Source organism: Altericroceibacterium endophyticum, from assembly GCF_009827595.1.
GTDB classification, from domain to species: Bacteria; Pseudomonadota; Alphaproteobacteria; order Sphingomonadales; family Sphingomonadaceae; genus Altericroceibacterium; species Altericroceibacterium endophyticum.
Genome location: NZ_WTYT01000007.1, coordinates 1 through 115343 on the forward strand (window position 1 = coordinate 1; position 115343 = coordinate 115343).

92 protein-coding genes and 1 pseudogene (1 of these 93 running past the window's edge) are annotated in these 115343 nt (G+C 57.9%); 54 read left to right on the plus strand and 39 right to left on the minus strand.

Features of this window, described 5'->3' with window-relative positions; translation table 11 throughout:
* Positions 1 to 187: pseudogene (locus tag GRI91_RS16190) on the plus strand (hypothetical protein); the annotation flags it as partial.
* Positions 174 to 965 carry an alpha/beta fold hydrolase gene (locus tag GRI91_RS14800; RefSeq protein WP_160737488.1) on the plus strand — a complete coding sequence of 264 codons (792 nt, stop codon included), beginning with the start codon at positions 174 to 176 and terminating at the stop codon, positions 963 to 965. The pseudogene GRI91_RS16190 and the gene GRI91_RS14800, both read left to right, overlap by 14 nt.
* A gap of 38 nt (positions 966 to 1003) precedes the next feature.
* Here the strand turns inward: GRI91_RS14800 and GRI91_RS14805 are convergent, their stop codons facing one another.
* Positions 1004 to 1912 carry a LysR family transcriptional regulator gene (locus GRI91_RS14805; protein ID WP_160737489.1) on the minus strand — a complete coding sequence of 303 codons (909 nt, stop codon included), beginning with the start codon at positions 1910 to 1912 and terminating at the stop codon, positions 1004 to 1006.
* Between the two features lie 122 nt (positions 1913 to 2034).
* Here GRI91_RS14805 and GRI91_RS14810 point away from each other — a divergent pair, with 122 nt between their 5' ends.
* The 6 genes from GRI91_RS14810 (at position 2035) to GRI91_RS14835 (ending at position 6899) form a co-directional block, all read left to right on the plus strand.
* Positions 2035 to 2961, plus strand: a complete 927-nt coding sequence (locus tag GRI91_RS14810) for a dihydrodipicolinate synthase family protein (protein ID WP_160737490.1) — start codon at positions 2035 to 2037, stop codon at positions 2959 to 2961.
* 55 nt (positions 2962 to 3016) lie between these two features.
* Positions 3017 to 4192, plus strand: a complete 1176-nt coding sequence (locus tag GRI91_RS14815) for an NAD(P)/FAD-dependent oxidoreductase (RefSeq protein ID WP_237437957.1) — start codon at positions 3017 to 3019, stop codon at positions 4190 to 4192.
* Positions 4189 to 4500 carry a (2Fe-2S)-binding protein gene (locus GRI91_RS14820; RefSeq protein WP_160737491.1) on the plus strand — a complete coding sequence of 104 codons (312 nt, stop codon included), beginning with the start codon at positions 4189 to 4191 and terminating at the stop codon, positions 4498 to 4500. The genes GRI91_RS14815 and GRI91_RS14820 overlap by 4 nt, the downstream gene beginning before the upstream one ends.
* Positions 4493 to 5902, plus strand: coding sequence for an FAD/NAD(P)-dependent oxidoreductase (locus tag GRI91_RS14825; RefSeq protein ID WP_160737492.1), 1410 nt, complete (start codon positions 4493 to 4495; stop codon positions 5900 to 5902). The genes GRI91_RS14820 and GRI91_RS14825 overlap by 8 nt, the downstream gene beginning before the upstream one ends.
* Positions 5903 to 5985: 83 nt before the next feature.
* Complete coding sequence (locus tag GRI91_RS14830; RefSeq protein WP_160737493.1) at positions 5986 to 6471, plus strand: VOC family protein; 486 nt, start codon at positions 5986 to 5988, stop codon at positions 6469 to 6471.
* Between the two features lie 23 nt (positions 6472 to 6494).
* Positions 6495 to 6899, plus strand: a complete 405-nt coding sequence (locus tag GRI91_RS14835) for a RidA family protein (RefSeq protein ID WP_160737494.1) — start codon at positions 6495 to 6497, stop codon at positions 6897 to 6899.
* A gap of 52 nt (positions 6900 to 6951) precedes the next feature.
* Here GRI91_RS14835 and GRI91_RS14840 read toward each other — a convergent pair whose 3' ends face one another.
* Together GRI91_RS14840 and GRI91_RS14845 are read right to left on the minus strand one after the other, a co-directional pair.
* Positions 6952 to 7581 (minus strand): flavin reductase family protein, encoded by a 630-nt coding sequence (locus tag GRI91_RS14840; protein WP_160737495.1) that lies wholly within the window; start codon positions 7579 to 7581, stop codon positions 6952 to 6954.
* Between the two features lie 4 nt (positions 7582 to 7585).
* Entirely contained in the window at positions 7586 to 8524 is a 939-nt protein-coding gene (locus GRI91_RS14845; protein ID WP_160737496.1) for a carbon-nitrogen hydrolase family protein, read from the minus strand.
* Positions 8525 to 8640: 116 nt separating this feature from the next.
* On the opposite strand from GRI91_RS14845, the gene GRI91_RS14850 reads away from it, so the two are divergent.
* Positions 8641 to 9768, plus strand: a complete 1128-nt coding sequence (locus GRI91_RS14850; protein WP_160737497.1) for a cupin domain-containing protein — start codon at positions 8641 to 8643, stop codon at positions 9766 to 9768.
* Positions 9769 to 9790: 22 nt separating this feature from the next.
* On the plus strand, positions 9791 to 10705 hold the full coding sequence (locus tag GRI91_RS14855) for a fumarylacetoacetate hydrolase family protein (RefSeq protein ID WP_160737498.1): 915 nt from the start codon (positions 9791 to 9793) through the stop codon (positions 10703 to 10705).
* 90 nt (positions 10706 to 10795) lie between these two features.
* On the opposite strand, the gene GRI91_RS14860 is transcribed toward GRI91_RS14855, so the two are convergent.
* The 4 genes from GRI91_RS14860 to GRI91_RS14875 form a co-directional block, all read right to left on the minus strand.
* A complete protein-coding gene (locus GRI91_RS14860) occupies positions 10796 to 11206 on the minus strand; it encodes an acyl-CoA thioesterase (RefSeq protein ID WP_160737499.1) in 411 nt (136 codons plus the stop codon).
* Between the two features lie 2 nt (positions 11207 to 11208).
* Positions 11209 to 11685 (minus strand): MarR family winged helix-turn-helix transcriptional regulator, encoded by a 477-nt coding sequence (locus tag GRI91_RS14865; protein ID WP_160737500.1) that lies wholly within the window; start codon positions 11683 to 11685, stop codon positions 11209 to 11211.
* Between the two features lie 121 nt (positions 11686 to 11806).
* A complete protein-coding gene (locus GRI91_RS14870; protein ID WP_160737501.1) occupies positions 11807 to 14131 on the minus strand; it encodes a bifunctional salicylyl-CoA 5-hydroxylase/oxidoreductase in 2325 nt (774 codons plus the stop codon).
* Positions 14132 to 14198: 67 nt separating this feature from the next.
* Complete coding sequence (locus GRI91_RS14875) at positions 14199 to 14663, minus strand: MarR family winged helix-turn-helix transcriptional regulator (RefSeq protein ID WP_160737502.1); 465 nt, start codon at positions 14661 to 14663, stop codon at positions 14199 to 14201.
* 88 nt (positions 14664 to 14751) lie between these two features.
* Here GRI91_RS14875 and GRI91_RS14880 point away from each other — a divergent pair, with 88 nt between their 5' ends.
* From GRI91_RS14880 to GRI91_RS14890, 3 genes are all read left to right on the plus strand, one after another.
* A complete protein-coding gene (locus GRI91_RS14880) occupies positions 14752 to 15534 on the plus strand; it encodes a cyclase family protein (RefSeq protein ID WP_160737503.1) in 783 nt (260 codons plus the stop codon).
* Positions 15535 to 15539: 5 nt separating this feature from the next.
* Positions 15540 to 17672, plus strand: coding sequence for an indolepyruvate ferredoxin oxidoreductase subunit alpha (locus GRI91_RS14885; protein WP_160737504.1), 2133 nt, complete (start codon positions 15540 to 15542; stop codon positions 17670 to 17672).
* 109 nt (positions 17673 to 17781) lie between these two features.
* A complete protein-coding gene (locus tag GRI91_RS14890) occupies positions 17782 to 19227 on the plus strand; it encodes an indolepyruvate oxidoreductase subunit beta family protein (protein ID WP_160737505.1) in 1446 nt (481 codons plus the stop codon).
* A 143-nt stretch (positions 19228 to 19370) separates the two neighbouring features.
* Here the strand turns inward: GRI91_RS14890 and GRI91_RS14895 are convergent, their stop codons facing one another.
* Entirely contained in the window at positions 19371 to 21500 is a 2130-nt protein-coding gene (locus tag GRI91_RS14895; RefSeq protein WP_202385621.1) for a TonB-dependent receptor domain-containing protein, read from the minus strand.
* A gap of 260 nt (positions 21501 to 21760) precedes the next feature.
* Positions 21761 to 22735 (minus strand): LysR family transcriptional regulator, encoded by a 975-nt coding sequence (locus tag GRI91_RS14900; protein ID WP_160737506.1) that lies wholly within the window; start codon positions 22733 to 22735, stop codon positions 21761 to 21763.
* Positions 22736 to 23184: 449 nt separating this feature from the next.
* On the opposite strand from GRI91_RS14900, the gene GRI91_RS14905 reads away from it, so the two are divergent.
* Entirely contained in the window at positions 23185 to 24480 is a 1296-nt protein-coding gene (locus tag GRI91_RS14905) for an ATP-binding protein (protein WP_160737507.1), read from the plus strand.
* A 109-nt stretch (positions 24481 to 24589) separates the two neighbouring features.
* Here the strand turns inward: GRI91_RS14905 and GRI91_RS14910 are convergent, their stop codons facing one another.
* The 11 genes from GRI91_RS14910 to GRI91_RS14960 form a co-directional block, all read right to left on the minus strand.
* Positions 24590 to 26434, minus strand: a complete 1845-nt coding sequence (locus tag GRI91_RS14910) for a M14 family metallopeptidase (RefSeq protein ID WP_160737508.1) — start codon at positions 26432 to 26434, stop codon at positions 24590 to 24592.
* Positions 26435 to 26451: 17 nt separating this feature from the next.
* Positions 26452 to 28275, minus strand: coding sequence for a DUF885 domain-containing protein (locus GRI91_RS14915; RefSeq protein ID WP_160737509.1), 1824 nt, complete (start codon positions 28273 to 28275; stop codon positions 26452 to 26454).
* Between the two features lie 17 nt (positions 28276 to 28292).
* Positions 28293 to 30536 carry a TonB-dependent receptor gene (locus GRI91_RS14920; RefSeq protein WP_160737510.1) on the minus strand — a complete coding sequence of 748 codons (2244 nt, stop codon included), beginning with the start codon at positions 30534 to 30536 and terminating at the stop codon, positions 28293 to 28295.
* A gap of 86 nt (positions 30537 to 30622) precedes the next feature.
* Positions 30623 to 31168: a hypothetical protein gene (locus GRI91_RS14925; RefSeq protein WP_160737511.1), complete on the minus strand. Its 546-nt coding sequence runs from the start codon at positions 31166 to 31168 to the stop codon at positions 30623 to 30625.
* A gap of 446 nt (positions 31169 to 31614) precedes the next feature.
* Positions 31615 to 32364, minus strand: a complete 750-nt coding sequence (locus GRI91_RS14930; protein WP_160737512.1) for an SDR family oxidoreductase — start codon at positions 32362 to 32364, stop codon at positions 31615 to 31617.
* A gap of 44 nt (positions 32365 to 32408) precedes the next feature.
* Complete coding sequence (locus tag GRI91_RS14935; RefSeq protein ID WP_160737513.1) at positions 32409 to 32819, minus strand: nuclear transport factor 2 family protein; 411 nt, start codon at positions 32817 to 32819, stop codon at positions 32409 to 32411.
* A gap of 9 nt (positions 32820 to 32828) precedes the next feature.
* Positions 32829 to 33218, minus strand: coding sequence for a nuclear transport factor 2 family protein (locus tag GRI91_RS14940; protein ID WP_160737514.1), 390 nt, complete (start codon positions 33216 to 33218; stop codon positions 32829 to 32831).
* Positions 33219 to 33223: 5 nt separating this feature from the next.
* Positions 33224 to 34459: an MFS transporter gene (locus GRI91_RS14945; protein WP_160737515.1), complete on the minus strand. Its 1236-nt coding sequence runs from the start codon at positions 34457 to 34459 to the stop codon at positions 33224 to 33226.
* A gap of 70 nt (positions 34460 to 34529) precedes the next feature.
* Positions 34530 to 36869 (minus strand): TonB-dependent receptor, encoded by a 2340-nt coding sequence (locus GRI91_RS14950; RefSeq protein ID WP_160737516.1) that lies wholly within the window; start codon positions 36867 to 36869, stop codon positions 34530 to 34532.
* A 27-nt stretch (positions 36870 to 36896) separates the two neighbouring features.
* Complete coding sequence (locus tag GRI91_RS14955) at positions 36897 to 37607, minus strand: nuclear transport factor 2 family protein (RefSeq protein ID WP_160737517.1); 711 nt, start codon at positions 37605 to 37607, stop codon at positions 36897 to 36899.
* Complete coding sequence (locus GRI91_RS14960) at positions 37604 to 38437, minus strand: SDR family NAD(P)-dependent oxidoreductase (protein ID WP_160737518.1); 834 nt, start codon at positions 38435 to 38437, stop codon at positions 37604 to 37606. The genes GRI91_RS14955 and GRI91_RS14960 overlap by 4 nt, the downstream gene beginning before the upstream one ends.
* 240 nt (positions 38438 to 38677) lie before the next feature.
* On the opposite strand from GRI91_RS14960, the gene GRI91_RS14965 reads away from it, so the two are divergent.
* A complete protein-coding gene (locus GRI91_RS14965; RefSeq protein ID WP_160737519.1) occupies positions 38678 to 39259 on the plus strand; it encodes a TetR family transcriptional regulator in 582 nt (193 codons plus the stop codon).
* A 151-nt stretch (positions 39260 to 39410) separates the two neighbouring features.
* Here GRI91_RS14965 and GRI91_RS14970 read toward each other — a convergent pair whose 3' ends face one another.
* Entirely contained in the window at positions 39411 to 39638 is a 228-nt protein-coding gene (locus tag GRI91_RS14970) for a hypothetical protein (RefSeq protein WP_160737520.1), read from the minus strand.
* 244 nt (positions 39639 to 39882) lie between these two features.
* Here GRI91_RS14970 and GRI91_RS14975 point away from each other — a divergent pair, with 244 nt between their 5' ends.
* The 6 genes from GRI91_RS14975 to GRI91_RS15000 are packed head-to-tail and all read left to right on the plus strand — an operon-like array spanning position 39883 to position 45890.
* Positions 39883 to 41148, plus strand: a complete 1266-nt coding sequence (locus tag GRI91_RS14975; protein ID WP_337190387.1) for a WcaI family glycosyltransferase — start codon at positions 39883 to 39885, stop codon at positions 41146 to 41148.
* 56 nt (positions 41149 to 41204) lie between these two features.
* Complete coding sequence (locus GRI91_RS14980) at positions 41205 to 41855, plus strand: FkbM family methyltransferase (protein ID WP_160737521.1); 651 nt, start codon at positions 41205 to 41207, stop codon at positions 41853 to 41855.
* Positions 41855 to 42676 carry a motility associated factor glycosyltransferase family protein gene (locus tag GRI91_RS14985; RefSeq protein ID WP_160737522.1) on the plus strand — a complete coding sequence of 274 codons (822 nt, stop codon included), beginning with the start codon at positions 41855 to 41857 and terminating at the stop codon, positions 42674 to 42676. The genes GRI91_RS14980 and GRI91_RS14985 overlap by 1 nt, the downstream gene beginning before the upstream one ends.
* A complete protein-coding gene (locus GRI91_RS14990) occupies positions 42669 to 43460 on the plus strand; it encodes a methyltransferase domain-containing protein (RefSeq protein ID WP_160737523.1) in 792 nt (263 codons plus the stop codon). Before GRI91_RS14985 ends, GRI91_RS14990 begins: the two co-directional genes overlap by 8 nt.
* 43 nt (positions 43461 to 43503) lie before the next feature.
* A complete protein-coding gene (locus tag GRI91_RS14995) occupies positions 43504 to 44484 on the plus strand; it encodes a sulfotransferase domain-containing protein (RefSeq protein ID WP_160737524.1) in 981 nt (326 codons plus the stop codon).
* Entirely contained in the window at positions 44481 to 45890 is a 1410-nt protein-coding gene (locus GRI91_RS15000; protein ID WP_160737525.1) for a hypothetical protein, read from the plus strand. Before GRI91_RS14995 ends, GRI91_RS15000 begins: the two co-directional genes overlap by 4 nt.
* On the opposite strand, the gene GRI91_RS15005 is transcribed toward GRI91_RS15000, so the two are convergent.
* Positions 45855 to 46745, minus strand: a complete 891-nt coding sequence (locus tag GRI91_RS15005; protein WP_160737526.1) for a putative capsular polysaccharide synthesis family protein — start codon at positions 46743 to 46745, stop codon at positions 45855 to 45857. The two genes, GRI91_RS15000 and GRI91_RS15005, sit on opposite strands and share 36 nt — an antisense overlap.
* A 27-nt stretch (positions 46746 to 46772) precedes the next feature.
* Positions 46773 to 48068 (minus strand): O-antigen ligase family protein, encoded by a 1296-nt coding sequence (locus GRI91_RS15010; RefSeq protein WP_160737527.1) that lies wholly within the window; start codon positions 48066 to 48068, stop codon positions 46773 to 46775.
* 251 nt (positions 48069 to 48319) lie between these two features.
* Between GRI91_RS15010 and GRI91_RS15015 the strand changes: the two genes are divergently transcribed.
* Entirely contained in the window at positions 48320 to 49411 is a 1092-nt protein-coding gene (locus GRI91_RS15015; protein WP_160737528.1) for an acyltransferase family protein, read from the plus strand.
* 24 nt (positions 49412 to 49435) lie between these two features.
* Here GRI91_RS15015 and GRI91_RS15020 read toward each other — a convergent pair whose 3' ends face one another.
* Positions 49436 to 50323: an SMP-30/gluconolactonase/LRE family protein gene (locus GRI91_RS15020; RefSeq protein WP_160737529.1), complete on the minus strand. Its 888-nt coding sequence runs from the start codon at positions 50321 to 50323 to the stop codon at positions 49436 to 49438.
* A gap of 123 nt (positions 50324 to 50446) precedes the next feature.
* Here GRI91_RS15020 and GRI91_RS15025 point away from each other — a divergent pair, with 123 nt between their 5' ends.
* The 4 genes from GRI91_RS15025 to GRI91_RS15040 are packed head-to-tail and all read left to right on the plus strand — an operon-like array spanning position 50447 to position 53751.
* Positions 50447 to 51355 (plus strand): glycosyltransferase family 2 protein, encoded by a 909-nt coding sequence (locus GRI91_RS15025; protein ID WP_202385622.1) that lies wholly within the window; start codon positions 50447 to 50449, stop codon positions 51353 to 51355.
* A gap of 12 nt (positions 51356 to 51367) precedes the next feature.
* Positions 51368 to 52060, plus strand: coding sequence for an acylneuraminate cytidylyltransferase family protein (locus GRI91_RS15030; RefSeq protein ID WP_160737530.1), 693 nt, complete (start codon positions 51368 to 51370; stop codon positions 52058 to 52060).
* A 6-nt stretch (positions 52061 to 52066) separates the two neighbouring features.
* Positions 52067 to 53008 (plus strand): phosphoglycerate dehydrogenase, encoded by a 942-nt coding sequence (locus GRI91_RS15035; RefSeq protein ID WP_202385623.1) that lies wholly within the window; start codon positions 52067 to 52069, stop codon positions 53006 to 53008.
* Positions 53005 to 53751 carry an SDR family NAD(P)-dependent oxidoreductase gene (locus tag GRI91_RS15040; protein WP_160737531.1) on the plus strand — a complete coding sequence of 249 codons (747 nt, stop codon included), beginning with the start codon at positions 53005 to 53007 and terminating at the stop codon, positions 53749 to 53751. Before GRI91_RS15035 ends, GRI91_RS15040 begins: the two co-directional genes overlap by 4 nt.
* 331 nt (positions 53752 to 54082) lie before the next feature.
* On the opposite strand, the gene fcl is transcribed toward GRI91_RS15040, so the two are convergent.
* The 4 genes from fcl to GRI91_RS15060 form a co-directional block, all read right to left on the minus strand.
* Entirely contained in the window at positions 54083 to 55045 is a 963-nt protein-coding gene (gene fcl, locus GRI91_RS15045; protein ID WP_160737532.1) for a GDP-L-fucose synthase, read from the minus strand.
* 17 nt (positions 55046 to 55062) lie between these two features.
* On the minus strand, positions 55063 to 56193 hold the full coding sequence (gene gmd / locus GRI91_RS15050) for a GDP-mannose 4,6-dehydratase (RefSeq protein ID WP_160737533.1): 1131 nt from the start codon (positions 56191 to 56193) through the stop codon (positions 55063 to 55065).
* A gap of 251 nt (positions 56194 to 56444) precedes the next feature.
* Positions 56445 to 57014 (minus strand): NUDIX hydrolase, encoded by a 570-nt coding sequence (locus tag GRI91_RS15055; protein WP_337190388.1) that lies wholly within the window; start codon positions 57012 to 57014, stop codon positions 56445 to 56447.
* A gap of 5 nt (positions 57015 to 57019) precedes the next feature.
* Positions 57020 to 57343: a hypothetical protein gene (locus GRI91_RS15060; protein ID WP_160737534.1), complete on the minus strand. Its 324-nt coding sequence runs from the start codon at positions 57341 to 57343 to the stop codon at positions 57020 to 57022.
* Between the two features lie 149 nt (positions 57344 to 57492).
* Here GRI91_RS15060 and GRI91_RS15065 point away from each other — a divergent pair, with 149 nt between their 5' ends.
* The 3 genes from GRI91_RS15065 to GRI91_RS15075 all read left to right on the plus strand — a co-directional run bounded on the left by GRI91_RS15065 (position 57493) and on the right by GRI91_RS15075 (position 61432).
* Positions 57493 to 58701, plus strand: coding sequence for an AAA family ATPase (locus GRI91_RS15065; protein ID WP_160737535.1), 1209 nt, complete (start codon positions 57493 to 57495; stop codon positions 58699 to 58701).
* A gap of 102 nt (positions 58702 to 58803) precedes the next feature.
* Complete coding sequence (locus GRI91_RS15070; RefSeq protein WP_160737536.1) at positions 58804 to 59970, plus strand: ParB/RepB/Spo0J family partition protein; 1167 nt, start codon at positions 58804 to 58806, stop codon at positions 59968 to 59970.
* A gap of 175 nt (positions 59971 to 60145) precedes the next feature.
* Positions 60146 to 61432 (plus strand): replication initiator protein A, encoded by a 1287-nt coding sequence (locus GRI91_RS15075; protein ID WP_160737537.1) that lies wholly within the window; start codon positions 60146 to 60148, stop codon positions 61430 to 61432.
* A 100-nt stretch (positions 61433 to 61532) separates the two neighbouring features.
* Here the strand turns inward: GRI91_RS15075 and GRI91_RS15080 are convergent, their stop codons facing one another.
* Both GRI91_RS15080 and GRI91_RS15085 read right to left on the minus strand, forming a co-directional pair.
* Positions 61533 to 62183, minus strand: coding sequence for an SDR family oxidoreductase (locus tag GRI91_RS15080; protein ID WP_202385624.1), 651 nt, complete (start codon positions 62181 to 62183; stop codon positions 61533 to 61535).
* 1193 nt (positions 62184 to 63376) lie between these two features.
* Positions 63377 to 65515, minus strand: a complete 2139-nt coding sequence (locus GRI91_RS15085) for a nuclear transport factor 2 family protein (RefSeq protein WP_337190389.1) — start codon at positions 65513 to 65515, stop codon at positions 63377 to 63379.
* Positions 65516 to 65809: 294 nt separating this feature from the next.
* Here GRI91_RS15085 and GRI91_RS15090 point away from each other — a divergent pair, with 294 nt between their 5' ends.
* The 9 genes from GRI91_RS15090 to GRI91_RS15130 all read left to right on the plus strand — a co-directional run bounded on the left by GRI91_RS15090 (position 65810) and on the right by GRI91_RS15130 (position 77330).
* Positions 65810 to 66766 (plus strand): AraC-like ligand-binding domain-containing protein, encoded by a 957-nt coding sequence (locus GRI91_RS15090; RefSeq protein ID WP_160737539.1) that lies wholly within the window; start codon positions 65810 to 65812, stop codon positions 66764 to 66766.
* Positions 66767 to 66900: 134 nt separating this feature from the next.
* The gene (locus GRI91_RS15095; RefSeq protein ID WP_160737540.1) at positions 66901 to 69492 is read left to right on the plus strand and encodes a TonB-dependent receptor; all 2592 of its coding nucleotides are present in this window, start codon (positions 66901 to 66903) and stop codon (positions 69490 to 69492) included.
* Positions 69493 to 69574: 82 nt separating this feature from the next.
* On the plus strand, positions 69575 to 70528 hold the full coding sequence (locus tag GRI91_RS15100; protein WP_337190390.1) for an amidohydrolase family protein: 954 nt from the start codon (positions 69575 to 69577) through the stop codon (positions 70526 to 70528).
* Positions 70529 to 70711: 183 nt separating this feature from the next.
* Positions 70712 to 71971: a sialidase family protein gene (locus GRI91_RS15105; protein WP_160737541.1), complete on the plus strand. Its 1260-nt coding sequence runs from the start codon at positions 70712 to 70714 to the stop codon at positions 71969 to 71971.
* Between the two features lie 13 nt (positions 71972 to 71984).
* On the plus strand, positions 71985 to 73166 hold the full coding sequence (locus tag GRI91_RS15110; protein ID WP_160737542.1) for a sialidase family protein: 1182 nt from the start codon (positions 71985 to 71987) through the stop codon (positions 73164 to 73166).
* Between the two features lies 1 nt (position 73167).
* Entirely contained in the window at positions 73168 to 74439 is a 1272-nt protein-coding gene (locus GRI91_RS15115) for a sialidase family protein (protein WP_160737543.1), read from the plus strand.
* A 14-nt stretch (positions 74440 to 74453) separates the two neighbouring features.
* Positions 74454 to 75335 carry a dienelactone hydrolase family protein gene (locus GRI91_RS15120; protein WP_160737544.1) on the plus strand — a complete coding sequence of 294 codons (882 nt, stop codon included), beginning with the start codon at positions 74454 to 74456 and terminating at the stop codon, positions 75333 to 75335.
* Between the two features lie 123 nt (positions 75336 to 75458).
* The gene (locus tag GRI91_RS15125; protein ID WP_160737545.1) at positions 75459 to 76436 is read left to right on the plus strand and encodes an amidohydrolase family protein; all 978 of its coding nucleotides are present in this window, start codon (positions 75459 to 75461) and stop codon (positions 76434 to 76436) included.
* 111 nt (positions 76437 to 76547) lie between these two features.
* Positions 76548 to 77330 carry an SDR family oxidoreductase gene (locus tag GRI91_RS15130; RefSeq protein ID WP_160737546.1) on the plus strand — a complete coding sequence of 261 codons (783 nt, stop codon included), beginning with the start codon at positions 76548 to 76550 and terminating at the stop codon, positions 77328 to 77330.
* Positions 77331 to 77359: 29 nt separating this feature from the next.
* Here the strand turns inward: GRI91_RS15130 and GRI91_RS15135 are convergent, their stop codons facing one another.
* The 3 genes from GRI91_RS15135 to GRI91_RS15145 all read right to left on the minus strand — a co-directional run bounded on the left by GRI91_RS15135 (position 77360) and on the right by GRI91_RS15145 (position 79792).
* On the minus strand, positions 77360 to 78256 hold the full coding sequence (locus tag GRI91_RS15135; RefSeq protein ID WP_160737547.1) for a cupin domain-containing protein: 897 nt from the start codon (positions 78254 to 78256) through the stop codon (positions 77360 to 77362).
* Between the two features lie 183 nt (positions 78257 to 78439).
* On the minus strand, positions 78440 to 79204 hold the full coding sequence (locus tag GRI91_RS15140) for an HpcH/HpaI aldolase family protein (protein ID WP_160737548.1): 765 nt from the start codon (positions 79202 to 79204) through the stop codon (positions 78440 to 78442).
* A gap of 18 nt (positions 79205 to 79222) precedes the next feature.
* Positions 79223 to 79792: a gamma carbonic anhydrase family protein gene (locus GRI91_RS15145; RefSeq protein ID WP_160737549.1), complete on the minus strand. Its 570-nt coding sequence runs from the start codon at positions 79790 to 79792 to the stop codon at positions 79223 to 79225.
* 200 nt (positions 79793 to 79992) lie between these two features.
* On the opposite strand from GRI91_RS15145, the gene GRI91_RS15150 reads away from it, so the two are divergent.
* The 10 genes from GRI91_RS15150 (at position 79993) to GRI91_RS15195 (ending at position 95127) form a co-directional block, all read left to right on the plus strand.
* Positions 79993 to 81147 (plus strand): iron-containing alcohol dehydrogenase, encoded by a 1155-nt coding sequence (locus GRI91_RS15150; RefSeq protein ID WP_160737550.1) that lies wholly within the window; start codon positions 79993 to 79995, stop codon positions 81145 to 81147.
* 123 nt (positions 81148 to 81270) lie between these two features.
* Positions 81271 to 81729 (plus strand): nuclear transport factor 2 family protein, encoded by a 459-nt coding sequence (locus GRI91_RS15155; protein WP_160737551.1) that lies wholly within the window; start codon positions 81271 to 81273, stop codon positions 81727 to 81729.
* Positions 81726 to 83183: an NAD-dependent succinate-semialdehyde dehydrogenase gene (locus GRI91_RS15160; protein ID WP_160737552.1), complete on the plus strand. Its 1458-nt coding sequence runs from the start codon at positions 81726 to 81728 to the stop codon at positions 83181 to 83183. The genes GRI91_RS15155 and GRI91_RS15160 overlap by 4 nt, the downstream gene beginning before the upstream one ends.
* A gap of 10 nt (positions 83184 to 83193) precedes the next feature.
* Positions 83194 to 84129, plus strand: a complete 936-nt coding sequence (gene kce, locus GRI91_RS15165) for a 3,5-dioxohexanoate:acetyl-CoA acetone transferase (RefSeq protein WP_160737553.1) — start codon at positions 83194 to 83196, stop codon at positions 84127 to 84129.
* Positions 84130 to 84305: 176 nt separating this feature from the next.
* On the plus strand, positions 84306 to 85307 hold the full coding sequence (locus GRI91_RS15170; protein WP_237437939.1) for an ABC transporter substrate-binding protein: 1002 nt from the start codon (positions 84306 to 84308) through the stop codon (positions 85305 to 85307).
* Entirely contained in the window at positions 85304 to 87202 is a 1899-nt protein-coding gene (locus tag GRI91_RS15175) for a nuclear transport factor 2 family protein (RefSeq protein ID WP_160737554.1), read from the plus strand. Before GRI91_RS15170 ends, GRI91_RS15175 begins: the two co-directional genes overlap by 4 nt.
* A gap of 20 nt (positions 87203 to 87222) precedes the next feature.
* The gene (locus tag GRI91_RS15180) at positions 87223 to 88086 is read left to right on the plus strand and encodes an amidohydrolase family protein (protein ID WP_160737555.1); all 864 of its coding nucleotides are present in this window, start codon (positions 87223 to 87225) and stop codon (positions 88084 to 88086) included.
* A 177-nt stretch (positions 88087 to 88263) separates the two neighbouring features.
* Positions 88264 to 91284: a TonB-dependent receptor plug domain-containing protein gene (locus GRI91_RS15185; protein WP_237437941.1), complete on the plus strand. Its 3021-nt coding sequence runs from the start codon at positions 88264 to 88266 to the stop codon at positions 91282 to 91284.
* A 261-nt stretch (positions 91285 to 91545) separates the two neighbouring features.
* The gene (locus tag GRI91_RS15190; protein ID WP_160737556.1) at positions 91546 to 94041 is read left to right on the plus strand and encodes a TonB-dependent receptor domain-containing protein; all 2496 of its coding nucleotides are present in this window, start codon (positions 91546 to 91548) and stop codon (positions 94039 to 94041) included.
* Positions 94042 to 94053: 12 nt separating this feature from the next.
* Complete coding sequence (locus GRI91_RS15195; RefSeq protein WP_237437942.1) at positions 94054 to 95127, plus strand: DUF6282 family protein; 1074 nt, start codon at positions 94054 to 94056, stop codon at positions 95125 to 95127.
* 18 nt (positions 95128 to 95145) lie between these two features.
* Here GRI91_RS15195 and GRI91_RS15200 read toward each other — a convergent pair whose 3' ends face one another.
* The 4 genes from GRI91_RS15200 to GRI91_RS15215 form a co-directional block, all read right to left on the minus strand.
* Positions 95146 to 96099 carry an AraC-like ligand-binding domain-containing protein gene (locus GRI91_RS15200; protein WP_160737558.1) on the minus strand — a complete coding sequence of 318 codons (954 nt, stop codon included), beginning with the start codon at positions 96097 to 96099 and terminating at the stop codon, positions 95146 to 95148.
* Positions 96100 to 96194: 95 nt separating this feature from the next.
* Complete coding sequence (locus GRI91_RS15205) at positions 96195 to 96932, minus strand: SDR family NAD(P)-dependent oxidoreductase (RefSeq protein ID WP_160737559.1); 738 nt, start codon at positions 96930 to 96932, stop codon at positions 96195 to 96197.
* Positions 96925 to 98229 carry an MFS transporter gene (locus tag GRI91_RS15210; protein ID WP_237437943.1) on the minus strand — a complete coding sequence of 435 codons (1305 nt, stop codon included), beginning with the start codon at positions 98227 to 98229 and terminating at the stop codon, positions 96925 to 96927. The genes GRI91_RS15205 and GRI91_RS15210 overlap by 8 nt, the downstream gene beginning before the upstream one ends.
* Positions 98230 to 98487: 258 nt before the next feature.
* Positions 98488 to 99798, minus strand: coding sequence for a spinster family MFS transporter (locus tag GRI91_RS15215; protein WP_202385625.1), 1311 nt, complete (start codon positions 99796 to 99798; stop codon positions 98488 to 98490).
* 369 nt (positions 99799 to 100167) lie between these two features.
* Here GRI91_RS15215 and GRI91_RS15220 point away from each other — a divergent pair, with 369 nt between their 5' ends.
* The 3 genes from GRI91_RS15220 to GRI91_RS15230 all read left to right on the plus strand — a co-directional run bounded on the left by GRI91_RS15220 (position 100168) and on the right by GRI91_RS15230 (position 105050).
* Positions 100168 to 101211: a LacI family DNA-binding transcriptional regulator gene (locus GRI91_RS15220; protein ID WP_160737560.1), complete on the plus strand. Its 1044-nt coding sequence runs from the start codon at positions 100168 to 100170 to the stop codon at positions 101209 to 101211.
* A gap of 375 nt (positions 101212 to 101586) precedes the next feature.
* Positions 101587 to 103632, plus strand: a complete 2046-nt coding sequence (locus GRI91_RS15225) for a glycoside hydrolase family 3 protein (protein WP_237437946.1) — start codon at positions 101587 to 101589, stop codon at positions 103630 to 103632.
* A 119-nt stretch (positions 103633 to 103751) separates the two neighbouring features.
* The gene (locus tag GRI91_RS15230) at positions 103752 to 105050 is read left to right on the plus strand and encodes a sugar MFS transporter (RefSeq protein WP_160737561.1); all 1299 of its coding nucleotides are present in this window, start codon (positions 103752 to 103754) and stop codon (positions 105048 to 105050) included.
* Between the two features lie 72 nt (positions 105051 to 105122).
* Here GRI91_RS15230 and GRI91_RS15235 read toward each other — a convergent pair whose 3' ends face one another.
* A complete protein-coding gene (locus GRI91_RS15235) occupies positions 105123 to 107111 on the minus strand; it encodes a putative bifunctional diguanylate cyclase/phosphodiesterase (RefSeq protein WP_160737562.1) in 1989 nt (662 codons plus the stop codon).
* Between the two features lie 526 nt (positions 107112 to 107637).
* Between GRI91_RS15235 and GRI91_RS15240 the strand changes: the two genes are divergently transcribed.
* Positions 107638 to 109203, plus strand: coding sequence for an alkaline phosphatase D family protein (locus GRI91_RS15240; RefSeq protein ID WP_202385626.1), 1566 nt, complete (start codon positions 107638 to 107640; stop codon positions 109201 to 109203).
* A gap of 4 nt (positions 109204 to 109207) precedes the next feature.
* Positions 109208 to 111040, plus strand: coding sequence for an adenylyl cyclase (locus tag GRI91_RS15245; RefSeq protein WP_160737563.1), 1833 nt, complete (start codon positions 109208 to 109210; stop codon positions 111038 to 111040).
* Here GRI91_RS15245 and GRI91_RS15250 read toward each other — a convergent pair.
* Positions 111031 to 112275 (minus strand): MFS transporter, encoded by a 1245-nt coding sequence (locus tag GRI91_RS15250; protein WP_160737564.1) that lies wholly within the window; start codon positions 112273 to 112275, stop codon positions 111031 to 111033. The two genes, GRI91_RS15245 and GRI91_RS15250, sit on opposite strands and share 10 nt — an antisense overlap.
* Before the next feature lie 192 nt (positions 112276 to 112467).
* On the opposite strand from GRI91_RS15250, the gene GRI91_RS15255 reads away from it, so the two are divergent.
* On the plus strand, positions 112468 to 115343 hold the 5' portion of the coding sequence (locus GRI91_RS15255) for a TonB-dependent receptor (RefSeq protein ID WP_160737565.1). The gene runs 73 nt beyond the window's last position; 2876 of the gene's 2949 nt are visible here — the first part of the coding sequence; it begins with the start codon at positions 112468 to 112470; the stop codon falls past the right edge of the window.

A 115343-nucleotide genomic window follows, 5' to 3' on the forward strand; every position in this document is an offset into this window, starting at 1 on the left:
TCTGCGCGTCAATGGCAGCCCCGGATTTGTCAGCGTGGAGACGGGCGATGTCTTGCAGACCACCGCGCTCGCTATTAGCAAGCGGCGGATCGCAGCGATCTGGATCGTCCGAAACCCGGACAAGCTGAACCATGTAACGCGTTCGAACCACTGCCGACATCCAGGAGCCTTCAATGCATCGGCATAGTTTTAAAGCTGACGGGCTGACTTTTTCCTACCATGATGAAGGAGGTCCCGGCTTGCCGGTGGTCGCGCTGCATGGTCACTGGATGAACGCACGGGACTTTGAAGATCTTGCGGCGGCGCTGGCGCCCGAATGGCGCCTGATCGCTCTGGATCAGCGCAGCTTCGGTGAGACCGATCCGACGCAAGATCACCGCATTGATGCGTATCTTTCCGACGTTTCGGCGCTGCTGGATCATGTCGGGACAGACGATGCTGTGCCCATGATCGGTCATTCCTTCGGCGGTGTGGTCGCCTATCACATGGCCGCGCAGATGCCTGAATGGGTTTCACGCATGGTGATCGTCGATATCGGGACATCGCTAGATGAAGACAGCACCTTTACGCGGGGCTGGGCTGGTGTCTTCCCGCTGCGTGAAGATCTGGAAGAGCGCATCGGCCCGCGCCTCTCACCCTATCTGCAAAATTCGATACGGCGCGTTGAGGGTGGCTGGCGACTGGATTTCGAGATCGAGGAATGCCTGCTCTCCGTCGCCGCACTCAACGGTGATCACGCACACATCTGGACGGGTAGCGACTGCCCCGCCCTTGTCATCAGGGGCGCGAACAGTCCGCTCTCCACCGCCGAAGAGCTGAAAACCATGGCGTTACGCCGCCCCAACACGGAATTCATCGAAATCGCAGGCGGACATTCGGTGCATATCGATGCCCCAGAACCCTTCGCCAAGGCCGTTCATGCATTTCTCAGGCAGGGCACCGCTCTATCCGGTGGGAAAATCTAAGCGCCAGATAGCTGTCGGCGCTCAGCATGCGCCGCATTTCACGCGACGGAACTGGTCCAGCTGCGCAATTGTTTTTCCAGCACGGCCATCAGACGTCCCGGCGGACCGTGGAGCTGGCGGCCAACGCGGTGGATCAGGCCGATCATGGTCTGCTCCAGCTCACCATCGGTAATCGGCCGGGCGACCAGAATACCGTCCTCAATCTCCGCCCGCACGCTGATGGCGGGCAGCACGGTGACGCAGCGGCCCTTCTTGGCCATTTCGCGCATGATATGAATCGAACCGGTGGTCAGCATCGGGTTCAGCCACGTATTCTGCCGCGCCTCCGCCGTGGCGAGCGCGCGGCGGATGGAGAACCCCTTGGGCGGTAGACACAGCGGTTGTTCGGCCAGCTCCGCCATGCTCACTCCGTCCATCGCGGCCAGCGGATGACCCGGCGCACAGATCACGGACAAGGGCTGGTGGGCCGAGGCTCGCAGCCGAATTTTCGGGTCTTCTTCCGCCTGAAAAACCAGGCCGATATGCGCCTCATCATCCAGTATCATCCGCATCACATCGGATGTTGAACCACTCGTAATCGACAATTCGATGCCCGGATTGGCGGTCTGGTATTCCTCGATGATCTTGGTGAAGGAGCGGTTGAGAAACCCCTCGCCCACGGCCAGCGCAATCGAGCCCGTCCGGGCATTGCGCAAATCGGCCAGGCGGTTCTGAAACGCGTCCTTATCCGCCTGCCGCGCCTGATAATATTCCAGCGCCAGCTCGCCTGCCGCAGTCAGTTTGATCGTCCGCCGCCCGCGTTCGAACAGGGGCATTCCATATTCGCGTTCCAACTGCCCGATCTGGCGGCTGATGGAGGACACCGCCACACCGATCTTGTCACTGGCGAGCCGCATCGTGCCCAGCATCGCGGTTTCGTAAAAATACATCAGTGCAACTTCGGACATGAGGCCTCCTGCCGCACTTGTTGCAGTAAAAGCAACGAGGTTCAACATTTGTTGTTATTGCAGCGCAAGACGAGCAGGTTCTAGGGCTAAAGCTGATACTAAAGACCTTAGAGGGGGCATACTTGAATAAACGTTCGATCGTTGAGTGGCAGGGCTACATCCCGGCTATTACCACGCCATTCGACGCCGAAGGCGCCCTTGATTTCGACGCATTGGGTAATTTGCTGGACTGGCTGCATGGCGAAGGCATGCACGGGCTGGTCATCGCCGGAACCACCGGCGAATGGACATCCATGTCGGATGAAGAACGCGCCGCGCTGTTTTCTGCCGCCGGCAATCATGTGGGCAAAAAGCTGCCGCTGCTCGCCGGTTGCAGCGCCTTTACCGCTGAGCGCACGGTGGCGCTGGCCGAAGTCGCGGGCAAAGTCGGCTTTTCCGGGATATTGGTAACGCCCCCGCCTTACCTGCGCCCCAATGCCGCCGAAATCGAGAATTTCTATCGCACAGTGGCCGCCGGTTCGCCGCTGCCCGTGTGCATTTATAACTGGCCCCCGGGCACCGGAATCGATCTGGATCTGGATTTGCTGGAACGGCTGACTGACATCGACAATATCGTTGCGGTTAAACAATCCACCGGGCAGCTTGATCGCTTCATTGCAACCTTCTTCGCCTTGCGCGACAAAGTGCGCATCTTTGGCCATGCAATGGATGAACACGGTTTGGCACTTCTTCAGGCACGCGGCGGTGATGGTACGATGGGTGCCGGCGGCGTGCTGGGCCATCATCAGCCTGATTTCTACAACCATCTTTGGGCTGGTGAAATCGATGCCGCGCGCCAATGCGGTTGCATGGACCGGGTGCTGATGAAGGAATGGTACACGCCTGATCTGGTCGGCAAATTCGGCTCCGGCCCCGCCATTTTGAAGGCGGCACTGGATGCGCGCGGCCTGCCCGGCGGTCATGTCCGTGCACCTTTGCTCGACATTGGTGAGGAAGGACGCGCCGATATCCGCGCGACATTGACAAAACTCGGGTGCATTTCTGCCTGACATAGACACTCTGGTCATAGGCGGCGGCCTGGTCGGCGCAGCCTCTGCCTGGCATCTGGCGCGGGCGGGAAACCATGTGTGGCTGGCCGAACAGGCCAGCCCCGGCCACGGCGCATCCGGGCAAAATGCCGGGTCCCTCCATTTTCAGATTGAGCGCCGTTTTCTCGAGCGCGAAGGCGGTCTGGGCTATGAAGGCGAACAGACCGCCCGGCTCAGCCGCATCGCGGTGGAGGACTGGAGCAGTCTGGAAACCACCATGGATATTGATCTCAATATCCATATGAATGGCGGGCTGATGGTGGCGCATAGCGCAGCCGAAGTGGAATTGCTGGAGGCGAAAGCCGCGCGTGAACAGGCCATGGGCCTCAGCGTGGAAACGATTGACGCTGCCGAAGTGCAGCGCCGCGCACCCTATCTCTCCCCTGACATCCTGGCCGCCAATTTCATGGCTGCAGAAGGCCATGCCGATGCCCGCATCATCGCCCCCACCTTTACGCAGGCTGCGCGCAGCGCCGGGGCGCGGATTTTCACCGGCACACGGATCACCGCCTTGCGGAAACACGGCGGTCATTTCAGCGCGACGATGGAAAGCCGAGGCCCTGCACAGGCTGGCGGATCATCCCGCCCCGCCAAGACAGAGACCCGCAGGATTACCGCCGCCAAGGTGCTGATCTGTTCCGGCATCTGGTCGCGCCAGCTGGCGGCGATGGCCGGGTTGCATCTGCCGCTCTTCCCCGCGCCGCTGACCATGAATGTAACGCAGCGGCGCGACCCGTTCCTTCCCTATCTGATCCAGCATGTCGGGCGGCGTCTGTCGATGAAACAGGCCAGCGCAGGCAATGTGCTCATCGGCGGGGGCTGGCCTTCGCGCATGTGGCGCAATGAACATGAATTCGATTTCACGCGGCCTCCCGCCCTGGTGGCGGAATCGCTTGCCGGCAATCTCAAAGCAGCGGTCGAAACCATGCCCGGCATTGTGGATTTTGACCTGCTGCGCAGCTGGACCGGGATCACTGCCGTGACGCAGGACCAATTGCCGGTCGCCGGTGAATTTCCCGCCATGCCGGGGCTGTTTTGCGCCGCCGGTGGTTCCGCCTTCACGCTAGGGCCAACCTTTGCCCGGCTCGTCAGCCGCCAGATATTGGAGCAGGACCGCGCCGAAGCCGATGCCTTGCTGTCGGTCGCCTCGCCCGCGCGGTTTGAAAGTCTGAATGGGTTTATGGGCCAATGACAAGACGCAGCGACATCATGCACCGCCCGGCCCCGGTCAAGATCGAGCTGGATGGCGAGCCAGTGGAAGCCTATCCCGGCGAAAGCCTGACCGCTGTGCTGGCGGCGGTCCGCCATTCCCAAAGCCGGATCGATGATGCCGGCAAGCCGCGCGGTTTCTGGTGCAATATGGGCACCTGTTCGGAATGTTTCGTCTGGCTGATGGATGATGAGGCGGGTGGCGGCCGGGCCCGGAGCGTGCGGGCGTGCCTGCTCGATGTGGTGGCCGGGATGCGCGTCCATACCGGGAGGGCACAGCCCGATGCATAATGGATCCACCACAGATTATGACGCGCTGATCATTGGCGGCGGCCCGGCGGGACAGGCAGCCGCCATCGAACTCGCCAATCTGCGCCTACGCTGCGCCGTGATTGATGAACAGGCGCGCCCCGGCGGGCAGATCCTGCGCCAGCCCCCCGCGTCGTTTGAAGCCAGCCATTGGGCGGAGGAAGCCAGTTACCGCCCATTGAAACAGCAATTGCACCAGTTTGAAACGCAAAGCGGGATTGACTGGCTGGGGCGCCGTTCGGTCATTGGCCTGCAATCGGATGGCACATCGCATAGCGTGCTGATCTCCGGCGCCAACGGGCTGCAGCAATTCACCGCCCCGCATGTTCTGATCGCGGCGGGCTGTTACGATCTGCCCGTGGCGATACCGGGTTGGACTCTGCCCGGCGCGATGGGGGCCGGCGCGATGCAGACATTGCTGAAGGCGCAGGGCATTCTGACGGGTGAGCGAATTGCACTGGCAGGCACGCATCCGCTGATGCTGTTGATCGCGGCGCAGATCCATGCCGCAGGTGGCACCGTGGCCGAGGTCGCCTTTGATCAGCCCTTCACCCGTTTCGCCAAGGCGATGGGCCGCAATCTGGGCACGGGCCTGCGCCATGCCGGATTGCTGGCCGAAGCGGGCAAGGCCATGCTCACCCTGCGCCGCGCGGGTGTCCCGGTGCGTTTTGGGCGCAAATTGCAGGGAATAATTGGCCGGGAGCAGGTGGCAGGCGCGATCTTTGCTGCTGGTGCGACAGAAGAACAGATCGCCTGCGATTCCATCGGCCTGTGTTACGGATTTCTGCCACAATCGGATCTGCTCCGTCAGGCCGGGCTGGCGGTGGAATGGGCCGCGCCCGCCGGGGGCTGGGCCGCGCGGCATGATGACTGGATGCAGAGCAGCACGCCGGGGCTGTGGGTCGCAGGCGAAACCACCGGTGTGGCGGGCGCGCCCATCGCCCGGGAGGAAGGCCGCATTGCTGGCCTCGGCATAGCGCGTGCACTGGAGCGGATCACACCGGAGGACGCCGCAGAGCAAGCCAAATCATCGCGCACGGTGCTACGCAAGATGGCCGGTTTCGCCGATTTGCTCGCCGGACTGGCCGATCCGCGCGAAGCTTTGACCCGTATTCAGCCGCCCGAAACGCTGATCTGCCGCTGCGAGAATGTGTCCGCCGCCGCCATCGGTGATGTGCTGCGCGAAACACAGGATGCCAACGCCATCAAACGCATCACCCGCTGCGGCATGGGGGCCTGTCAGGGCCGCAGCTGCGAACATGCTTTGTTGCGGATGATTGCGCGCGAAACCGGGCAAAGCGTGGGGCAGCAGCCCGGCTTTACCGCCAGATTTCCGGCCCGCCCGGTTAGTATCGGGGACTTGCTCGAGCACGATTTGCAGTGAACGCAACGAGAATTACGGACGGTATGCATTGCAGGCCCCGCGCCGCGCCGTAGCATCCCGTCCAGCACAAGCGGAGAATAGCCATGACTGAAGCCGACAAGCCGCAATTTCTTGCCGCCGATCACGTATCCTTCACGGTGGAGGAGCTGGAGCCAGCGATCGCTTTCTATTGCGATGTGATGGGGGCGAGCGAATTGTTTCGCATGGGCCCACTCGACGCAGCGGAAATGCCGAAAGATGATGCCGGGCGCGATTGGACCGATACGCATATCGGTGTCGCCGGGGCCTGCATCACACTGGTGATGCTCAAGCTGACCGACAATCTCAATCTGCAGCTGATCACATATGACAAGCCGCATGACAAAAGCACCGTCCGCCCGCGCCATTGCGACGCCGGTGGCCACCATCTGGGGCTGAAGGTGGACGATGTCGAAAAGGCCGCGCGCTATTTGTCCGCCCATGGCTGCGAAGTGCAGGAGATCATCGCGATCGATGCCGGGCCGCTGGCCGGCAAGAAGAACCTCTATATTCGCGATCCCTTCGGCAATCCGATTGAAATCGTCGATTAATTTCCCTGTTCAGGAGAACGCCCATGTCCAATACGCCTATCAATCCCGGCCAGCTGTATGACGCGCTGGGCTTCGGATTTTCGCATGCTGTTGAAAGCACCGGCTCGCGCACGCTGCATCTTGCCGGACAGGTCGCCTGGGACCCGGAATGCAATGTGGTCGGAGAAGGCGATCTGGCCGTGCAAACGCGTCAGGCCCTCTCCAACCTGAAAGCCGTGCTGGCTGAAGCTGGCGCTGGCCCCGAACATGTGGTGCGTTTGCGCACCTATGTGGTCGATCACAAGCCGGAAAAGCTGGGCGTCGTATTGCCCGAAATCGGCGCATTTTATGATGGTGCCGGCCCGGCTGCCAACACCTTTATCGGCGTGGCGGCACTGGCCATGCCCGAATTTCTGATCGAGATCGAGGCGACTGCCGTCCTCGATTAACCGGTCGCCGGTCCCTCGTCTCGCGCATGGGCGAAGGACCGGCCTCGGGGCCTCAGCCCTGATCCTTCACATAATCTGCATAACGCGGCCGCTCCATCTGGAACCGGTCGGTTGAACGGGTGTACCACCCCGCCCCATGCATGCGGGCGACCAGCTGCATGGCCACCGCATCCACATGCAGTTTCTCCGCATCGATAAATTCGTCGGCAATATGCAGGCTGAGCACTTCGCCCAGAACGATGGTGCTTTTGCCCGCTTCGACCTTTTCATAGAGGCGGCATTCCATCGATACCGGCGCGGAGGCGATGCGCGGCGGCGTGATCTTGTCCGACGGCACGGTTTCGAGGCCCGCATGCGCGATCTCGTCAAAGTCTGCCGGTGCGTCGATGCAGGTGAAATTCATCGCCTCCGCATCGCCTTCGCTCACCAGATTGACCACGAATTCCTTGGTATCGAGAATGTTCTGCGCGCTGTCTTTATAGCTGCCGTCCGGGCGGCGCATCAATCCGATCACCACCAGCGGCGGGTCCGCACTCATCATGTTGAAAAAGCTATAAGGCGCGGCATTGCGCACGCCATCTTTCGACAGCGATGATATCCAGGCAATCGGGCGCGGCGTGATGGATGCCGCCATCAGCTTGTAGCGATCAGCCGCTTCGAAGCGGGAAAAGTCGAAGTCCATGAGGTCAGTATTCTCCTTCGCGTGTCACAGCCCTGTGTTCGCTGACATCGACCGATAATTGGAAAATATCGGGACGCGCATAATGCCCTGCAACGTCGAAATCGTATTTTCCGCGCACGACTTCAGCCGGGTCCAGCGTGGCATAGAGAATATTCTCTCCGCTATAATCGGGTCCGGCGAGCACTTCGCCCAGCGGGGCGACAATCATCGATCCCCCGCGCATCAAAACCAACTCCGGGTCATCGCCCATGGCGCAGTCATAATCCTGCGGATAGGCCCCGCGCGTGATGTGCTGGCAGGCGGAGAGCACGAAACAGCGGCCTTCCAGCGCAATATGCTGCATCGTCGCGGCCCAGCCATCACGGTCATCCGCGGTCGGGGCGCAATAGATGGTGATGCCCTGATCATACATAGCCATGCGCAGCATCGGCATGTAATTTTCCCAGCAGATCACCGCACCGATCCGGCCAAATGGCGTGTCGATCACCGGCATGGTCGACCCATCGCCAAAGCCCCAGATGAGCCGTTCCGCCCCGGTCGGCATCAGCTTGCGGTGCTTCGCAATCAGGCCTTTCTCCCCATCGAAGAACAGCGCGGTGCAATAGACCGTGGCGCCATCCCGCTCGATCACGCCGATCACCACGAAGGCCCCCGTTTCGGCGGTGGCTTCGTTCAAAATCTGGACTTCTTCCCCGTCCAGATCGATCGCCCCGGCATGGTAACGGCGGAAATCCTCACGTCCCTCCGGCCGTCTTTGGCCAACCGGCGTGCCGAAGGATGCACCCTTGGGATAGCCGCCGATAAAGGCTTCAGGGAACACGATCAGAGAGGCGCCCTCCCCGCTGGCCTTGCGGATCAGCTCTGCCGCCTTCTCCGCAGATCCACCAGCATCAGTGGGCAAAGAGGCAGCTTGCACGACGGCGGCTTTGATAGGTTGGGACATATCGCTCCTTTCGCGTGATTCGCGCGTCATCCCGCGCAGAATTCCTTACCTTAATACTTGCATTTGACAGTATCTTCAATTTATTTTAAGCCTGTAACACCTGCATAGGAGAGTTCATGTCTTCGTCCCGCCACGACCAATACCGAGAGGAAGTTCTCGGCCGCGCAAATGTTGCCGACACCCCGGAACTGGTCGCCTATTACGAACGGCTTGAATCGCTCGGAACTGCAGCCCTTTGGACTGTCGCAAATAAAATAGAGCCATGGGAACCGGTCCCCTCTTCGGTTCCCATGCTCTGGCGTTACGACGATCTGCGTGAGGATGTCCTCAAGGCGCTCGATCTCGTAACGCCAGAGCAGGCCGGACGGCGGGTGATCTATTTCGACAATCCCGGCCGTAGCGATGTCAGTGCAGCCGTGGGCTGGCTCTATTCCGGTCTGCAGGTAATGGGCCCGGGCGAAGTGGCCTCCAGCCATCGCCACAGTGCCTCCGCCTTGCGGTTCATCATGGAAGGCCAGGGCGCCTTCACCAATGTGGATGGCCACAAGATGACGCTGGGCGCGAATGATTTCGTTCTGACGCCCAATGGCACATGGCACGAACATGGCGTGGCGGAAGACGGCACGACCTGCATCTGGCAGGATGGTCTCGATATTCCGCTGATGAATGCGCTTGAGGCAAATTTTTACGAAGTGCACCCCGATCTGAGCCAGGCCATTTCCTATCCGGTGGATGATTCCACCGCAAAATGGGCCAGTGCCGGGCTGAAACCGGCCGGTGAAAACTGGTCCAAACCCTATTCCCCGCTGCTGAAATATGAATGGGCGCCGACGTATGAAGCGCTTAGCAAGCTGGCCAAAGTGTCGGACGGTTCCGCCTTTGACGGCATTCTGATGGATTACATCAATCCGCAGACGGGCGGCCCGGTGATGCAGACAATCGGTGCGTCCATGCAAATGCTGCGCCCGGGTGAAAAGACCAAGGCCCACCGCCAGACGGGCAATTTCGTGTATCAATGCGCCAAGGGCTCTGGCCATTCGATCATCAATGGACAGCGTTTCGACTGGAAGGAACGCGATGTCTTCGTCGTTCCGGCATGGCTGTATCACGAACATGCCAATGCCTCAGACAGCGAAGATGCCTGCCTGTTCGCCTTTCACGATCTCCCCGTCATGCGCGCGCTGGGCCTCTACCGCGAGGAAGCGTTCGCCGAAAATGGCGGGCACCAACCGATCCTCTCCTGAATTTCAAACCGAAAGAGAATCTATGCGTCTTGTAACTTATCGCGACTCTGTCGAGGCTGAAGCGCGTCTTGGTGCGATTGCCGGAGACCTCGTGCTCGATCTCGCCGACTTTGGTGTGGTCGAAGGTATTCCCTTTCCTTCGACCATGCTGGAATTCATCGATCTGGGTCCGCAGGCCGTGGCCGCGGCGACCAAGCTGATCAAGGACGCAGACGGCATTTTCCCCGTGGGCACCACCCGCCCGCTGGCCAATGTCACGCTGCTCGCACCGATCCCGCGCCCGCGCAAGAACGTGTTCGGCATTGGTCTGAACTACACCGAACATGTGGCGGAATCGGCCAAATCGCTCGACACTTCAGTGGAATTGCCGCGCCAACCGGTGATCTTCTCGAAGCCGCCGACCTGCGTCGTCGGCCCGAATGATCCGATCCTGCACAACAAGACCATCACGCAGCAGCTTGACTGGGAAGTCGAACTGGCCGCCGTCATCGGCACCCGCGCCAAGGGCGTGACCCGGGCCGACGCGCTGAAGCATGTGTTCGGCTATACGGTTATGCTGGATATGAGCGCGCGCGATTGCCGCCGCGCCGGCCAGTGGATCTATTCCAAGGGTCAGGACAGCTACGCCCCGATGGGTCCCTGCATCGTGACCGCGGATGAAATCCCCGATCCGCAGACGCTGGACCTCTATCTGACGGTGAACGGCGTTGAGAAACAGCGCAGCAACACTGCCTATATGCTCTTCAAAGTGGACGAGCTGGTCGAAGATATCAGCAAGGGCATGACGCTGGAGCCCGGCGACGTGATTGCCACCGGCACCCCCGCCGGGGTTGGCGCAGGCCGTGATCCGCAGGAATGGCTGTGGCCCGGTGATACGATCGTGGCAACGGTCGATGGTATCGGCTCGCTGCGCAACCCCGTGGTGGATGCCAGCTAAGCAAACCGCTTCTATGAATGAGAAAAGGGGGGCTTCTTGCCCCCTTTTTGCTGCCCGCAGGAGACGGGTCACTAGGCCCGCCTTCGCGCTTTATGCTGGCACGGTTTCGCCTTCGATAAGAGGCCGCAATTCGTCCGGCCAGGCAATCGAGTGGCGCTTTTCCAGATCCATGCAGACCAGCACGACATCGGCATGCAGGCGCTCTACATTCTCGCAGGAAAAGGTCACGCGCAATGCACAGCTGCTGCGGCCGAGTTTGCGCACATCCAGCGTGATGTCCAGCACCTCACCCAATTCGCTGGGAACGATGAATTGCGCCTCCAGCTTAACCGTGGGCACGCCGATCTTGCGGCGGCGATGCATCAGGTCGAAATCCCAGCCCATCGCCGCGAACCAGTCTTCCACCGCTGCATTGAGCATTTCGAAATAGCGCGGATAAAACACGATTCCGGCCGGATCGACATCCGCAAAACGGACTTTGGCAGTGGTGGAGAAATTCATTTTCAATTCCGCGTTAGAGACAATTTGAGTGTATCGAGCAGGGTCAGCAATTGCGCCTGATCCATTTCGGGCAGATCCTTCAGTGCATCACGTACCCAATTGTGATGGGCCTGTGCCAATTCCTGAAAGCGCGTCTGGCCGAGCGGGGTGAGAACCACAATGGCCGAACGGCCATCACGCGGATCAGGCTGATAGGCCACATGGCCATCCTCTTCCATCTGCCGCACGATGGAGGTGACATTGCCGTTGGAAACCAGCAGCGCCTTGGACAAAGCGCCCATGCGCAATCCATCGGCCGCCCTGTCCAATGCGGCCATGACGTCAAAACGGGGCAGCGTGGTGTCGAATTGCTCCTGAAAATTCCGGCGCAATTGCTTTTCGATCATCTTGGCGCAGCCGAGCAGGCGGATCCACACGCGCAGATCCAGTGCCTTGTCAGGCATCACACCCTCTTCAACATTGCTCCCATCGCTGCGCATGATGCCCCCTTAATGCGCGCGCCGCGATGTGCAACCGGTCTTGCAATCAGGGGCGGGGGCGGAAGCTGCACCAGACATCGCCGGATGGGAGCGGCGAGCTGGCGCCGCCTCCCCCGGTCCGTCAGGCACGCCCCTGCTCGGTCTGGCGGCCACTTTGGTGCCGAGCCTGGCTTGCCTCCAGACGCAGCGCCTGTTCCTGACCAAAGCGATAGGGCGCCGGTATGAAATGCTCCGTCTCCCCGGCCCGCGCGGCGGCATGAGTCGTCCAGGCGGGATCGGCCAGATGCGGCCGCCCCAGCGCCACCAGATCAGCCCGTCCGGCCATCAAAATGCTGTTGAGCTGGTCGGCATCGGTAATATTGCCCACCGCAATCACCGGCACATGGGCTTCATTGCGGATCTGATCGGCAAAGGGTGTCTGGAACATCCGGCCATAGACAGGCTTGGCCGATGGGTCGGTTTCACCGGCAGACACATCGATAATATCCGCGCCGGCAGCTTTCATGGCGCGCGCAATTTCGACGGCGTCCTGAGGTGTAATCCCGGCATCGCCCACCCAATCCTGCGCCGAGATGCGGACCGCCAGCGGGCGATCTTCAGGCCATGCCGCGCGCACGGCGGCGATCACTTCCAGCGGGAAACGCAGCCGATTGTCGAGTGAACCGCCATAGTCATCGTCACGCTGATTGAGCACTGGCGTGATGAAAGAAGACAGCAGATAGCCATGCCCTGCATGCAGCTCTATCATATCGAAACCGGCCGCGGCAGCGCGCAGGGCGGTGGCGACAAAATCATCGCGGATGCGCTCCATCTGGGCACGGTCCAGCGCCGCGGGCACCAGCCCCCCTTCCCGCCACGGACGGGCCGAGGCCGACAGAATAGGCCATGGATCATCCAGCGGAATGTCCCAGCCTTCAGCCGGATTTCTGCAGGATGCGCGCGCGCCGGCATGGCCGATCTGCGCGCAGAGCATGGCGGGTGTATGTTGATGGGCAAAACGAGTGATCCCGGCCCATGCGGCAATCTGATCATCCTGATAGAGCCCCGGACAGGCCTCGGTCGCGCGGCCTTCGGGTGACACGGCCAGCATCTCGGTCATGATCAGACCTGCCCCGCCCAGGGCGAGCGCGCCGTAATGGACCTGATGAAAATCGCTCGCCATGCCATCATTCGCCGCGGTGCCGGTGAGCATGGAAGGCACAACCACCCGATTGGCGAGCGTCATGCTGCGCAGACGATAGGGCGTGAACATCGGCTGTGTGGGGCGATTGCGGCCACTGCTCCCTTGCGAAAACCAGCGCTCCATATCTTCCAGCCACGCCCCGTCGCGCAGGCGCAGATTTTCATGGCTGACGCGCTGGCTTCGGGTCATCAGTGAATAGGTGAATTGCGGGAGATCGAAATCGAGATAGCGGTCGAGCGTTTCGAACCATTCGGTAGAATTGCGCGCGCTGTTCTGGATCTTCAGCACTTCGACATGCCGTTCATCCTGATAATCCTTGAGCGCCTTCGCCAGCGCATCGCGGTGTGACAGGCCCGGCCGGTCCAGCACTTCGGCCAGCTTGATCGCATCTTCCAGCGCCAGCTTGGTGCCCGATCCGATGGAGAAATGCGCCGTATGCGCGGCATCGCCCAGCAGCACGACATTGTCGAAGGACCATTGGCGGCAGAGTACCCGCTTGAAATTGATCCACGCCGCCGAGCCGCGCAAATGGGTCGCATTGGTGATCAGCGGATGCCCATCCAGATAGCGCGCGAAAATTTTCTCGCACACAGCGATGGATTCGTCCTGTTCCATCTGGTCCAGCCCCAGCCCGGTCCAGGTTTCGGGTGAACATTCGACGATGAAGGTCGAATGCGTTTCATCGAAACGATAGGCATGCGCCCAGATCCAGCCATGTTCGGTCTTTTCGAACAGAAAGGCGAAAGCATCGAACATCTTGGTCGTGCCGAGCCAGCAGAACCGGTTTTTGCGGGTCTGAATATCGGTGTCGAAACGTGCCTCATGCTGGCTGCGCACGCGGCTGTTCACCCCATCCGCACCGACGATCAGGTCGAAATCGGCAAAGTTTTCGAGGTTACCATCAAACTGATATTCAAAATGCGACACCACGCCCAGCTCGGCGGCGCGCGCCTGCAGGATCTGCAGCAGATGTTTGCGCCCGATGCCGATGAAACCGTGCCCGCCCGAAGTGATGGATTCGCCCGAAACGGCGACCTCAATATCATCCCAATGGGCAAAACTGTCGCGGATAGTGGCGGCGCTGACTGGATCGTTGACGGTCAGATTTTCCAGCGTCTGGTCGGAAAACACCACGCCCCAGCCAAAAGTGTCGCCACTTTTATTGCGTTCAAATACGTGGATTTCATGATCCGGATTTCGCAGCTTCATCGAAATCGCGAAATAGAAACCAGCGGGACCGCCACCAAGACATGCAACACGCATAAGCGCCTCCTTTTGTTTTAAGCCTAAAGGATATTGGTTGCATGTACAACTAGTTTATCGGGCGGTCTTATTCCAAATTTTCGTGGAGCTTATCCAGCAATTTCAGCATTTTGCGGAAATCAGCCGCGGATATTCCGCGGATCAGCTTGCGATAGATGGGTGCCGTGGCCTTCCGCGCCTCAGACAATTTTTCCCGCCCCAGATCAGTCAGCAGCAGCTCGGTAACCCGGCGGTCCGCCGCGCTGACGCGCGTTTCGACCAGTCCGGCCTTCTGCATCCGTTCGACAATGCGCATCATGGTGGACAGGTTGATGACGGCGGATTTCGCCACCTGGCCAATCGGCAGTGGTTCCTCTTCCCCCAGAATCATCAGCACACGCCAGGCGGGAATATCAATGCCGATTGGCCTTAACAGCCCTTCGATAACAATATTATACCGGCTTGATGCACGATTGAGCAGATAGAAAGGGTAGGCATCGACCCGGAAATCATCCGATCCCGGATCCCCAAACGGGCGCAAATCCTCGCTCATGGTGCGTTCTCAAGCCTTTCTCTCAAATTTACTTGCATGTGCAAGCTATGAAGCTAGTCTGTAATTGTCATGGTCCGCAGGAGGTACAATGTCCAGCACCCCTATACTCGCCGATTTCGCCGCTGCTCTCGCACAGGGAAACATCCGCGTCGTTGATCTAACGCAGATGCTGTCAGAAGATACGCCGCTGCTCGTCCTGCCCGAAGAATTCGGCCAGACCGCCCCATTTTCGCGCGAGGAAATCTCCCGCTATGATGAACGCGGCGTCGCATGGCACTGGCACAATTTCACCGTGGGTGAACATACCGGCACGCATTTCGACGCCCCCATTCACTGGGTGTCTGGCAAGGATCTGCCCGACAACACCATCGACAAAGTCCCGGCGAAGGATCTGGTGGCGCCGGCTGTCGTGCTCGACTTTTCGGCCGAAAGTGCCAAGGATGCGGACTTCCTGCTGACCGCCGATCATATCCGCGCGTGGGAAGAGGAGCATGGCACAATCCCGAAAGGGTGCTTTGTCCTGTTCCGCACCGATTGGTCGAAGCGTGACACGGAGGCCTATTGCAACCGGCGCGAAGATGGCGCGCATACGCCCGGCCCGGCCACCGATGCGATGAAGCTGCTGATCGACGAGCGCGACATTCTGGCCTTCGGGGTGGAAACGATCGGCACCGATGCCGGACAGGCCCATTTGCTGGAACCGCAATATCCGGCGCACTTCCTGCTTCATGGGGCGGGCAAATACGGCCTGCAATGTATGGAAAATCTCGATCAGCTGCCGCCGACCGGCGCCATTGTGGTGGCCGCACCGCTGAAGATCCTGAACGGATCGGGCAGCCCGATGCGCGTTCTCGCCTTCGTCCCGGCATAAGCGCAATGGCAGAACGTTCTTTCAAGCATGAAGTAAAGAAACTGACCGCCGGTGAGGGGGAAACCTTCACCGGTGAGGGGATTCTGGCTGTCACCAAGGCGCTGTTGCAATCGGGCGTCGCTTATATTGGCGGCTATCAGGGGTCGCCCATCAGCCATTTGATGGACGTCTTTGCCGACGCCAATGATTTGCTGGAAGAACTGGATGTTCATTTTGAAGCCAGCGCGTCCGAAGCGACTGCAGCGGCCATGCTGGCAGCATCCGTCAATTATCCGCTGCGCGGCGCGGTGGCGTGGAAATCTGTAGTCGGCACCAATGTCGCCTCCGACGCGCTGTCCAATGTCGCATCGGGCGGCGTCACCGGCGGCGCGATGATCATCGTCGGGGAGGATTATGGCGAAGGCTCCTCCATCATGCAGGAGCGAACCCATGCCTTTGCCATGAAGTCGCAAATGTGGCTGCTCGACCCGCGCCCCAACCTCACCAGCATCGTCAATGCGGTGGAACAGGGTTTCCAGCTTTCGGAAGCATCCAACACCCCGGTGATGCTCGAAATGCGCGTCCGGTCCTGCCACATGACAGGCAGCTTTATTGCCAAGGACAATATCCGCCCCGCCTTCACCGTTTCCGACGCGGCGGAGAATCCGACCCGCGATCTCGACCGGATCGTCCTGCCGCCCGCCAATTTCCTGCATGAAGTCGAAAAGATCGAGAAACGCTGGCCCGCCGGCCTTGCCTATGTCCGCGATAACAAGCTGAATGAGTGGTTCGGCCCCGATACGCATCCCAGCGAGATCGGCATTATCGTGCAGGGCGGTTTGTATAATAATTGCAATCGCGCGATGGAATTGCTCGGCCTCGCCGATGCTTTTGGCACGTCTGACATTCCGCTTTACTGCCTGAACGTCACCTATCCGCTGATCCCCGAAGAAGTAAAAGAGTTCTGCGCCGACAAGAAGGCCGTGCTGGTGCTGGAAGAGGGCCAGCCAGAATTTATCGAGCATGAGCTCAACACGCTGATCCGCCGCGCGGAGCTGGATTGCAAGATCATCGGCAAGGACATGATGCCCCGTGCCGGCGAATATAGCGCGCAGGTCATCCGCGCCGGTCTCGGCAAGTTTCTGCGCCGTTTCGCCCCCGACATCGCCCCGGCGCAAGAGAGCAGCGATCCCCTGCCCGCACCCGTGGCGCAGGAAATTCCGCAGCGGCCCGCCGGCTTTTGCACCGGCTGCCCCGAACGCCCGATTTTCACCGCGATGAAATTGCTGGAGCGTGAAATCGGCCCGACCCATATTTCGGCCGATATTGGCTGCCACCTCTTTTCCATCCTGCCGCCCTTCAATCTGGGCAACACCACGATGGGTTATGGTCTGGGCAGCGCCGGTGCCTCCGCCTTCAAACCCACGGGTAAGCGCGCCATTGCTATCATGGGCGATGGGGGCTTCTGGCATAACGGGCTAACATCCGGGATCAGCAATGCCGTTTTCAACAAGGATGACACGGTCAATCTGGTGATTGATAATGGCTATTCCGCCGCAACCGGGGGGCAGGATATCCCCTCTTCGCGCGCGAAGAATGCCAATCGCGTCACCAATAATCCGATTGAGAAGGCCGTGCGCGGCGTGGGCGGGCAATGGGTGCGCACCCTCACCCGCACCTATGACATCAAGGCCATGCGCGACACGCTGCGCGAAGCCATGCTGACCAAGACGAAGGGCCCGAAGGTCATCGTCGCCCAGTCGGAATGCATGCTCAACAAGCAGCGCCGTGAAAAGCCGCTGATGCGCAAAGCGCTGAAGGACGGCCAGCGCGTGGAGCGGGAGCGTTTCGGCGTCGATAGCGAAACCTGCACCGGCGATCACAGCTGTATCCGCCTGTCGGGCTGCCCGTCCTTGTCGATCAAACCCAATCCCGACCCGCTGCGTCAGCATCCGGTCGCGCATGTCGATAACAGCTGTGTCGGCTGCGGCCTGTGCGGTGAAGTCAGCCATGCGGCGGTGCTGTGCCCGAGCTTCTACAAAGCGAAACTGGTCAGCAATCCGGGCCGTTGGGAAAAACTGCGCGCGAGGATTTCCGGCGCGGTGATCCGGTTCATCCAGCAACGTGACGATCGCAAACGGCTCGCGCGCGCTTTTTGAACGAACCCGATGTTCTCTGGGGCTTCCGACCGCGCCTGCCGCAATTTTGCGCTCCGCCCAGCTTACTAAAGTCTGCCCGCTAAAGTCTGCCTGCTAAAGAAAGAGTATCATGCCCAGTTCTTCCACAGACCGTCTGAGCATCGCCATTCTGGCCCTGGGCGGCCAGGGCGGCGGCGTTTTGGCCGACTGGATCCAGAATGTTGCCCGCGGCCATGGCTGGGTGGCGCAGGGCACATCGGTGCCCGGCGTGGCGCAGCGGACCGGCTCCACCGTCTATTATGTCGAACTGGCGCGGGCCGATGCGGCAGGGCGCGCGCCCATCATGGCGCAAATGCCCATGCCCGGCGATGTCGATATTGTTGTGGCGTCGGAATTGATGGAAACCGGGCGCGCCGTGCTGCGCGGATTTTCCAGCGCGGGGCGCACCACGCTGATCGGATCGACCCACCGGATCTATGCCATTTCCGAAAAATCGGCGATGGCCGACGGGCGCGGCAACAGTGAAAAGATCATCGCGGCGGCGCAGGAACGATCGAAGCGCTTCATCGGCTTCGATATGGAAGCCGCCACCGACCGCACCAGCAGCGTGATCAGCGCGATCATGTTCGGCGCGCTGGCCGGCAGTGAAGCCCTGCCCTTCCCCCGTGAGAGCTTTGAACAGGCCATTCGTGACAGCGGCATCGCGGTACAGAGCAATCTCACCGGCTTTGAAGAAGGCTTCACCCGGGCGCAGGGGATCATCGCCTTGCCCGAGGAAGCCGAGCATCCCGCGCCCGAACCGACCACCGAAATCGGCCGCCAATTGTACAGCACCGCGGCGGCGTTGCTGCCGCAGGAGGCTTTGCACAATGTGGCCCACGGCCTGGCGCGGCTCGTCGATTATCAGGATGCCAACTATGCCCGGCTTTATCTCGACCGGCTGCGCGCCATCGCAGAGCATGATGAACCGCCCTATAATCTGACCAGCGAAGCCGCCCGCCATCTGGCGCTGTGGATGAGTTATGAAGACACGATCCGGGTGGCTGACCTCAAAACCCGCGCCTCCCGGATGGAACGGGTGCGCGAGGAAGTGAAGGCGCAGGACGGCCAATTGGTGAGCGTGACCGAATTCATGCACCCCCGGCTGCAGGAACTGGGCGAAACGCTGCCCGCCCCGATTGGCCGCCGTCTGCTCTCGGGTGGATTGCTGGCGCGGTTGATGGCGCCGTTTTTCAAGCAAGGCCGCCATGTCCGCACCACCGGGCTACGCTGGTTCCTGGTTCTGCGCGCCACCAGCGCCCTGCGCGGATTACGCCGCCGTTCAGTGCGTTATGTCGAGGAGCAGGAAAGGATCGACGCCTGGCTGAGCGTAGCCGCCGATCTGGCATCCCGCGACGTGGAAGCGGCGCTTGAGTGGATCAAGCTGCAGCAATTGATCAAGGGCTACGGCGATACGTTCGAGCGGGGCCTGCGCAATTATCTGGCCATCCGCTCAGAATTTCTGGCGCTGCCCGAACAGGACCAGACCGCCGCGTGGCTGCATCAGGCGCGTGAGCAGGCTTTCGCGCAAAGCTGATTGCGGAGGCAGGTCGCACGCCGCCGAGATCCCTTAACTAATAATGGCCCCGCACGTGTGAGGGCCGATGAAGCATGCAACTCAGGCCGCAAGCTCTGCTTTCAGCGGAGCTTGCGGCCTGAATGGTTACCGCCATGCGATCATCAGAATTTGGACGTCGCGCCGATGAAGAAGCGGCGCGCAGGCGAGTAATAGCCGAAATCACTTTCGCCCGAAATCTGCTTGTCGAACAGGTTGAGCGCACCCGCACGCAGTGTCACGGAGTCCGACACCTCGAACGATGTGCTCAGATCGAAAGTGGTGTATCCTTCCTGGATCGTATTGCCGCCACCAAGCTGCTCACCTGTATAGCGCGCAGACAGCACCACGCCAACGTTCTCGGTTGGCAGCCAGTCCAGCGCGGCATAGGCTGAAAATTCCGGCGTCGTGATCAGATCCGCCCCCGTATCGAGATTTTTCGCCTCGATCATATAGGTTGCATTGGCGCGCAGAGAGAGTGCGGGCGTGAATTTGGCAGATGCCGTCATTTCGACACCCTTGGTACGGGCGCGTTCGACATTTTCATTCATCGTCCACCAGCGCCCTTCGTAAAAGCCCAGGGCGGCATATTGGATCTTGTTCTTGAAATTGGTGTGGAAATAGGTCGCGCCCAGTTTCAGGCCACGCGTGTCATAGCTCGCGCCGATTTCATAGCTGGTGCTCTTTTCCGGTTCGAGATCGGGATTGCCCGCCATATAGCAGCCACCACTGGTATAGCCGAGATCGCTCAGGCTGCCGCAGCCGCCGCCACGTGAAAATGTGGCTGCACCCGCGCTGTTTTCCTTCAAAGACGGCGCACGAAACCCGCGGGAAACACCGCCGCGAATGGTCACGTCGTAAATCGGGTGCCACACGACATAGGCCCGCGGACTGAAATTCTCGCCATAGCGGAAATGGCTGTCGAGCCGCCCGCCAAGGGTGAAGATCAACCCATCGGTCAACGTCATCTGATCTTCCCCGAACAGCGCCCATGTATCGCCGGAAAGGGTCGAACCATCGACGACATTACCATCATAATCGATGGGAATGGTGCCGATGGTCTGTGTGTTGGTCAGTTTTTCTTCGCGATATTGGCCGCCCAGTGCCAGCTTATGCGGCACGCCCAGCACGGCATCACCATTGATCAGGACGTCGACAATAGTTTCCTTGAATTCCGATTTGCCGCCGTTTTCGGCCTGATCTTCATTGATATAGGAGTTGCGGTACACATCGATGCGCGACGTGGCGAAGCCCCAGTCGCCTTCATGGCCGATGCGCAGATTGGTGCGTTCCGTGTCGGAACCAAAAGCGCTCTGGGCATCGCCATCCTCGGTCGTGGTAGAAGGTGCCAGCGGCTCTTCCACGCCATAGCTCGCCTCCAAAGAAATCGTCTGACCCTCCGAGGGTTCAAGCGTCAGTACACCGTTGACGTTTTTGTTGGCGACGCCCGCCACCCCGGCGACAGGACCAGCCCGGCCGCCGCCCAGAACCATTTCATCGGGATTGGTGCGGGCATAGGTGCCGCCGATCCTGAGGCCCACCCCCTTGGTAATGGGCCCCATCGCGCTGCCGCCCAACTGGTAGGAATCACCCCGGTCTGCACCCTCCGGCAGAGTGTAATTGGTGTTCACCGATCCCCGCCAGTAAGGCGCAATCTTGCGCGTGATGATGTTGATCACTCCGCCCATCGCATCCGACCCGTAGATGGAAGACATCGGCCCGCGCACGACTTCGATCCGTTCAATCATATCGGGCGAAATCCAGTTAAGATCCTGGCGCCCCAGATCCGGGCGATAAGAAATATCGCGCGCATTGCCGATCCGGCGGCCATCGACCAGCATCAGCGTGTAATTATCCGGCAGGCCGCGAATATTGATTTTCGACATTTCACCCGACGGGCTGATGCCGCCTGTCACACCCGGCAGGCGGCCCAGCAATTCGCCAATGCTCTGCACCGGTTGGCGCTCGATTTGTTCCCGCGTGATAACCCCGATGGAAGCTGGTGCGTCGCGCAGATCGATACCGGAGGCAGAAGCCGTCACCACGATATCGCGCTGGTCCAGCTCCAGTTTGCGTTCTTCATCCCGGCGGGCCTCACGCTCTTTCTTCGACAGCTTTTTCCCATCGCTGTCATGCCCCCGCTCGGCCCGGTGATTTGAGGCATGCTGAGCATAAGCGGGCACCGTCGCCATGGCCCCCAGTGTCAGCGCGCCGCCCAGCATCAATGCGTGCCGAAAAACCGGTGAAATCATCATGTGTTTTGCTCCTCTTCAGGGAAGCAGGACGCTTCCCCCCGTTTTGAATGACCACGGTTCGATCAATGCCGGTATCGAATGACCCGTCTCACGCCGGGAATGATGGCGGAAACAAGCCAGATCGGACGGGATATAATGAAAGGGGAAATACGCTTCCCGTTACGGAGCCGCTCCGCCTATTCATCAATGCTAATGCGAACCATATGCAACGCCCATGATCACTTTGGCGGGATAAAGCCAATATCGAGAACGTATATCCGCTATGCGTCAGGCGAATGAGCGGATGCGCTTGTCGAAAGCAGATCGACCAGCCACTGCGTTGCGTAGTCCCGCCGATTGCGCTCATTCCACAGCATCCAATAATCGAAGGCAGGGATGAGGGAGGGCGGCCGGCGGGTGACAATGCCCCCGGTCTCCGCCGGCTGAACCATGCTCGCGGGCAGAGTCAGGATCGCGTTACTATTCGCCAGGAAATGCGTCGCGCCCCTGAAATAGGGTGTTACCGCAATGATTTGGCGCTGCGAGGCATAATCGCCGATAAACCGATTGATGGGATCGACGCTGTTTTCTTCAATCACAATACTCACATGCGGCCAGCGGAGAAACTCCTCCAGAGGCACCTGTTCGGGATTTTCGGCCAACAGAGGATGGTCGTGACGCATGGCGCAGACACATTGGTCTGTGAAAAGATGTCGGCCATAAGTCGCGGAAAATTCCGGGGGCGACCCCGTGATGATCAGATCCAGATCACCGGTCTTGAGCCGCTCTGTCATATTTTCGCTGAATGCAACCATTTCCATACGAGCGTGGGGCGCGGCTGCGTGAAAGGCAGCCATTGCCGGTGCAAGCACGCTCACGGCGCCAAAATCGGTTGCTGCGATACGAAATGTGCGGTGAATGGCAGCTGGGTTGAATTCCGGTCGGGCCAGCAGGGCACAGGTCAATTCCTGCCATTCCTGAAGCGGATGCAGCAGATCTTCGGCGCGGCGGGTCAATTCCATTCCGCGATTGGTCCGAAACAGCAATTGGTCCTGAAACAAATTGCGCAATTGCGCGAGTGATCGGCTGACCGCAGGCTGGCTGACCCCCAACTTGCGTGCCGCGCCGGTAACACTTTTGGTATGAAGCAAAACGACGAGCGCTTTGAGCAGGTTAAGGTCCAGCGATCGCGATTGGACCACTGCCGACACATCCTGATTTGACGCACTCGTTTTTATGCCTCTCGGCACCATCATTTTTACCCCCCGTCATCGCCGGATTAGATGCTAATAATATTCATTTGCGCCTTATGCTAAATTGTTGCGCGGTTGAAGGAAATTCGACATGTCAGGCGGAGTTGGGCTGGCCTACAATACCCGCACGAGAGGCGCTTCGTTCTGGCGGGCATCACGACATGAATCGGCTTAGGGATCTCGCGTCCAGAAGATATGACGGAGTTAGGAGCGCCAGCTGTCGGCGCATAAAACCACGATATATCTGCGGATGGACACACACTGCCCAAATGGTGATTACAACCGTGCCTGCAGGTCAGCTGGCGGAAAGCGATGTGAAGAGCTGCTGGAACGGCAATCTCGACCCCCTCTTGTAAAAACGCTAAGGACGCCTCTCCCGAAACGCAGGGCATCGCCCGGGCAACCGTTCTGCAACAGACAATGCCAGCAGGCCGCGAGAGGAAAACAACCTTGTGAACCGCCCGCAATCTCCTCGCTTTGCGCTTAATATCGCTGTGGTTTTTCTGGTGCTGGGCCTAGTGCAGCTGGCCGGCAGCCTGATCTTCTATCAAATCATAGACCGCCAGACATTGCGCGACGACCATGCCCGGCGCGTGGCCGAATTGCTGATCGTGGGTGAGCGTATGCATGCGCTGGCCCCTGCAAATACGGCGAAGAACATGACCACACGGCATTTGCTGGTCGAAATATCCGGCGCACCCTCCATCACAAAGCCCAAAAGCAACCCGATGCTGGCCGATATTGCCGACCGGATCGTGGCATGGGAGCCCTCGCTCGCAGGCAAACCGCTTATCCTCTCAACCACCGCGCAGCGCGGACAAACGCGGAATCTCGCCGGTTCGCTCCAGCTTGACGATGGGATGTGGCTCAATTTCCAGTCGCGTGACATATCGACCATGTGGCCGGTGGCCTGGCGCGCAATGGTCCTGACGTTGCTGCTGACGGCGGCCTTCCTGTGTATCGGTCTCGTCGCGCTTTACCTGATGGGAAAGCCTTTGCGGCGGCTGACCGATGCGGCGGAAACGATCGGTCAGGGACGGCAGGTCACGATTTCCGAAAGCGGCCCCAAGGATCTGCGCGATCTCGCCCATTCGATGAATGTGATGCAGGAGCGGATTGACCGGCTGCTGCGCGATCAGGCCTCCGCCTTCGAGGCCATCGGCCATGATTTACGCACCCCCCTCGCCCGCCAGAAAATGGCCGCCGAAATGGTGCGCGACGAAGAGCTGCGCGGAATGCTCGAACACAGCGCGGATGAAATGATCGAATTGCTCGATTCTCTGGCCATCTATCTGCGCTCGCAACATCTGACCGCCGCGCCCGAAACCGTGGATCTTGCCTGCTTTATCACGGACGAATGCGCCGCTTACGGCGATGCGGTGTCTGTCACCGCCCCCAATGCGGTGAGCGTGAAAACCTTCCGCGAACCGCTTGCTCTGGCTTTGGGCGCTCTGGTCGAAAATGCAGTTCAATATGCCGGATCGGCCGCCATTGCGCTGCGGCAGGAAGCAGGCGATTGGGTCATCGAAATTGCCGATAGCGGCCCCGGCATGGCGGAGGAATATTTCCAACCCGTGCTGGAGCCGTTTTTCCGCCTCGACGAAGCGCGCCAGCGCAACACCAAGGGCTTTGGCCTCGGCATTCCGACAGCGCACCGCCTGATGATGCGTTTCAACGGCGCGCTCAGCTTCTCCTCACCTGAAGGACGCGGCCTGACGGTGCGGATCACCGTTCCGCAGGCGCGCTGAGACGGACTTTTCGCAGGTGAGCTGAGCGACGCAGGCGCAATGGAAACAAAAAAGCCGCCCCGGTCAGGAGCGGCTTTTTCCGTTTCAGACAATCGTTAAAGGCCTGTATTTATTCGGAGATTTCGCGGCCCACCGGATAAAGCAGATATTCGGAATCGTAATAGGGGCTGCGTTCATAGAACCAGTTGAGCCGCGCATCCGGGTCGGCGGCAAATTCCGCATCCTCGGCCAGCTTCGCCTCGAACTCGGCCTTCAGAGCAGGATCCCGCTCCATCATTTCGCGGGCCATGGGTTCCACCACATAACCTTCAATATAGGAGGTCCGGGTGAGGATGCTCATGAAGAAGCCCCATTGGAACAGCGAGTCATCCGCCTGCAGCTCCAACATCATCGCCGCCAGTTGGCCCAGCGGCTGATCGGTCGGCACGCGGACCGATCCGGGCATGAAGGTGCGGCTCAGCGTTTCATGATGATAACCTCCCGCACTCACCCGGATACGGTTGCCCAGCGGCATATCCGACACTTCCGGATCGGAAATGCGGATCATATCGAGATCGACGGTGCGCGGTTCCTCGAGCACTTCCATCTCCACGCCTTGCTCGCGCAGCCGCTTGATCACTTCAGGATAGGCGACCGAGACCCAATAGGCCTCCGGCAGATCAATCGTCACACCGGGATTCGACCCGAAGAGCGGATAGGGTGTTTCCGGCGCGACCTTGCCCAGATAGCGGATTTCTTCCGTGCCTGAGATGTCGGAATCATAATGCACCGCCTCCATCTGACGGAAAGGAACCATGCGGACCGGCTCGGCCTTGTCCTCCCAGGTCAGCACCATCTCGTCTTTCGGCTTGCGGTCTTCTTCGATGGCCGGTTTCAGCGTGTCCCAATGCTCCGCGATGCTGCGCAGCGATTGCTGCAGCAAAACATAGTCGCCCAGCACCCGCTGGCGATAGGGTTTCAGCGCATGATCTTCCACCAGAACGGCGGGGATATGCCGCAGATCGCCATAGGAATGGGAGAAACGCGGCGGGAAACCGGGCAGATAAAGCCCTTCTTCGGGATGCCGATCGTCCACGGCCAGAACCAGCGGCCCCGGGATATGCCCCTGCGATGTCAGCGCATCGTCCATTTCCTTGCGGAAAGTGCCATGCAGCCAGGCATTCAGCTGCGGAGAATAGCTGTAATCCTGCTCCTGAAAACCGAAGGTGATATCATAGGCAAAATCGACACCATCCGACACGTGAAGGTCAAGATAGAGCGCCGGGTCCAGCGTATCGATCAGGCGCAGCATGGCCTGCATCGCTGGGGCATCGGCCTTGATATAATCGCGGTTGAGATTGATGTTCTGCGCCGTGGTGCGCCACCCCTGCTCGACCGGGCCGCGCTGGTTCGGCCGGCTGAAACGCGATGCGCGTTCATGCCCATCGACATTGAAAATCGGCACGAAGACGAAGTTCACGTCATCCAGCAGATCGGCCTTACCGCGCAGGGCGATATCGCGCAGCAGCATCATGCCGGCATCGGTGCCGTCGCTTTCACCCGGATGGATACCGGCCTGCGCCAGCACGGTGGGCACCGTGTCATCCAGATCGGCCGGTCCGGTCACGCCGGTCTGCCGCGTGGCGATCACGGCCACCAGATCACGCCCGAGCGCGGTCTTGCCAATCGTCACCAGATTGATGAGCGGCGATGCATCCGCCAGACGGGTGAGATAGGCCTTCATCTCGTCATAGGTGGCCGTGGCCACCATGCCCGATTGTTCCGCCGGCGTGATCCAGGGATCACCCGGCTTGGCGATCAGTGCCTCACTGGCGCCCGACCATGCGACAGCGGGTGGCAGCGGGGCCGCCAGCTGGCTGTCTTCGGCATTGCCTGCCTCCTGCGCCATGGCAGGGCCCGCCACCCCGGCGAGCAGAAAGGCCGGAATCAGCGAACCCAGAACCCGTGAACGCATTGTCTTCTCCTGAATAATTAATCTGCCCTGGCGCTGGCGATCCAATTGTCGATCGCCGTATCCAGCGCCGGAAGCGGCAGGAATCCATAATTGAGCGCGACTTCATGATAATCGCGAATATCGTAAGCGGAACCCAGAGCCTCCTCGGCCCGGGCACGCTGTTTCTGGAACGCCTTCATCCCGATGGTAAAGGCCGTGGCCTGTCCCGGTACTGCCACATAGCGGTCCACCGCAATCTTGTTCGCGGCATGGGTGCTGGCCGTGTTGTCATCCAGATATTGCGTGGCCTGTTCGCGGCTCCAGCGTTTGTAATGCAGCCCGCTATCCACCACCAAGCGACACGCGCGCCACAATTCACCGCCAAGCCGGCCGAAATCGGCATAGGGGTCCTGATAGAAGCCCATTTCCTTGGCCAGATATTCGGCATAGAGCGCCCAACCCTCCACAAAGGAGGTGTTCTGCCACCATTGATTGGTCTTACGCAGCTCTGGCACCGCATCATTCACCAGAATGGTCGAAATCTGCATGTGATGCCCCGGTACGCCCTCATGGTAGAGCAGCGCATCCAGATCGAACGTCGCCTGATTGGCCATGTCCGACAGGTTCAGATAAATATAGCCCGGGCGCGACCCGTCGGGCGATCCGGCGTCGAAATAGGCCGCCGGCAGGGTAGGTTCACGGTAAATTTCCGCGCGGCGAATCACCAGCGGCAGTGGTGCCTTGGCATGGAAGGCCCGCGGCAAAGCGTCATTCATAGCACCGATAATGCCGCGCGCCCGTTCCAGATAGGCTTGCCGCCCTTCATCCGTATTCGGGTAATAGAATTGCGGGTCTTTCTTCAGCTGATCCATGAATTGCTGCAGCGAGCCGGTGAAGCCCACCTGATCCATGATCGCCTGCATTTCACCGTGGATCCGCTTCACTTCGGACAGGCCGAGCTCGTGGATTTCCGCAGGTGTCATCTGCGTGGTCGTAAACTGGCGGATGAGAAATTCGTAATATTCATCGCCATCGGGCAGCGACCATACGCCCGCATCGCTCGGCGCAGCGGCGGCTTGCACTTCCAGCTCGGCAATCAGTCTTTCATAACCACCTTTGAAAGGTCCGGTCAGCGCATCCCGCGCGCGCTCCAACAGCGTTTCGCGCTGGAAAGGATCAACATCCAATTCGCTGATCTTGCGGGAGAAATCGCTCCATACCGGGCTGTCGTCGCCCTCTTCGAAAGGGGCACCGGTAATAATCTGGCGCGATCCGGAAATCAGCAGCGGATAGATGGATGACGCCATGTAGAAACCATGCGCGGCATGGTCCTGCAAACGCGCGACCATCTGGTCAAAGGCCAGCGGCGCCAGATTGAGGCGGCTGATATAATCCTCCGCATCCTGCAGATTGCGGATCGGATGCTGATTGATCAGCACATTGGGCACATCGATATGCAGGCCGACAATCTGGTTCAGCGGGTAATCATGCCGCCGCCAGCGATAGCGTTCGGCAATGATGTTCTGATCACTTTCAAAGGCGCGGTACTGCACCTGTGCATCCGGGCTCAGCGCATCGAAATCGATCGCCTGCAAACGGCGCAGATTGAGCGCGGCGGCGCGATGCAGCGCATCTTCGCCATCGGCCGAAAAATCATCCCACCGGCCGGTGCCGATGGTGGACCCCACGGTCGCGCCCAGCATGGGGCTGAGCTCGAGCGTGCGGAGATAGGCATCCTGCAGCAAGGATGTCAGCTGCAGGTCAGCTTGGGGGGAAGACGCGGCGGCCAGAGCCGACCCCGGTGAGAACACCGGAATGGCGGCGGCACTCGCCATCAGGGCGATTGCTTTGCGGCGGTTCATGCCTTCCCCCCAACCCATTAGAACGTCACCGTGAAGCGGCCGCCGAAGTTGCGGACCGAAGGCTGCACATAGAGGCCGCCAGCAAAGGCTTTCTCATAGGCATTGGTGAAGTATTTTTCATTCAGCAGGTTCTCAGCATACGCCTGGACCGAGAAATTGTCCCACGAAAAACCAGCCCGCAGATTGACGACGTCGAAACTCGGCACCCGGTAAGGCCAGACATCATAAACCAGCGCTTCCTTGCTGGAATAGATCGAATCGCGATAGGTCCATTCCGCGCGGATATAGGCATCGACATCCTGTGTCGGGGCGAATTCATATTCACCAAAGGCACTCAGCGTCCATTTCGGTGAATTGGGCATCCGGTAATCCGACAGATCGACGATGTTACCATTCACATAGGCATTGGTGTAATCTTCGAACTTGGCATCCAGATAGCCGACCGAACCGCCCAGCTTGAGACCCGGCGTGAAACGGTACGTCGCATCCAGTTCAAACCCTTTGCTGGTTGCCGATGCAGCGTTTTCAATGCCGGAGAAGAAGGTGATGTCATCGCCATCGACTTCTGCCTGAGCGAATGCCGTCTGCAGATCGGACCATTCCATGTAGAACACGGCCGCATTGAGCAGCAGGCGGCGGTCAAACGCTTCGGTCTTGAAACCGACTTCGTAGTTCCACAGCGTTTCGGGTTCGTAGGAAGTGTCATCCAGATTGGGGTTGATCTGCACACCGCCAGCCTTGAAGCCGCGTGATGCGGTGGCATAGACATTGGTGCGGTTGGCCAGTTCATAGGCCAGGGTGATGCGCGGCGAGAAGTTGTCGAAAGACGCGCTTTCATTCACTTGACCGTTAATTTCACCATTCGACGTGTTGAACTGCGCAACCGTGACCTTTTCATGTGTGAAGCGGCCACCCAGCGTCAGCGACAGGGCGTCGGTGAATTCATAGGCGCCCTGCGCAAACACGGCCCAGCTTTCGGACTTGCCGTTGCTCAGCGTGCTGGTGATGGCCAGATCAGGTTCCAGACCGAAAGGATTGTCGGCACCGGTGTAGGTGAACTGGTTCAGATCGCCCTTATCTTCGGCATACATACCGCCGAAGGTCCAGGACAGCGGATCGCCATTGTCAGGCGATTGTACGCGGATTTCCTGACTGAAGGACTGACGCGTGATCGGCTTTTCTTCGTAGTAATAATCCTTGCTCGAGCCATCGATATCGCCCTGCAGGAACTGGTCGGAATGAATATAGCCGGTGATGCTGGTCAGCGTGAAAGCTTCGCTTTCCCACACGGCGCGGCCGGTGACGAAATAGAATTCCGTACCAATCTTCTGAGGCCGGTTGAAGTTCACCTTATTGGTGTTCTCAGGGAAGAAGCCCACGCCATCGGGGTCAGCCTGGGGATCGTCAATGCCCGGGAAAACCACGGCCAATGCCGTATCGCCCAGCACGCCGGAAGGCACGCCTTCGCGCATGCCGACATTTTCCTTGGTATAGGTGCCGGACAGATCGACCGTCAGATTATAGGTCGGCTGAATGCGCAAGGATGCCTTGCCGTAGTAATAATCAGAATCATTACCGCCGCCGATTTCGTTGATATTCTTGATGTTGCCATCGCTGTGCGAATAGCGGCCAGCCATGCGCAGGCCGATGACATCATCCACCAGCGGCGCGTTGAAAACGGCATGCGTGTCAATCGTGTTGAAGCTGGAATAACCGATCGAAGCTTCGCCTTCATACTGTGACGGGTCAGCCTGATTGGTGGTGATGTTGATCGCACCGCCAATGGCATTGCGGCCGAAATAGGTACCCTGCGGCCCGCGCAGCACTTCGATACGCTCGATATCGACGATCTCGGGGTTCACCGTGCCGGTGGAGACGTTGAAATCATCAATGTAGAAACCAAAGGTGCTGGTGCGCGGATTGGCTTCCGTGCTCAGCTGGTTGGTCACGCCGCGAATGCTGATTTCCTTACGGTCACGCGCACCGGTGGAAATGAAGCTGACATTGGGTGATTTGGCGAAATAATCGTCCAGACCCTTCACATTCTGCTTGGAAATATCATCCGCGCTGAAGGTGGTGAGGCTGATCGGCACGTCGGTCGCGATCTGGGCGCGGCGCTGTGCGGTTACGATGATTTCGTCAAAGGCAGGCGTGGCGTCGCTTGCACCCTGAGCGCGATCCTGCGCAAGAGCGGGCGTGGCGAAACTGATGCACGAGATCCCGGACAGGATCGCACAACGAAGAAGATTGACGCGGTTCATGAATTTTCCCTTTGAATTTGCGTTTCGCGCCGGCTTCTTTTGAGCCCGGTCACGCACAACGCCCCCTGCGATGGATTATAAGTGAATTACTCGGCGGTTTCGTAAGCTTCGTGAGTTCCATCGACGCTCAAGAAGTCGATCACGGAAATCTTGCCATCACGGATTTCGGCATAGCCCATCACCAATTCATTCGAATCTTCGCCATTCGCGGCGGCATCAATGGAATGATAGGTGAAGATCTTGCTGCCATCGGGTGAGGAAAAGGAGCGGATGAAAGGCAGGTTGATCACAACCTTATCCGTATCCGCCTGGATCTTGCGGAAATGCGTGGCCAGATCGTCCAGCCCGCTCACGCGCTTCTTGCCATTGATACGCATGACCGCATCATCGGTGAAATAGGTGCCGAAAGCTTCTGGCGTGAAACCTTCCGGATTTTTATAGGCCGTGTTCCACCACTGGAACATCTTCGTCAGAACGTCGTTATCGACGGGCGTGTTAAAGGTCAGCGCTTCGCTTTCGGCTTCGGCACCTGCCGCAACATTGTCGCCCGTAGCGGTTTCATCCGCCGCGCCGGAACAGCCGGCAAGAGCGATCGAGGCGGCGAGAATTGATGTGGTGAGAAATTTTCTCATAACGGCTTCCCCATTTGGCGCCACGCCTCCCTGATGAGCGTGACTGTCAAAATTGCTTCATCAAAGACTGTCTGAGCAAAGCTGTTCGTTCAATGAAGCATATCGACGTAAGTCGTTGCGCGCAGCGCAACGGTGGGCAAGGATGATGCTGATTTGCAGGAAGTGAGAAAGATTTGCTGCGCGCCGTGCTGTTTCAGCTTTTCGCGCCCCGGCCCGGCGCTCTAATGCGCAGGGCAATTCCGGCCCTGATGGCGCTCTCAACCGGCTACGGCGAGGCCACTCCGCATAGAGACAGTGCGGAATCGGGCAGCACCGGGCATGTTCTATGCCGCGCGTCTTATCAAACGATCAAAGCCCGCTTGGGCCGGCTGATCTCTTTCATTACTCATGATCGCGTCCAAAGGCGCTGACGCACAGCGCCTTTGGAGCCGTATTCCACGGCAATTCTAACGCAGTTCCATCGCCCCGCCATCAACGCAGAGATTGGCTGCGGTGATGAAGCTGGCTTCATCCGAGGCAAGAAACAGCACGGCGCGGGCCACTTCCTCGGCCTGACCCATCCGGTGCATGGGAACGCTTTCGATCATCTTTTCGCGCAAGGCATCCACCTGCGCCCCGGTCACGCCCGGATTGCGGTAGAGCAGCGGCGTATCGATCGGCCCCGGACTGACCATGTTCACGCGAATGCCTTCGGAAACCAGTTCCCCCGCGATCACTTTCATGGCCGCGTGCAGGCCATTCTTGGCTGCGGCATACATCGCATTCCCGGCCATGGCGATATGCGCCCCGATTGACCCCGTGACAACGATAGAGGACCCTTTGCCGAGCAGCGGCAACGCCTTTTGAATGGCAAACACGCAGCTCTTCAGATTGATCGAATGGATCGAATCCCACTGCTCCTCGGTAATCTCACGCAGGGGGGCGAACCCGCCGACACCGGCATTGATGAACAGAACATCGAGCGTCTTGCCACTGGCCTGCATATCAGCGAGGAGCGCGTCCATAGCGGCGCCATCGGTAATATCGACCTGGTGGCCCTGCGTCCCCGGCACGGCCTGCATCGCCTCGTCAATCGTTTGCTGATTGCGCCCGGTGAATTGAACATCGGCGCCTTCCGCAGCGAAGCCTTTGACACTGGCGAGGCCAATGCCGCTATTACCGCCCAGCACGAGCACATTCTTACTTTCGAAACGCATGGATACTCTCTCCCTTGAAATAGTGGCCGATACAAAGCCTGCTCTCAAAATGGCGATAGGGGGTTGATGCTGCCTGGCTGAATATCCTGCACCACATCCCAATGTTCGGCGATCAGGCCGTTTTCGATGCGATAGATATCAACCGCAGCCCAGCCCTTGTCGCCGGGCCAGCGGCGCGCGTGGTAATGAACCATGACCATATCGCCATCGACCATCATCCGTTTGACGTCATGCACCGATTGCGGATGGTCCCGCTTGATCCGCCGCAGCAGCTCCTTGAGCGGCCCGGTTCCCTGCCGCGCCGAAGGACTATGCTGGATATAATCTGGCCAGATATAGAAATCGACCGCCTCATCATCGATTGCATTCAGGACATTCTCGAACAAGCCCTCGACCAGCGCGAGATTGACCTCTTCCTCTGTCGTATAGTTCCTGGGGCGATGAATCCGGGCCATGGGGCGGGCTTAATACATGCCGTTTTCGTGGGGCAGGCTGGCGGGGATTTCCTGCAAGACTTCCCAATGTTCGCGCACTTTGCCGTCTTCCATGCGGAAAATGTCGGCAATTGCCATGCCGGGGTCCCCCTCATGCCGGATCGTGTGAATCTGAAAGATCGTATAATCACCATCGGCGAAGGCGCCCTTGATGGTCATTTTCACATCGGGAAAGCGCCCGGCACGATCGGCAAAGAAAGCGCGCAGCCCCTCGCGTCCACCGCTCGCCGCCGTGCTGTGCTGGATATAGTCGGGATGAATGAATTCATCGACGCGGCTCGCGTCGAAAGTGAACAGCATTTCGTGATACATGCGGGTGCAGAAGTCGAGATTGTGCTGTTCCTGCGGACTATAAGGCATAAGATTTACATCTCCGGTTGCGCCGCATCCTGTGCGGCCGTGTTCGTTTCTTTGAGGAATAATGCGACCATTCCTGCGCTGAGCGACATGACCAGCGCGATCAGCAGCGGGGATTGCAGCCCATAGGCATCGGCGAGCCGGCCCGCCCCCAGCGGCGCCACAACACCGCCGGTCAATTCGGCAATCGCCACCACCAGCCCCATGGCCGCCGCCGTCCCGCGTCCTGAAAGGCTTTCCGCCGGGATGACCCCCATGAAGAGGGGAAATGTGCCCAGTCCGATCCAGCCCAGAAACATCAGGCCGGTCAGCATCACGGGCGGCCCGTGGAAATAAAGCGCGGCAAGCGGCGTCAGTGCCATCAATGCGCCGAATATAACCATGGGCAGACGGCGGCCAATCCTGTCGGAAAGAAATGGCACGAGCAGCCCCCCGATCGGGGGACACAGGCCAAGTATCGCCATGATCGTGGCCATATGGCCGGGCGCAAAACCGCGGATCTGCGTGAGATAAAGCGGGAGAAAAATGGACCCCAGAACGACACTGCCTACCAGCAGGCAACCGATCACGGCGCATAGGGCAATGTTCCGGTGTCGCAGCATCTCCAGCATACCCGGCCCGGTGGCAGTTTGCTGCGCAGTGTGTGCTTCCGGGGAGGATTCAACCGGTTCGGCGACATAGCGCCAGATCAGCAGCGCCAGAATAAAACCGGGCAGCGCGGCCGTGTAAAAGGAATAGCGCCACCCCCACATTTCCGCGATCGCGACCGAGATGATCGGGGCGATAGCCGTGCCGAGGATCGCACCGAAAACATTCTGCACGATCCCGATATTGAGGCCGCGGCGCCGGGCCGGTGTCACCACCGCGATAATCGCCAGGCAGATCGGGAGGAAAGGTCCCTCCACCAGCCCCATCAGCAGGCGCGATGCGAACAGGGTCCAGAAATCCGTGGCCAGACCGGACAAGACCGAACAGGCCGAGAAAATCACCAGCGAGGCGAGCAGAAAGGGTTTTCTGACGCCGAGATTGTCCGACCAGCGACCGAGCACATAGGCCCCGATGGCCCAGCTGAGCGACAGGGCCGCGCCCAGCGCCCCCACCTGCGTATTGTTGAGCTGGAATTCCGGTACGATGAAGGGCGTCAGAAACGTCATCATCATCCGGTCGTAATAGGCAAAGCCATAAGCCAGCCCGAGCAATATCAGCGTTCGCGTCTCGTAACTGCGCGAGGCGGGTCGGGACATGGTCTATCCTTTGCAATGCGCCGCAGGAAAGCGCGCGGCTTCCCTGCGGCCATGGGCCAAATTCAACGGATCAATTGAAGCGACGCTTCACGCTGAAACGGATTTCACGCGGACGGCCCACTGTGCCGTAGACGTTACCGCTTTGGGTAAACCGATCGAACTTGTTCGCGTAATAGAACTTGTCGGTCAGATTGGTGGCCGCCAGTGCCATTTCCCAATCATCGTCCGGTGACAGATAGGTGATACGGGCATTGAGAACGCCGTAGGAATCGACCGTTCCGAAGGTGAAGCCCGGCACCCCGTTGGGGATCGTGCTTTCCATGTCGCTCTGCCAGGCATAATCGAGGCGGGGCCGCAAAGTGCCCCGATTGCCGAGCCCGATCTCATATTGCGCACCCAGCGCATATTTCCATTTCGGCACGAAGATCGGGCGCGTTTCGCCAGCGATGATGCCGCTCCCAGCCTTCGGATTGGTGAACTGGAAATCGGTATAGCTGACCGAACCATCGAAGCTCAGACCTTCGCCCGGGCGGAAATCGAATTCCGCCTCGAAACCGTCAATATCCGCATCCGCGACATTGAGCGTCGCCGAACAGAAGGGGAAGCCCGGCGGACTGATATCGGGGCAGGAGCTGACCTGTCCCTGATAGTCGTTGTAATCGGTGTGATAGGCCGCAAGGTTGAGGCGCAAATGACGGTCGAACAGGAAGCTCTTCAATCCGACTTCGTAGGACGTGGAGGTTTCCTGACCATAGGGCACGAGTTGGGACGCCGTGAAAGGACGCGGATTCACACCGCCTCCCTTGAAGCCGGTCGCGATCTGCGCATAGAGCCGGATATCGGGATAGAATTCGTAATCCGCCGCGATCCGGTAGTCCCAATGACTGCCATGGAATTCGCCGACCAGACCATCGAGCGGCGCGACCAGCGGATTGACCGGATCACCCGGTATCGCGCTTGACCTGCTGAATGTGTAGGTCTTGTCTTCCTTGGTATAACGCAGCCCGCCGGTAAAATTGAGCGTATCGGTGGGGGAGATGACGAGGTGGATGAAACCCGATTTGGATTCCTGATCAAAGGGGTCGTTGGGCACGAAATCCAGACCCGCAGCCCCATTGCTGACGCGGCCGGTAAAGACGCTGTCGGCATTATAGTAATAGCCGCCGATGGTCGCGTCGATCATGTCGCCCAGATCGGCTGACAGGCGTAATTCCTGCGTGAATTGTTCATGCCGGAAGATGTTGAGATCATTGACCTGATGTTCGGGCGAATTGTCGCCGTCCCAGCTGCTCCGCCCCTTCGTCTTGCGGAAGGCCGTGATCGATTTGAGAGCGAGATTGTCGCCCATCTGCCAGTCCAGCGTATTGGCAATGCCCCATTGCGTAACATAGCTGATCGCCGGATTGGTGAACTGCTCCGGCGTGCCGGGATAGCCGGTATAATTGGCGTAATTGGTATATTCCTCCGGCCCGGTGATATATTGGGCAGAAGGGTAAATAATTGACTTGCTCGGCGATGCTTCGGAATGATCCTTGGTGTAATCGGCAGTCAGAGTGTTTTCGATATTTTCATTGGCGATGAAGCGCAGTGCGCCGCGCAGAGCGAAAACGTTCTGGCCGCCTTCCGTGCCGATCACGCAATTGTCAGTGGGCAGGGCAAAGGTGCCGCCCGGCGCCGTATCGGTATCATTCGCGCAATTGTAATCGAGCCGCTTCACGAAGCCGTCGACCGAGCGGGCAAGACCGGTAACACGGGCATAGAGCCTGTCCTGCGCCAAGGTGATATTGGTCCCGCCTGAAATCTGCATCCGGTCGTAAGAGCCATATTCGGCCTGAACATAGGCGTCCGGATCATCATCGGGCTTGCGCGAGAACATCTTGATCGAACCGCCGATGGAATTCTTGCCGGACAGGGTGCCTTGCGGCCCGCGCAGCACTTCCACCCGATCGAGATCGACGAGATCGAAGGCCGAACCAAGGCTGATCCCGTAATAGACATCGTCGATGTAAATTCCGACGCCCGGCTCATTGGGGAACAGGAAGTCACTGGCGCCAATCCCGCGAATATTGACCGCGGCGGTCTGTGCCCCGCCCCCTTGTCCACCCGATGTGAACTGAACGCTGGGCGCGGATTTTGCGACATCCTCGATATTGCTCTGGCTGCGCGCTTCGATCAGCGCGCTGTCGATCGCGGTGATGGCCAGCGGTGTGTCCTGCAGATTCTGATCGCGGAACTGCGCGGTAACGACGATTTCCTGAATCTGCCCATTGCCTGCCGGTGCGACTGGCGGGCTCGGTGTCGCGGCATCATCCTGCGCCATAGCTGGCACGGCAATTATCGATGCGGCCATCAGGGGCGTCAGTGCTGCTCCCCTCAATAATTTGCAGATAGTTTCCTGCTTCTCAAACATGTCACTCTCCCAATCAGCATATTGTTTTTATGTTCTTTTTTGCCCGTTCACTTCTTCCATGATCGGCGCTCCGGTGACCGGATGCGGGTAATGGAAAGGCGGAAAGGTTGCCTGGGGCCATTGCGGCGGCATCGGGCGCAATTCGTCCGGTCCGCCTGCAAATTCGGGAAATTTGCCCTCGAAAGGACGCACCATCAGGGGTTTGTCAGGCGCGGAGGCCCACCCGCTGGCATAATCCGCCTGATAGGAAATCCGGTAATCGAAGCGTGAAATCTTCCACACGCCGTCCACCTTGCGATATTCATTCTCGTGAATGCCGCCTTCCCAGAACTGGGAGGGCCAGTCAGGATATTGATCCTTCACACTGTCGTGAACGGACACAAACATGATTGCATGGAAACGCCCCTTGGCGGTGAGCCCGTCTGGCGCGACATCGATCACATCCTGCATCAGCAAATGTTCGAAGAGCAGCCCGTCACGCGGGCCGCGAATGCCCTCGCCCGCATAGCCATACATGCGCTGCGCCCCGGCGCGCCCGCGAAAGATGCCATTGAGGAAACACAGAATGACATCTTCGGCGAAAAGATCGACAATCTCGGGAAACAGCCATTTATCCATGAAATAGCCGTAATTATGATGCAGATGACGGATCACCCGTTCATCTTCGAGCGCCGTCAGCCCCCGGCGCAAGGCGGCGTTTTCAGCCTCCAGCCTGGCGAGGCGATCTTCCACGCTCATGGCTGTTCATCCGCCGGCTGCGCGGCCGCTTCCGCCAGCCAGTCATCGATCGGATCGTCGAGCTCCATATAACGGCCCGACAGCGCATCATATTTCCCGCTGAACAGATCGACGCAGCGCTGGGCGCAGCGATGGAGGTCGGCATCGGCATTTTCGCGCGCTTGCCCCTCCTCCAGATATTTCATCATATGCGGCATATGTTTGCGCGCATCGGGCGAGTTGTAGGTGTCGAGACCGAGCTGGGTAACGACGAAGCCGGGATCAATCGCGAAGATGGACAGCGACATGTCCTTCACTTCTTCGGCGACCATTTCGACCAGCTTGTTCTGCGCCGCCTTGCCGACGGAATAGGCCGACAGACCCGGCAGGGTCAGCCGACTGGCAATCGCGGAAACAAGAACGATCCGCCCACGATCATTGGCCACCATATCGGGCATGACCTGACGCAGCAGAAGATAGGGCGCGCGCAGATGAACCTGTTCGGCTCTCCACCAATCATCGGGATCGGTCACCCATAGCGGGCCGAACGGGCCAGGAATGCCGGCATTGCTGACCAGACGCGTGATCGTGCCCAGCTCAGCTTTGACCTCGCCAACAGCGCGGGTGACATCCTCGACATTGGTGACGTCGCCGGTTACCGCCATGGCCCTGCCGCCGGCCGCGGTAATTCCGGCCACCACTTCATCAAGCTGTTCACGGCTGCGCGACATCACCGCCACGCTCGCGCCTTCGGCGGCGAAACGCTCGGCAATCGCGCGACCGAAACCGCGGCCTCCGCCGGTTACCAGGGCCACTTCCTGGGCCACTTCCTGGGCCATCGCACCGCTCATGTGCGGGCGCTCAAGTCAAAGTGGGGAATACGGCACGCAGGGCTGACCCCGCCGGCAAAACGCGGCTTTCGCATCAATAAATCTCCTCTCCCGGCGGCTTGTCACCCGCCTTGTTCGACTCGAAACTTATCACTGCTAAGTTTACTGTCAAGACGGCTCCGCTCCGGCGACCTTTGCCGGCAGGGCTTGACCTCCCTCGCCGCGGCACGCTTTAGGGAGAGGAGTTCAGGGAGTTACCGAATGCGTCCGTCCAAAGATGATCCATTGCTAGACCATGACCGCATCGTCAGTGCGGCGTGGGAGCTGGTGGAACAGGACGGGCTTGCGGGCCTGTCGAGCCGCAAACTCGCGGCGAAGCTGGGCGTCAAAGGTCCGGCGATCTATTATCACGTGCCCAGCATGCAGGATCTCTACGGCATGATGATCGAGCGCCTGCTGGAAATGGCGCTGGAGCGCACCCCGCAGACAGATGACTGGCGCGAATGGATCCGCAACCTTGCCCATAATCACTGCACAATATTGCTGGAATTCCCCGATAGCGGCCGCATCGCATCGCTTTCACGGCCAACCGACACCATGCGCAAGGACGTGGTGCCTCAATTCAGCGAAGTGCTGATGCGCGCCGGCCTCCCCCGCAACAAAGCCCTTGCCGCCACCGGTGCCCTGGGCAGCTTTATCCTCGGCTATGTGATCAACCTCCAGCACGAAGGCCACCTCGAATTCGCCAGCTCGATCCATCCGGTCAGCGAAACCTTCGATTTCGCAGTGGACGCCTTCGTCGAAGCGCTGGCGCGGGACATGGTGGTGGGTGGTGGACGTTAATTACGTAGGGGTCGCATTCGTCGGAAAGCGCTAATATTCGACTACTGTGCAAGGGAGCAGGGCATCGGCAACCCGTATAGGGTGGCAGACACCAACGCGTGACTGGAGCAAGTAAGGACGGATAAACACCAACCAACATGCCACCATAGATTCATATGTCTGCCCTTTGAGCTTCTTCATCACGCAGGCAGATCGTGAAACACACAGCGATGTCGCTCTGCTTCATGAATTCTGAGCCTACCGCCGCAATATTTTCAGATAAACTTGTAAGTATATAATAGAAAAGATTTTGAAAATTTCTTCGTGCCTTATTTTTTGAAGCAGCTAAGTCATTTGAAACGATCAAAATTTCGCTGATATTGTCGGTTTTTGATGCCACGATACAGTTGTTTCGCACTTGCAAAACAATGCATCCTTGTCCTACGAAACACTTGTCCCTGGTTTGGCACCTGATTCTACACAGCATACTGAAAGTTGCAGGACACACGATACGCAATAATTATCTGCGCAATAGGCAATACGATCATCCTTTTTATTTAGAACTACATATTATATGTATTCAATTTACTTGAATTATTGCACTTCTTTCAATGTAATTGAGGCTTTCAAAGGAACATATAATCGTGAAAGTAGCTATATTTTCGCTAAACTATGCTCCTGAAATGACTGGTGTTGGCTACTATAGCGGTGGGTTGGCTGAAGATCTGCATAAATCCGGTCATGATGTAACGGTATTTAGCTCCTACCCATTTTACCCTCAATGGAAACTGTGGCCTGGCCGCAAGGTTTGGCGTTGGAGCACTGAAAAACTCAATGGAGTCAATGTACAACGCTGCCCTACTTATGTTCCTCCGCGACCGACCGGATTTACAAGGCTAATTCACTATATTAGCTTTGCATTCAGTTGCCTTATCCCCTCCATGCTGCATTCATTTAGGGATAAACCTGACCTTGTAATCAGCGTAGCGCCGTCGATATTTTCGGCACTACCCGCACTGGTTTTGGCACGCATCAGCGGCGCGAAGAGCATCCTGCATGTTCAGGACTTTGAAGTAGAAGCAGGCTTCGCGACCGGTCAGATGAAGGGCCAGGGCTGGCTTTCACGTCTGGCACTATCCTTCGAGCGATGGATTATCGGTGCTTGTGATATGACCACCAGCATTTCTCCTACTATGTGCAGAAAATTGGTGGAGAAGGGTGCCAAAGGCGTAGTTTACGAATTTAGAAACTGGGCAGAAGTTAGATCAATTCGACCGCAAAGCAGTTCCACTTATCGTGAGCGCTGGAATGTCAACGCTCCCAACGTTGCTCTTTATTCTGGCAGCATCGCCCGCAAACAGGGCATTGAAATAATTGTTCAAACCGCGAATCTACTAAAGCATCGCAAAGACCTGATCTTTGTGATTTGTGGCGTCGGCCCTTCTCGGGCCGATCTTGAAGCGAGCGCCAAGGACCTGAGCAACATTCAATTTCACGACCTGCAGCCTATGGAAGAACTGAACGAGCTGCTCAATCTCGCCACTATACATTTGCTGCCGCAAAAGGCCGATGCAGCCGATCTTGTTCTACCCTCAAAACTCGCCAATATGCTCGCATCTGGACGCCCCATAATAGCTGGCGTAACCCAAGACCGCAGCCTTGCCGATGAAGTTAAAGGGGCCGGATTGATATACGAGCCTGAAAATCCCGCTGCCATGGCAGAGGCCATCGAAAAGTTGATTGACAACGCTACGCTCTACAAAAGCTTAGCCGTTACAGCTCGACAACTAGCCGAAGACGTATGGGACCGACAGAGCATTATCCGAGATTTTGAAAACGCTGCTCAAGCTCTTGTTTCTGAGGAGTCAGGCACCGCGCCTAAAGTAACAGAAAAGGGTAATATTACGTGAACATAAAGAAGGCTCTAAAGGCTGTGTTTCACCCGCCCTATTGGCGTGGATTATCCATGGCAGTTGTCCCAACCCTAGAACATCAATCTATTTTTTCCGAAAAACAGTTTAATACGGTCGTAGATGTAGGAGCGAATAAGGGGCAGTTTTCACTTTTCGCGTCTGTGAGATGGCCCGATGCGCGCATTTTTGCTTTTGAGCCGCTTCCCGACCAAGCCGCCAAGTTCCAGAAGGTTCATGGGAACACAGTCAAATTATTCAATTGCGCCCTCGGCACCGAAAAAACAGAGGTTGAGATGCACGTTGCCTCTCGAAAAGACAGCTCCTCACTACTACCGCTAAGTGACCAGCAAAAAAAATTGTTCTCTATGGATGAAATAGCGAGCTTTGCCGTCCCGGTTGAGCGACTGGACAATCTCATTAAAGCGAATGAAGTTGTAAAACCGGCCTTGCTTAAAATTGATGTGCAAGGCTACGAATACGAGGTTCTGTGCGGAGCACAGTCGATTTTGTCCCAATTTGATTGCATCTTTGTAGAGGTCTCTTTCACAGAACTTTACACGGGTCAAAAGCTCTTTCCGGATATCAATGCGCTTCTCGAGGATGCTGGCTTTCAGATAGAGGGCAAGATCGTTACTGGTTACGGGTTGGACAACCAGGAAGTTCAGGCCGACTTGCTCTATACGCGACTAGGAAGGGGGCATTAATGTTAAAAGCGCTCATTGGCCTTACCAAGCCTGTCCGCTACCGGATAGAAGGCATATTATATAAGCTATCCTCCAATAGGGAAAGTCTGGAGCAGCTTAAGGACCGGTATCGCGGCAAACCAATGCTCATAGTTGGAAACGGACCCAGTCTTAACAAAACACCGTTGGATCAGTTTTTGGACGTCCCATCGATCGGTATGAACAAGATTGATCTGTTGTTTGATAGGACGCGTTGGCGTCCAAGCATGATTTTATGCACGAATAACGTTGTTGTTAAACAGCACAGTGAATCCTTCTTAAAAAGCAACATTCCCATATTTCTGGCTTGGAAAAGTCGTTGGTTTTTGAAAAGCAAGAGATCAAAATCTATTCATTTCTTCAATATTTTTGGCAGTGAAGATTTCAAGCCAGATATTGTCCAAGGGGTGGGGTCGGGCGCCACCGTCACTTATGCAGCACTGCAATTCGCTTACTACATGGGCGCGGATCCGGTGATAATAGTGGGGGTAGACCATAATTTTGATCGTACTGGCGATTCAAATGTCTATGAAAAACGGGTTGGAGCAGATGTTAATCATTTCGATCCGAATTATTTCGCCGGAGGTACTATTTGGGGCATTCCCAATCTAAACGCGAGCGAGGAGGTTTTCCTCCGCGCGAAACAAGCATTCGATAAAGATAATCGCAAGATATACGATGCTACGGTAGGCGGAAAACTGCAAATTTTCGATAAAATTGATATCGATACTGCTGTTGGCATTGCAAATAAGGTTGATAATAATCAAGCACTGCTCACGAGCGGAGGCAAATGCGATGAATGACCAGACTTTGTTTGAAGGAGCTACAAAGCCTCGCCCGTTCGAAGCAGGAATATATAAAGAATTCGACGCCGGGCAATTCAGTCGGAAAGACTGTACTGTAGCGTTCTATACCCGCGTCGACGCCTTGCTCAATCCTACAGTCACCCTTCTTAACCTGGGTGCCGGGCGAGGAGCGAACATAGTTGCGGACTATTCCTCCTATCGCCGAAAGATACAGACATTTAGTGGGCGCGTAGCGAAAGTAATCGGTCTTGACGTTGATCCCGCAGTCGAAGAAAATCCTGATCTTGACGAAGCTTACGTTATCGATCCATCCGGTAAATACCCTCTGTTAGACGAGTCCATCGACATCATTGTTTCTGATCACGTGCTCGAACATGTGGACGATCCCCAAGGTTTTGCTGCAGAGATCGATCGAGTATTGAAACCTGGTGGCTGGTTTTGTGCGCGCACTCCCACAAAATGGGGCTATATTGGCATAGCCACACGTTCTATTCCAAACTCGCTACATGTGCGCCTACTTTCCCGGCTCCAACCTCAGCGCAAGGCTGAAGACGTATTTCCGACCCGATATCGCCTAAACAGCATATCTGATCTGCGAGATGCCTTTCCACCTGAGCGCTGGCGCCATTGTAGCTATGGCTACAATGGGGTGCCTAGCTACCATGCCAACCGCAGCCTCTTTTTCCGAATGATCGATGTTTATAACTGGCTGATGCCGAATACCCTTTCGGCAAAATTTCACGTTTTCTTGCAAAAGCGTCCAGACGCACAAAACAGCTGACGGATAAAGGCAAAAGCAACAAAGCGCGAACAGGAATCCAATTATGCATCTTCTTCAAAATGGTCTGCCCAAGAGTGGAAACTACTGGCTTTTCAATATACTGACACTTCTGTTGAATGCCGCCCGATTACCAGACCGCAATTTCATTGCCGAACATCCAATCCAGGCAGCTGCAAAGAACTGGACATTGAGTTATCCCGAACAGCCGAGATTGAATGTTCTGGATATCGAACCCGGCCATAATTTTTACCGTATCGGCTCGTATTTTCGTGAACCAATTGAGGATCTGCAAGACTATATCGCCCAGAATCGGTTAGTCTGGACGCATAGCCGTCATATTCCAGAATCCGAAAGGGTTTATGATGCCTTCGATAAAATCGTTTATATAATTCGTGATCCACGTGATGTCGCAATCTCGATGGCCAATTTCGCTTTTACGCCATATCGACAAAAAACTGAACATTTTCCCTTTTCCGATGCTTCAGAGTATTTACAAGCTTATTACGTAAAGCATCTTTCTGGTTGGACTCAGCACGTGGGCTCGCACCTGCTAGCCCTGCCTCGAAAGAACATGCACATCTTGTTTTACGAGCGGTTAAAGGAGGATTTCGACAGCGAGCTTTCACAGTTGATCAATTTCCTCGGACTGAATGTATCGTCGAAACAACGCGCTGAAATCGCCGACCAAGTAACGGTGGCCAGCATGAAAAAGAAAAGCAGCGGTCATGTACGCAGCGGTAGCGCAGGCGGGTGGCGCAATGTGTTGAGTTCAGGCCAGATACGGCTTGCGCGCTTGATAGCAGGCGAGTTGATGGATGAGTTGGACTATCCCTTGAGAGTCAAGGATGCCAGTTTGCCCACTCTTCCTCGTGAGCTATCCCGCAAGCGAATAAAGCGCTCAATGCGTAAGGGCGTGATTGCACGCGGAGTGAACATGGCTCGCCTGTCAGCCGGCTATTTGACAAAAATAGATAAGCCAAAAAAGGCGACTCAAGATCAAAGGGTAGAAGTTTCCCACTCATGAAATTGAGTTCGATTGGCCTGCGCCGAGCACTAGCTGTCTATGCGCGCGTGGCCAACTCACCACAATGGATGGCGCTGTTTTCCACAGCAGCACGCGCTGTTGCTTATTTCGCGCCTGTGCCCTTCATTCAAGCGTATTTTTCTACAGCTTACGTGGCATTGTGGTTTCTCATAATTTCATTTCAGGCATTGGCTACGAGAGTTATTGGCAATCTGCCAATCATCTTAATGCAGATGCTTGCTTACACAGAAGGCGAAGGACCAAATGACGTTGAGCGCATTCACTTCCTGACCCGCAATATTAGTCGAATATTTCTATCTCTCACATTCATATGGATCGGGTTTGCACTTATTGCAGGTACTCCGCTGATTTGGCGACAGATAACGCTCACAGAGAACATTCCCTCGGCGCTTATGGTCTGGCTTGTGTTCGTCAGCGGAGCTTCTTTCCGGATTCTTGTGCTTGGATATGCGACGTATTTAACTGGCTTCGGCGAAGTAGCAGCAGTTAGACGACTTGAAGGATTGAGTTGGGTAGCGGGTGCATTGCTCAGCATAGGTGCACTGATCATCTACCCGAGCATCGTCTTAGCTATGATCATGTTGCAATTGCCGATCATCTTAAACTTTGCGCAACTTGGTTATCTCGCAAGGCGGAGAAACTGGACCGGGAATAACGCTAAAGGACTATGGCCAGAAGCCAATTTCCTTAGCGAAATCTACCCGAAAGCATGGCGCGGCAGCGTTGGCCTTATCGCCTCCTACAGTGTCATGTACGGCAGTTCTATTATATATGCTCAAGTAGGCAATAGTTCTGATATTGCAGCTTTCTCCTTTGCAATCAGCGTCTTTGGCCAAATCGCGCAATTATCTAATTCGCAGACAATAAGCATGTTGCCGCAGATGGCACGCCTTTTGGCTTCAAGCCAAATTGACTCGCTAAACCGTCTTGCCTCCAGAGTTTTAATTCAAACTTTCGTCGTATTTATTATAATGGTAACCGGTGTTTGGACATTTCTACAAATACTGCAAATTGCCGCCCCCAACAGTTTTCCCAAAATCCCATTAATTCTTTGGTTATGGATGACACTTTCCTATATGGCCATCCGGTATGCTGGATTTCATTTGCACTTCTATACTATTACCAATGATATTAAATGGCATGTTTTTCATATAGGCACAGCAGTTGTCTATTTCAGCATATTGCCACTGGTCGGGATACAGTCTCTTACGAGCTTCCCCTTCTCCCAATTCATGGCCTGCGTTTTGTTCTCCATCCCTTATTCAAGGTACTTGTCCTACCGAAAATTTGGCTTCGATTGGCGCTATGAAAAGATATCTGCTCCGTTGAATATTCTATGTTTCGCCGGTCTAATCGCCGGGATTCTGTGGTTGCAAGCACTCTAGCGCAACGGGTGTTTCGGACCAGTAACTTGCTATTTCAAAGCGCTTTTGCCGCGAAAAAAAATGCTTTGCGTAATGCGAGTTCAAAAGTTCTAAAACCAATTCGAGGGGCAGTTTAGCCTCCTCACCGAACCGACTGTATAAATCAGCGTAGGACTTATTATTGGCTTCGTTGGCTATAACGAGAGAGCTTATGTCCGTTCCCAAGAGTGCGTTAAGGGCTGCCAGCTTACCGTCGTCCGCTAGATCATGATGCATAATCAAGATGCGAGTCCGACCTTCCTCAATAATAGAATACTTCTTATCTACATCGAAATTATATCGATATACATCAACGCCTGTTACCGGCCGGAACTCCTCTTCAAACCATAACAAAGGTACTGAATGAGGATAATGATTTATGAAAGTGCGCCGAGCTTTTTCTATAGTACTTTCTTTAATCTTGTCTTCTATACCCAAAAAACGGCTTCGATTTTGAAAATAGGCTGAAATGTTGCGCGACACTGGTTCGCGGATTGTCGTTATGATGTAGAGCGGGCCTTCGGATGATTTCATTTTCCTGCCAGCCAACCACCCAATTAGTTCATGCGGAATCGCGCTGTATCGGACATTTTCTCGTGACAGCGGATTGGCAAGAAAATTTTCAAGATTCTTACCGCGTGCTCTGTGGAACTGAAATACACTGAATTGTGGTTGCGCGCGAAGCGTCGCATAAATTGTACTCGAAGCAACTTTTCCCATCTGAAATATTGCAACCATTGCTCTTTCAGCAGCCTCATACCGATGACCGAACAAGCCTGGATAACAAAGCCGAAAAATATCTATAGCGCGAGAAAACAATTTACTAATTCGACTCAATTTATCCCCCTTTAATACTATCAATTCTTAGTTATCGATAAATACAGGATGCCTTTTTATATTAGAATCATATCTAAATGATGGCACCTTTCCGTGCTGCGGTCGGATTTCTAAGAGTCCCACCATTGCCAGCAACGAAAATGTAAAAAAGCCCTCATCCACATAATGCGTCAACCAAACGTCGGTCAGACCGGCCACCAACATGGTCATCATCATGCCGGCCGCCACAGGATAGCGCTCCAATCCCTTACAGGCATAAAAAAGCCAGACGGTGGTTAGAGCCAAGCCAACTACTCCGCCGTCTATCAATAATTGCATCCCAATATTGTGCATGGAAAGAAGCTGCGCGCTTTCAAATGACCCATAGCCACCGACTTTCCTAACAATACCGCTTGTCACCTGGCCAAATTGCCCCATACCAAGAAGAGCCGCAGCTGGCGTATGAGATAAGTGATCGAACGCTGCCTGCCAGATCACCATCCTGCCATTACCGTCTGCTATTTCGCCTGCTTCACCTGTCCGCGAAAGCCAGACAGCCCAATCCCTTGGCAGCATCAGAGAAAAAACGGAGAGCGATAAGAATCCTACTGGTAATGACAAAGCCGCCCAGCGCAGAAAGCGCCCTTTGAAAAAGACTGCAAAAACAACTCCCGCGACACCACCAACCATTGCCGAGCGCCCATCACCGATGGCTAGTCCCCATAATGCGCAGGCAACGGCCACGCTTCCGAAAATGGTGACACGCCCATCAAGCAAAAAACGAAGCAAGACGCCAACCAGCACAAGAGCTGACAACGTACTGTGGCGCCCCCCTCCGCCTGTCATAGGCATTCCTGTTCTGTGAACAAAAATCCCCAAATTAGATAATATGCTTGAGTAACCCGTTTGGATTGACCACTGATGGGCAGAATTAATTCCTAATATATATAGCGTTGTCGACACGACGACCAGTGCGGCAATAGAATTAACGACAGTATCAGTAATTAATGAAAGATTCATTCTCTTCGCATACATAGCTGTCCCAGCTAAAACAGCGCCAATTATCGTTACCGCGTTTCCGAAAAGAGCGTTCGCTGGCACAATGCCAAAAATTGTAGCCTCTGCCCACTGAACAAACAGCAGAGCCGGTAGACACCACCACCATTTGAGCACTTTTCCGACACTCTGATTAGGCCCGCTGAAAAATGGCAGAAACAAGAGGGCAAGAGCTAGGAGTGCACAAGGTATCGCGATAGGAGGGTATATATCGCGAAGCTTTAGAACCGGCAGGAACCCGATGACCGCAAATCGTGTAACCGCATGAGGCCCTAAATTAACTTTCATGGCCTAACCCCACTTGCTCCATAAGCCAGATTAATTTAAAAATTGTACCGCCCTTGATAACATAATAGCGTCCGGTTCTTGTGGTCATTTTGAGTTCGCGCCTCATTTTGCCGCGAATGGATAAGTGTCGATATTCTAGCCGCTCTCAATAGTCGCGCAAGCTGTCTCAGCAACAATCAAGCTAAAAACAAATCATCACTTTTTGGAGATCAGAGTTGCACAAGCCGGCCCACTCACCTTGGGACACGGACATGCTCCGCAACTCCCTCGCTTTGCAATCCGCGCTAAACCATATGCGCTGGATAGCAGCCCTTATCGTTGTCACGTCCCACGCACGCGGATTGTATTTTCTACCCCGTTCGGAAGTTGATGGAAAATCTCTGATGCTGGATTTATTCTATCTGTTATCGCGTATGGGTCAGGAAGCTGTAGTACTTTTTTTTGTCATGAGCGGGCTTCTAATAGGCGGAAAATTTCTATCTCCTGAAAATCAGGATCCGGTACGGTTTGGCAACTATCTGGTCGCGAGAGTTTCGCGCCTAGGAGTCGTCGCAATCCCGTGCATCTTGCTTTGCTATGCTCTCCTGCAGACAGGCCAGCCTTATTCTCTTGAGGAATGCAGCAGTGCGGTTGTCCTTTTGGCAAATTTGTTCTTTCTCCAGGATATTTTGGTTCCTCCGCTTTGCAATAACCCCCCGTTATGGAGCCTTTCTAACGAGTTCTGGTATTACATACTATTCCCGTTGATTATTTTCTCCATAAAATGCCGGAATAGCCTCCCTTACTTGTTAGCTGCATTTTTTTTAGCCTCTGCTATCTTGTTCTTAGACAATTATGATGATCGTATGATATTGCTATATTTTCCTGCATGGCTCTCAGGTATACTCGTGTGGCATAAAAAGACCCCTTGCCTGCCTACTTATATTACGTTGCCTATTCTGATGCTATGCATGGTTTTTGCCCGAATTCCGCTGTATGAACAGTTTTTCTGGGCCAAGGATTTCCTGATCTGCATATCAGCCGTTCTTTTTTTGAAATCAACGTTGCGACTTAAAAATAAAACTAGTTATATTGATAGAATTGGTCGCAAATGGGCCGACTTCTCCTTTTCTTTATACGTTATTCATTACCCGCTACTTCTATCTGTTCCGCCAATTCTTGTATACATGGGTCTCCCTTCAGGCGAATTGAGCCCTTTCGCAGCCTCCAGCTACTCGATATATGCTGGGCTTATTTTATTCAGTGTGTTGACGGGATACATCTTTTCACTGTTGACCGAACGACATACGGACAAAATCCGATGGCTGGTGCAGAAGGTGCTCACAAAACGTGAGATAATCTGAAGACACAGTCGATTGGGCGCTAACTCACACGGCCAATTTCGCGCACGGCATCGGCAAGCCTGGAACATCTGAACGAAAGGTAAAAACGCTGCCCGCTTGCGGCTGAAGCAACAACTGCTGTTCGTTTAGATACAGGCGGGCGGTGGTTACGAAAACGGTGCGCATATCGGGCCCGCCAAACGCAACCTTAGTTATATTCGAGACGGGTATAATAACCGTCTCGAGTAATTCACCTTTGGGAGAATAGCGCCGCACTGCGCCTCCCCCAAACAGTGCAATCCAAATACATCCTTCCACATCGACCGTCGGCCCATCAGGGCGACCATCCTGCGCGTCGATCTGGATCAGACAACGCGGATTGAGTAGGCGTCCCTGTAAATCAACATCTGCCACGTTGATGAACCCGTTCAGCGTGTCGACGAAATAAAACTGCTTACCATCGGGCGAGACCGCCGGACCATTGGATATGCAAACGGGATCAAGTCCTGACTCTTGCACAATGCCCTGCGAAAAACTCCAGAACCGCCCGATTTCACGAGCCTCTGCATCATCCATCGTACCAAACCAAACACGTCCTGCAGTATCAACCACAGCGTCATTCAGGCGCGTGTCAGCATTCCCTTCTTCCACCGCCACAAGTCGCGTGAAACCGCCATACGGATCAAACTGATATATTCCATCAGAGAGACCTGTCAGATACCCGCCATCATCACTAGGCAATATCCAACCAATTTGTTGCGGTGCATCCCAATGAGCGAGCCCTCCCCCAGCCAAGTCACAGCGGTAAAGCCGGCGAGACTTGATATCTACAAACCATAATCTCGCGTCATGAGGCGACCATAGCGGACCTTCACCCAATATGGTACGAACATCACACAAACATGAGACTTTGGATTTAGCGACACCGTCCATATGCGAATACTCTCTTTAGCATTTTAGCATTCCGCTAGAATAACCAACGAAATTTACGTTTTCCGTTTACCGTTGCTTCGGTGCGTGTAAACTCTTAGGCACATTGCGATCCAGCAATCATCCATGGTTCTCTCCCAGCCTCGCCCTATGGACATTAGTGTCATCATCCGTACGTTGAATGAAGCCAAGTGGCTGCCTGAACTTTTAGGCGCAATTGACAATCAGAATACGCGTTCTTGGCAGACCGAAACAATAATCGTCGACTCAGGCTCGACCGATGATACTTTGAAAATTGCGCGTGCACACAATTGCCGCATAGTTACTATTCAGAAGTCCGAATTCACCTTCGGGCGCTCGCTCAATATTGGCTGCGCCGCTGCGGATGGTCGTTTTCTCGTGCTGATCTCAGGCCATTGCGTTCCTCTGGGCAAGGATTGGTTATACAACCTGTGCACCCCTCTCGATAAGCGGATATGTTCCTATAGTTATGGCCGCCAAATCGAACGAGAAGGATATTCAAAGTTTTCTGAAAAGCAGCTTTTTTTCAAGTACTTTCCCCCTCAGTCTAAACTCCCTCAAGATGGTTTCTTTTGTAACAACGCCAATTCGGCCCTGCTAAAAGACGTCTGGGCAAATCAACCTTTCGATGAAGATGTCACTGGCCTTGAAGATATGATGCTGGCCAAGACCCTTGTCAGTAAAGGTGAGAAGATCGGATACATTGCTGATGCTGTAGTCGAACATATTCACGAAGAACGCTGGCAACAAGTCAAGCGCCGCTACGAGCGTGAGGCTATTGCATTGCAAGAAATAATGCCGGAAGTGCACTTCAGTTGGCCGGATTTTTTCCGTTATACCCTAGCTGGTATCATGCTCGATTCATCAGCTGCGCTGCAAGAAAAGCGCTTCTGCCGCACACTCGGAGAGATCATCATGTTCCGCACAATGCAGTTTTGGGGCACGTTTAAAGGCAACAACGAACATCGAAAACTGTCGCGGAAGACCAAAGAAAAGTACTTTTATCCGCGCTAAGAAAGGCTCGTTATGACGAAATCGCGGACAGTGGCTTTGCTGCCACTTAAAGCGCACAGCGCTCGTGTTTCTGGTAAAAATTTCCGACCGCTTGCTGGGAAGCCTCTTTTCCGCTGGATCCTTGAAAGTTTGCTTGAAGTCGAAGCAATCGACAGCGTAGTCATCAATACAGATGCGCGCGACCTTCTGGCCAAGAATGGCCTCAAGGATGGAGATTATTTTGGGCGGGTAATAATCCGCGACCGTAAACCTGAAATCTGTGGGGATTTCGTTTCGATGAATCTCGTACTTGCCGACGATGTCGAAGCGATCCAAGCCGACCGTTACGTGATGACGCACACCACCAACCCTCTATTATCAAGCGCGACCATCACGCAAGCACTCGTCGCCTATCAAGATGCTATAGCGACTGGAAAAGCTGACTCGCTGTTCTCAGTCAACAAAGTCCAGACTCGTTTCTATCGCGAGGATGGGACACCGGTAAACCACGATCCCAATAAGCTTATTCGTACACAAGATTTGGAACCGTGGTTTGAAGAAAACTCAAACCTATATATTTTCGATCATCAAAGTTTTTTGGCTTCGAACGCGCGTATTGGTAAAAACCCAATTATGTTCGAAACTCCTTTTCTTGAATCAATCGATATCGATGACCAGCCTCGCTGGGATTTAGCAGAAGCCGTTGCCCTCTATCACAAAGGCTGACCCACCATGTCCGACAATCCCAAAGTGTTGGTAACCTGTCCGCCTATGCTGGGCATGATAGATGAATTCCGTGATGAATTCAGCCAGCGTGGTATGGAGCTTTTTGCACCGACCGTCCGCCAAACGATGAGTGAAGAAGAGCTGATTGAACTCCTCCCAAACTATGATGGATGGATTATCGGAGATGACCCGGCTAGCTCAAGAGTGTTGGAAGCTGGTGCTGCAGGTAATTTGCGCGCGCTCGTAAAATGGGGCATCGGTACAGATAATGTCGATTTCGACGCTGCACAGCGCCTCGGGCTTCCCATCAGCAATACACCAGGCGTTTTCGGCAAAGAGGTAGCTGATCTGGCGATGAATTATGTAAGCGGGCTTGCGCGCCAGAGCTTTCGGATTGATCGCGAAATCCGTCAAGACAATGGCTGGCCAAAACCCGCAGGTATCTCGCTTGCCGGCAAGACGGCTTCACTGGTTGGCTTCGGAGACATAGGCAGGAATACCGCGAAACGGCTCCTGGCAGCGGATATGAACGTGCAAGTCTATGATCCTTCATATGCCCCTTTTGAGGGTCTCAATGTACAACCACTCTCTTGGCCAGAGGGTTTGGACAAAGCAGATTTTATTATCTTCACTGCTCCACTCAATGCAAATACTCGGCACATGTTCAATCCTGATTTGCTGCCTGTCGTCAAACTAGGAGTTCGTATCGTCAATGTTGGTCGAGGACCGTTGATTGATGAGACTGCATTGATTGAGGGATTAGCAGACGGCACAATTCACTCCGTCGCTTGCGACGTTTTTGAAAACGAGCCGCTTCCTTTCGACAGTCCATTAAGAGCCTATCCAGATAACATTTTTGGCTCACATAATGGTTCAAATACTGCTGACGCAGTTTCCCGTGTTAGCCACCGGGCAATCGAGCTAATTGATGGCTTTCTAAATCAATGAGACAGCGATCAGCAATAGTTACCGGCATTACTGGCGGAATTGGGTCTGCAATCGGCCGGAAACTGCGTGAAGATGGATGGTTCGTGGTCGGGTTAGACCGACATGATAATTGCCCGGATAATGCTTGCGATGAACTGGTACAATTTGACTTCGCGGATTGCGAAAACCAAAGCGCCTTTTCAGAAGAATGTGTCTCAAAGGTAATGAGCGCACTCGGGAAAAGAACTCTTCATGCTCTCATTAACAATGCAGGTTTGCAAATTCTCTCTTCATTACGAGAGTTGCGGCTAAGCGATTGGCAAAAGAGTATAGCGGTCAATCTTACAGCACCGATGTTATTATCCCAAGCTTTCCTACCTCAGCTGGAAACATCGAAGGGGGCTATTCTCAATATTGGATCGGTTCACGCGCGTGCAACAAAACGGGAGTTTGTGTCTTATGCAACCACGAAAGCGGCACTTGACGGATTCACACGCGCACTGGCGGTAGATCTGGGTCCGAAAGTTCGTGCAATATGCCTAGCTCCTGCAGCAATCTCAACTCCCATGCTGATGGCAGGGTTCGAAGGGCATTCGGCAGCATTCGAGCAGCTGGAAGCTTGCCATCCAGCGGGTCGGATTGGTAGTCCGGAAGAAGTTGCTCGTGCTGCCGCCTTTTTATTGTCTGACGAACTGCCCTTTCTTACAGGTAGCAGCTTCTACCTTGATGGAGGAGTGTTAGCGCGTCTTAACGATCCGCTGTGATGTGCAATGCTTCGTGGGAGGGCCTCTGTTTACCTTCCAAAAAACGCAAACAAGTGATCATATCTGGTACTTGGAAAGATGCACTACGCCAAGGAAGTAGCTAGCTAACTGATCGTGGTGGGAGCGAGAGACAAAACCCTGTTTGCACTACAACACATGATACGAAAACAGCGAGCCTGTTTATTACCGCCAAAGCGCGAGCACAACGCGAAGATATCAAGGACTCTCACAGAATAATCGGACACTGACCTCATCTTTCTGAGCGATTGCTTAAGATCGGTATACTAGCTGATGCCAAGGCGTGATCTAAGCGGGATTTTTAGACGTCGCCTTAAAAAGGTCCGCTCTCCCGATCTTTAACATTCGCCAAAAACCACTCATATGTCTCACGCACACCCTGCTCCAGAGCGATAGAAGGCTCCCAGCCCATTGCCCGCAGTCGACCTGAATCCATTAATTTGCGTTTGGTGCCGTCGGGCTTGCTGGTATCGAACGCGATGTCACCTTCATAGCCAGTCACTTTCGCCACCAATCGTGCCAGATCGCCGATTGAGATATCTTCGCCGAAACCGACATTGATATGACTCAGCATCGGCTCCGTATTGGCCTGATATTGTTCGAGCGGTAGGTCGAGCACGAAAATGGAAGCTGCGGCCATGTCATCAACATGGAGAAATTCGCGCATCGGGGTTCCGGTGCCCCAGATCGCCACTTCCTTGACCTCCTCGCGCTGGGCTTCATGAAAGCGCCGGATCAGCGCCGGCATGACATGCGAGTTTTCAGGGTGAAAATTGTCGCCCGGACCATACAGATTGGTGGGCATCACGCTGCGATAATCGGTGCCATATTGGCGATTATAGCTTTCGCACAATTTAATGCCGGCAATCTTGGCGACAGCATAAGGTTCATTGGTCGGTTCAAGAATACCGGTGAGCAGCGCGTCTTCGCGCATGGGCTGCGCCACGGCGCGGGGATAGATGCAGGACGAGCCGAGAAAGAGCAGCTTGTTAACCCCTGCCCTGTGAGCCTGATGGATGACATTCGCCTCCATCATCAGATTTTCATAGATGAACTCAGCAGGATAGGTGTTGTTGGCATGGATGCCGCCCACCTTGGCCGCGGCCAATACGACGGCATCAATCTTTTCCGACGCAAAAAAGCCGCGCACAGCCGCCTGATCGGTCAGATCGAGCTCGGCATGGGTACGGGTAACAACCTCATCACCACGCGCGCGCAGCTTGCGAGTGATCGCTCCCCCAACCATGCCCCGATGCCCAGCGACGTAAATACGCATAGTTTCGCCTATCCTCATCACGATTCGTGGGAGACCGGCATCGAATAGCCATGCTCTTTGAGCAAAGCATGACGCCGAGCGACTTTCAGGTCTTCACTAACCATTTCCTCGCACATTTCCTGCACGCTAATCTCCGGCACCCAGCCCAGCTTCTCCTTGGCTCGAGTAGGGTCCCCCAGCAGCGTTTCCACTTCTGCCGGACGGAAATAGCGCGGGTCGATTTTCATGATGACATCGCCTTCGGACACCGCGGGAGCCAAATCGCCGCTTACTGCGTCGACAATCGCGACTTCGTCCACGCCCTCCCCTTCAAAGCGCAGCGTGATGCCAAGATGCTGTGCTGACCAGGTAATGAATTCACGGACAGAATATTGCACGCCCGTGGCGATGACGTAGTCTTCTGCACGGTCCTGCTGAAGCATCATCCATTGCATCCGGACATAATCCTTCGCGTGACCCCAGTCGCGCAAGCTATCGATATTGCCCATATAGAGACACGGATCGAGACCTTGTGCAATATTGGCAAGACCCCGTGTGATCTTGCGCGTCACGAACGTTTCACCGCGGCGCGGGCTTTCGTGATTGAAGAGCACCCCGTTGCAGGCATACATGCCATAGGCCTCGCGGTAATTGACCGTAATCCAATAGGCGTAGAGCTTGGCCACGGCATAGGGCGAACGCGGGTGAAAAGGCGTCGTTTCGCGCTGCGGAATTTCCTGCACCAAACCGTAAAGCTCGGAGGTCGAGGCCTGATAGAAGCGGGTCTTCTTTTCAAGACCGAGAAAGCGAATTGCCTCCAGCAGTCGCAAAGTCCCCAAGCCGTCAACATCGGCAGTATATTCAGGCGCTTCGAAGCTCACCGCAACATGGCTTTGCGCACCAAGATTATAGACCTCGTCGGGCTGCACTTCCTGGATGATCCGGGTCAGGTTGGATGTATCGGACAGATCGCCATAATGGAGTTTCAAATCAGGCGCAGGCGCATGCGGATCCTCATAAATGTGATCTATTCGCTGGGTATTGAACAGGGATGCCCGGCGCTTTATCCCGTGAACTTCATAGCCTTTTTCGAGAAGAAATTCAGCAAGATAGCTACCATCTTGACCGGTCACCCCAGTAATCAGCGCCACTTTCTTCTTCCCGCTCACACCCTATTCCCTTCGAACCCAGTATCTCCGTCAGGGCCATTGTGGCCACGGAGCAATAGATAATGTGGTTGCAAGACCGATCCCAAGTCAGGTGTTCGCAGTAACAAACATGCGTCGCCAGCACTCAAAATGCGTCTTTTGCCCCCAATAGCCGCATAAGTGTTATCACTTATAACACTGTTCGCCTGATGCGCGCGCGCAGTCAATGATTTTATGCTGCAACTGCACAGTCCGCAGGCTTAATATCTCGCTTAAACAAACAATTGCGGTTCGCGAAGCATTAACGTCTGAACGAGAATTAGTGTTTTGGCGTCGGTCAACGTGCCGCTTTGCTGCATCATCGCAAGATCTTGCAGGGCTATTTCAAATACCGAAATGTTTTCATGTTCACTTGGGGCGCCGCCGCCTGATGCTGTTCGGTCAGCCAGTGAATATTCGGCGAGATAAAGCTGGATACGCTCGCTGGAGACAGGGGCGAGTGACCAGATATTTGTCAGCGGTTGCAAGTGGCTGAGCTTTACCCCGCCCTCCTCCATTGCTTCTTCACGGATGCGGTCGTCCGGCGCCATTTCGTCGAGATTACCCGCGATCGCCTCCAGCAAAGGAGGCTCACCGGCCGCTATTACCGGCGCACGCGGTTGTGTGATCAGCAGGGCGACACGGCGGACAGGGTCATAAGGCAGGACTGCTGCAGCTGATCCATTATCGAGCAAATGCCGCTCAACCACCGCGCCATCAGGCATTGCGACTTCAAGGCGGAAAAAGCGATACCAGCCATCATAGACTGGCCGACGGGAAATGATGCGAGCAGGAGGGCTCACGCGCCTTACCCTCTTGCCTTACGCAATACCGGCATTTTCCGCAAAGCGAGTGCCAGCACAGCGGGCCAGAACAATGTTGCCAAAGCATCGAATACAGTATCATTCCAGCGCCAGGAATTATAGGCGAGGAAATCAACATATTCATTGGCGATTTCAGCGGCTACCACCACAGCAAGCGGCCAGGGGGAATGGAGCGGTTTGCGCAGCAAGATGGCCGCGATCAGCCAGATGCCCAGGCCCGCGCACATATGGGCGAATTTGTCCGGACCAGGACACAGCGCGACGACAGCCTGGGCGGCGGCTTGATAATGCTCCGGGAAAGTCTTCATGCCCAAGCGATATTGCATCGCAGCATGCGGGTCCATGCTTTAATGTAAGGGCACGAAAACGGGTTGCGATGAACCGTAATTGAAGCCCCCTTCCCCAATTGAAGCTCTTTTGATACTGTGAGCGTCAAACTTATTCAGGGCGGCGCTTTATGGGTGATTCACATTCAATCGTCTCGCAGATCGGCGATTTGGCTCAATCGGGCGAGAAGATGATCGAACGGCTGCGGCGCAAAGCGTTTCTGCCCGATAGTCGCAAAGGGCTCAATGTTCGTTTCGGCATTGCCGAGGCCGCGCAATTGCTGGGCTGTTCGACCAACCGCATTCGCATGGCAGAGGATGATGGGCGCCTGCCCGCCGCGCCCGCTGGCGAAAATGGCCGGCGGATCGGCTATAATGTCGATGAATTGCTCCATATGCGGGAGGTTCTCGACGCCCTGCCTCATCGCGGACCGGATGACGTGCCGTCCATGATCGCCGTGCAGAATTTCAAAGGCGGCGTGGGCAAAAGCACCGTCACCACGCATCTCGCGCATTATTTCGCGGTGCAGGGCTACCGCGTGCTGGTGGTCGATTGCGACAGCCAGGCCACCACCACCACCTTGTTCGGCTTCAACCCGCATTTCAACATCTCGCGGGAGGAGACGCTCTACCCCTATCTATCGATCGATCCGACGCAGGCCGATTTGCTCTATGCGGTGAAGAATACGCCCTGGCCCAATGTCGATCTGATCCCGTCCAATCTCGAATTGTTCGATGTGGAATATGAGCTGGCCGCGGCCGGCGCCGATGGATCATCTATTCTGGCCGCGCGTTTTCGTAAGCTTAAACAGGGCCTTATGGATCTGGCGCGTAATTACGACGTGGTCATCCTCGACCCTCCGCCAGCGCTCGGCACGATCAGCCTGGCCGTTATGCAGGCGGCTAATGCGCTGCTGGTACCGATGGCGGCAACCACACCTGACTTCTGCTCCACCGTGCAATTTCTCAACATGATGGACCAGGTCATCGCCCAATTGGTCGAAGCGGGAATCGAGATTGATTACAATTTCGTGCGGCTGATCTGTTCCAAATTCGATGCCAATGATCCCAGCCATACTATGTTGCGCGCGATCATGGAGCAGACCTTTGGCGCGGCGCTGCTGCCGGTTCCGATCCTGGAAAGCGCAGAAATCAGTCATGCGGCGCTGCGGATGATGACGGTTTACGAGCTGGAAAAACCGATCGGCACCCCGCGCACGCATAAGCGCTGCAAAGCCAATCTGGATGAGGCGATGGGCCAGATCGAGCAATTGGTGCGGGCGGGATGGGGCCGCGTCGAGCCCTCCAGCGAAGAAGAGGTGCTCCATGCCCCCGCATAATTACGCAGTTAAGCGGAAAAGCGCCCAAGTGTTTTTCCTACAGATAAATGTTTCCCTTATGTTCGTCGTTCTTTCAGGAACGGCGCGAGGAAGGATCACGTAATGGCCAAGAAGAACCAGAAGGAATATCTGGCCGATTTGCTGGCGGATGAAGAGGAGGATAGCCCCCCTGCCCCGCCCCATTCGGATGCCGCAATCAGCCGCCCGAATCCGGCATTGAAAAACGTGTCTGCCCCGTCGCCCTCTGCCAGTTCATCTTCCCCGCGCAGTCCCGCCCCTGCCCCTGCTAATGGGCCGTCTGCCAGAAGCACGGCACCGGCTGAACGTGCGCGCGGCACGACTTTGCTGGGGCGCCAGAGCGCACTTGCCCGGGTGGCGAGCGGCGAAGTGCGGCAAGTCACGCAATTGCTGCTTGATCCGGCGCGCGTCCGGGTGTGGCCCGGCAATGCCCGCAGCTACGAGCATTTGTCCGAGGATAGCTGCAGCGAACTGCTGGATTCCATCATTGCCGAAGGCGGGCAGAAAGTTCCCGCCGTGGTCCGCCGGATCGAAGGCGACCACCATCATGATTATGAAGTGATTGCGGGCACGCGGCGCCATTGGTGCATCAGCTGGCTGCGGGCGCATTCCTATCCGGATATGCAGTTTCTCGCCACGGTCAGCCAGCTGGATGATGAGGCGGCTTTCCGCCTTGCCGATATTGAAAATCGCGCGCGTAAGGACGTGTCCGATCTCGAACGGGCGCGCAATTATGCCGCCGCGCTGGCCGACCATTACGGCAATCACATGACCCGCATGGCGGAGCGGTTGAAACTGTCAAAGGGTTGGCTTTCCAAGATGCTGAAAGTGGCCAGCCTGCCTGATCAGGTGATCGCGGCCTTCGCCAGTCCGGCGGATGTCCAGCTGAAACCGGCCTATCCGCTGGCGCAAGCCTATGGCGACAAACAGGCCGCGCCTGCGATCCGCAAGGAGGCCGCGAAACTGGCGAAAGAACAATCCTCTTTGCGGGAAAAGGGCTCCCCCGCCCTGCCCGCAGCAGACGTTATTCGCCGCCTGCTGGCCGCCGCCAAAGACACGCCGGAAAAGCTCGAACCGATAATTTTGGAAGGTGCGCATGGCCGCCCGGCAGTGACCGTGCAGAGCAGCAATCGTCAGGGCGTGTCCCTGCGCTTGCATTCCGGTCATGGGCTCGATTCCAAATCGCTGCTCGGCGTGGTGAATGAGGCGTTGGAGCAGCTCGAATTGGAAGGACGGGGCCTGCAAAGATGACCCCTGCCCTCGCCCGCTTATCATGTTTCCCCGGGGAAACAGCGGCTATATCATCCGGCCTGTGCCACGATGATGGTGGGCGGTTGCATGCGCTGTTAGGGCGCGAAACGCACCGAAAGGCCCGACCTGTTTCCCCGGGGAAACATCGGACGACGACAGATGAGACACGCACCCCATGAGCCGCGCCGGCAAACAAAGCGTGTCCGAACAGTTCGATCTGTTCCTGCCCTATCTGGCCGATTTGCCTCTGCGCGATCAGCGCGAGATGATGGAACGGCCCTTCTTCTCGCTGGCGAAGAACAAGCGCGTCAAGCCGATCGATTACACCAGCCCCGATGGCAAGATGTGGGTCCATGTCAGCGCCAATCCCGATTACGGAATGGCGACGATCTGGGATGCTGATATCCTTATTTACTGCGCCAGCCAGCTGGCCGATCTTGCCCGGCGCGGGGTGAATGACGTGCCGCGCACCTTGCATCTCATGCCTTATGATCTGCTGCGCGCCATCGGCCGCCCCACTACCGGGCGCTCTTATGAATTGCTCGGCCAGGCGCTTGACCGGCTCGTATCCACCACGATCAAGACCAATATCCGCGCCGAAAACCGGCGAGAGGCCACCTTCAGCTGGCTGGATGGCTGGACGCAGCTGGTGGATGAAAAGACCGAGCGGTCGCGCGGGATGACGCTGGAGCTGTCCAACTGGTTCTGGGAAGGGGTGATGATGAAGGGCGGCGTGCTGTCCATCGACCGCGCCTATTTCAAGATTACCAGCGGACGCGAACGCTGGCTCTACCGCGTGGCACGCAAACATGCGGGCGGAGCGGGCAAGAATGGTTTTGCCATTTCAATGCCGGTTCTGTTCGATAAATCCGGCGCCGAGGGACAATATCGCCGCTTCAAATTTGAGCTGCTGAAGCTTGCGGAGAAGAACGCGCTGCCCGGCTATGCCCTGTCGGTGGAAAAGGCGCGCGACGGCGAGCCGATGCTGCGCATGATCCGTCAGGATGGAAAGGACGGCGCGGACAATGCGCTGCCTGTTTCCCCGGGGAAACAGAGTCTGACGAGTGACGCGAAGCCGGAGGGCAAAGCGAACTCAGTGAAAGTGGGCACCAAGGCGAAGCCCCCCTCCCCTGCCCCGGCATCACAATCTGCCGCATTGGGCGCGGATGCGTCGCGAGACGATGACACCGCACCATCCTCGGAGGATATGGTGGATGCCAGCGCGCTGATCCGCTCAACAGTGGCCGGGCTTTCGGACGCCGGCACGCGCGGTTTCATGACGGACGAAACGATTGAATATCTGCGCCGGACCTGTCCGGGTTGGGACCTCTACCGCCTGCATGCGGAATTCGAGACCTGGGTGAATGCGGAGCAGGACCGCGTTCCGACCCATTGGCAAAAAGCTTTTATCGGATGGGTCAAGCGCCATGACGAAGACAACCGTCACTTGCTGAGAGGCTGACGCTGACCGGCTGTTTTCCAGCAGCAGCCCCCTGCCCCTCGCCGCTTTCATGCGGCCGGAGTGCTACCCCCTAAACGAGCACCCGCGCAATTTGGGTCCGTCACGCGGATAGCCGGGCCACGGCTTCTTCTGCCGCTGTATCTCCGGAGGTGACTTCAAGGATCATACGATTGATGCGCGGCATATCGAGAATAGTCGCCAACGTCAGTGCCACATCTTCGCGTGGGATATCGCCATACGGGATCGCAAGGCCCGCATTGATCTTGCCCGTGCCGGGATCATCGCTGAGCGTGCCGGGGCGCAGGATCACCCAATCCCTGTCGCTGGCGGCAAGCTCGCTATCGGTCTGTTTCTTGACCTTCATGTAATTCTCGAAGCCTTCCTGCGGTTCGGAATTACGCCCGGCTTCCGGAAATGCCGAGATTTGCAGAAAGCGCGGCACATCTGCCCTTATTGCTGCGTGCAGGCTCTTGCGAAAACCGTCGCCATCAATCGCGTTGGTCAGGTCATAGCTCGCACCGCCAGCACCGGCGGCAAACACCACAGCATCGCTGCCGGACATAAGCTCGGAAAGATCATCGGCGCTCAGTTCAGTCAGATCGCCATATATTGGCACGGCGCCCAGAGCGGATAAGTCATCGGCCTGTTCGGAACGCCGATAGAGCGAGAGGGGTTGGTGCCCCCTGGCGGTCAAAATCCGCGCCAAATGCCGCGCGACCTTGCCGGCTCCGCCTACGATAAATACTTTCATCACTAACCTCGCATCATGATATCAAGGGGCTCAATATGGATTTTCCATAAGGGCTTGGTTGCCTGTGATGTGAGGCGATCGACCGGCATTTCAAGCGCGGGAAGGGCATCCTCTCCGATCCAGCCTTTGGGCGGCGCCCCTGAACGCGTTGAGCCTTATTCTCTCCTGAGGAACAATGTGCCGGCGTGATGTTTCCCCGGGGAAACGGGCGATGGGTTTTCCATCTGATTGTTTTTGGTTCTGCCGCGCTCTCGCACCGGGTATGAGACGGTCACCCGGCCGATCCGAGCATCATGTGAGCATATGCCGAAGGGGAGGGCGGGGCGCGAGGATAACGCCATCGCCATAAGCGCTCCCTGTTTGCGCTCTGCACAGACTCCTATAACTCGTGCCGTGCCCGGTTATTTGAACCATGTCTGCCAGCGAAATAGCCGGGCAAACGCTCGGAGCGTTCCTGAAGTGTCGCGTTGTTTGGCTCGGCTTGAATTATCCACAGCGCGCGGCAGCGGCTTTGCGATCATTTGAAGCATTACATCAGGAGCGTGCCAAAAAATGATTCAAATATTTGCCCGCTCTGGCCGCTGTCGATCCTTCAGGAACGGCGTTTCCCCGTCTATCGTACCATCAGGAACAACGCATCGATCCTTCAGGAACACAAAGACCGAACTATCGGGAACGCATGATCGTCATTTCAGGAACAGGTCTGGCGCCGCGACTCATTCAAAATGAAGGCCTAAGCTGCAATGCTGCGCCCTCTAACTTTTCTAACAGGTCCTATAACCTGTCTAACTACGGAATTTTCATTTGATTTTTTGGAAAGGAGATAGGGCGCATTCAGTGCCCGTCAGCATCAAATCGGGAAACGGCGACAAGCCTGAGAATCCCACTCTATGAACGCTTAAGAGCCTCCCAGAACATTCGGCAAGCCTTACCACGCCCATGCTAATGCCAAAATCGCCCTGTGATGCCCGCACGGAAGCGAAACCAGTTTTCGAGCCTCCGTGTTGGACCCGAACCGGAATCGCGCTCAGAAACCTCCACAGCACGGAAAGCGTTGAACGTTTTTGACGCTGCCGCACCAGTGTTTCACTCAATCCTCCTCATTCACGTCACTTGAGGCACTGTCTCAAAATGAATGAACGAACGAAGGCTCAGAGGAAATCACCCATACCGCACTGTGCGAAAGACAGTTTTCATTTGCCGGGCTCTACGTCACGAGCAACCTCTGGAGGTGTCAGCTCAATATGGATACCATCCTGCTCAGGCCCGTTCGGAGGCATTTGGTAGCCATGAGCAATAAGCCGCGATTCCGGCCGCAGCAGGCTCGGCACGCTGTCTGGCGAGTAGAATTCCGGTACCCGCCCGGACACGGGGTTCTTATAATGGAACCACATCGGCAGGATTGCGGGCCAGGCAAGTGTTTCGCCGGTTCCGCCGCGGAAATGCTCGGCGCGTTTTCCAAGATCGGTCATCAGGATATCAGGCGGCAGGCGTTCGACCAGCGGGCTTTGTCCTCCGCCTTGTCCGGGCGGGGTAGGGGCGACTGCCGACCATCCGCCTGCCCAGCTGTCGGTGGTCATGTAAGGCTCATCAATGGTGAGGCTCCACAGGCGCCAGATTCCATCTTCGAGTACGGCCTGATCATTGGGGTACATACCGCTGAACAGTGCGCCGGAATAGATTCCCGAAGGCGCCGGGTCGCCAGCCTTGCGGGGCATCGTGGTGCGCGGCTGAAACAATCTGGTACGCAGATTGGCAGAACGTCCGTCATGCGAAACATGGATCACGGGTTGGAAGCGCCAGTGAAATGAAATGCCGGGGCGCGTGGGTGGCGGATCGCCATACATGGCAGTGGCGGCGGCCATGATCCTGTCGCGTCCGATGTAAAATCCCGCGAAAGGGGAATGCTTGTTCCCCTCCTCGGCAAAGAGCGATGCCATATTAACCCATTGAAAATCATCGAGATAGTAGCCGTATGCCGATGAAACATTGACCACGCCGTCATAGGCCTGCGCGCGCGCGAGCTTTCTCCGCGCCTCGTATAATCGCTTCTCGAAGGACAGCGCGGGCCGCGATTCCTCTGTGGTATCGGTCACATCCGGTGCGGTAAGGTCATCGGTGCCCGACAGCGTGAAACCGTCAATGGTTACGCCCTTGCCCGTTACGGGATGAGGCTCGGTGAAGGCCGGCAGGATCTGCGTCAGATGTGCACTTCCGCCATGGCCCCAGCCCACGGCATAGTCCGCGCGCAGCAGTGGATAGAGGCGCATTTCGCGGATTTTCCATAGCCCGTCTTCCAGTACGAAGCGATTGCGAAACACCGAAAATTGCCACGCGGCTTCGCCGTTATCGGCCGTGCCGGTCATGCCCAGCTCTATCCCGCGTGCGTAGGCTTCTCGTGCTCCGGGGCTTACGGTTATGATCGTGTCGAACAGGGGGTGATCGTTGAACTCGCCATGCTGCAGGGTTTGATCCCCCATGCGCTCCATGGCCTTGCGGATACCGCCGCGCCCGTCAAACTGTCCCGCACCAGCGATTTCCACCTGCGCATCGCGGGCGAAGAGATCGACCACATCATCCCACATCTTACGATCGACATAATAGCCATAGGCGTTTTGCAGGTTGCGCACGGCATCTTCGGCATTGAGCGCGGCGATCCTGTCTTCGAGTACATCCAGGCTCGCTTCGGCAAGAGCTGGCGAGGGCGGGGCAGGGGGAATGGGAATGCCGGTTTCATCGAGCGTGAAATGATAGGGGATCTGCGGCAATTCCTGCCCCCCGGCATTGCTCCACCCGGTTTCATAATCGCCTTCATATTGGGGGTAGAAATGCAGCTTGGAAAATTTCCAGACACCATTGTCCAAAACGAATTCATTCTCGAAAATGCCGCCTTCGATGGATGTTTCGCCGCTGCCATCGCCAGCCATTATCAGGCCCAGCCACCGGCCCTTGGCGCTCTTTCCGTCGATCGAGAGATTAACCAGGGGGTCTTCGATGAAAGGGGCTCGCAGTGCCCCGTCGCTCAGGCCTCTTGTGCCGCCAAGCCTGTTCTTGAGCCATTCCGCGATTTCACCGCGCCCATGGACCGTCGTTTCGCCCCAGATCAATGTGGCATCCTGGCTAAAGAGATCGGCCATTTCCGGCCAGAGCGCGAATTGCGCATATTGAGCGTAGAAGCGCTGGAGATCCTTCACCGCGCGCAGGGACTGCGTTCTGCTTACATCGCGATCAAGTGCGGCCAGTTCAGCGCTGGCAGGGGGCTCTGCCTGAGCCGGAGCGCCGATCAGCAGAACAGACAGGCTCAGAAACGGATGGAACCCTGATAGTTTCACTGAGATTCTCCTGCATCACCATTGCATAATTTTCAGGAGAACCATGTCCATCGCGGCAATAGGCCGCAAGCAAGCGGGCCTGACTGCAAGAAATGTTGCGATCTTAGAGCCATCTCAGTCAAAAATGAGGGTGATTTACCGCTGAAAGTTTCCTGCAACACGCGCTATTATACGCGGTCCCTGCAAGGGGAGTGCGTAGCAGGACAGGAATTCAGACTCCCCACTATGAGAAATGGCGGCCTCGGCCGTTGATTGACGACTGCTCTTAGAAGGCAGCGTCGCTGGAGAGGACATATGATGGAATGTTTGACCACGGACGGTTTGCCAAGTGTCGGGCGGGCCGCTGCCTGGGGCGAAATCTATGCCACCCGCATGAGCCATGTCGAGTTCGTGCCGGGTAACAAGAGCAAATTCGATGCCGAGCTGAAGGTTGGGCGGTTCGGTCCGGTAAAACTCGCGCGCCTGTCGGTTGATAATTGCAGTATTGAACGCAAGCAGAGCCATATCGTCCATGGTTCAAGCCGGTTGTTCAATTTCCTGCTTCAGGCGGAAGGGGCAAGCACCTTCTGTCATTGCGGCAAGGAATCAGAACTGGCGGCGGGTGACTTCGTGTTGTGCGATACGGGGCTGCCGCATTATTTCATGACCAATGGCCCATCGGTTACCGTGATGGTGCGTGTGCCCGGCGAAGTCCTGCGCACATATCTGCCCACTCCCGGACAATTTTGCGGACAGCGTCTTGGCCGGGCCAGCGGGGTGACCGGATCGGTCGCCGCGATGGTGCAGGAGCTCAGCAATGATGGCGGAAACATCGATTCCCTGCATGAGGCCCGCGTTGCGCGCTATCTGCTCGAAATGATCTCCATGTCCTACATGATGGGGGTGGAAACCAGTCAGGATACGTCGGCCATAGCGTGGCAGAGACGCAAGGATGTGATTGAATTTATTGAAGACAATTTGCGGGATTCGGAATTGTCGCCGGCTTCGATCTCTGACGGCCTGAAGATTTCCTCGCGCTATCTGCGCACGATTTTCGCGTCTGGTGGGGAAAAGATGAGCACCTATATTCTGCGCCGCAGGCTGGAGGAATGTGCCCGGCAGATGGCCAACCCGGCATGGGCTGCCCATACGCTGACCGAAATTGCCTTCTCATGGGGCTTCAACAGCGCGGCGCATTTTACCCGGACCTTCAATGACAAATACGGCGTTTCTCCGCGCGAATATCGCAAGCAGATGTTGATCAGGCCATGATGGCTCAGGAGCGGCTGCGTCCGCTCAGCCGGGTGCGCCTGTCAGGCAAATAGTCGCGCCTGCGCGGTAAAGTTAGCGCCGATCCGCGCACCTAATCTCCTCTCAATCACAAATATAAGTGAGAGGGGATTACGATGCGAAAGTTCATTGCTGTGGCGGCAACTTCCATAGCCGCTTTGACTGCGTCTCAGTCAGCCTATGCTCAGGAGCCGGAACGGGGGCCAAGTGATGCGGCGCAAGGGCAGGGGCAAAGCGAGCCCCGCCGTGCGGGCATGGAAGAAATCGTTGTCACCGCCACCAAGGTGGCCACCAATGTGCAGGATGTGCCGATCGCGATCACCGCGATAACCTCCGATGCGCTGGAGGAACGCGGGCTGCAGACAGCTTCTGATCTTGGCGCAATCGTACCGAATGCCACTTTCCGAAAATCACAGGGGATCTATGGTCCCGCCGTTTCGGTCTATCTGCGCGGTATCGGCCAGACCGACCCGCAATTTTCCGGCGAGCCGGCCGTCGCCTATTACATAGACGACGTCTATTATCCCTTCCTGTTCGGGTCGCAATTCGACCTGCTCGACCTCGACCATGTCGAGGTGCTACGTGGTCCGCAGGGCACACTGTTCGGTCGCAATTCGATCGCTGGCGCGGTCAATATGGTGAGCAAGACCCCCAGCCTGACGGATGCCAGCGCATTCGTCGAAGTAACGGTCGGGTCCTATGATCGCCGGGATGCCAGAGCGGGCTTTTCTGTCCCTGTGACCGATAATCTGGCGCTGGGCGCGTCCTTCGTATCGAAGAAGCGCACCGGCTATCAGGACATGGTGGATTTCAGCTGCCAGATGTACAAGGACGGCACGCCTGAGCTGGCCGGATCTTTCCCTTTTCAAACTCCGAAGACGACCTTCGGGCCCGGACAGGAACCGGATAGCTGCGTTTTCGACCATCTGGGGGGCGAGGATACGCGGGCGATCAGAGGATCGCTCTACTGGGAGCCGACCGATGGTGTCTCGCTCTCCATCTCGGCCGATTATCTTGATCAGAATGACGAGATTACGGCGGAATATATCTTCGAAACCGATTATGCGCAGACCACGACACGCGGCAATTTCGTCACCGCTTTCGATCAGTTTTCCATCCCCGGGGAGACGCCATTCCGATGGGATGAGCGCTTTGAAACGGGCGACCCCTACAAGACCTATGACAATTACTGCGATGCCTTCCCGGCCGGGACCAACATTGAGGGCAATACCTATTACAACGGTTCGGTTTTCCGCGGCGGCAAGTGCTATGGCAACACGGTTCCGCTCAAAAACCGGGGCGTGCAGGGCAAGCTGATCGTTGGCCTGACAGACAGCGTCGATTTCACGGCCATTGCAGGCTGGCGGGCGCTCGACATGTCCTTTGGCGCGGCCTCGGATGGAACGCCGCTGAATGATTCCATCATCTTCCATTCCTATGATGAAGATCATGTCACGGGCGAATTGCGCCTGACCGGCCAGCATGACTGGCTCGATTGGGTCGGGGGCGTGTTCTATTACAAGGGCACGGCCCTGCACCTGGGGCAGCCGCAAGGCGTCAGGGCAGGGACCCAGCGGTATCAGACCGATACCTATAAGCCCGAATCCATCGCCGGTTACGCCAATGCCATTCTACGCCCGACCGACCGGCTCAGCCTGACGGGTGGCCTGCGCTATTCGGATGACAAGAAGGTCGTCGATTTCAACAGCATCAATGATGGCACGCCTCCCGGCCAGACCGAATTCGTTGCCGGGGGTGTCAGCACGATCTTCGACATCACCATTGCCACCAAACGGTGGGACTGGAAGGCGGGGATCGATTATGAACTGACGCCGGATGTGCTTGTCTACGCCTCGGCGGGGTCGGGATATCGCCTGCCGGGCTTCAACGCGCGGCCGTCACAGCCCGGGCAGGAGGGGCAGACGGCGGGCGAGGCCCTGATCAGCTATGAAATAGGGGCCAAGGCCGAGCTGCTGGATCGGCGTTTGCGGCTCAATGTTGCCGTATTCCAGATGGATTTCACCGAACGACCGGCGGGTTTCTCCGGCCAGGAGGCCCAGCTGACCGATGATCTGCAAGGGTTCGTGCCGGGGGATTCCACGGTTGTGCCCGATGGCCCGGCCGGCACATCCTACAGCGATGCCTTCAGCAGTTGCCGCCCCTATGATGCCGGGACCGACGGGCCGCGCAATGTTGACGGCGGGGTGGGTGTCAATTGCGTCGCCCGGGCGTTTAATTATGCGCTGGCTGATGGAACCATCAGGGGCTTCGAAGGGGAAATCGAGGCCGAACCCATCGATGGGCTGCGGATCAACGGATCGGTCGGCTATAATACATTCAAAGCACCCGATCTCGATCGCCGCACCTCGGTTCCTGACTGGACCGCGAGTGGCGGGATTCAGTACGACATCCGCACCGACATGCTGCACGGCACGATCACGCCGCGCCTCGATTGGTTCTACACCGGCAAGATCGCCTATAATTCGGCTCTACCCGAATATGACGGACCAGCCTATTCGGTGTTCAACGGCCGGATTACCTACGCCAATGAAGACCATGATTTCGAAGTCGCGCTGGGTGCGACCAATCTCTTCAACAAGTTCTATTATCGCCAGAAAATCATCTTCCAGGCCTTCGGTCTGCCGACCAATCTTGGTCAGCCAGCGCCGCCGAGGGAATGGTATCTGAGCTTCAAGAAACGTTTCTGATGTTCATCCCCGGTCGGCCCACGCGCCGGCCGGGGCTTTGTTTGCTGCCGGTGCACAATGCTGCGCCTGAATAGGAGGCGGCGTGACCGTTTGGGGAAAAGAAAAGACTATGACGCTGCGGCTGTTCGACACGCATGCCCATCTGATCGCTGATGATTGGGACGCTTACCCGGCACAAGCTTTCACGGCGGATCTGCCGGTGCCCGATCGCCCCGATTATACGATGACGGCCGATCATCTGATCACGCTGATGGACCGGCATTCCGTCAGGCGGGCCTGCCTGGTGCAGCGGGGTCATGTCTATGGCTATGACAACAGCTACATCATCAATTCTGCGCATCGTTATCCCGAGCGACTGCATCCGGTGGTGATCCTCGACACGCAAGACCCGGACACGCCGACACGTTATCATCGCATGGTGCGCGATGATCATGTCGCTGGTTTCCGCATGGCCAATAGCCGCCCGTGGCTCCTCGATACGGCCTGGCTCAGCTCACCTGCGGCGATGGACGTCTGGCGGATTTGCGCGGATCTGGGCACGCCCGTCACGCTGATCTTCTTCATGAACCAATTGCCGTACCTCCTGCCGCTGCTGAAGATGCTGGCGCAGGAATTCGCCGATTTGCCGATTATTCTGGATCACGGCGCGATGCCGTTCGGCATGACACAATATGAGGTCGCGCTGGCCGAGGAAGCGGGGCGGGCGGTGACCATGCCGGCACCACCCGATTTCGGTATCGATACCACAATCGCGATCTTTGAAGATGTGCCCAATGTTCATTTCAAGATCACCGAAATCAATATGGAGCGGCTGATCAAGGCAGACCGGCTACCGCAGCATTTGCTGCGCCGGATGGTCGACAGTTTCGGCCCGGATCGCCTCATTTGGGGCTCCGACATCGGGCAAAGCATGTTGTGGGACTATGCCGAAAAGGTTTCCATGGCGCAGCAGGCTACGCAGTGGCTGACAGAGGCGGAAACGGCCCGCTTTCTGCATGACAATGCTGCCCGGCTCTATGGTTTCGGGGACGCGTGAGATGCTCCGCGATCGCTTCCGCTGCCGCCCGAACGCGCAAACCCGAACGACAAGGCTCGCATTCTTGACCGTACCGTCTCGCGTCCGGTTTTCGTTTGCTCCGCATCTGGCGCGGCCAATAGTCTTGGCAGGCCATCCGACCTGCCGATTGAACCGCGTGCGGATGGCGGAAGGATGCAGACTATGAATGGCAATGGATTCATGCTGTCACGGCGCAAGGCGTTACTGGGCGGGTCAATCGCGGGCACGGCGCTGTTCGCGCATCTGGCGACCGCACGCAGTGTGCCCAATCCGGCAAAATTCGCCGCGCCTCCGCGCCAGCTGAAGAATGTCGAACATGACATAGTCTATCGGCGCGAGGATGAATTCTCTGGCTGGCCGCACACCAGTGGGTTCTGGAATCTCGGCGGGGGGGAGTTGCTGCAGAACTTCATCACGATTGCGACCGATTACGGTTCGGCCAATGCCATCAGCCATGACAATATCGGGCGGGGCAGTGGCGGGGAAATGCGGATGGTGACGGTCCGTTCGCGCGATTATGGTCGCAGCTGGTCGGCGCCGGTCTACAACGCCTATGACGCACTCGACCCGGATATGCGCGATGCCGCCTCTCTGGAGGATATCGGGCCGCTTGATTTCCTCGACCCCCGCCTGCTGGTGGCCAATAACAGTTCTGATTTCGGAACGCCGGAGGGGCGGAGCGCGGTTCGCATATCCAAAGATGGGGGGCGGCGCTGGAGCCCGCCATTCGATCTGCCCCTGGACGGACTTCATTCGCTGAGCGCGATCAACTCCACCACCATCAGGCCAGACGGCCGGGCCTTGCTATTCCTGATCGAAGTCGATGAAACGGGCTGGGTCCGCCACCCGCTTGTCTATGGCAGCATGGATGATGGGCGCGGTTTTCACTTCATTTCGCGCATCACACCGCGGCAGGACCCGATGGGGCAGGCTGCTGGAGACTGGCAGAGCAGCTATCGCTTCGGCGGCCATCGCTGGTTCTATCCGCGTGGCTACATGCTGCCGAGCGGACGCATCCTGTGCGTGCTGCGCAGTCAGCGCGATCCGACCGGCGTGATGTGGTCGGAAGTCTGGAACAGCGATGATGGTGGCCGCACCTGGGGTTTCCTGAGCCGGATCAATGATTTCGGCGCGCCGACGAGTCTGGTGCCGATGCCGGATGGCCGGGTGGTCGCGGTGTATGGATACCGCCTCGCGCCGCAGGGCATCCGCGCCCGGGTCAGCGATGATGGCGGTGAAAGCTGGGGCGGGGAACTGATCATCCGCGATGACGGCGGGAGCTGGGATCTCGGCTATCCGAACGCCTGGGCGATGGAGGACGGCAAGATTGGGGTGCTTTATTACTTCAACAGCCGAAACGATCCGAAGCAGGTGAATGGCGGTGTCCGTCACATCGCCCGCAGTATTTTCTCGGTCGATTGAAGGGGCAGGCCTCATGGTAGACAGTGCAGCCATCATTAAATCCTATGCGGCGCCTCACGCGCCGTCTTCGCTCGACCATGCGGTGGTCTATCGCCGTGAAGATGAGTTCTGTTCCTGGCCCTATACCAGCGGTTTCTGGGAGAATGGGGAGGGTACGCTCATCGCAAATTTCTCCGCTCGGACGGTGAAATATGCCAGCGGTGACGAGATCAATCACGATGCGTTGGAAGCGGGAAGCGGTTCTGACCCAAAAACAGTGACGGTGCGCTCGCACGACCGGGGCCGGACATGGGATGGCGACGATCCGCAGATCAACATGTTTTCGGGCATTGTCGAACGCGGGGCCGATGTCGCGGCTTCGCTCCAGCCCTGGGCACCGATCGATTATCTCGATCCGCAATTATTGGTGGCCAATGCCAGTGTGGGCGGTTTCGCCGTGAAGGAATCGCGCGGTACGGTCAGGATTTCCAAGGATGGCGGGGATAGCTGGACACCGCCAGTGATCCTGCCGCTCGACGGACTGGTTTCGACCACAGGAATTCATTCCACACTGGTGCGGCCTGACGGGCGCTGCCTGCTGTTCATGTTCGAAGTGGACAAGGACAATGCCAATCGCCATCCGCTGGTCTATCGCAGCACTGCGGATGGCACGCAGTTCCATTTCATGTCCTATATTACCCCCCAGAGCGACCCCAAATGGAATGTCGCCGGGGACTATGCCGGCAGCATCCGCTTCATCGGTCATCGCTGGTTCTATCCGCGCGGTTATCTGCTGCCCACGGGCCGGATGCTGTGTTCGCTGCGCTGCCAGCGTGATCCGCGCGGTGTCATGTGGACCGAAATCTATTACAGCGATGATGGCGGTGAAACCTGGGATTTTCTCAACCGGATCAATGATTGGGGTGCGCCGGCCGATCTGGTGGTGATGCCTGATGGCCGGGTTGTGGCGGTCTATGGCTACCGCCTCGCGCCGTCCGGTATTCGCGCCAGCGTCAGCGAGGATGGCGGGCGGACCTGGGGGCCCGAACTGATCATTCGTGACGATGGCGGGAGCTGGGATCTGGGCTATCCCAATGCCTGGGTTGCAGGCGATGGGCAGGTCGGCACGCTCTATTATTTCAACAGCAAGAATGACCGGGTGAAGGCCAATGGCGGTGTCCGCCATATCGCCCGCTCGATCTTTTCGATCGATTGACATGGCAAAGACTGACAAAATTTCCGCATCCCGTGTCTCGCGCCGTGCGGCGCTGATCGGGGGCGGCCTGGCGGGCTGCACTCTCGGGCTCGGCATAGCGCGGGCTCAGGCGACTTCTGCGCTGATCCGCACCGACTGGAAGCCGGAAAAGGCGCGCGGTGCCGAACATTTCGTGGTCTATCGCAATGACCGTGAATTCGCCGCCTGGCCCTTCTATTGCGGATTGTGGCAGGTGCAGGACGGATCAATCCTCGCCGGGTTCAAGCGCGTTCCTTCGGATTATGGCCGCCCGGATGCCGTCGATCACACCAATCTCACCCGAAATATGGGGGAGATCGTGGTGATACGCTCCGCAGATGGGGGCCGGACGTGGGATCAGGATTCCATCGTTCCGATCTTCGACATGCGGATCAGGGAAGTCAGCGATTTTCCCGGCGGCGCGCGCGCGGATTGGTCAGATCTTCCCGCGCTCGACTTCACGAGCCGCGACACGCTGATCATGGGCGGCGGCATCCCGGCTCTGTTCGCACCCAATGCCCAAGGATGGATGCGTGCTTCTACCGATGGCGGGCGGACATGGCGGCCCCACACGCTGCTGCCGATGGATGATTTCGCCTCGATCTCGCTGCCGGGATCGAGCATGTATTCGGTGCGCGGTGATGGCACGATGCTGCTGGGCGTGCATACCAATGCGGAAGGCGCGCAGGGGCCGCGTCCGATCATCTATGCGTCGCAGAATGGGCGCGATTTTCACTATCTCGGTTCGATGATCCCGTTCGAACCGCGCAATCCCTATTATCCCGGCGGCTCGCCCTTTGCGGCGGCGCCGCATTTCTATCCCCGGCCGGTGGTGCTGAAAGACGGAAGGGTGATCGCGTCGCTGCGTTATCAGCGCGATGCGCGTTACGACATCTGGACTGAAATCCACGAAAGTCTGGACGGTGGCCGCACATGGCGCTGGCTTTCGCGCGTGAATGACTGGGGGGCACCGGGAGATCTGGTCCCGATGGCGGATGGCCGCGTGGTCTGCGTCTATGGTTTCCGCAACATGCCCTCTGGCATCCGCTACCGGGTGAGCGAGGATGGCGGTGCCAGCTGGGGGCGCGAGATGATCCTGCGCGATGACGGGGGGAGCTGGGATCTGGGCTATCCGCGCGTGATCGAGATCGCGCCGGGCCGCTTGCTCACCACCTATTACATCAATCTGAAGAGTGATCCGATCCAGATGAATGGCGGCGTGCGCCATATTGCCTGCACGATTTTTGAACCCTGAGCGGAGAGACACCAATGCGATATTTCAAGCAGAGCCGCGCGCTGGCGCAAATGTCTCTCGCCATGCTGCTCAGTTTTGCGCTGGCCGCCTGCAGCACTATTGCACCGGCCCGGACAGCGCTTTCCGAACAGCATGTGCAAATACAGGCGGCCGATGGCATCACCGATGCGCTGCTGTTCATGCCTCCGGGGGAGGGGCCATCTCCGGCGGTGCTGGTATGGCCTGATCTGGCCGGATTGCGCCCGGTCTATAACGCAATCGGCCGCGATCTTGCGCAGCAGGGATATGTGGTTCTGATCCCGAATAATTTTTACCGCAGTGCGGATCTCGATGGGAGTGCCGGTGCTGGTGCCGGTGCTGGGGCCGGTGCGGGGGAAGGGACGGGCAATCTCACCCGTGAGGTGATGATGGAGCGGCTGCGGGACTGGCGCGCTGCGGCCAGTGACGCGGCGATTGACCGCGATGCCGCGGCCTATGTCGCCTATCTTGACGGGCTTGGCCGCGTCGACACGGCGCGGCGCATCGGCGTGATTGGTTACAATGTCGGGGCGGCCCATGCCTTTCGCGCTGCAGCGGCCATGCCTTCGCGTATTGGTGCGGTGGCAGTAGCCCATCCGCTTGGCGTAGCGACGAGCAGGCCCAACAGTCCGCATTTGCTGGTCGGTCAGACTCAGGCTGCCTATCTTGTCGCGACGGCCCGGCCCGATGATGAGCGCGAGCCTGAAGATAAGCGCGATCTGGCCAATGCCTTTGCCGCTGCCGGTCTTGAAGGTGATGTGATCGTGCTCGATGCCGGGCATGGGTTCGCGCTGCCCGACAATGACAATTATGATGAAGCCGCCGCAGCGGAATTTCAGCGGCGCACTTTGGCTCTGTTCCAGCGCGCTTTGCGTTAAACCTGCGCGATCAAAGCGCCGATCAAGGCAAGTCGCGCGCGCTTTCCCCCGTTAGCCAGACAGAATGGCGGATTTCGGAACATAATCGGGTCCGCTCCGGAGAATCTTGGGGAGAGGGTTATTATGATCAACCGCCGTCATTTCATCGGCACCGGCATGGCCGCTGCCGGTATCGCCGCCTTACCGGCTTCGGCCTTCGCGCATGTCATCAAGCCGTCTTTCAAACTCTTTGACACGCATGCGCATTTCTACACCAATGACGTGGACAAATACCCCTTCAATTCGCGCACGGCGCGTTACGGGCCGGAGATCATGGTCGCCAAGGCGATGCGTTTCCCGCAGACGCCCAAAGAGGTTTTCGCCTTCTGGGACGAGGTTGGCATCGCCAAGGGAGCGGGCGTGCAATATTCCAGCACCTATCGCTTCGATAACAGCTATCTGCTCGACATTGCGGCTGAATATCCCAACCGGATCGTGCCGGTGGTCATCCTCGACCCGGTCGATGCGGAAACACCCGCGACGCTAGAGCGGATGGCGAGCGAAAACCGCATCGCCGGTGTCAGGTTTACCGGCGTTCCGTCTGATGGCGAATTTGTCTTTCTGAGCGATGCCGCCGCGCCGGCATGGGAAGCGGCCAACCGCCTTGGTCTGGTGATCGTTCTGATGCCGATCGGGGGCGATACGGCGCAGGCGATGGCGCAGGTTGCCAAACACGCCGATAAATATCCCAATGTGAATATCGTGCTCGACCACATCGGCTTTCCGCGGCCCGCCGATTTGCCGGAGACCTGGGGGCTCACGCCGCAGCATCTCGCGCTCGCCGATCATGACAATGTCTATTACAAATACACGACTCTGCTGATCGAGCAGCTCCATGAAGCGGGGGTCGAGGAAAAGCCGTTTCTCGAATTCATGGTCAAGACCTTCGGCGCGGATCACATGGTCTGGGGCAGTGATGTCGGCAATACGCCCGGCAGCATGTTTGGCTGGGTCCAATATGCGCTGGCCTCTGCCGAAGGGCTGTCGCTGGCTGATCGCAAGGCGCTGTTCTGGGATACGGCCGAACGCACCCATGTGCCGGGTGGCCGCGGGCGCGCCTGATCGGTTTGAAGCCAGGCCGGGATCTCTCCCCCCGGTGTAAGGCCAGGCCGGCAGTTGCTCCGCATGGAGACGCTGCCGGCCTTTTTTTGATGTCATAGTCTGGAGCTTACCATGATTGCTACCGATCCGCTTTTTTCACTGGCGGGGAAGACCGCCCTCATCACCGGCGGCACAAGCGGCATCGGGGCGATGATTGCGCAGGGGCTGGTGCGCCGCGGTGTCACCACATTCATCACCGGGCGCGATCAGCAGCGGACTGCAGAATGCGCCGCACAGTTCAGCCAGGAAGGGGGCACCTGCATGCCCCTCGCGGCGGATCTGGAAGCGCCAGACGGCGCGCAGCGACTGGCGGAGGATTTCGCCGCGCGGGGGAAGGCGCTGAACATCCTCATCAACAATGCGGGCGCCGCCGCAGAAGGGAGTCTGGCGAAAAGCAGTGTGGAGGATTGGGATATCGTGATGAATGTGAATGTGCGGGCGGCGTTTTTCCTGTCACGCGCATTGCTGCCGCAATTGCGGCAAGCGGCCAGCGCGGAGGATCCGTCACGGATCATCAACACCGGATCGATCGGCGGGCTGCACATCCCCAATTGGGAAGCCCATTCCTATGGCGCATCGAAAGCCGCCTTGCATCATCTGACCCGCTCGCTCGCCAAGGCGCTGGGCCCCGATCATATCACCGTCAACGCAATCGCGCCGGGGCCATTCCCGTCCCGGCTGACCGATACGGGCTCTGACGCGGTACAGAAAAGCGTCGCCACCTATATTCCGCTGGGCCGCCCGGGCGAGGCCGCCGATGTGGAAGGCGCCGTCACCTTCCTCGCCTCGCGCGCGGGGGCCTATGTCAATGGCTGCACACTGCCGCTCGATGGCGGCTATATAGCGGCGCTTTGAGCGGGAAGGGCGGGCCAGCGTGCGGGCCGTTAGGGGCGGGGATAGTCTGCGGCGTTGAGCACCCATCCCGGCATGTCGGAGAAATCTTCGCGGGGAGGGGAGAAGATATCGACCAGAACATTGCTTTCCGGGTCAGTGGGGGCGGATGTGTGGATCACCTTGGGCGGGATCACGCAGACGGAGGGGGAGAGGCACTTCTCATGCTCATCCTCGCGCCATTCATGCTGATTGGCGATCCAGGGCCAGCGCATATGGTGCATGTAATAGCCTTCCAGCGCGAGCGAGCATTGTTCGAAATCATCATGCTGATGCGGTGACAGTTTGGTCACGTCACGCGGCCCTTGCGCCGGGAAGACATTCACCATGAAGGTGGTGCAGCGGAAGATCTTGCCAAAGCGGCCCTCTTCGTCGGGGACATCCAGACTGTAGCTGCGGATTTTCCATCCATCTGCGGGTTTCGGCCAGGGTTCGAAAGCGGGAATTTGTGGATGTGAGCCCGCATAATTGTCGCCATTGGGGGCCATGGCGGTGACATCAGGAGATTGGGTGGAGATGAGGCGGACAATCCGCCCGTCTGCCTTCACCGTGATGGCACTGTCGCCCGGCGGGATGATGGTGAGCGAATAGCCTGTCACCTCCTGCACCTCGCCATTGGCTTCGACCGTTGCCGCCATGTCCCGGTCATGCAGCAGCAGGACATATTCATCGACCTGACCCTTGCGCTCAAAACGCGCGCCGGCAGTCACTTCGGAATAACACACCACGAAATTCTGGCCCCGGGTGTACCAGTCCTTATGATCGGAAGCCTGCTCTTGCGGCGGGGTTTCATAATAGCGGGCATAGGTCGAATTGCCGAAGGCTGAGGAGGGCCCGTCTCCCTGTCCGGCCGTGGCCAGTTTTGCGCGCGGATCGTCAGCTTCATACATTGCCATCATATGCTCCGTCGGGTGTTTTTCTAAATTTCAGGGCGCAGGTCACGGCAAGAAATGCCGGAGGCCCTGTTCTGGTGAAGAGGTATAAACGGCGTCGCTACGCGGCAATCACGGATGCGGGGCAGGGCCGCAGCAGGAAAGACATCGATCCGCCTTGAACAAGTGACGCCGTCATTTTCATGACCGCTTGCGGGCCGAGGTGACGAGTTCCGCCGCCGCTTTACCGAACAGGGTGAGATCATTGCTCACCATCACCAGCGAAAAACCCATATCGAGATAAAGCTGCGCATCCTCGGGGTTTGCCGCCGCCGCTGCGGACAGAATACCCGCGTCCTTTGTAACCGCGACCATGCGCCCGGTCAGTGCCCGCACCTCCGGGTCATGCGCCGGTTTGCCGCTGGAAAGATAAAGATCGCCATGCCCGATAAACAGGCCGTCGACATGCTCCAGCTGCGCGAAATCTCGCGCGGATTCGAGTGATTGCCAGTCTTCCAGTTGAACGATGCGGGCGCATTCATGGGTTCCGCGCGCGAGGTAATCCTCCATCGCGCCGAGGCCCCATTGGCCAGCGCGCGAGGTGGTGCCAAGCCCGCGTTCTCCGGCGGGGGCGAAGGTCATGCGCCGGGTGAGCGACTGCGCGATGGCAGGGGCGGTCACGCGGGGGATCAACAGCCCGTCCGCGCCGCCATCCAGCAAAGGCTGGATCGTCATGCCGGAATGATCGGGCAAGCGCACCAGTGCCGCCATGCCGCAGCTTTGCGCGCAAAAGACCAGCTCCACGGCGCGTTGCAGCGAGTGGGGGGCATGTTCCATATCCACGACCACGAAATCGAAACCCGCCTGGCCGAGCATCTGGACCGTTTCGAAGCTGGGCAGCTTGACCCATGTGCCCAGCAAACCGCGATCTGCCGCATGCGCTCTGGTGAGGAAATTCTGCATCATTTCAGCTCCTGCCGCCGGTTAGCGCTGCTGTTCATCGAGTGAACGGGCGTGATTGCTGGCAAGGTCCAGATAATGCGCGGTCTGGTCGGCCAGCGCGGCCCGCTCCACGCCGCTCAGGCTGCGCATGGGTTTGGCTGGTCTGCCGGCCCAGATCTCGCCCGGGGGAATGGTCTTTCCGGGCGCGAGCAGGGCACCTGCGGCCAGCATCGCTTCAGAAGAAATCCGCGCACCATCCATCACGATGGCGCCCATGCCGACAAAGCCCCGATCCTCCACCGTACAGCCGTGCAAGATCGCCATATGGCCCACCAGCGCATCGGCCCCGATGATGGTGTTCAGCACATGGCCCTGCTGCCCCTCGCGCGGTGCTTCGACATGAATCACCGTGCCATCCTGAACATTGCTGCGCGCCCCGATCACGATGCGGCCGATATCGGCACGCAGCACGCAATTATACCAGATGCTGGCTTCGGGGCCGATTTCGACATTGCCGATGATCTGCGCACCCGGGGCGATAAAGGCACTGGGATGGATCGCAGGTGTGCGGCCGAGATAGGGATGAATGTGCTGTTCTGAATGACGGGTCATGCGGTTCTACTGCACGCCGGAGAGCCTTCAGGAAAAGCACAGACCGGCCGATTGCCGATCCTGCCACGAGATAGCGCCGTCTGAGGCAAATTCGCCCCTCGTCACCCGGTAGTCAGCCGCTCCCAAGCGCGCGATACACAGTGTCACATCGACAGGATTGCTGCGCGGCCCGGGCCGCCAGTTTTATTGGGAGACGGGCCGTGGGAAATCGCAACAGACTTGACCTCTATCACGCACGCTGCGTGCGCATTGGTGCCGGGGTGCTGGCGCAATGTGCACTGGATTGCGCCGCCACGGGGGCGCGGCGCGTGCTGATCGTGACGTCGGCGCCGATTGCCCGCCTAGCCGATGAATTGAGCGAGCATCTTGCCGAGCAGGGGCTGACGAGCACGCTGTTCAAGGGGCCGGATGGTGAACCGACCAGAGCGGATCTGAGCGCTGCGCTCACCAGTGCGCAGGATTTTGGCGCTGATTTCATAATCGGGCTGGGCGGTGGCAGTGCCATGGATGTGGCCAAGCTCGTCGCGGCGCTGTTCGGTGAAAGACAGACATTTGACGAGGTGGTGGGGACCGGGCTGCTGGCCGGGCGCGCGCTCCCGCTGGCATGTATCCCCACCACTGCCGGCACGGGCAGCGAGGTCACGCCGATTGCGATCCTTGAAGATGAGGCCGCCCAATTGAAGAAGGGCGTGGTCAGCCCCTTCCTGATCCCCGATTTTGCCTATCTTGACCCTCAATTGACGGTCACCATGCCGCGCAAGGTTACCGCCTCGACCGGGATCGATGCGCTCACCCATTGTATCGAGGCCTATGCCAATCGCCTGGCGCATCCCGTGGTCGACAGTTGGGCGCTGGAAGGCATCCGGCTGATCGGCGAAAATCTGGAAATCGCCTGCAATGAGCCCGACAATCTTTCCGCGCGGGAAAACATGCTGATTGCCAGCCATCTGGGCGGGATGTGCCTGGGGCCGGTCAACACGGCGGCGGTCCATGCGCTGGCCTATCCGATGGGCGGTGAATTCCATGTCCCGCATGGCGTCGCCAATTCGCTGCTGTTGCCGCATGTCATCCGGTTCAACGCGGAGGAAGCGCCCGAGCGTTACGCCAGAGTGGCGCATATGTTGGGCGTGGCCGATAGCGGCGATGCCGCTCGCGATGCCGCTGCCGGGATTGCGCGGATCGAGGATCTGTCCGCCGGTGTGGGGATCGATCGCCGGCTGCGCGATGTCGGTATCAGTTCGAATGCTCTGCCCGGCATGGCGGCGGCGGCGATGACGGTGCAGCGCCTGTTGCAGAACAATCCGCGGGAAATGAATGAGGAGCAGGCGCTCAGGATCTATGAGGCCGCACTGTAAGGCTGGCGCGGTTAAAATCGTCACCCGCCGTTTAGTGCAAATGCTTCGTCCGCCGCAGATAAGCCATCTTCCCCTCCAGGTGAGAAAGGAGCGGAGAAACCTCACGCGGGAGATAGCAAGGCAATGGACGACCTTCTGAAGCTCAATCAAGATCTGGCACTGCAGCTGGCCGATTACTGGCACGAAATCGACTTCAATGGCGGCATTGGCGCGAAGGCCTATTATACGAAGGACGCGGTCTTTCACGGTCAGTTTGCATCCTATGAAGGGCGCGACAAGATCCAGCAGTTCTATGACTGGCGGCGTGAGCGCGGTGCCCGGCTCTCGGTTCACAGCTTCACCAATTTCCGCGCGCGTTTCACGGCAGACAAGGAAGCGGAGGCGACCAATTTCCTGTTTCTCTACGCGGGTGATGGGGAAAAGGTTCTGCCCAGCCATGTACCGGTGACGATCTCGCTCGCCACGGACCGCTATGTGCGCGCTGACGATGGCCGGTGGCTATGCACTTATCGGCGCTTCGAACATCTTTTCGAAAGCGATACGCCGGTCACCAATCCCTCCCTGAATGATGACAGCCAATGAGCATGGCCCGCGGTGAACTCGCCGAAAGCGATCTGCTCGTCACGCGCTGCCTGATCGGCGGTAAATGGGTGGCGGGCGACAATGCGCCGATTTCCGTTACCGACCCTTTCACGCAGGAGGCCTTTGCCACTGTTCCCCGGTTGGGCGCGGCGGAAACCGAGCAGGCCATTGCCGCCGCCGCCGATGCGCTGCCCGCATGGGCGGGCAGGACTGCGCAGGAACGCGGGCGCATTCTGCGCCGCTGGTACGAATTGCTGATGCACCATGAGGAAGACCTTGCCCGGCTGATCACGCGGGAAAACGGCAAGACCCTTTCCGAAGCGCGCGGTGAGGTCGCTTATGGGGCGGGCTTCATCGAATTCTACGCCGATGAGGCAACGCGGACGCTGGGTGAAGTCATTCCCGCGCCAGTGCCCGGCCGCCGGCTGCTGGCCGAACGCGAACCCGTGGGGGTATGCGCCGCCATCACGCCCTGGAATTTCCCGCTCGCCATGCTGACGCGCAAGGTCGGGCCGGCACTGGCGGCAGGCTGCGCCATGGTGGCAAAGCCCGCCTCTGCGACACCCTTATCCGCTTTGGCATTTGCCAAATTGGGGGAGGAAGCCGGCGTCCCGGCAGGTGTGCTGAACGTGGTGACGGGGGCCGCCGGGAAAATCGGCGACGCGATTACGGCTTCGGCGACCGTGCGCAAATTGTCTTTCACGGGATCGACCGAGATTGGCGAGCAACTCTATGCGCAATGCGCGGGCACCATGAAGCGCCTGTCGCTGGAGTTGGGCGGCAATGCTCCCTTGCTGATTTTCGACGATGCGGATCTGGATACTGCCGTGGAAACCGCATTGGTGGCGAAGTTTCGCAACAGTGGCCAGAGCTGCATCGCGGCCAATCGGATCTATGTCCAAAAGGGGCTGCATGACCAGTTTCTCTCCGCCTTTGCCGAGAAGGTGGGCGCCATGAAAGCAGGTGACGGTTTTGACGATGCCAGCGATATCGGCCCGCTGATCGACAGCGCTGCGGTTGCCAAGGTAGCAGAACATCGGGACGCGGCGCTGGGCGGCGGGGCGCGTTTGCTGGCGGGTGGCGGCGATCCGGGCGGACAGATGTTTGCCCCGACATTGCTGGCTGATGTGGCACCCGATGCGCAGCTCGCCTGCGAGGAAACCTTCGGCCCGCTGGCCGGTGTGATCGCTTTCGATACGCTGGAAGAGGGGCTGGATATGGCCAATGCCACGCCTTTTGGGCTGGCCGCCTATCTGTGTGCGCGCGACCCGCAGGTCATCGCCCGGATAACGCGGGGCATCGAAAGCGGGATGCTGGGGATCAACACCGGACTGATTTCCACCGCGCATGCCCCGTTTGGCGGGGTGAAGATGTCAGGCCTTGGGCGTGAGGGATCGCATCACGGGATCGCGGAATATCTGAACATCAAATATGTCTGCCAGGCCGGGCTGTAAGGATCGGGCAATGCACAAGACGAACAAGATCATCATCACCTGCGCACCAACCGGTTCGATCCACACCCCGTCCATGTCGCCGTATCTGCCGGTGACGGCTGAGCAGATAGCGCATGCCGCGGTGGGCGCCGCTGAGGCCGGAGCGGCTGTTCTTCACCTCCATGCGCGGGGGGAGAATGACGGCAGACCAAGCCCGAAGGCGGATGACTTCATGCGGTTTCTGCCGCGTGTTAAACAGGCCTGCGATGCGGTGATCAATATCTCCACCGGCGGCAGCGCTACCATGTCGCTTGATGACCGGCTCGAAGGGGCCAAGGCGGCCCAGCCTGAATTGTGTTCGCTCAATATGGGGCCGCTGATCTTCGACTTTTCCGGCGCAGGAAAGCGGGTCGAACATTGGCAGCATGATTGGGAAGCCGACTATGTCGCCAGCAGTCGCGGCCGGATCATGTATAATGACAATGCCTATATCGAACGGATCATGCTGGAGGTCGGGCGCGAATTCGGCACGCGGTTCGAATTCGAATGCTATGACATCGGCCATCTTTATACGCTGGCGCATTTTGCCGATCTCGGCCTGATCGAACCGCCATTTCTGATCCAGGGCGTGTTCGGGATACTCGGCGGCATCGGACCAGACCCGCGCAATCTGTCACATATGGTGACGATGGCCGATAGCCTGTTTGGCGATGACTATATTTTCTCCGCCTTTGCCGCGGGGCGGCATCAGATGGATTTCGGCACCCAATCGGTGCTGCTGGGCGGTCATGCGCGCGTGGGGCTGGAAGACAGTCTGTTCATCGCTCACGGGGAATTGGCGCAGAGCAATGCGCAGCAGGTGATGAAGCTCAGGACCATTGTCGAAGCTCTGGGGCGTGAGGTGGCAAGCCCTGCCGAGGCACGCCAGATGCTCGGTCTGAAAGGCGGGGACAATGTCGCTTTCTGATCCAGGCGACAGCGTGATGGCAGGGCAATTGCTCCGCGCGGTAGCGAAACGGGCCTGATCCGGCATTTTTGCGCATAGCATTTGCGGGGGCGGGCAGTTGATTTTAGCCCTGACCGATAAAGCATAAAAGTCTGAATAAGGCGCGATGAGCGCGGGCAGCAAATGGGGGATGGGTCTTGCGTAAATGGTCAAACAGAATTGTGCCGCTGGTGGCAGCAGGGGCCGTGGCCGTGCTGGTCGGGGCGTGCACCCCGGCACCGGCAAATCAGCTTCCGCCGCTTGCCATCTATGGCAACCAGCAGACGTTCGAAATTGCGCCCGTTCTGCTGGCGGCAGAGGATTACTATCGCGGCCCCGTGGTCATTCGCATGGGCAGCGTCGCCAATCTGGTGGGCGAGCCGCCAGTGCCCGGCTTCGGTGAGGAAGGCGAAGCCGATCTGGCGACCAATGCCGAGACGCAGGCCCTGCGCTATTCGGTCAAACATCCCGATTTGCGGATCATCATGACGGTGACGGAGGGGCTCTACCGCATTGTCGCGCGGCGCTCCGCCGGGATCGAAAGCGTGGCCGATCTCAAGGGGCACAGAATCGCAACCATCGAACAGACCAGTGCGGGCTATTTCCTGCGCAAGATGCTGGAGCGTGAGGGCCTGCAATTCAGCGATATCGATGATGTCACGATCGTCCCGCTGGCGGGCATGACGGAGGCCCTGCGCAAGGGCGACGTGGACGCGGTCGTTATCTGGGAGCCCGAAAGCGAGAATGCGGCGCAGGTGCTGGGCGATGACCTTATCGAATTTTCGGGGGAGGGCGTTTACCGCGAATTGTTCAACCTCAACAGTACGGCGGGCAAGCTCGCCGATCCGGTGAAACGCGCAGAGATCGTCCGCTTCATCCGCGCCATTATCGATGCATCTGCCGCCTTGCGCCGGGACCCGGCCAAAGCGCAGCAATTGACCATCGCGGCCGGGGGCTTCGACCCGGATGATGTGCGCGAGAGCTGGGAACATCATGGCTGGATTGCCGCGGTGCCTGATGATTTGCTCGATGTGCTGGTCGAACAGGAACAATGGCTTGCCGCGCAAGCAGGGCGTCCAGCGCGGGACCGCGCCGCATTGGCTGCTCTGATCGATACCAGCGCCTATGAAGAAGCGCTTGCCCTGGAGGCCTCCCAATGAAGATCGCACATCTGTTTTTGCCGCTGGCAATGGTCGGGCTGCCGCTCGCGCCCGCTTATGGACAGGATCTGGCGGTGGAGACGGCCAAGGTCGAGGATCTGTCCTCTATCCGCGCGATCAAATATCTGCAGTCGCGCTGGGGGCATCTTGCTCTTTCCGGCGATTGGCAAGGCATGGCCGCGCTGACCACGCAGGATGCCGCATTGCGCCTGCCCTATGGGGAGATTGAGGGGCGCGGCGGGATCGAAGCTTGGCTGCGTCAGACGCAGGGGCACGGCACCGATGGCATGCCGGCGGGGCGGATGAACATTCGTCTCTATATCAGCCCGGTGATCACGCTCGCCCCCGATGGACAGAGTGCCACCGGCCGCTGGCATGAAATCGCGATGACGGCCGAAATCGGGGAGGGCGCCGATTGGCTGGGCGCGACCCATATTGTCGATTATCGCAAGACCCCCGCCGGTTGGCGTATCGCCGGGGTCAGGCCCTACGCACATTTCAGCGGCTCCTATGCCGAAGGCTGGTCCCATGATGCGAAGACGCTGGAGCGTGCGCCCTATCATTATACGCCGGATGAAGCCGGCACCTTGCTTCCCACCCGCCGCGCCCGTTCTGCGCAGAGCGAGGACGCGCTTGATCACCGGGCGACCCTGATGCTCGATCAGAGTCACGCGCTCAATATTGTGAGTGCCTATGGCTATTATCTCGATCGCGGCCTGTATGATGATATCGTCGATCTGTTCGCCGATGACGCAGTGATCGAGCAGGCCGGGGACGGGAGCTGGCAAGGCAGTGACGGCGTCCGTGCTTTTCTGATGCGCTACGGAGCGCCAGGGCTGGATGAAGGCGAACTCAATGACCGCCCGCAATTGATGCCGATGGCGGAGATTTCGGATGACGGTTCCACAGCCCTTATCCGGAACATTGAAATCGGGATGACCGGGCAGCATGGCGAAGAGGGATATTGGTCCGCCACCTTGCAGACATTCTTGCTGCGCCGCGGCGATGACAACAAATGGCGTATCGCCAGCCTGCATCACAGTCCGATCATGCGCGCGGGCTATGAAGAGGGCTGGGCGTCTCCGCTTCCGGCGGCCTTGCCGGATGCTCCGCAAGCGGCCCCGACCGGAACGACCACGCTCAAGAGTGCCGATTTCCGCACCCATAGCCTTTCCGTTCCGCCCATGGGGCCGGAATGGATCATGCCGGCTACCGTGCCCGGAGCAACGCAGGCACCCATTCCGAACGCGCTGGCCAAGGCCGAAGCCTTCGACGGGGCGGAGAATGTCTCCAATGCCTATGGCTATTATATTGACCAGTTCGCCTGGCGGCAGACCGCAGCACTCTTCGCGCGCGATGGGTGGAAGGAATTGAGCTATATCGGGACTTTTGTCGGCAAGGACCGCGTTCTGGCAAGCCTGATCCAGCGCTATGGTGAAGGCGGGCCGAATGATGCGTTTCAGGCCATCCACCAGAAAACGCAGCCCTATGTCACGGTGCTGGACAATGGGCGGCGCGCCTTTATCCGCACCCGCCTGTTCCAGTTCAACAGCGCCGATGGCGCAGCGGGCAGCTGGATATCAGGGATCTATGAGAACCAGATTATCAAGGAAGACGGCATATGGCGGATTCAGGGGATGGATCTCGATTATATCTGGCTGGGTGATTATGACACGGGCTGGACCGGGATAGATCCGGCGGCCAGTTCCCGCTTCGGGCCTGACAAGGCGGAAATCGAAGCCTTCGCGCCCGACAGTCCGCTGCGCGGCGAAACCTTCGCCCCATACCCGCATATCGCGCCGCTCGGGTGGCATTTCGCCAATCCGGTCAGTGGCCGCAAGCCGGAAGTCCTGCTGGAATGGTCCGATGGTCACCGGTTCCCGACCGCGCCATGACAGGCCGAAGCGAAACACCGATGAACGCAGACAATCCCTTGATGGCCGGCATAGGGGGCAATCCGATCATCGATTGCCACGCCCATATTTTCGCCGCCGAAATGCCGGTCAAGGCGGACGCATGGACGGTGCCGGATTATGGCTTCACCGTCGATGATCTGCTCGCCCAGCTGGACCGGTACGGCGTGCATTTCGCGGTGCTTTCCGGCCTGTCGATTTCAGGCGAATATAATGATTACATGATCCGTCAGCTGCGGCGCCACAAGCGTTTGCGCGGGACTGCCATCGTCAATCCGGCGAGCGATCTCTACACGCTTGAACGGATGCGGGATGACGGCATCGTCGGCGTGCGGCTGCAGCTCGCCCGGTGTGATCAACTGCCCGATTTCACCCAGGATGATTTCCGCCTGTTCCTCCGCCGTCTGCGCGATCTTGGCTGGCATGTTCAACTGGCGATCGAAGGCGCGCATCTGCGCGGTGTGCTCGAACAATTGCTGCCCAGCGGGGTGGATATCGTGATCGATCATTTCGGGCATCCGGACCCGGAAAACCCGCTGGAATGTGATGGCTATGGCGCCATGATGGAGGCGCTTGATACCGGGCGCTGCTGGATCAAGCTGTCCGCCGGTTTCCGTCTGCCGGGAACGGCGGCATGGCAGGACGATCCCGATGGCGATGTCGAGCGGCTTGCCGCTTTTGTGGCGGAGGACATTCTGCGCCGGGCGGGCACTGACCGGCTCTTGTGGGGCAGCGATGCCCCCTTTGTCGGTTATGAAAGCCGTTTGACCTATGCGCAGGTGCTGGCCAGTTTTCACGACTGGGTGCCCGATCCCATGCGCCGCGCGGAAATTTGCCGAACCGGATTGAAGTTCTATTTTTCCTAACGTGAACCAGACCGGCACATAAGAAGCGGATTATGTGCCGGTTTGAGCATGAGCCTATACCCCTCTGGAGAAGTACGGGATCGGCGCTGCTGTCATTGGTGTCTCCCAACATGGCCGAGGAAGCGAACATGTCGCTGAACTGGCTGCGTTGCCCATAAAAACACAGGGGGGAGATATATGAAACAACGACAGAAATTCATCCGAAAATGCGGTTCTGGTACGGCTATGATCAGCGTTGCTGCGGCGCTGCTCTATACCGGGCTTTGTGCTGCGCCCGCCATGGCACAGGATGAGGACGGCGCTATGGCAGAGCAGCCGATTATCGTGACCGGCACCCGGATCAAGCAGAACGGTTTCAACGAACCGACGCCCGCAACGGTGTTCGATGGCGAGATGACCCGCGATCTCGGCATCGTGAATGCCGGTGACATCGTCGAACTGATCCCGCAGAACAGCGCGTTCCAGTCTGATGCCACGGCCGGCATTACCGCCGGCGCGGATGTTGGCGCATCCTTTGCCAATCTGCGCGGCCTCAACCCGAGCTCCGGGACGCGCACCCTGACACTGGTCAATTCCCGGCGCTTTGTGCCCACGTCCGATGGCGGTGCGGTCGACCTCAATCTGGTCCCGACCGCGATGATCGCACGGGTCGAAACCGTGACCGGCGGTGCCTCTGCGGCCTATGGCTCGGATGCGATTGCCGGGGTCGTGAACATCATCCTCGATACCGATCTGGAAGGGCTGCGCCTGCAAGCCGATTATGGCCAGACCTTCCGCGGTGATGGCGAGGATTATCACGTCTCCGGTGTGTATGGCACCTCGCTTGGCGATCGCGGCCATATCGTATTCGGCGGCGAATATCAGAAGAAGAAGGGCATCGGCGATTGCTGGGATGTGCGCCAATGGTGCAAGGAAGGCTGGGACGTCTTCGACAATGATGGCGACATTCTGCCAGATGGCAGCACCACCGGTTACAACATCCCCGGCAGCCCGACCTATGGCCTGCCCAATTACATCATCGGCCGGGATTCCAAACAGGCCTTCAACGATGCCCATGGTGTGGTCCGCAATCGCAGCCCCGCCAATCCGGCGGCGCGCAATTACCGCTTCAATGATGATGGAACCGGTATCATCCAGTTCGACCCGGGTGACTATGTCAACGCGAATACCTTTGGTTCACGCAGCGGCGGCGATGGGGTGTCAACCTATGCCGATTCCGATCTGCAGACGCCGTCCCAGCGCTATGTCGGTTATTTTTATGGCGAATATGAGCTGGCCGATGCGATCAAGGCCTATTCGGAAGTGACCTATGCCCATACCGAAGCCTCCAACAGCGGCGTAACCGCTGGCCCGCGTTCGACCTTCTTCATTCAGCCTGACAATGCCTATTTGCCGCAGGAGCTGGTCGATCTGCTCGACGGAACAGCCTTCAGCCTCGGCAAGGATGTCGACAATCAGATCCCCGCCTATAACAGTGCGGAAGCCGATATCTGGCGGGCGATGATCGGTGTCGGGGGCGATCTGGGCGAGAATTGGAGCTGGGATGCCTATTACCAATATGGCAACGTCAACAAGCACCGCGATGGTCGCTATTCCCGGGTGAACACCGAATTCCAATATGCCCTGGACGCGGTGGATGAAGGGGAATTCTTGAACGGCACGGCCAATGGCAATATCGTCTGCCGCGAAACCCTCGCCGCCAATCCCGATCCCCGGTCGCAGGGATGTCAGCCACTCAATCTCTTCGGGCTCGACAATCTGACGGAGGGGGCGATCAATTACGCCTATCGTCCCGTGGTGCAGGATTTCAAATATAGCCAGAACGTGCTGGCGGCATCGATCAGTGGGTCTTTGTTCGACGGTCTCGGGGCTGGCCCCGTGGGCGCGGCTCTGGGCGCGGAATATCGTTATGAAGATGGCGATGTGACCCATGGCGACACGCCCAATTACAACGATTACGCTTTCACCTTCGGCAGTGATTATGGCGGTTCGATCAAGGTGCTGGAAGCCTTTGGCGAAGTGAACGTGCCGCTTCTGGCCGACCGTCCCTTCTTCGATCTTCTTGAACTGAACGGCGCGGTGCGCTGGACCCAGAACACGGCCGACAATGCCAGCACCGGGGAAAGCAAGAAAACCGACGCGGTGAGCTACAAGCTGTCCGGGATCTGGGATATCGGCGGCGGTGTGCGTTTGCGCGGCTCACGCTCCCGCGATATTCGCGCCGCCGGTTTCCGCGAACTGTTCAATCAGCAGGTGCCGACCGAGGAAGGCTCGTCTCAGGGGATCGTCGATAATTTCAACATTCCCGGTTCTCCGGGGCTGGGCGATGATCCGACACCGATCCTGAATGGGGGCAGCTTCGCTCTCGAACCTGAAAGCGCAGATACCACGACTGCCGGGATAGTGCTGCGGCCCGATTTCATTCGGGGTCTGCGCCTGTCGGTCGACTGGTATCAGATCGAGGTCAGCGATACGGTGACAACATTGCCCGGTCAGCGGATCGTCGATTTCTGCGGCGAATTTGATCTCTTCTGCGACCGGATCACCTTTGCCTCACCCACTGACATAACTTTTGTCGATGCGCGCCAGGTCAATCTCGGCAGTCTTGAAGTGCGCGGGTTCGATATGGAGCTCGATTACAGACTGCCGCTGTCCGACATTGCGGAAGATTGGAGTGGTCAGGTCAATCTGCGGGTGCTTGCCAATCATCAATATGATTTCAAGGTGCAGGCAGATCGTACCACGCCGGTGATCGATTATGCCGGGCAGACCGGGCCGGTCTTGCTGGGCGGCGATTTCAATCCTTCGCCGGATTGGATCTGGACCGGATTTCTCAGCTATGACAACGGGCCGTTCAATACGACTGTCAGCGTCCGCCACATCCCCGAAGGCATTTATGATGTCGAAAAAACCGGGCCGGAAGACGAAGGCTATGATCCGACATTGCCGGATAGTATCAATACCAATCGCGTCGCCGGAGTGACCTATTTCGGGCTGGCGATGTCCTATCAGATACCTGTGGGCAGCGGTGGCGACCAGAATGTCGAAGTCTTCGGTGCGATCGAAAATCTGTTTGATCAAAAACCATCCGTAGCGCCGGGCGGCGGCGGATTGGGCGGTTCGAATTATCCGACCAACCCGGTCTATTTCGACACGTTCGGCTCGCGTTTCCGTGCCGGATTGCGCTTCCGCTATTGACCATGCGCGCGGCAGGCGAGGCTGGACTTATGCATCCAGCCTCGCCTGTTTCGAACCGGCGTCAGATCAACAAGTTCAGGGGCTAATTCCGCATATGTTTGATCGCACATTCAGGGCAAAGATCGCCACCTTTCCAATCAAGTGACGGGCCAATAATGCGCTACATATCTCCCTGACAATCAAACATAATAGAATCCCGGGGGATGGAAATTGATAGCGTTTCGTAGACTTCTAGCTCTGCAGGTTTCAGCCGTTGCTGTTGTGGCCGCGCAGCCCGCTCTCGCTCAGGACAGGGCAACATCTGACGAAGGTGCCCAGCGCAGCGAAGCGGGCGGCATTGCGGAAATCGTCGTAACGGCGACACGCAAGGCGACGAATCTTCAGGATACACCGATCGCGATCACTGCGGTCACGTCCGACACGCTTGAAACCCGGGCATTGCAGGATGTTTCAGGGCTGGGCTCGATCGTACCGAACGCCTCCTTCCGGCAGGCGCAGGGCGCATTCGGCAAGGCCGTGACAGCCTTCATTCGCGGTATTGGTCAGTATGACAGCAATCTGGCGGCGGAGCCGGGCGTCGCCTTCTATATCGACGATGTCTATTACCCGCTGCTCTATGGTTCGCAATTCGACCTGCTCGATCTGGAACGGGTAGAGGTTCTGCGCGGCCCGCAAGGCACGCTATTTGGCCGCAACGCGCTGGCCGGGGCGGTCAATATCATCAGCAAATCGCCCGATTTCGATGAAAGCAGCGGCTATACGACTGTCACGCTGGGACGGTATAATCGCACCGATCTCCGGGCCGGTTTCAATGTCCCTTTGACGGACAATCTTGCCTTCAGGGCAAACGGCCTCGTGAAGAAGCGTAACGGTTATCAGGACCGGCTTGATTTTCGCTGCGACATGATCCGTCAGGGGACGCCCGAACTGGCCGGCAATTTCCCCTTCTCCGATGGTGTCCTGATCCAGTCGGACAAGCTGAGCCGTGATGATTGCAAGGTCGGCACTCTTGGCGGGGAAGATGTCGTGGCCGTGCGCGGTGCGGCGCGGTGGGAGCCCGTTTCGGGCCTGAACCTGACCGTGTCGGCCGATTATACGCGCGATGAATCCGAAAATGCGGCGGATACGCTCATCGATGTCAACGATGCGGTGGGGACAAGCCGGGCCAATATCAATGCGGTCGGGGATTACTTCTCGATCCCCGGCGAAATCCCCTTCCGTTATGACAGCCGCTTCGTGCCCGACGATCCCTATGTCAGCTATGCAACCAATGCCGATCCCATCGGTGCTGGCCTCAATCTGCCCGGATCTACTTTCTACAATGGCGATCCGTTACGCGGCGGATATAAATATCCGCTGGTCGGTCCGGTCACCAACTGGGGCGTGTCCGGCAAGCTGACCTATGATCTGGACAATGCGACGCAGATCATGCTGGTCGGGGGATATCGTTCGGTCGATTCCATCTTCGGTTTCGATGTGGATGGATCGCCGATCCTGCTTGAACAGACGCGCAACAATACGGGCTCGACCCATTGGACGGGTGAGCTGCGCTTCACCGGCAGCCGTGATCTCATCGATTGGACGATGGGCGCCTTTTACTACACCGGCGACGGCTATGTCCGCACCACGCTTTCCTCGCCGTGGAATAATCTTCAGCGTTATCAGGATCATACCTATGATCCGGAAAGCAAGGCGGTCTATGCCAATTTCGTGGTGCGGCCGATTGACCGGCTCTCGGTCACGCTGGGCGGGCGATATTCCGACGACAAGAAGCGGGTGAATTACGAAAATCTGCAGGATGGCAATCCCGCCGGCGATATTGTCTTCCAGATCACCCCGGGGGACAAGCGCTTCGACTGGAAACTGGGGCTGGATTATCAGCTGACCGACAATTTCATGGTCTATAGTTCCGCCGCGACGGGTTTCAGCCTGCCCTCGTTCAATTCGCGCCCCTTCCAGCCCAGCCAGGTTACGCAGATACCGGGCGACGAAACGCTCGCTTACGAGCTCGGCTTCAAGTCTGACCTCTTCGACCGGCGCCTGCGGCTGAACATCACGGGGTTCTATACCGATTATAAGACCAGGCCCGGTTCGGTCGGCGGGCAGGAATATCTGCTCGATGCAAGCGGCAATCCCATTCCCGTTTCAGGCGGCGGCAGTGTTACCGTCCCGCTTCCTGCGGGCGGTCCCGATGCGACGACATGCCGGGTGCTTACACCAGCGGAAATTTCTGCCGGGACCACCGGTTACGAGTGCGTTTCGCGAACGTATTACGTAAACTATCCCGGCAAGATCAAAGGGGTAGAGGGCGAATTGCAGGCCGAGCCCATTGATGGCCTGCTGATCGACGGATCGTTCGGTTATGCCAATTTCCGCTCGGATGACCTCGACAATACAACCAACAAGCGCCCCACACGTGTTCCCGAATGGACGGCCAGCGGCGGCATTCAATATGAAATTGACGCGCCAGCGCTCGCGGGCACCATCACACCGCGGCTCGACTGGTTCTATCAGGGCAGCATCGTCTATGAAACGAATAACGATCGCTACAATCAGCCGGGCTATTCGGTCTTCAACGGCCGTCTGACCTATGACAATCCTGATCGCGGTCTGCAGGTCGCGCTCGGTGCGACCAACCTTTTCAACAAATTCTATTACCGCAATCTGTTCGTGCTGCAGGCCTTCGGCTTCCCGCAGGCCAATGGTCAGCCGGCGCCGCCACGCGAATGGTATCTGTCGGTCAGCAAGAAATTCTAAAGGGGTAGCATGATGGCACGATTCAGGATGGCGGGCGCGGCCCGCGTTTCCCTGGCACTGGCGGCGTTCGGCCTGAGCGCTTGCCAGACTGCCGGCGCGCGTGAAACGGCGGCGGCAGGATATGAGGATTTTGCGCCCTATGCGCAGAGCTCCGTCATGCAGCCGCCTGTCAATGAGGATGAGAACGGTTGGGCGGCCTATCGGAATATGACGACCCCGCCTTCACCGGATCGGAAGCTGCGCGACCCGATCCAGAATGGGGCGATCGATATCCATGCCCATTTCGGTCCCGACACATATAAACGGCAATGGGATGCGTTTGAGATTGCTCGCCGCGCGCAGGAATATGGCATGCGCGGGCTCGTCCTGAAGAGTCACTGGTCGGAGACCGCGACCCTTGCGGAACTTGCCCACCGGTATGCGGCACCGGAGGTGGAGGAATTTGGGGGCCTGGTGCTCAACACCACCATTGGCGGGATCAACCCGATGGCTGTGCGCGCCTTTGCCGAAATCGAGGGCAGACGGGCGAAGATCGTCTGGATGCCCACCCATGATGCGCAGCATGAAGTCACTGTGCTGAAACAGCAGCGCCCCTTTGTCCGCGTGTCGCGTGATGGTGAATTATTGCCGCAGGTGTTCGATGTGCTCGATCTGATCAAACACTATGATCTGACGCTAGCGACTGGCCATGTCAGCCCTGCGGAAATGCTGATGATTGTGGCCGCCGCGCAGGAGCGGGGCATCGACAGGATTATCATCACCCACCCCGGCCTTGGCCCGATGTTCACCGATCCGACTGCGCAGCAATTGCAGCAGGCCGTGGCAATGGGGGCCTATGCGGAAGTGGTCGCAAGCGAATTGTTCTCTGCCGCGCATCGCAAGGCGACGGTGGCGATGATGCGGGAAATCGGGCCGGATCATCTGATCCTGTCCACCGATAGCGGGTTGACCGGGACGCCCAATCACACCGATGCGCTGGCCATGAGTGCCCAGATCCTGCGCGAAGAAGGCTTTACCGAAGCCGAGCTGGACCAGATGGCCAAGATCAATCCCGCGATTGTTCTGGGGCTTGGCCAAACGGAGTAAATCCGGCCAGCTCCAGCATCACTCCCCCAGATGTTCGCGACGATATTCGCGCGGGGCGAATGTGAACTGGTCGCGGAAGGTACGGGTGAAATGCCCGGCGCTGTTGAAGCCCCAGGAGAAGGCAATTTCGGTCAGCGTGTGCCCGGCCCAGCGGGGATCACGCACCTGTTTGGCGCATTCTTCCAGTCGGCGGCGCAGGATATAGGCGGACACTTTCTCGCCCGTGCTGGCGAAAATCGTTCGCAGATAACGCGGTGAGATGCGCAGACCCTCCGCGATGGAGGACGGCGAGAGCCGCGGATCGCGCAGATTGTTTTCAATATAGCGGACAACTTCCGCATGGCGCCCGCGGAGAATGGCCGATACTTCGGAGCTTTCGCTAAAGCCAAGCGCATAGCTCATCGAGAGCATTTCCAGCACATGCCGGGCGAAGCGTTCATCATAGATCGACCGGAAACCGGCCTCTAGCTGACTATCGAACTTTTCGACCATGGCCGACATCGTCCGGGTCAGCCCCACTTCATTTTTCAGCAATCGGCCGCAGAATTGCTCCGGCGTCGGCAGATAGGTTTTCAGCAAAGCGGCGTCGACCCGCATCATCACCACGATGCTGTCATCCTCCACCGTGAAACTGTGCGGGGCGGCACTGTCACACAGGACGAAATCGCCTTCGGTCATGACCGCTTCCTGCCCGCAATGCGACAGCAGGCCGCTCCCCTTGGTCTGGAGCAGGAAAGAATACAGGCGGGGGGCGCTGGGGGAAATATGCCGACGTGTGCGCAGGATATTCGTCCGGTTGGAGCACATGCGCGCAAATTGGATCGGGCCCAATTTACCCAGAGTGAGCTGGGCGGCAAAATCCTGATTATTCGCGGGCGTGAAGTCCACCCGGTTCAATTGTTGTGAATAAAGAGCATTCCAGGCTGTTGCACGCGTTTTAGCCGGAAGCATATCCGAACTGAATGATTGCATATTGTCTCTCCCCAGACCCGGATTCTTTTCTGAACCGTAATCTGTACCCTGCTACATTCCCTCATATGAAAAGGAATATCAACTGTTTCCTGACGTCATGCGCCCCCTGCCACGGCAAGATTGGCGCCGGTCACATAGGACGCCTTGTCTGACGTGAGATAGAGCACGGCCGAGGCGATTTCAGCGGGATCGGCAACGCGGCCCATGGCCACAGCCGCGGCCCCTTTCGCTTGCCGTTCGGGGCTCAGCATACCGGTATCGACCGGGCCGGGGGAAACGCAATTCACCCGGATGCCGTCCTGGGCAACTTCACGCGCCAGACCGGTGGAGAAACTGTTTACGCCGCCCTTGGAGGCTGCATACCAGATATATTCGCCCGCAGACCCCCGGTCCGACGCGCGGGATGAAATGAAGGTGATCGAGCCGCCCTGTCCTCCCAATGACCGGGACATCTTGCGCACGGCCTCGCGTGCGCACAGCATCGCCCCGGTCAGATTGACCGTCATAACCTGCTGCAATGTTGCGAGTTCGGCATCCTGCAGTTTTGAGGCGGAACCGGTAATCCCGCTGGAATAGACCATCGCTGTGATCGGCCCATATTCTGCGGCCTTGGCAAACAGGCTGACGATATCGCTTTCGCGTGCGACATCGGCACACAGGTAGTCGGCCCTTCCGCCCGCGGCATTGATCTCATCGGCGACAGACTGCGCCATTTCCCGGCGGGAGCTATAGGTAAGAACGACGTGATAGCCACTGGCGGCGGCCTGTTTTGCCACCGCTGCCCCGATCCCCCGGCTGCCGCCAACCACGATCATTACGCCCGGCTTATCCATGTGATTTGGCCTCATGTTCCAGATCTGCGAGAGAATGGAGCGCTCGTCCGGCGGTTTCAGGAAGAAACAGCGTTGCCACCAGCGCGCAGCCAATCCCGCAAATGGCGACCATAGCCATGGACGCGCTGAGCGGGAAGGTCAGCGCCACGATCGGCACGACCATCACGAATATGGCGCTGAAGGCCCGGCCGAAATTATAGGCGAAGGCCTGGCCCGTGCCGCGCAATTCGGTCGGAAAAAGCTCCGTAAAATAGGGGCCGAAGCTGGCGTAGATGCCGAATTGGTGGAAGCCGTAAATAAAGCCGAGCGGGATCAGTATGTATAGATTGCCGCCCCAGGGCCCGAACAGATAGAGGCTGGACGTTATGACGAAACCGGCCCCGAAAACCCTGAAGACATTCCGGCGTCCGATCCTGTCACTGATATAGGCATTGACCAGAAAGCCGAAAAAGCCCCCCGCACTGTTGATCAAAACACAGATCCCCGCGATCGATGTGCCCAGACCGCGCTCTTCCCCCAGAAAGGTCGTGAGATAGCTGGCCACGGCGTAGCCCGCCCCTTGCGCGCCGACTGCCAGGAGCGAGGCGAGCGCGGTTATGCGGATGATCCGGGGCTTGAAAATACTGGCGATGCTGATGGTCTGGCCGGTGTCTTTCGCCCGTTGCCGCGCCTGTTTGAAAATCTCGGAATCATCCGAACCGCGACGAATGAAGAAGATCAGGCCGGCGGGCAGAATGCCGAGCCAGAAGGCCACACGCCACCCGTATTCGGGGGGGAGGGCCGCAGCGAGTGGCCCGGCGATCAAGGCGGCGATGCCCGATCCGATCGCGGCCCCGCTATGCACTGTTCCAAGGGCTCTGCCGCGATGTTTGGGCTTGATGATTTCGCCCAGCAGCACGGCGCCCACGGCCCATTCCGCGCCGAAGCCAATCCCTTGCAGGATGCGCAAGGCCATCATCTGTTCGTAATTCTGCGCGAAGCCCGAGGCGAAGGTAAATACGCTGAACCATAAAATAGTGAGCTGGAGTATCCGTGCGCGCCCGAAGCGATCGCACAGCCACCCGCCGATCCAGCCCCCGATGGCGGCCGCGAAGAAATTGGCGCTGGCGATCTGGCCCGCTTCAACCAGGGTTATGCCCAGCCCGGTGATCAGCAGCGGGATGAGGTACTGATACATGACCGCATCAGCGCTATCGAGCGCCCATCCTGCACTACAGGTCCAGAAAACGCGGCGGGTCTTGCGATCAGCTTCGTGATACCAGTTGAACAGGCCGTTATTCTCGTTCTCTTCGATCATGCGGCGACGCTTCCGGTCTCTGGCGCATAGGTAAAATCATGGCCTTTGGTTGCAGGTTCGGCACGGCGCATAGAAGCGTCGATCGCGCGACATGGTGTGAATGCAGAATTGATGGTCAAGTGGCACCTCCCAGTGGCCGGCGCTAGCGGCGATTGCTGCAAGGCACTTGCTTGAAACGGCTCGATCACTTCGATGTTCTTGCTTGGCGTAGAGCCGGTGCAGACCGGGCGGGCGATCTCTGAATGCGCGGTGCCCGCGCTATGTCGCAGCCGCCATGCCTGCCAATTGCGTCTTCATCGGACGCAGGGCACTGACGATGGCAATGACGGCGAGAGGGGAGGCGATGGCACAGATTATGGCAATCGCCTGACCCAGATCAGCAGGGTCCTGAAAGACGTAATCGGTCATCAGGGCGATGGCCAGTGGACCGAGGGTGCCGCCCAAGACGTTGACAGCGATGACGTAGGTCATGCTGATCTGGGCGCGCAGGCGAGGGGGCGTCATTTCCAGCAGGCTGGCGAGGCCGCCGCCAAGATTGAAGCCGCCGAAGAAATTCATCGCGCCGATCACCGCAAGGGCGAGGCTCGCAGTGGGCATGAGAGGGAAGGCGATGGTGCAGGGGATCAGGCAGCTGGAGCCGATCAGCGGCGCGACCAGATTGCCGTGCCGTAACTGGCCCTTGCGCATCGCGCTGGCCAGCATTCCGCCGACAAGGCAGCCACTGAGCCCGCAAATCAGCATGATGATTCCGTAATATCGGCCAATATCGGCGAGCGACATGCCATATTCGCGCGCTAGAAATGCCGGTATCCATGCCGCGGTCCCGCTGCCGACAAAGATCAGCAGCGTGAAACCACCGATTAGCCCCAGATAAAATCGCCGATGGGCGTTAAGCTGCCTGAACGCATCGTAGAAACTCTCCCCCTTTGCAGGGGCACCGGCATTTATATCCTCTTGCCCCTGTATGGGTGCACGGATTTGCGGGGGCGGCGTTTTGCGCAGCGGTTCGCGCACGGCGAGCCACACGATCAGGCTGAGAAGAATGCCGGGAATGCCGAGCAGCAAGAAGATCAATTGCCACCCGGCGGTGGGGCCAATCAGCGGCAGATTCATATGATCGCCGGGCGCAATAGTGGCCGCGAACAACCCGCCGAATATCAAAGCGATGGCGCCGCCGACATAGATCCCCGCCTGATAGAGCCCCAGGGCGGTGGCCAGCTTTTCACGCGGGAAATAGTCGGACAAAAGCGAATAGGACGCCGGGCCCAGTCCGGATTCTCCCGCGCCCACGCCAATCCGGGCGACGAATAAACCGACATAGCTGGAGGCAAGACCGCAGGCTGATGTGGCAAGGCTCCAGAACAGGATGCTGCCCGCGGCAATATTGCGGCGGTTCGACCTGTCGGCCAGCCATGCCAGCGGAATGCCCGCAGCGACATAAAACAGGGTGAAGCTGAAGCCGTAAATCAGGCTCATCCCCGTATCCGAAACGTTGAAATCCCGCTGAATTGGTTCGATTAGAAAGGCCAGTATCTGGCGATCGACAAAAGCCAGCGAATTGGCGATCATCAGAATGAACGCAGCGCCCCAGGCGTGTTTTTTCAAGGGGATGGGGTGGGGGGCATCCCCATCAGACGCAGGCCTGCCGGAGTCATATATAGGGAGGTCTCGGGCGCCGCCGACACCTTCGTCCGGTATTGTGCGGCCATTCGCCGTCATTATGTGACCTCTCCACTCTCCCCCTGTTCATGCCTCAAGACACAGCGGTAGAACAACGAAAAATTCCGTAAGCCGCCAGCTTGGCTGTGCCGCCGCGCATAAATCTGGCTGTGTCGCACTGGGCAGACACAGCAAAGCGTCAGCTATTTCATCGCGGCGCTTGTCATGTGTCGGCTTTTACAATTATCAAAGCGCGGGTCGAAAATAAGAGGAGCCCGCATGGCACGCTCACGCCGCAGCTTCAGCAATCGGGTTACTTTGGCATCAGTCGCGGAACGGGCCGGTGTTTCTCCGATGACGGTCTCCAATGTTCTGAACGACAAACCCAATGTGACCCAGGCCAAACGCGATGTGGTGATGGAGGCGGTGGCCGCGCTGGGATATAAGCCCAATCGCGCGGCGCGGGCGCTGGCCAGTGCCACATCCTTCCGCATTGGTTTGCTGCACCGCGATACGGACAGTTCGTTTCTGGGGCAGGTTTTGCTCGGCACGTTGAAAGCCGCGAACAAACACAGTGCCGAAGTGGCCATTCGTGCCTTTAGTGCGCGCAATCCGGCATCCGCGATCGACGCGGCCAAGGCCTTGCTCGATAGCGGGATAGACGGGTTGATCGTGCCGCCGCCTCTTTGCGAAAATCCGGATATGCTGGAATTGCGGAACCGTTATAAAGTGCCCATGATGGCGCTGGTCCCCGGCGCGGGCCTGAAAGATGTTCCTGCCGTGCGGATCGATGATGAACTGGCCGCCTATGACCTGACCCGGTTGATGCTGTCCAAGGGCCATCAACGGATTGGGTTCATTCGCTTTCCTTCCTCCGCTCTGGTGAGTGTGTCGCGCGAAGCGGGCTTTACACGCGCGCTGACAGAGGCGGGGATCACACCCGATCCGCAGCTCGTCTGGGTCGGCCGTCCGACATATCAAAGCGGGCTGGCGGCGGCGGAGTATTTTCTCTCGCTCGACGATCCGCCCAGCGCCATCTTCAGCAGCAGTGACGATATTGGCGCGGCAATCGTCAATCATGCGCACCGTCAGGGATTGCGCGTACCCGAAGATATTTCGGTGGCGGGATTCGATGACGCGCCGATCGCCAGCCAGATCTGGCCGCAATTGACCACGGTGCGCCAGGACATCAGCACCATTGCCGAAATCGCGATTGAGCGGCTGATGAAGTCGCTGAAGGATCAGACCGATCTGGGGGCAGATGTTCAGCTGGTGGAGCATGAGCTGATCGAGCGGCAATCCATCGCCGATCTGCTGCGCTGAGCTGGGCGGGCGCCCTGCCGATCAGCCCCAGCGAGAACCACAGCCTGAGCAGGAGATTGACAGGATCGCAGTTTTCAAATTATGTAGCGCTACAAGAATATAAGATGGGAGCGATGGCTAAATTCGCCCCGAATGGAGGGGTGAATTATGGCTGAGCGAGGGGGATCCATGGCGCAGATGCGCAGCCTGCTCTGTCAGTTTTTCCATCAGCTTTGATCATCCATTGGCCGGGCCGGTTGCCCAGTTTGGCGCCCAGCCATTTCCCGGCCGGGAATTAATGACGCAGCTGCCTGTTTCGAAAAACGGAAAGGCAGACGAAGGGGGGGCACCCCGTTTAGACCAGAATAATAACGCTACTAAGCGGGATGGATGAGGATGAAGATGAAAAAAGCACAGATTTTCGGCGTGCCGACCAAATTGGCTCTGTCTCTGGTTACATGCCTGGCCGCATCAGGCTGTGCCGGATATTCCGCCCCGCAGGATGCTGTGACGCTCGCACCAGAGGCTCCCGCAGCGCCGGACCCGGTTGTTCTGGGCAGCCGGTCCAAAGCGGTCCTCTCCTCTGATGGCATTCTTTACCGCGATCTCGATGGCAATCAGGCGCTGACCCCTTATGAGGACTGGCGTCTCAGCTCGCAGCAGCGGGCGCAGGATCTGACCGCCCGCATGACGCTGGCAGAAAAGCTCGGCATGCTCCTCCACGCCTCCTTGCGCGGTGCCGGCGGAACCTTCGATCAGGCGGCCGATGAATATGATTTCACTCAGGTCACGGAGCGGGTGCAGCGTGACCATGTGAACAGTTTCATCACCCGGCTTTCTGCCGCACCTGAAAAACTGGCTCAGCAAAACAACAAGGTGCAGGAAATCGCCGAACAGACACGGCTCGGGATTCCGGTCACGATCAGTTCCGACCCGCGCAACCATTTCCAATATGTGCCCGGCGCCTCCAATGTTGGCGGCGGCTTTTCGCAATGGCCCGAACCGCTGGGCTTCGCGGCGCTGGGTGATATTGATGTCGTCCGCAACTTTGCTGATATTGCCCGCCGTGAATATCGCGCCGTGGGTATTCAGATGACCTTGTCACCGCAGGCGGATCTGGCCAGTGAACCACGCTGGCCGCGCCAGAGCGGCACTTTCGGCACGGACCCCGCCACGGTCAGCGCGATGGTGGGCGCCTATGTAGCAGGCTTTCAGGGCAGCGATCAGGGCCTTACGCCGCAGGGCGTGTTTGTCGTGGCCAAACATTGGGTCGGCTACGGCGCGCAGCCCGAAGGGTTCGACGGGCATAATTACTATGGCCGCTTCGCAGATCTGCCCGGCGACACGATCGATGCGCATTTTTCCGCCTTTGACGGCGCCTTCGCCGCGCAGGTCGGCGGGATCATGCCAGCCTATCCGGTGCTGCGCGGTGTCACGCTGGATGGCAAGCCGCTGGAACAGGTCGCGCCGGGCTTCAATGCGCAGCTGCTGCAGGATGAATTGCGCAGCAAGCGTGATTATCAGGGGGTGATCCTGTCAGACTGGCTGGTCACGCTCGATTGCGATGAATTCTGCCGCGCGCCGACCAAGGAGCACCCACAGGGCATCGGCGATATCGCCACAAGCTGGGGCGTGAGCGATCTCAGTGAAGAGGAGCGCTATGCCAAGGGGCTGCGCGCCGGAATCGACCAGTTCGGCGGGGTTGAAGACCCCGCTCCGCTGATGAAGGCGGTGCAAGATGGACTGATTACGGAGCAGCGGATTGATCAGTCGGTGGAACGCCTGCTGATCAGCAAATTCGATCTCGGCTTGTTTGACAATCCCTATGTCGATCCGGCGCAGGCCGCACGCATTCTGGGCAATCCGGAAGTGCAGGCCCGCGCAACGCAGGTTCAGGGGCAGGCGCAAGTGATGCTGCAGAATCGCGGCGACATGGTGCCGATGCAGGCGGTGAAGGGCCAGAAGGTCTGGCTATTCGGCATGGATGCGGCCGCGGCGGAGCAGGCCGGGCTGATCGTGGTCGATGATCCGGCAGCGGCCGATTTCGCCCTGATCCGCAGCGGCGCACCGTCTGAAATGCTGCACCCTTATTACTTCTTTGGCAGCCGCCAGCATGAAGGCAGACTGGATTACCAGCCCGGCGATGCCGCCTATGAAGCCCTGCTTCAGGCCAAGGCGGCCGGATTGCCAAGCATTTTCGCAGTCTTCCTCGACCGTCCGGCTATTCTGGGCAATATCGTGGACAAAGCGGATGTGGTGCTGGGCAATTTCGGGACGAGCGATACTGCCCTGCTCGATGTTCTCACCGGGAAAACCCGGGCCATGGGGCGTCTGCCTTTTGAGCTGCCATCCTCCATGGAGGCGGTTGAGCAGCAGAACCCCGCCATATCCAATGACAGCACAAACCCGCTCTTCCCCGTGGGATCCGGGGGCGCATACTGATTGTGCATTGCGTTCTTGCCGCGCGCAGTGCTGCCACCTAACCTCGCCATCCCGGCCCGAAATTGCTTTTTCGCCCGCTGCTTCCAGCTGCGCACGACCCAAAAAATTGGAATTCCATCATGGCGCTAGCCCCAGACATTTCAGCAAGTACCGACCCAAAGCCGGAAATCGCGAGCGATCAGCATATTAATGCGCCCGGTCTGCAGGGTTTTGTCTTTGCCCTGTTCTTCATCTTTGGCGGGATCACGTCTCTGAATGACGTGATCATTCCCAAGCTGAAAGAGCTTTTCGAGCTTAGCTATTTTCAGGCGATGCTGGTCCAGTCGGCCTTCTTCGCCGCCTATTTCTTCATCTCGATCCCCGGCGCGATCATGGTGAAGAAAATTGGCTATATGCGCGGTGCGGTCGTTGGCCTTCTGCTGATGCTGGCAGGTTGCCTGCTGTTTATTCCGGCATCGCAAACCGCCATTTACGGCTTGTTCCTGTTTGCACTGTTCGTCCTGGCGAGCGGGGTGACGGTTGTGCAGGTGGTGGCCAATCCGCTGATTTCACTGCTCGGCAAACCGTCCACAACGCATAGCCGGCTGACTTTTGCGCAGGCGTTCAATTCGCTGGGCACCACGCTGTTTCCCTATTTCGGGTCGATCCTGATTCTGGGGGGCCTCGCAAGTGTGACGGCGGATCAATTGTCCGGCCCGGCGCTCGATGCTTATCGCCGCGCGGAAAGTCAGGCCATCGTGCATGGCTATATCGGCATTGCGGTTGCGCTGGCGATTGTCGCCGGTGTGGTCTGGATGTTCCGCAACAGTCTGAAGGGTGAACAGCATGACAGCGGCTCGCCCCTTGGCGGCTTTACGCTGCTGAAGCGGCCGCGCTTCGGTTATGGCGCGGCATGTATCTTCCTTTACGTCGGCGCGGAAGTGGCCATCGGTTCGCTGATCGTCAGCTATCTGATGGAAAATGATGTGATGGGGCTGGGCGAACAGGCCGCAGGCAAGCTGATTCCGCTTTATTGGGGCGGGGCGCTGGTTGGCCGGTTTATCGGTTCTGCCGCATTGCGCGTCATCAGTCCGGGCAAGGTGCTGGCCTTCAATGCGCTGGGCGCGATTGCGCTGATCCTGATCTCCACCAATACTGTCGGCATGACGGCGGGCTATACGATGCTGGCGATCGGCCTGATGAATTCCATCATGTTCCCGACGATTTTCTCGCTCGCTTCGGAAGGGCTTGGTCCCCGTGCGGCGGATGGTTCGGGTGTGATCTGCATGGCTATTGTTGGCGGTGCGATCATCCCCCCGGCAACTGGCGCCCTGGCCGATGCCACGGGCAGCCTGGCCATGTCACTGGCGCTGCCGGCATTGTGTTATGCCATCATTGCCGGCTTCGGTCTGTTCGCGCGGCGGCCCGCCACGGCCTAACGCTATCAGACGGGGCAGGGCGTAGAGCCAGGCAGGCGCCGCGGCAAAAGCGGTGCCTGCCTGCGGCTTTGCTTACTTTTTCAAAGCGCGCGCCTTCACCTGTTCCAGCAGGGCGGGAACGGCAAAGGCCGTGCAGTCATGCTCCGCGAGCATTTCCATGAAGCGCGAGACGGGCAGGGGTTCGGAAATGTAATAACCCTGCAGAATTTCGCAGCCCATGGATTGGAAAATAGCCGCCTGTTCGGGCGTCTCCACTCCTTCTGCGACGCAGGAGAGGCCCAGCGTACGGCACAGATTGACCACTGCCAGGGCGATGGAATTGCTGTAATTATCCTGCAGATCGGTGGCAAAACTCTGATCGATCTTCACCCGGTCGAGGGGGATGCGGTGCAGATTGCTGAGGCTGGAATACCCTGTGCCAAAATCATCCAGCGCGATTTTCATTCCCGCCGTGCGCAACATGCGCAGTGCCTCAATCGCGGCATCTACATCGTGCATCACGGCCGTTTCAGTAACTTCGAACCACAATCTGGACGGGTCGATTCCGCTGTCGCGCACGGCTGACAAGACGCGTTCAATCGTGTCCGGCGAATTGAGATCGGATGCGGAAATGTTCACGGCGAGCGACAGGTGATCGGGCAGCTGCGCCAATATGCCAAGGGCGCGCTTCACCACGGTCAACGTAATCCGGTGGATGACCGAACTGCGCTCGGCAATGGTAATGAAACGCTGCGGAGGGATCGGGCCCAAACGCGCGCTGGTCCATCGGACCAGCACTTCACCGCCCAGAATGACGCCGCTTGTACTGTCGGACACCGGCTGCACCCGTACGTCCAGATCCTCGTCCGTATTGAGTGACCGCAGCTCCACTTCGATCTGCTGCTCACCCCGCACCAGAAATTCGAGATCCTGCGTGTAGGTGAACACGGTGCCGGGCTGATGCCGTTTGGCATGATACAGCGCCTGATCCGCGCGTTCCCACAAATCCCGCGGCTGCACACCGGCATCAATATAGGGCGCAAGACCGAAGGATACCCCAATCGAGATCTCCCGGTCATCCAGCTGGATGGGTTTGGCAATTTCCTCGCACGCGCGCTCCGCAAATTGCTCCGCCTGTGCCAGAGGCAAATAGATCAATATGCCGAATTCATCCCCGCCCAACCGGTACAGCGTCGCATAGGGGCCTGCGCTTTGCCGCAAACGATGGGAAACCTGCTTCAGCAATTGATCGCCCAGATGGTGGCCAAAGGTATCATTGACGGATTTGAAGCGGTCGAGATCGATGACCCCCACGACGCCTCCGCCAAGGCAGGAAGGATCAACCGCCATGGCGGAGAGATCCTCAAGAAAGCGCCGCCGATTGGGCAACTGGGTCAGGCTGTCGGTATGGGCGAGTGCGTGATTTTCGGAATTCAGCCGCACCATTTCGTCACGTTGCTGGGCCAGCTTCTCCCGCGCGGCGACTTCGGTGCGAAAGCTTTCAAAGCTGTTGAACAGCACGCGCAGCAATACGAGCACCACCAGAGCGACATTCATCGCCAAGGGGCTGAATATAAAGTGATCCTGGATAATCAGCGCGACCAGAAAGCCCGGCAGGACACAGGCGGACACCACCACCGCGGCTTGCGGTAGCTGGAACAGACAGAAAATACAGGCGAGGACCGTGGTGGAGACATAGAGCGCGACATGCGCCTGATCGATTGCATCGCCATATTGCAGCAGCAGTAGCGCCCAGATCAGATAAGCAATTGACGAAAGCCCGCCAATGCACGTGACGGTGCGCAATTGTCGTTTCGCCTCTTCAGGTGTCGGTGGTGGCTTGTGCCGGGCACGCATCCAGTAAATGAGGCGAGAGATCGTGGCGCCAAACAGCAATGCCGGGACGCTGACGGTAAGGGCCAGCGGGGCCAGGCCAAATTGAGACCAGGCGATGGAAGTGGAGTTGATGAGCAGCAGGCTGTAAAGCAGAGGAACTTGCCGCCGCATCTGGAGCGCTTGCGCCTTGGCCAGTATAGGGTCACGACCGATCTCTCGAAACCAGTCGAGCAGCTTATCCAACATTATGAATCCACCTTTACTGAGCCTCTAGCAGTGTATCAGTTAAATCACTGTTAATAATACAATTACCCGGATCACAGCATACGAATTTTCCACCAGTTCTTCATAAATATAATACTTAGGTCCGAAGTAGATCGTGTAATAAAGTTACATATGCTGAGTTCTATTAAGGGTAAGGTTGGGGCACTGTAGACTTGCATATGAAACTAAACTGGAGGCAGTTAAGAAGCGGACAGTCTTCGTTTTGCCAGCACCTGATCTGCATCGGTTGGCCTGTCAGCTTCCCCATTTCCAAAAGCCATCTCGGACCGAAGCCCAACCGCCGCAGGCCCTGGGGCGCAACGTCTGATAAGGCTGCCGTCGGCGCCCAATCGCGCAGCGCAAGGCGGTACATTTGTGCCGCGCAACCTGCTTGTTTTCATGTGTCTTCGATCTGAAAGATAACGTTCACAATCCTGTGGCAAAGGCCTGCGGCAAGGGAGCGTCCCGAAACGTCGCGCAAGCGCAAATGTGAATCAGGAGAAAGTGAATGAACAGGATCGCCTTGACCCGGCGCGGCGCAATAATGGGTGCAGCAGGGGCAGTCTCAACGCTGGGCATGCCCGCTGTGGTCCGAGCGCAGCAGGCTTTTCGCACCTATCCTTTCACTCTGGGCGTTGCCGCGGGGGACGCTGATGCCGAAGGTTTCGTCATCTGGACGCGCCTCGCTCCCGAGCCGCTTGCTCGGTATGGGGGGATGCCGATGGCACCGATCACGGTGCAATGGGAAGTGGCTGAGGATGAGGGCTTTGACCGTGTCGTCGCAAATGGAGAAACGCTTGCGCGTCCGGAGCTGGGGCATTCGGTTCATGTTGAGCTCGCTGATCTGAAAGCCGACCGGGTTTATTGGTATCGTTTCCAGTGCGGCCGGGAGCGGTCCATGTCGGGCCGCGTTCGGACATTGCCCATGGCCGACAGCGATGTCGCTTCGTTGCGTTTCGGGGTGGCAGGATGCCAGAATTACGAAGACGGTCTCTATACCGCATGGGGCCATCTGGCGGAGGAAGATCCGGCCTTCGTCTTCCATTATGGCGATTACATCTATGAAGGAGGCGGATCGACCATTCACCGGGGTTGGAATGGACGGCCGCTCCCTTTCGTCCGGTCGCATACCGGCCAGAAAATCTATAGTCTCGACGATTATCGTCAGCGTTATGCCGAGTACAAGATGGATCAGGACCTGCAGGCAGCCCATGCTGCTGCGGGATTCTACATGACGTTCGATGACCATGAAATCGAGAACAATTGGGTCGGCGATCGTGATCAGCAGGGGACGCCGCCCGAAACCTTCCTTCTGCGCAGGGCTGCCGCGCTTCAGGCCTGGTATGAACATATGCCCGTCCGCCGTTCAGCCTTGCCCATTCGCGGCGGCATCCAGATCTACCGGCGGGCGCAGGTCGGCAATCTCATCGATCTGCATTTGCTGGATACGCGGCAGTTTCGCAGTGATCAGCCTTGCGACGACGGCTTCGAACCCCGCTGTCCCGGATGGAGCGACGAACGCGCCCAGGTGTTGGGCAAGGCTCAGGAAGACTGGTTGTTTCGCAATTTGAAACAGGGAACCGCGCGCTGGAATGCTCTGGCGCAGCAGGTCATGGTAATGCCGATCAACCGGCAGCTTGGCAGTGACGATACCCCCATTCGCAACATGGACAGCTGGGGTGGTTACGATGCCGCCCGCGAACGTTTGCTGGCCCGCCTGTCGGGCCTTGGGAACGCGATTGTGCTGACCGGTGACGAACATCAGAATTACGCCGGAACGCTGCGGCGCGATGCGGGCGAGGGCGAAGCGGTGGGCGTCGAATTCGTTTCCACCTCGATCAGTTCGGGGGGCGATGGCTCGGCGATTCGGCCCGGGACCGACCGGATCATGCGGCAGAATCCCTATGTAAAATATATGAATGATCAGCGCGGTTATCTCCTGTGTGACGTGACCCCTGATCGCTGGGAGGCGCGCTTCCGCACGCTCGATTATGTAACCCGCGCTGGCGCTCCGGTCGTCACGGCCCGCACCGCGACCGTCGAACGCGGTGTGGCGGCGCTGCATATGTCCTGAAGACATGCGCAAGGCACAAGTAAAGAGGGTCGGGCGCCGCAAGATATTGCGGGGCCTGCGCAATGTCGCGCTGGCTGCATTCACCAGTGGCACGAAAGGGGGGATGGCCATCATGTCGGCAGCGACCGGGGCGATGAATCGAGACGGTGAAAATCCGGCTAAGATAAGCCATCCCGACTTCGGGCCGCATGTTCTGGTGGCCGATCCTGCAATGCCTCCACAGCTACTCCAGGATCGGGTCGATGCCATTTTCATGGAGCAGGAAGCGGCCCATTTCACGGATCGGCGCCACGCGATTCTGTTTCTGCCGGGGCAGTATCAGGCCGATATACGGGTCGGCTTCTTTACTCAGGTGCTGGGGGTAGGAACACATCCGGGCGATGTCGGGATTGATGGTCACGTGCGGGCGACGGCGGAATGGCTCGACGGGAATGCCCTTGCCAATTTCTGGCGCGGGGCTGAGAATCTTACCGTCAAACCGGTGGGCGGAGCGGAGCGCTGGGCCGTGTCACAAGCTGCCCCCTATCGCCGCATAGATGTTCAGGGCGATCTGCTGCTCCACGATGGCGGCTCTGCGAGCGGGGGCTTCATGGCCGATTGCCGCGTGACCGGCACGGTCCATGCCGGCAGTCAGCAGCAATGGTTTACCCGCTCGGGCCAGCTTGGCGCATGGGAGGGGTGCAATTGGAACATGATGTTCATGGGTGTTGATGGCGCGCCGCCCGATAGCTTCCCGGAGCCTGCAGTAACGCGCTGCGAAACTGTGCCCGTGCTGCGAGAAAAACCGTTTCTATATGGCGATGATGAGGGCGATTGGGGCGTTTGCGTGCCCGCCTTGCAGCGCAGCGTCACGGGCACCAGCTGGCAGGGGCGCGGGTCAGGAGATCTGCCCCCGGGGCGCGTAATTCCGCTCAGAGAGTTTCTGATCGCCCGCCCTGAGATGAGTGCAGGCGCGCTAAATGCAGCGCTGTCGAAGGGACAGCATCTGCTCTTCACCCCGGGCGTCTACAGGTTGGAAGAACCGCTCAATGTGACGCGCGCAGGCACGGTGATTTTGGGTCTCGGTCTGGCAACGCTCAAGCCGGTTAAGGGCACTGCTGCGATGCAAGTGGCAGATGTGCCGGGTGTCAGCGTGGCCGGGCTGATCTTCGATGCGGGAGAGGTCAGCTCTCCCGTGTTGCTCCGTGTCGGCCCGCCCGGCTCTGCGGCACGGCATCGGGCGGACCCCATCCTCCTGGCCGATCTGTATTTTCGCGTCGGAGGGGTTGAGATCGGCCGGGTAAAGCGATGTCTGGAAATCAATTGCCATGATGTGATCGGGGACCATCTGTGGATCTGGCGGGCCGATCACGGCGACGTTGATCGCAGGCGCGAGCATTTTGGGTGGGACGAAAGCACCTGTGATGAGGGGATCGTGGTCAATGGCGATGACGTCACGATTTATGCGCTCTTTGTCGAACATTTCCAGAAATATCAGACCTATTGGACGGGTGAGCGCGGCCGCGTCTTTTTCTATCAGAGTGAATTGCCTTACGACCCGCCCGATCAGTCTGCCTGGATGGCGGGAAGCACCTATGGCTGGGCGTCTTATAAAGTGGCCGATAATGTGCAGCGCCATGCGGCGACTGCACTGGGTATTTATGCTTATTTTCGTGAAAATCCCTCGGTGAAGCTGGAAAGTGCGGTGGAGGCGCCGCACCGTGTCACTGTGCGTTTTCGCAATGTGACGACCTATTCGCTTGGCGGCGGAGTTGGCACCATCCGACATCTTGTGAATGATACAGGCAAGGCGGCGCAGCCGGGGGCGGTGCACCAGACTTTGAAATCCTATCCCTGAGGGCAGGGGAGGTCCGCTTGCGGTGCGTGTTCGTCCACCAGCAACATGAGGACGCCCCCGAAGGCCACGATCACGGCCATGAGCGCGAGTGCGGGACCGAACGTATCAGGACGGGCCACGAACCATGCCATGAGTGCGCCGATCAATGCTGGCAGAGTATTGGCCAGATTGAGAATGCCAAGGTCGCGCCCGCGGCGGTCGGCATCGGGCAGGCTCTGCATCCAGAAGGCCGCATGGATGGCCATGAAAATCTGTGCCCCGACAGCATAGATCAGGAAGCCCATGGCACCCGCCCAGGATGCGCTGGCCAGAGCCATCGTGATTAAGCCCGCCGCGGCGATAAAGGCAGCGCACAGGAGCATTGGTTTACGCCGCCCGTTCAGATCGGACTGGCGCCCTAATGCCAGCGCGAAGGGCAGCGGGAGCAGATAGCCAGCGATCAGAAGCTGGCTCAGGAACCCGGCGGTGGTGCTTGCGGCAAGGTCAGCCTGCAAAGTCCGAAAATAGAAAAACAGATACAGCGTCAGGCCATTGCCCGCGGATTGAATACAGAGCCGGGCCAGCCAGGTCACAGCGAGGTTGCGGCGAGCGGGGCCGCGGCAGGCCATGGCGTCAGGCGATGCAGGCAGGCGGCGCGCGCGTATGTGCAGCAGCGGCAGCAGCAGCAGCATAACAATGGCTGACAGGGCGCCGAAGCGCAGAATCTCATTGCCTGCGGGGAGGGTCAGGAGGAGCCAGGCGACCGCCGCCGCGAGAGGATTGGCCAGTGTCATCAGGCCGCCTGTAATTCCCTTGCGATTATCGGGAATCTCGTCGGCCATGGTGGCAAGCAGGGGGGCGAGAATGGCATTCGCGGCAATCTGGATGGCCATGACAGACAGAAATAGCAAGGTGACCTGCTGCGCGTAGGCAAAGCCGAGATAGGATAGGGCAAGGCCCGCGACGCCAAATGAAATCCAGCCACGCCGGCCGTGTCCCGCCCTGACCGATGCGTCACTGAGCCAGCCAAAAAAGATGTTGGCTGCCATCGCGGTCAGCGTTCCGACGATAGCGATCAGCGTATAGAGATTGAAACTGGGCGTTTCGCTCAGACCCTCGATCTTCAAGGGCAGGAAGACGGCAAAGAGCGGGAGATACCCGATCGTGGCCCCGGCATTCGCAGCTGCAAAAGCGCCGCAAAGAACCTTGGTACGATGGTTGCCATAAGAGGTGTTCAACTGGGCAAGCGCGTTCATGTGATCCGCGATTATCTGAAAGCAGCATTGAATAAACGACCCGCTGATAGCGCGAAAAAATGTCTCTTTTGTGACAAATATGAGAACGTTAACCTAACATAATATTACAGAAATAAGAACTATTGACTGCCTATTCGTCAAAACTATGAGAACGTTCTCATCGCGGGGTCGCGGTGCAACTAAGGATTGAAAATGCAGGGCAACAGCTTCTTGAAAAGGCCGCGCTGGGCGGTCGGGGTATCAACCATTGCCATGATCGCAGCGCCGGTCGCCGCCTGGGGTCAGGACGCCGCAGGCGTGGACGATGAAATCGTCGTGAGCGGGATTCGGGCCAGTCTGCGTGATTCGATGAATATCAAGCGCGATGCGCAAGGCGTGGTCGATGCCATTTCGGCCGAGGATATCGGTAAATTTCCCGATACCAACCTTGCCGAATCACTACAGCGCATCACCGGGGTCTCGATTGACCGCAACAATGGCGAAGGCGCTTTCGTCACTGTTCGCGGTTTCGGTCCGGAATTCAATCTCGTCACGCTGAATGGTCGCCAGATGCCGGCAACGGCGCTCGGCGGCGGCAATTACGCGCCGACATCGCGTGCTTTCGATTTTTCGAACCTTGCCTCCGAAGGTGTCTCGGCGATCGAGGTCTATAAGTCCGGCCGTGCCGACGTGCCCTCAGGCGGGATCGGTTCCACCATCGATATCCGTACGCCGCGGCCTTTCGATAATCCGGATTTTCATGGCAGCTTCTCAGCCAAAGGTATGCTGGACACATCCGAAAATCACGGGCGCGATTCCATCACGCCGGAATTTTCGGGCATCGTCAGCGATACTTTTGCCGATGGGCGCATCGGCATCCTGATCAATGGTGTCTATCAGAAGCGCAAAGGCGCGAATAACAACGCCTATCTCGGTTGGCGTGACGGCATGCTCGGATCGGCTGAGAATTCCCCGATCCCGGCACCCGGAACACCCGGAGCGGAGAATACCACGAACCCGCCCGGGTCGCAGGACGTGTTCGCTGTCCCCAATAATGGGGGCATTGGCTATGTCGACTTCTCGCGGGAGCGTATCAATGGCCAGGCGGTTCTCCAGCTGCGCCCGAGCGATAGTTTGACGGCTACGCTCGATCATACCTATTCGAGCAACAAGGTTTCGACCCGCGATTATTCGATGGGGATCTATTTCAACCGCAATGATACGGCGAGCGACTGGACCGATGGTCCTGTTTCCGCACCGAATTTCTACACCGATTTCTTCCGTCCTGACGAGACCAAGGACTTGTCCTATGTCGGGCATGAATATGCGAGCAAGAGCGAGAACAATTCCACCGGGCTCAATCTCGAATGGGAACCGAGCGACCGGCTGACCTTCACGCTCGACGCACATCATTCGATCGCAGAATCGAAGCCGGATTCGCCTTACGGGTCGAGCAACTCGGTTTCGATGGCGATCTATGGCGTGAAGAGCCAGACCATCGAAACCGGCTATGACATGCCGGGTCTGTATTTCGATATGCATGACGGCATCGATGCGCTGGATCCGTCTTTCGTTCAGGGTTCGGGCAATTCCTTCCGCAATGCCTATTACCGCAACCGCATCAATCAGGCGCGTTTCGCGGGCAGCTGGGAGGGCTACAGCGCCATTCGGTCGATCGATTTCGGCGTCAATTATATCGATAACAAGATCCGCTCGGCCTATGGTTATATCCAGAACAACACCTGGGGCGGGGCGGGGCCAGCGTCGGATATTCCTGACGACCTGTTTCATGAGGTCGATATTTCGGGCATGTTCCCCGGCACCGGCAGCAACAATGGCAAGCTGGTCCAATCGATCCTTGCCTATGACTTTGACAGCATGATTCCGCTGCTCGACAGTCTGTATAATGTGTGCGGCGGGACCATGGACTGTCTGGCCGATTACACGACCGACCGGCGCGTTACCGAACAGACATTGGCGCCTTTCGCTCAGGTCAATACGGAGTTCGAGCTGGGCGGGCAGCCGCTCTATGTAACGGCGGGTCTGCGCTATGAAAAAACCTGGGTCGATTCCTCAGCGTTGGTCCCGATTCCGACCGGTACGGAATGGGTTTCGGATAATGAATTCAATGTCATCTTCTCGGATGACAGCGATTTCACCGCGTTCGAAGGCAAGTATGAAAACTGGCTTCCCAATATCGACATCCGGTTCGATCCCGTAGACGATGTGGTGCTGCGTGCGTCCTACAGCCACACGATCACGCGGGCCGATTATGGCAGCCTGCAGGGCGGCCAGACGATCGATAATCTGTTCCGCATTGACTATGGCTCGGGCAGTCTGGGCAACCCCGGCCTTGAGCCTTACAAATCGAAGAATCTCGATCTGTCGGCGGAATGGTATTACTCGCCCTCAAGCTACATCTCGGTGGGATATTTCCGTAAGGGCGTGGAGAATTTCCTGTCTTCCACGCGCGTGGAAAAGACAGCTTTCGATCTGACCAACCCGGCTTCCGGGCCGCGTTATGACGCCGCTATTGCCGCGCTGGGCAACAATGCGACACGGAATGAAATCCGCCAGTATATCTTTGCCAATTATCCCGACACGGTGACGATCACCGGGGGAGAGCCGGGCAATTATACCGGGTCGATCAATGGCACGGCAGAGGATGATCCGGTTGTTTTCCGCATCAATACCCCGGTCAACAGCGACCAGACAGCGACCTTGCATGGCTGGGAATTCGCCCTGCAGCACAGCTTCTGGGAAACGGGTTTCGGCGTCATCCTCAACTACACGATTGTCGATGGCGATGCGCAATATGACAACACCCAGCCTGCCAGCGTGACCCAGTTTGCTCTGACAGGTCTCAGCAACAGCGCCAATATCGTAGGCTTCTATGACAAGGACGGCCTGCAAGCGCGTGTGGCTTACAATTGGCGCGACGAATATCTGTCGAGCAATGGCGTCAATCCGACCTATGTGGAAGCCTATGGTCAGCTGGATGCCAGCGTCAGCTATGACGTCACGCCCAGGGTCAATGTCTTCGTCGAAGGCATCAATTTGACCGGAGAGAGCCGGCGGACCCATGGACG

Bases quoted from the DNA above. Each gene is read 5' to 3' on its own strand.
- GRI91_RS15145 (WP_160737549.1), bottom strand. From the start codon at position 79,792: ATGACCCGTCATTCAGAACAGCACATTCATCCCTATCTCGGCCGCACA.
- GRI91_RS15200 (WP_160737558.1), bottom strand. From the start codon at position 96,099: ATGCAATCATTCAGTTCGGATATGCTTCCGGCTAAAACGCGTGCAACA.
- GRI91_RS14900 (WP_160737506.1), bottom strand. From the start codon at position 22,735: ATGATGGTGCCGAGAGGCATAAAAACGAGTGCGTCAAATCAGGATGTG.
- GRI91_RS14945 (WP_160737515.1), bottom strand. From the start codon at position 34,459: ATGTCCCGACCCGCCTCGCGCAGTTACGAGACGCGAACGCTGATATTG.
- GRI91_RS15125 (WP_160737545.1), top strand. From the start codon at position 75,459: ATGATCAACCGCCGTCATTTCATCGGCACCGGCATGGCCGCTGCCGGT.
- GRI91_RS14890 (WP_160737505.1), top strand. From the start codon at position 17,782: ATGCCCAGTTCTTCCACAGACCGTCTGAGCATCGCCATTCTGGCCCTG.
- GRI91_RS15060 (WP_160737534.1), bottom strand. From the start codon at position 57,343: ATGAAGACTTTCCCGGAGCATTATCAAGCCGCCGCCCAGGCTGTCGTC.
- GRI91_RS14915 (WP_160737509.1), bottom strand. From the start codon at position 28,275: ATGAACCGCCGCAAAGCAATCGCCCTGATGGCGAGTGCCGCCGCCATT.
- GRI91_RS15035 (WP_202385623.1), top strand. From the start codon at position 52,067: ATGTCCGACAATCCCAAAGTGTTGGTAACCTGTCCGCCTATGCTGGGC.
- GRI91_RS15105 (WP_160737541.1), top strand. From the start codon at position 70,712: ATGAATGGCAATGGATTCATGCTGTCACGGCGCAAGGCGTTACTGGGC.
- GRI91_RS14930 (WP_160737512.1), bottom strand. From the start codon at position 32,364: ATGCGTTTCGAAAGTAAGAATGTGCTCGTGCTGGGCGGTAATAGCGGC.
- GRI91_RS14835 (WP_160737494.1), top strand. From the start codon at position 6,495: ATGTCCAATACGCCTATCAATCCCGGCCAGCTGTATGACGCGCTGGGC.
- GRI91_RS14955 (WP_160737517.1), bottom strand. From the start codon at position 37,607: ATGAGCGTGGAAGATCGCCTCGCCAGGCTGGAGGCTGAAAACGCCGCC.
- GRI91_RS14855 (WP_160737498.1), top strand. From the start codon at position 9,791: ATGCGTCTTGTAACTTATCGCGACTCTGTCGAGGCTGAAGCGCGTCTT.
- GRI91_RS15175 (WP_160737554.1), top strand. From the start codon at position 85,304: ATGAAGATCGCACATCTGTTTTTGCCGCTGGCAATGGTCGGGCTGCCG.
- GRI91_RS14805 (WP_160737489.1), bottom strand. From the start codon at position 1,912: ATGTCCGAAGTTGCACTGATGTATTTTTACGAAACCGCGATGCTGGGC.
- GRI91_RS15095 (WP_160737540.1), top strand. From the start codon at position 66,901: ATGCGAAAGTTCATTGCTGTGGCGGCAACTTCCATAGCCGCTTTGACT.
- GRI91_RS15120 (WP_160737544.1), top strand. From the start codon at position 74,454: ATGCGATATTTCAAGCAGAGCCGCGCGCTGGCGCAAATGTCTCTCGCC.
- GRI91_RS15205 (WP_160737559.1), bottom strand. From the start codon at position 96,932: ATGGATAAGCCGGGCGTAATGATCGTGGTTGGCGGCAGCCGGGGGATC.
- GRI91_RS14870 (WP_160737501.1), bottom strand. From the start codon at position 14,131: ATGCGTGTTGCATGTCTTGGTGGCGGTCCCGCTGGTTTCTATTTCGCG.
- GRI91_RS14940 (WP_160737514.1), bottom strand. From the start codon at position 33,218: ATGCCTTATAGTCCGCAGGAACAGCACAATCTCGACTTCTGCACCCGC.
- GRI91_RS15025 (WP_202385622.1), top strand. From the start codon at position 50,447: ATGGTTCTCTCCCAGCCTCGCCCTATGGACATTAGTGTCATCATCCGT.
- GRI91_RS15235 (WP_160737562.1), bottom strand. From the start codon at position 107,111: ATGTTGGATAAGCTGCTCGACTGGTTTCGAGAGATCGGTCGTGACCCT.
- GRI91_RS14820 (WP_160737491.1), top strand. From the start codon at position 4,189: ATGACAAGACGCAGCGACATCATGCACCGCCCGGCCCCGGTCAAGATC.
- GRI91_RS15250 (WP_160737564.1), bottom strand. From the start codon at position 112,275: ATGAACGCGCTTGCCCAGTTGAACACCTCTTATGGCAACCATCGTACC.
- GRI91_RS15065 (WP_160737535.1), top strand. From the start codon at position 57,493: ATGGGTGATTCACATTCAATCGTCTCGCAGATCGGCGATTTGGCTCAA.
- GRI91_RS14935 (WP_160737513.1), bottom strand. From the start codon at position 32,819: ATGGCCCGGATTCATCGCCCCAGGAACTATACGACAGAGGAAGAGGTC.
- GRI91_RS15135 (WP_160737547.1), bottom strand. From the start codon at position 78,256: ATGTATGAAGCTGACGATCCGCGCGCAAAACTGGCCACGGCCGGACAG.
- GRI91_RS14910 (WP_160737508.1), bottom strand. From the start codon at position 26,434: ATGCGTTCACGGGTTCTGGGTTCGCTGATTCCGGCCTTTCTGCTCGCC.
- GRI91_RS14830 (WP_160737493.1), top strand. From the start codon at position 5,986: ATGACTGAAGCCGACAAGCCGCAATTTCTTGCCGCCGATCACGTATCC.
- GRI91_RS15070 (WP_160737536.1), top strand. From the start codon at position 58,804: ATGGCCAAGAAGAACCAGAAGGAATATCTGGCCGATTTGCTGGCGGAT.
- GRI91_RS14965 (WP_160737519.1), top strand. From the start codon at position 38,678: ATGCGTCCGTCCAAAGATGATCCATTGCTAGACCATGACCGCATCGTC.
- GRI91_RS15130 (WP_160737546.1), top strand. From the start codon at position 76,548: ATGATTGCTACCGATCCGCTTTTTTCACTGGCGGGGAAGACCGCCCTC.
- GRI91_RS14980 (WP_160737521.1), top strand. From the start codon at position 41,205: ATGGCAGTTGTCCCAACCCTAGAACATCAATCTATTTTTTCCGAAAAA.
- GRI91_RS15075 (WP_160737537.1), top strand. From the start codon at position 60,146: ATGAGCCGCGCCGGCAAACAAAGCGTGTCCGAACAGTTCGATCTGTTC.
- fcl (WP_160737532.1), bottom strand. From the start codon at position 55,045: ATGCGTATTTACGTCGCTGGGCATCGGGGCATGGTTGGGGGAGCGATC.
- GRI91_RS14950 (WP_160737516.1), bottom strand. From the start codon at position 36,869: ATGTTTGAGAAGCAGGAAACTATCTGCAAATTATTGAGGGGAGCAGCA.
- GRI91_RS14885 (WP_160737504.1), top strand. From the start codon at position 15,540: ATGGCAGAACGTTCTTTCAAGCATGAAGTAAAGAAACTGACCGCCGGT.
- GRI91_RS14845 (WP_160737496.1), bottom strand. From the start codon at position 8,524: ATGTCCCAACCTATCAAAGCCGCCGTCGTGCAAGCTGCCTCTTTGCCC.
- GRI91_RS15110 (WP_160737542.1), top strand. From the start codon at position 71,985: ATGGTAGACAGTGCAGCCATCATTAAATCCTATGCGGCGCCTCACGCG.
- GRI91_RS15030 (WP_160737530.1), top strand. From the start codon at position 51,368: ATGACGAAATCGCGGACAGTGGCTTTGCTGCCACTTAAAGCGCACAGC.
- GRI91_RS15225 (WP_237437946.1), top strand. From the start codon at position 101,587: ATGAAGATGAAAAAAGCACAGATTTTCGGCGTGCCGACCAAATTGGCT.
- GRI91_RS15020 (WP_160737529.1), bottom strand. From the start codon at position 50,323: ATGGACGGTGTCGCTAAATCCAAAGTCTCATGTTTGTGTGATGTTCGT.
- GRI91_RS14895 (WP_202385621.1), bottom strand. From the start codon at position 21,500: ATGATGATTTCACCGGTTTTTCGGCACGCATTGATGCTGGGCGGCGCG.
- GRI91_RS15215 (WP_202385625.1), bottom strand. From the start codon at position 99,798: ATGATCGCCAATTCGCTGGCTTTTGTCGATCGCCAGATACTGGCCTTT.
- GRI91_RS15015 (WP_160737528.1), top strand. From the start codon at position 48,320: ATGCTCCGCAACTCCCTCGCTTTGCAATCCGCGCTAAACCATATGCGC.
- GRI91_RS15180 (WP_160737555.1), top strand. From the start codon at position 87,223: ATGAACGCAGACAATCCCTTGATGGCCGGCATAGGGGGCAATCCGATC.
- GRI91_RS15220 (WP_160737560.1), top strand. From the start codon at position 100,168: ATGGCACGCTCACGCCGCAGCTTCAGCAATCGGGTTACTTTGGCATCA.
- GRI91_RS15000 (WP_160737525.1), top strand. From the start codon at position 44,481: ATGAAATTGAGTTCGATTGGCCTGCGCCGAGCACTAGCTGTCTATGCG.
- GRI91_RS15230 (WP_160737561.1), top strand. From the start codon at position 103,752: ATGGCGCTAGCCCCAGACATTTCAGCAAGTACCGACCCAAAGCCGGAA.
- GRI91_RS15245 (WP_160737563.1), top strand. From the start codon at position 109,208: ATGCGCAAGGCACAAGTAAAGAGGGTCGGGCGCCGCAAGATATTGCGG.
- GRI91_RS15195 (WP_237437942.1), top strand. From the start codon at position 94,054: ATGGCACGATTCAGGATGGCGGGCGCGGCCCGCGTTTCCCTGGCACTG.
- GRI91_RS14850 (WP_160737497.1), top strand. From the start codon at position 8,641: ATGTCTTCGTCCCGCCACGACCAATACCGAGAGGAAGTTCTCGGCCGC.
- GRI91_RS15185 (WP_237437941.1), top strand. From the start codon at position 88,264: ATGAAACAACGACAGAAATTCATCCGAAAATGCGGTTCTGGTACGGCT.
- GRI91_RS15160 (WP_160737552.1), top strand. From the start codon at position 81,726: ATGAGCATGGCCCGCGGTGAACTCGCCGAAAGCGATCTGCTCGTCACG.
- GRI91_RS14920 (WP_160737510.1), bottom strand. From the start codon at position 30,536: ATGAACCGCGTCAATCTTCTTCGTTGTGCGATCCTGTCCGGGATCTCG.
- GRI91_RS14995 (WP_160737524.1), top strand. From the start codon at position 43,504: ATGCATCTTCTTCAAAATGGTCTGCCCAAGAGTGGAAACTACTGGCTT.
- GRI91_RS14800 (WP_160737488.1), top strand. From the start codon at position 174: ATGCATCGGCATAGTTTTAAAGCTGACGGGCTGACTTTTTCCTACCAT.
- GRI91_RS15155 (WP_160737551.1), top strand. From the start codon at position 81,271: ATGGACGACCTTCTGAAGCTCAATCAAGATCTGGCACTGCAGCTGGCC.
- GRI91_RS15080 (WP_202385624.1), bottom strand. From the start codon at position 62,183: ATGAAAGTATTTATCGTAGGCGGAGCCGGCAAGGTCGCGCGGCATTTG.
- GRI91_RS15040 (WP_160737531.1), top strand. From the start codon at position 53,005: ATGAGACAGCGATCAGCAATAGTTACCGGCATTACTGGCGGAATTGGG.
- GRI91_RS14875 (WP_160737502.1), bottom strand. From the start codon at position 14,663: ATGAGCGAGGATTTGCGCCCGTTTGGGGATCCGGGATCGGATGATTTC.
- GRI91_RS15240 (WP_202385626.1), top strand. From the start codon at position 107,638: ATGAACAGGATCGCCTTGACCCGGCGCGGCGCAATAATGGGTGCAGCA.
- GRI91_RS14960 (WP_160737518.1), bottom strand. From the start codon at position 38,437: ATGAGCGGTGCGATGGCCCAGGAAGTGGCCCAGGAAGTGGCCCTGGTA.
- GRI91_RS14865 (WP_160737500.1), bottom strand. From the start codon at position 11,685: ATGCGCAGCGATGGGAGCAATGTTGAAGAGGGTGTGATGCCTGACAAG.
- GRI91_RS15010 (WP_160737527.1), bottom strand. From the start codon at position 48,068: ATGAAAGTTAATTTAGGGCCTCATGCGGTTACACGATTTGCGGTCATC.
- kce (WP_160737553.1), top strand. From the start codon at position 83,194: ATGCACAAGACGAACAAGATCATCATCACCTGCGCACCAACCGGTTCG.
- GRI91_RS14860 (WP_160737499.1), bottom strand. From the start codon at position 11,206: ATGAATTTCTCCACCACTGCCAAAGTCCGTTTTGCGGATGTCGATCCG.
- GRI91_RS15115 (WP_160737543.1), top strand. From the start codon at position 73,168: ATGGCAAAGACTGACAAAATTTCCGCATCCCGTGTCTCGCGCCGTGCG.
- GRI91_RS15090 (WP_160737539.1), top strand. From the start codon at position 65,810: ATGATGGAATGTTTGACCACGGACGGTTTGCCAAGTGTCGGGCGGGCC.
- GRI91_RS14825 (WP_160737492.1), top strand. From the start codon at position 4,493: ATGCATAATGGATCCACCACAGATTATGACGCGCTGATCATTGGCGGC.
- GRI91_RS14990 (WP_160737523.1), top strand. From the start codon at position 42,669: ATGAATGACCAGACTTTGTTTGAAGGAGCTACAAAGCCTCGCCCGTTC.
- GRI91_RS15140 (WP_160737548.1), bottom strand. From the start codon at position 79,204: ATGATGCAGAATTTCCTCACCAGAGCGCATGCGGCAGATCGCGGTTTG.
- GRI91_RS14840 (WP_160737495.1), bottom strand. From the start codon at position 7,581: ATGGACTTCGACTTTTCCCGCTTCGAAGCGGCTGATCGCTACAAGCTG.
- GRI91_RS14985 (WP_160737522.1), top strand. From the start codon at position 41,855: ATGTTAAAAGCGCTCATTGGCCTTACCAAGCCTGTCCGCTACCGGATA.
- GRI91_RS14880 (WP_160737503.1), top strand. From the start codon at position 14,752: ATGTCCAGCACCCCTATACTCGCCGATTTCGCCGCTGCTCTCGCACAG.
- GRI91_RS14925 (WP_160737511.1), bottom strand. From the start codon at position 31,168: ATGAGAAAATTTCTCACCACATCAATTCTCGCCGCCTCGATCGCTCTT.
- GRI91_RS15210 (WP_237437943.1), bottom strand. From the start codon at position 98,229: ATGATCGAAGAGAACGAGAATAACGGCCTGTTCAACTGGTATCACGAA.